98 protein-coding genes, 1 other RNA gene, 3 pseudogenes and 2 other annotated features (2 of these 104 running past the window's edge) are annotated in these 115,343 nt (G+C 43.0%); of the genes and pseudogenes, 69 read left to right on the top strand and 33 right to left on the bottom strand.

The features are described 5' to 3' along the window. The 7 genes from ACLTWA_RS03750 to rd all read left to right on the top strand — a co-directional run. On the top strand, positions 1 to 301 hold the 3' portion of the coding sequence (locus tag ACLTWA_RS03750) for a 5-methyltetrahydropteroyltriglutamate--homocysteine S-methyltransferase (RefSeq protein ID WP_412326212.1). Its footprint begins 818 nt before the window's first position; only the last 301 of its 1,119 coding nucleotides appear in the window; its start codon lies beyond the left edge, outside the window; the stop codon is at positions 299 to 301. A 132-nt stretch (positions 302 to 433) separates the two neighbouring features. Then, positions 434 to 1,108, top strand: a complete 675-nt coding sequence (locus tag ACLTWA_RS03745) for a GntR family transcriptional regulator (protein ID WP_412326211.1) — start codon at positions 434 to 436, stop codon at positions 1,106 to 1,108. A 221-nt stretch (positions 1,109 to 1,329) separates the two neighbouring features. Beyond that, a complete protein-coding gene (uxuA, locus tag ACLTWA_RS03740) occupies positions 1,330 to 2,412 on the top strand; it encodes a mannonate dehydratase (RefSeq protein WP_412326210.1) in 1,083 nt (360 codons plus the stop codon). A 12-nt stretch (positions 2,413 to 2,424) separates the two neighbouring features. Beyond that, entirely contained in the window at positions 2,425 to 4,047 is a 1,623-nt protein-coding gene (locus ACLTWA_RS03735) for a mannitol dehydrogenase family protein (RefSeq protein WP_412326209.1), read from the top strand. A gap of 63 nt (positions 4,048 to 4,110) precedes the next feature. After that, complete coding sequence (locus ACLTWA_RS03730; RefSeq protein WP_412326207.1) at positions 4,111 to 4,452, top strand: arsenate reductase family protein; 342 nt, start codon at positions 4,111 to 4,113, stop codon at positions 4,450 to 4,452. 85 nt (positions 4,453 to 4,537) lie between these two features. Next, positions 4,538 to 4,882: a cupin domain-containing protein gene (locus ACLTWA_RS03725; RefSeq protein WP_412326206.1), complete on the top strand. Its 345-nt coding sequence runs from the start codon at positions 4,538 to 4,540 to the stop codon at positions 4,880 to 4,882. 93 nt (positions 4,883 to 4,975) lie between these two features. Beyond that, a complete protein-coding gene (rd, locus tag ACLTWA_RS03720; protein WP_394526465.1) occupies positions 4,976 to 5,137 on the top strand; it encodes a rubredoxin in 162 nt (53 codons plus the stop codon). 69 nt (positions 5,138 to 5,206) lie between these two features. Here the strand turns inward: rd and ACLTWA_RS03715 are convergent, their stop codons facing one another. Together ACLTWA_RS03715 and ACLTWA_RS03710 are read right to left on the bottom strand one after the other, a co-directional pair. Next, entirely contained in the window at positions 5,207 to 6,880 is a 1,674-nt protein-coding gene (locus ACLTWA_RS03715; RefSeq protein ID WP_412326204.1) for a S8 family peptidase, read from the bottom strand. Between the two features lie 70 nt (positions 6,881 to 6,950). Further along, positions 6,951 to 7,886: an N-acetylmuramoyl-L-alanine amidase family protein gene (locus ACLTWA_RS03710; RefSeq protein ID WP_412326203.1), complete on the bottom strand. Its 936-nt coding sequence runs from the start codon at positions 7,884 to 7,886 to the stop codon at positions 6,951 to 6,953. 141 nt (positions 7,887 to 8,027) lie between these two features. On the opposite strand from ACLTWA_RS03710, the gene ACLTWA_RS03705 reads away from it, so the two are divergent. The 17 genes from ACLTWA_RS03705 (at position 8,028) to ACLTWA_RS03625 (ending at position 24,356) form a co-directional block, all read left to right on the top strand. Then, on the top strand, positions 8,028 to 8,963 hold the full coding sequence (locus ACLTWA_RS03705) for a tRNA dihydrouridine synthase (RefSeq protein ID WP_412326202.1): 936 nt from the start codon (positions 8,028 to 8,030) through the stop codon (positions 8,961 to 8,963). A 115-nt stretch (positions 8,964 to 9,078) separates the two neighbouring features. Beyond that, on the top strand, positions 9,079 to 11,337 hold the full coding sequence (locus tag ACLTWA_RS03700) for a ribonucleoside-diphosphate reductase subunit alpha (RefSeq protein WP_412326201.1): 2,259 nt from the start codon (positions 9,079 to 9,081) through the stop codon (positions 11,335 to 11,337). A 64-nt stretch (positions 11,338 to 11,401) separates the two neighbouring features. Beyond that, positions 11,402 to 12,445, top strand: coding sequence for a ribonucleotide-diphosphate reductase subunit beta (locus ACLTWA_RS03695; protein WP_412326200.1), 1,044 nt, complete (start codon positions 11,402 to 11,404; stop codon positions 12,443 to 12,445). A 76-nt stretch (positions 12,446 to 12,521) separates the two neighbouring features. Beyond that, positions 12,522 to 12,863, top strand: a transfer-messenger RNA (tmRNA) gene (ssrA, locus tag ACLTWA_RS03690). A gap of 255 nt (positions 12,864 to 13,118) precedes the next feature. Beyond that, positions 13,119 to 13,691 (top strand): thymidine kinase, encoded by a 573-nt coding sequence (locus ACLTWA_RS03685; protein ID WP_412326199.1) that lies wholly within the window; start codon positions 13,119 to 13,121, stop codon positions 13,689 to 13,691. A gap of 217 nt (positions 13,692 to 13,908) precedes the next feature. Beyond that, positions 13,909 to 14,139, top strand: coding sequence for a hypothetical protein (locus ACLTWA_RS03680; protein WP_412326198.1), 231 nt, complete (start codon positions 13,909 to 13,911; stop codon positions 14,137 to 14,139). Positions 14,140 to 14,392: 253 nt separating this feature from the next. Then, the gene (locus tag ACLTWA_RS03675; protein WP_412326197.1) at positions 14,393 to 14,944 is read left to right on the top strand and encodes a hypothetical protein; all 552 of its coding nucleotides are present in this window, start codon (positions 14,393 to 14,395) and stop codon (positions 14,942 to 14,944) included. Then, positions 14,937 to 15,146 (top strand): hypothetical protein, encoded by a 210-nt coding sequence (locus tag ACLTWA_RS03670; protein ID WP_412326196.1) that lies wholly within the window; start codon positions 14,937 to 14,939, stop codon positions 15,144 to 15,146. The genes ACLTWA_RS03675 and ACLTWA_RS03670 overlap by 8 nt, the downstream gene beginning before the upstream one ends. Before the next feature lie 381 nt (positions 15,147 to 15,527). Then, positions 15,528 to 16,034 (top strand): MarR family winged helix-turn-helix transcriptional regulator, encoded by a 507-nt coding sequence (locus tag ACLTWA_RS03665; RefSeq protein ID WP_412326195.1) that lies wholly within the window; start codon positions 15,528 to 15,530, stop codon positions 16,032 to 16,034. A 1-nt stretch (position 16,035) separates the two neighbouring features. Continuing rightward, positions 16,036 to 17,775: an ABC transporter ATP-binding protein gene (locus tag ACLTWA_RS03660; RefSeq protein WP_412326194.1), complete on the top strand. Its 1,740-nt coding sequence runs from the start codon at positions 16,036 to 16,038 to the stop codon at positions 17,773 to 17,775. Beyond that, positions 17,776 to 19,635 carry an ABC transporter ATP-binding protein gene (locus tag ACLTWA_RS03655; protein WP_412326193.1) on the top strand — a complete coding sequence of 620 codons (1,860 nt, stop codon included), beginning with the start codon at positions 17,776 to 17,778 and terminating at the stop codon, positions 19,633 to 19,635. It begins immediately after the preceding gene. A 245-nt stretch (positions 19,636 to 19,880) separates the two neighbouring features. Then, positions 19,881 to 21,218, top strand: coding sequence for an electron transport complex subunit RsxC (rsxC, locus tag ACLTWA_RS03650; RefSeq protein ID WP_412326192.1), 1,338 nt, complete (start codon positions 19,881 to 19,883; stop codon positions 21,216 to 21,218). Next, complete coding sequence (locus ACLTWA_RS03645) at positions 21,215 to 22,138, top strand: RnfABCDGE type electron transport complex subunit D (RefSeq protein ID WP_412326191.1); 924 nt, start codon at positions 21,215 to 21,217, stop codon at positions 22,136 to 22,138. The genes rsxC and ACLTWA_RS03645 overlap by 4 nt, the downstream gene beginning before the upstream one ends. Position 22,139: 1 nt before the next feature. After that, positions 22,140 to 22,754, top strand: a complete 615-nt coding sequence (locus tag ACLTWA_RS03640) for an FMN-binding protein (protein ID WP_412326190.1) — start codon at positions 22,140 to 22,142, stop codon at positions 22,752 to 22,754. A 10-nt stretch (positions 22,755 to 22,764) separates the two neighbouring features. Further along, the gene (gene rsxE, locus ACLTWA_RS03635) at positions 22,765 to 23,475 is read left to right on the top strand and encodes an electron transport complex subunit RsxE (RefSeq protein WP_412326189.1); all 711 of its coding nucleotides are present in this window, start codon (positions 22,765 to 22,767) and stop codon (positions 23,473 to 23,475) included. A gap of 9 nt (positions 23,476 to 23,484) precedes the next feature. Continuing rightward, positions 23,485 to 24,060 carry an electron transport complex protein RnfA gene (locus ACLTWA_RS03630; RefSeq protein ID WP_412326188.1) on the top strand — a complete coding sequence of 192 codons (576 nt, stop codon included), beginning with the start codon at positions 23,485 to 23,487 and terminating at the stop codon, positions 24,058 to 24,060. 17 nt (positions 24,061 to 24,077) lie between these two features. After that, positions 24,078 to 24,356, top strand: a complete 279-nt coding sequence (locus ACLTWA_RS03625) for a (Fe-S)-binding protein (RefSeq protein ID WP_412326186.1) — start codon at positions 24,078 to 24,080, stop codon at positions 24,354 to 24,356. A 63-nt stretch (positions 24,357 to 24,419) separates the two neighbouring features. Here the strand turns inward: ACLTWA_RS03625 and uxaC are convergent, their stop codons facing one another. Next, the gene (gene uxaC, locus ACLTWA_RS03620) at positions 24,420 to 25,817 is read right to left on the bottom strand and encodes a glucuronate isomerase (RefSeq protein WP_412326184.1); all 1,398 of its coding nucleotides are present in this window, start codon (positions 25,815 to 25,817) and stop codon (positions 24,420 to 24,422) included. A gap of 30 nt (positions 25,818 to 25,847) precedes the next feature. Beyond that, complete coding sequence (locus ACLTWA_RS03615) at positions 25,848 to 26,849, bottom strand: LacI family DNA-binding transcriptional regulator (protein ID WP_412327168.1); 1,002 nt, start codon at positions 26,847 to 26,849, stop codon at positions 25,848 to 25,850. Between the two features lie 214 nt (positions 26,850 to 27,063). Between ACLTWA_RS03615 and ACLTWA_RS03610 the strand changes: the two genes are divergently transcribed. The 5 genes from ACLTWA_RS03610 (at position 27,064) to ACLTWA_RS03590 (ending at position 31,440) form a co-directional block, all read left to right on the top strand. Continuing rightward, entirely contained in the window at positions 27,064 to 27,825 is a 762-nt protein-coding gene (locus ACLTWA_RS03610; protein ID WP_412326183.1) for an IclR family transcriptional regulator, read from the top strand. A 109-nt stretch (positions 27,826 to 27,934) separates the two neighbouring features. Beyond that, a complete protein-coding gene (locus ACLTWA_RS03605) occupies positions 27,935 to 28,585 on the top strand; it encodes a bifunctional 2-keto-4-hydroxyglutarate aldolase/2-keto-3-deoxy-6-phosphogluconate aldolase (protein WP_412326181.1) in 651 nt (216 codons plus the stop codon). Between the two features lie 35 nt (positions 28,586 to 28,620). Then, positions 28,621 to 29,652 carry a PfkB family carbohydrate kinase gene (locus ACLTWA_RS03600; protein ID WP_412326180.1) on the top strand — a complete coding sequence of 344 codons (1,032 nt, stop codon included), beginning with the start codon at positions 28,621 to 28,623 and terminating at the stop codon, positions 29,650 to 29,652. A 119-nt stretch (positions 29,653 to 29,771) separates the two neighbouring features. Beyond that, positions 29,772 to 30,797 carry a sugar kinase gene (locus ACLTWA_RS03595; RefSeq protein WP_412326179.1) on the top strand — a complete coding sequence of 342 codons (1,026 nt, stop codon included), beginning with the start codon at positions 29,772 to 29,774 and terminating at the stop codon, positions 30,795 to 30,797. 130 nt (positions 30,798 to 30,927) lie between these two features. Then, positions 30,928 to 31,440: a GNAT family N-acetyltransferase gene (locus tag ACLTWA_RS03590; RefSeq protein WP_412326178.1), complete on the top strand. Its 513-nt coding sequence runs from the start codon at positions 30,928 to 30,930 to the stop codon at positions 31,438 to 31,440. Between the two features lie 65 nt (positions 31,441 to 31,505). On the opposite strand, the gene ACLTWA_RS03585 is transcribed toward ACLTWA_RS03590, so the two are convergent. The 3 genes from ACLTWA_RS03585 to ACLTWA_RS03575 are packed head-to-tail and all read right to left on the bottom strand — an operon-like array spanning position 31,506 to position 34,212. Beyond that, positions 31,506 to 32,279 carry an ABC transporter ATP-binding protein gene (locus ACLTWA_RS03585; protein ID WP_412326177.1) on the bottom strand — a complete coding sequence of 258 codons (774 nt, stop codon included), beginning with the start codon at positions 32,277 to 32,279 and terminating at the stop codon, positions 31,506 to 31,508. Next, positions 32,272 to 33,156 carry an ABC transporter permease gene (locus ACLTWA_RS03580; protein ID WP_412326176.1) on the bottom strand — a complete coding sequence of 295 codons (885 nt, stop codon included), beginning with the start codon at positions 33,154 to 33,156 and terminating at the stop codon, positions 32,272 to 32,274. Before ACLTWA_RS03580 ends, ACLTWA_RS03585 begins: the two co-directional genes overlap by 8 nt. Before the next feature lie 36 nt (positions 33,157 to 33,192). Beyond that, a complete protein-coding gene (locus ACLTWA_RS03575; RefSeq protein ID WP_412326175.1) occupies positions 33,193 to 34,212 on the bottom strand; it encodes an ABC transporter substrate-binding protein in 1,020 nt (339 codons plus the stop codon). Between the two features lie 83 nt (positions 34,213 to 34,295). Further along, positions 34,296 to 34,540 (bottom strand) — a binding site (T-box leader). Positions 34,541 to 34,724: 184 nt separating this feature from the next. On the opposite strand from ACLTWA_RS03575, the gene ACLTWA_RS03570 reads away from it, so the two are divergent. Then, complete coding sequence (locus ACLTWA_RS03570; RefSeq protein WP_412326174.1) at positions 34,725 to 35,237, top strand: cysteine hydrolase family protein; 513 nt, start codon at positions 34,725 to 34,727, stop codon at positions 35,235 to 35,237. A 203-nt stretch (positions 35,238 to 35,440) separates the two neighbouring features. On the opposite strand, the gene aroA is transcribed toward ACLTWA_RS03570, so the two are convergent. The 3 genes from aroA to aroF are packed head-to-tail and all read right to left on the bottom strand — an operon-like array spanning position 35,441 to position 38,842. Next, positions 35,441 to 36,718 carry a 3-phosphoshikimate 1-carboxyvinyltransferase gene (gene aroA, locus ACLTWA_RS03565; RefSeq protein WP_412326173.1) on the bottom strand — a complete coding sequence of 426 codons (1,278 nt, stop codon included), beginning with the start codon at positions 36,716 to 36,718 and terminating at the stop codon, positions 35,441 to 35,443. Positions 36,719 to 36,731: 13 nt separating this feature from the next. Then, positions 36,732 to 37,829, bottom strand: a complete 1,098-nt coding sequence (locus ACLTWA_RS03560) for a prephenate dehydrogenase/arogenate dehydrogenase family protein (RefSeq protein ID WP_412326172.1) — start codon at positions 37,827 to 37,829, stop codon at positions 36,732 to 36,734. Next, positions 37,826 to 38,842, bottom strand: a complete 1,017-nt coding sequence (aroF, locus tag ACLTWA_RS03555; RefSeq protein WP_412326171.1) for a 3-deoxy-7-phosphoheptulonate synthase — start codon at positions 38,840 to 38,842, stop codon at positions 37,826 to 37,828. The genes ACLTWA_RS03560 and aroF overlap by 4 nt, the downstream gene beginning before the upstream one ends. A 397-nt stretch (positions 38,843 to 39,239) precedes the next feature. On the opposite strand from aroF, the gene ACLTWA_RS03550 reads away from it, so the two are divergent. From ACLTWA_RS03550 to ACLTWA_RS03525, 6 genes are all read left to right on the top strand, one after another. Then, positions 39,240 to 40,235 carry a reverse transcriptase family protein gene (locus ACLTWA_RS03550; protein ID WP_412326170.1) on the top strand — a complete coding sequence of 332 codons (996 nt, stop codon included), beginning with the start codon at positions 39,240 to 39,242 and terminating at the stop codon, positions 40,233 to 40,235. Beyond that, the gene (locus ACLTWA_RS03545; RefSeq protein ID WP_412326169.1) at positions 40,235 to 40,633 is read left to right on the top strand and encodes a hypothetical protein; all 399 of its coding nucleotides are present in this window, start codon (positions 40,235 to 40,237) and stop codon (positions 40,631 to 40,633) included. Before ACLTWA_RS03550 ends, ACLTWA_RS03545 begins: the two co-directional genes overlap by 1 nt. A gap of 149 nt (positions 40,634 to 40,782) precedes the next feature. Then, complete coding sequence (locus tag ACLTWA_RS03540) at positions 40,783 to 42,885, top strand: elongation factor G (protein WP_412326168.1); 2,103 nt, start codon at positions 40,783 to 40,785, stop codon at positions 42,883 to 42,885. A gap of 158 nt (positions 42,886 to 43,043) precedes the next feature. After that, positions 43,044 to 43,961 carry a CPBP family intramembrane glutamic endopeptidase gene (locus ACLTWA_RS03535; protein WP_412326167.1) on the top strand — a complete coding sequence of 306 codons (918 nt, stop codon included), beginning with the start codon at positions 43,044 to 43,046 and terminating at the stop codon, positions 43,959 to 43,961. 46 nt (positions 43,962 to 44,007) lie between these two features. Next, positions 44,008 to 44,258: a binding site (T-box leader), on the top strand. Positions 44,259 to 44,476: 218 nt separating this feature from the next. Next, a complete protein-coding gene (gene leuS, locus ACLTWA_RS03530) occupies positions 44,477 to 46,891 on the top strand; it encodes a leucine--tRNA ligase (RefSeq protein ID WP_412326166.1) in 2,415 nt (804 codons plus the stop codon). 139 nt (positions 46,892 to 47,030) lie between these two features. Further along, complete coding sequence (locus ACLTWA_RS03525; protein ID WP_412326165.1) at positions 47,031 to 47,657, top strand: DedA family protein; 627 nt, start codon at positions 47,031 to 47,033, stop codon at positions 47,655 to 47,657. Between the two features lie 13 nt (positions 47,658 to 47,670). On the opposite strand, the gene ACLTWA_RS03520 is transcribed toward ACLTWA_RS03525, so the two are convergent. After that, a complete protein-coding gene (locus ACLTWA_RS03520; protein WP_412326164.1) occupies positions 47,671 to 47,958 on the bottom strand; it encodes a hypothetical protein in 288 nt (95 codons plus the stop codon). Positions 47,959 to 47,984: 26 nt separating this feature from the next. Continuing rightward, entirely contained in the window at positions 47,985 to 48,545 is a 561-nt protein-coding gene (locus ACLTWA_RS03515) for a hypothetical protein (protein ID WP_412326163.1), read from the bottom strand. A 76-nt stretch (positions 48,546 to 48,621) separates the two neighbouring features. On the opposite strand from ACLTWA_RS03515, the gene ACLTWA_RS03510 reads away from it, so the two are divergent. After that, entirely contained in the window at positions 48,622 to 48,771 is a 150-nt protein-coding gene (locus ACLTWA_RS03510) for a hypothetical protein (protein ID WP_412326162.1), read from the top strand. A 57-nt stretch (positions 48,772 to 48,828) separates the two neighbouring features. On the opposite strand, the gene ACLTWA_RS03505 is transcribed toward ACLTWA_RS03510, so the two are convergent. Beyond that, entirely contained in the window at positions 48,829 to 49,065 is a 237-nt protein-coding gene (locus ACLTWA_RS03505; protein WP_412326160.1) for a chorion class high-cysteine HCB protein 13, read from the bottom strand. 155 nt (positions 49,066 to 49,220) lie between these two features. Between ACLTWA_RS03505 and ACLTWA_RS03500 the strand changes: the two genes are divergently transcribed. Beyond that, positions 49,221 to 50,384: an alanyl-tRNA editing protein gene (locus tag ACLTWA_RS03500; RefSeq protein WP_412327167.1), complete on the top strand. Its 1,164-nt coding sequence runs from the start codon at positions 49,221 to 49,223 to the stop codon at positions 50,382 to 50,384. A 1-nt stretch (position 50,385) separates the two neighbouring features. After that, positions 50,386 to 51,534, top strand: a complete 1,149-nt coding sequence (locus ACLTWA_RS03495; RefSeq protein WP_412326159.1) for an AI-2E family transporter — start codon at positions 50,386 to 50,388, stop codon at positions 51,532 to 51,534. Between the two features lie 65 nt (positions 51,535 to 51,599). Here the strand turns inward: ACLTWA_RS03495 and ACLTWA_RS03490 are convergent, their stop codons facing one another. Next, on the bottom strand, positions 51,600 to 51,854 hold the full coding sequence (locus ACLTWA_RS03490; protein ID WP_412326158.1) for a hypothetical protein: 255 nt from the start codon (positions 51,852 to 51,854) through the stop codon (positions 51,600 to 51,602). A gap of 134 nt (positions 51,855 to 51,988) precedes the next feature. Between ACLTWA_RS03490 and hemB the strand changes: the two genes are divergently transcribed. Further along, positions 51,989 to 52,972: a porphobilinogen synthase gene (gene hemB / locus ACLTWA_RS03485; protein WP_412326157.1), complete on the top strand. Its 984-nt coding sequence runs from the start codon at positions 51,989 to 51,991 to the stop codon at positions 52,970 to 52,972. A 3-nt stretch (positions 52,973 to 52,975) separates the two neighbouring features. Here the strand turns inward: hemB and ACLTWA_RS03480 are convergent, their stop codons facing one another. Beyond that, a complete protein-coding gene (locus tag ACLTWA_RS03480) occupies positions 52,976 to 53,830 on the bottom strand; it encodes a PHP domain-containing protein (protein WP_412326156.1) in 855 nt (284 codons plus the stop codon). Positions 53,831 to 54,012: 182 nt separating this feature from the next. On the opposite strand from ACLTWA_RS03480, the gene ACLTWA_RS03475 reads away from it, so the two are divergent. Next, on the top strand, positions 54,013 to 55,728 hold the full coding sequence (locus tag ACLTWA_RS03475) for a VanW family protein (RefSeq protein WP_412326155.1): 1,716 nt from the start codon (positions 54,013 to 54,015) through the stop codon (positions 55,726 to 55,728). A 196-nt stretch (positions 55,729 to 55,924) separates the two neighbouring features. After that, a complete protein-coding gene (gene nifJ, locus ACLTWA_RS03470) occupies positions 55,925 to 59,464 on the top strand; it encodes a pyruvate:ferredoxin (flavodoxin) oxidoreductase (protein ID WP_412326154.1) in 3,540 nt (1,179 codons plus the stop codon). Between the two features lie 143 nt (positions 59,465 to 59,607). Here nifJ and ACLTWA_RS03465 read toward each other — a convergent pair whose 3' ends face one another. Then, positions 59,608 to 59,931 carry a DUF805 domain-containing protein gene (locus ACLTWA_RS03465; protein WP_412326153.1) on the bottom strand — a complete coding sequence of 108 codons (324 nt, stop codon included), beginning with the start codon at positions 59,929 to 59,931 and terminating at the stop codon, positions 59,608 to 59,610. A gap of 351 nt (positions 59,932 to 60,282) precedes the next feature. On the opposite strand from ACLTWA_RS03465, the gene ACLTWA_RS03460 reads away from it, so the two are divergent. The 6 genes from ACLTWA_RS03460 to ACLTWA_RS03435 all read left to right on the top strand — a co-directional run bounded on the left by ACLTWA_RS03460 (position 60,283) and on the right by ACLTWA_RS03435 (position 67,275). After that, on the top strand, positions 60,283 to 61,128 hold the full coding sequence (locus tag ACLTWA_RS03460) for a DUF4397 domain-containing protein (RefSeq protein WP_412326152.1): 846 nt from the start codon (positions 60,283 to 60,285) through the stop codon (positions 61,126 to 61,128). Positions 61,129 to 61,217: 89 nt separating this feature from the next. Continuing rightward, the gene (locus ACLTWA_RS03455) at positions 61,218 to 61,616 is read left to right on the top strand and encodes a GntR family transcriptional regulator (protein WP_412326150.1); all 399 of its coding nucleotides are present in this window, start codon (positions 61,218 to 61,220) and stop codon (positions 61,614 to 61,616) included. Then, positions 61,609 to 62,508 (top strand): ABC transporter ATP-binding protein, encoded by a 900-nt coding sequence (locus ACLTWA_RS03450; RefSeq protein ID WP_412326149.1) that lies wholly within the window; start codon positions 61,609 to 61,611, stop codon positions 62,506 to 62,508. Before ACLTWA_RS03455 ends, ACLTWA_RS03450 begins: the two co-directional genes overlap by 8 nt. Beyond that, positions 62,483 to 64,660, top strand: a complete 2,178-nt coding sequence (locus ACLTWA_RS03445; RefSeq protein ID WP_412326147.1) for a DUF6449 domain-containing protein — start codon at positions 62,483 to 62,485, stop codon at positions 64,658 to 64,660. The genes ACLTWA_RS03450 and ACLTWA_RS03445 overlap by 26 nt, the downstream gene beginning before the upstream one ends. A gap of 72 nt (positions 64,661 to 64,732) precedes the next feature. Then, entirely contained in the window at positions 64,733 to 65,221 is a 489-nt protein-coding gene (locus tag ACLTWA_RS03440; protein ID WP_412326146.1) for a zinc ribbon domain-containing protein, read from the top strand. 137 nt (positions 65,222 to 65,358) lie between these two features. Beyond that, positions 65,359 to 67,275, top strand: a complete 1,917-nt coding sequence (locus ACLTWA_RS03435; protein WP_412326145.1) for an LTA synthase family protein — start codon at positions 65,359 to 65,361, stop codon at positions 67,273 to 67,275. A gap of 43 nt (positions 67,276 to 67,318) precedes the next feature. On the opposite strand, the gene ACLTWA_RS03430 is transcribed toward ACLTWA_RS03435, so the two are convergent. Beyond that, the gene (locus tag ACLTWA_RS03430; protein ID WP_412326143.1) at positions 67,319 to 68,425 is read right to left on the bottom strand and encodes a DUF362 domain-containing protein; all 1,107 of its coding nucleotides are present in this window, start codon (positions 68,423 to 68,425) and stop codon (positions 67,319 to 67,321) included. A 157-nt stretch (positions 68,426 to 68,582) separates the two neighbouring features. Here ACLTWA_RS03430 and cls point away from each other — a divergent pair, with 157 nt between their 5' ends. Then, positions 68,583 to 70,133 (top strand): cardiolipin synthase, encoded by a 1,551-nt coding sequence (cls, locus tag ACLTWA_RS03425; protein WP_412326141.1) that lies wholly within the window; start codon positions 68,583 to 68,585, stop codon positions 70,131 to 70,133. A gap of 110 nt (positions 70,134 to 70,243) precedes the next feature. Here cls and ACLTWA_RS03420 read toward each other — a convergent pair whose 3' ends face one another. The 4 genes from ACLTWA_RS03420 to ACLTWA_RS03405 all read right to left on the bottom strand — a co-directional run bounded on the left by ACLTWA_RS03420 (position 70,244) and on the right by ACLTWA_RS03405 (position 77,095). Then, positions 70,244 to 71,431, bottom strand: a complete 1,188-nt coding sequence (locus tag ACLTWA_RS03420) for a hypothetical protein (protein ID WP_412326140.1) — start codon at positions 71,429 to 71,431, stop codon at positions 70,244 to 70,246. Between the two features lie 345 nt (positions 71,432 to 71,776). Then, positions 71,777 to 73,585 carry a heparinase II/III family protein gene (locus tag ACLTWA_RS03415; protein WP_412326139.1) on the bottom strand — a complete coding sequence of 603 codons (1,809 nt, stop codon included), beginning with the start codon at positions 73,583 to 73,585 and terminating at the stop codon, positions 71,777 to 71,779. A gap of 12 nt (positions 73,586 to 73,597) precedes the next feature. Further along, a complete protein-coding gene (locus ACLTWA_RS03410) occupies positions 73,598 to 75,214 on the bottom strand; it encodes a helix-turn-helix domain-containing protein (RefSeq protein WP_412326138.1) in 1,617 nt (538 codons plus the stop codon). 3 nt (positions 75,215 to 75,217) lie between these two features. Further along, positions 75,218 to 77,095, bottom strand: coding sequence for a sensor histidine kinase (locus tag ACLTWA_RS03405; protein WP_412326137.1), 1,878 nt, complete (start codon positions 77,093 to 77,095; stop codon positions 75,218 to 75,220). 332 nt (positions 77,096 to 77,427) lie between these two features. Between ACLTWA_RS03405 and ACLTWA_RS03400 the strand changes: the two genes are divergently transcribed. The 17 genes and pseudogenes from ACLTWA_RS03400 to rlmD all read left to right on the top strand — a co-directional run bounded on the left by ACLTWA_RS03400 (position 77,428) and on the right by rlmD (position 99,133). Further along, positions 77,428 to 78,777 carry an ABC transporter substrate-binding protein gene (locus tag ACLTWA_RS03400; protein ID WP_412326136.1) on the top strand — a complete coding sequence of 450 codons (1,350 nt, stop codon included), beginning with the start codon at positions 77,428 to 77,430 and terminating at the stop codon, positions 78,775 to 78,777. A gap of 100 nt (positions 78,778 to 78,877) precedes the next feature. Continuing rightward, a complete protein-coding gene (locus ACLTWA_RS03395; RefSeq protein WP_412326135.1) occupies positions 78,878 to 79,945 on the top strand; it encodes a carbohydrate ABC transporter permease in 1,068 nt (355 codons plus the stop codon). Positions 79,946 to 79,962: 17 nt separating this feature from the next. After that, positions 79,963 to 80,799 (top strand): carbohydrate ABC transporter permease, encoded by an 837-nt coding sequence (locus tag ACLTWA_RS03390; RefSeq protein WP_412326134.1) that lies wholly within the window; start codon positions 79,963 to 79,965, stop codon positions 80,797 to 80,799. 4 nt (positions 80,800 to 80,803) lie between these two features. Continuing rightward, complete coding sequence (locus ACLTWA_RS03385; RefSeq protein WP_412326133.1) at positions 80,804 to 82,633, top strand: glycoside hydrolase family 2 protein; 1,830 nt, start codon at positions 80,804 to 80,806, stop codon at positions 82,631 to 82,633. Then, on the top strand, positions 82,605 to 83,786 hold the full coding sequence (locus ACLTWA_RS03380) for a glycoside hydrolase family 88 protein (RefSeq protein WP_412326132.1): 1,182 nt from the start codon (positions 82,605 to 82,607) through the stop codon (positions 83,784 to 83,786). The genes ACLTWA_RS03385 and ACLTWA_RS03380 overlap by 29 nt, the downstream gene beginning before the upstream one ends. 33 nt (positions 83,787 to 83,819) lie before the next feature. Next, the gene (locus tag ACLTWA_RS03375) at positions 83,820 to 85,520 is read left to right on the top strand and encodes a DUF2264 domain-containing protein (RefSeq protein ID WP_412326131.1); all 1,701 of its coding nucleotides are present in this window, start codon (positions 83,820 to 83,822) and stop codon (positions 85,518 to 85,520) included. Between the two features lie 36 nt (positions 85,521 to 85,556). After that, entirely contained in the window at positions 85,557 to 88,583 is a 3,027-nt protein-coding gene (locus tag ACLTWA_RS03370) for a glycoside hydrolase family 2 TIM barrel-domain containing protein (protein ID WP_412326130.1), read from the top strand. A 181-nt stretch (positions 88,584 to 88,764) separates the two neighbouring features. Next, positions 88,765 to 89,094, top strand: a complete 330-nt coding sequence (locus tag ACLTWA_RS03365; RefSeq protein ID WP_412326129.1) for a cupin domain-containing protein — start codon at positions 88,765 to 88,767, stop codon at positions 89,092 to 89,094. A gap of 27 nt (positions 89,095 to 89,121) precedes the next feature. Further along, positions 89,122 to 89,535, top strand: a complete 414-nt coding sequence (locus ACLTWA_RS03360) for a DUF3788 domain-containing protein (RefSeq protein ID WP_412326128.1) — start codon at positions 89,122 to 89,124, stop codon at positions 89,533 to 89,535. A gap of 12 nt (positions 89,536 to 89,547) precedes the next feature. Further along, on the top strand, positions 89,548 to 89,910 hold the full coding sequence (locus ACLTWA_RS03355; protein WP_412326127.1) for an MmcQ/YjbR family DNA-binding protein: 363 nt from the start codon (positions 89,548 to 89,550) through the stop codon (positions 89,908 to 89,910). 58 nt (positions 89,911 to 89,968) lie between these two features. Beyond that, a pseudogene (locus ACLTWA_RS03350) lies at positions 89,969 to 90,106 on the top strand (DinB family protein); the annotation flags it as partial. A 398-nt stretch (positions 90,107 to 90,504) separates the two neighbouring features. Next, on the top strand, positions 90,505 to 92,247 hold the full coding sequence (locus ACLTWA_RS03345; RefSeq protein WP_412326126.1) for an ABC transporter ATP-binding protein: 1,743 nt from the start codon (positions 90,505 to 90,507) through the stop codon (positions 92,245 to 92,247). Beyond that, complete coding sequence (locus tag ACLTWA_RS03340; RefSeq protein ID WP_412326125.1) at positions 92,223 to 93,998, top strand: ABC transporter ATP-binding protein; 1,776 nt, start codon at positions 92,223 to 92,225, stop codon at positions 93,996 to 93,998. Before ACLTWA_RS03345 ends, ACLTWA_RS03340 begins: the two co-directional genes overlap by 25 nt. A gap of 59 nt (positions 93,999 to 94,057) precedes the next feature. Then, positions 94,058 to 94,939 carry a patatin family protein gene (locus ACLTWA_RS03335; RefSeq protein ID WP_412326124.1) on the top strand — a complete coding sequence of 294 codons (882 nt, stop codon included), beginning with the start codon at positions 94,058 to 94,060 and terminating at the stop codon, positions 94,937 to 94,939. A 3-nt stretch (positions 94,940 to 94,942) separates the two neighbouring features. Beyond that, positions 94,943 to 97,222: a DNA helicase PcrA gene (gene pcrA / locus ACLTWA_RS03330; protein WP_412326123.1), complete on the top strand. Its 2,280-nt coding sequence runs from the start codon at positions 94,943 to 94,945 to the stop codon at positions 97,220 to 97,222. 145 nt (positions 97,223 to 97,367) lie between these two features. After that, complete coding sequence (locus tag ACLTWA_RS03325; RefSeq protein WP_143318835.1) at positions 97,368 to 97,661, top strand: DUF4366 domain-containing protein; 294 nt, start codon at positions 97,368 to 97,370, stop codon at positions 97,659 to 97,661. An 89-nt stretch (positions 97,662 to 97,750) separates the two neighbouring features. Further along, positions 97,751 to 99,133, top strand: a complete 1,383-nt coding sequence (gene rlmD, locus ACLTWA_RS03320) for a 23S rRNA (uracil(1939)-C(5))-methyltransferase RlmD (RefSeq protein ID WP_412326122.1) — start codon at positions 97,751 to 97,753, stop codon at positions 99,131 to 99,133. On the opposite strand, the pseudogene ACLTWA_RS03315 reads toward rlmD, so the two are convergent. From ACLTWA_RS03315 to ACLTWA_RS03290, 6 genes and pseudogenes are all read right to left on the bottom strand, one after another. Then, positions 99,073 to 100,719: pseudogene (locus ACLTWA_RS03315) on the bottom strand (recombinase family protein); the annotation flags it as partial. The gene rlmD and the pseudogene ACLTWA_RS03315 overlap by 61 nt on opposite strands. A gap of 55 nt (positions 100,720 to 100,774) precedes the next feature. Further along, on the bottom strand, positions 100,775 to 100,936 hold the full coding sequence (locus ACLTWA_RS03310) for a hypothetical protein (protein WP_412326121.1): 162 nt from the start codon (positions 100,934 to 100,936) through the stop codon (positions 100,775 to 100,777). 596 nt (positions 100,937 to 101,532) lie between these two features. Continuing rightward, the gene (locus ACLTWA_RS03305) at positions 101,533 to 101,955 is read right to left on the bottom strand and encodes an RNA polymerase sigma factor (RefSeq protein WP_412326120.1); all 423 of its coding nucleotides are present in this window, start codon (positions 101,953 to 101,955) and stop codon (positions 101,533 to 101,535) included. A 471-nt stretch (positions 101,956 to 102,426) separates the two neighbouring features. Further along, entirely contained in the window at positions 102,427 to 102,615 is a 189-nt protein-coding gene (locus ACLTWA_RS03300; protein WP_412326119.1) for a cysteine-rich KTR domain-containing protein, read from the bottom strand. 72 nt (positions 102,616 to 102,687) lie between these two features. After that, positions 102,688 to 103,110: a GNAT family N-acetyltransferase gene (locus ACLTWA_RS03295; protein WP_412326118.1), complete on the bottom strand. Its 423-nt coding sequence runs from the start codon at positions 103,108 to 103,110 to the stop codon at positions 102,688 to 102,690. 34 nt (positions 103,111 to 103,144) lie between these two features. Continuing rightward, on the bottom strand, positions 103,145 to 103,594 hold the full coding sequence (locus tag ACLTWA_RS03290) for a MarR family winged helix-turn-helix transcriptional regulator (protein ID WP_412326117.1): 450 nt from the start codon (positions 103,592 to 103,594) through the stop codon (positions 103,145 to 103,147). A gap of 179 nt (positions 103,595 to 103,773) precedes the next feature. On the opposite strand from ACLTWA_RS03290, the gene ACLTWA_RS03285 reads away from it, so the two are divergent. Beyond that, entirely contained in the window at positions 103,774 to 104,127 is a 354-nt protein-coding gene (locus ACLTWA_RS03285) for a helix-turn-helix domain-containing protein (RefSeq protein WP_412326116.1), read from the top strand. Positions 104,128 to 104,418: 291 nt separating this feature from the next. Here the strand turns inward: ACLTWA_RS03285 and ACLTWA_RS03280 are convergent, their stop codons facing one another. Further along, entirely contained in the window at positions 104,419 to 105,819 is a 1,401-nt protein-coding gene (locus ACLTWA_RS03280) for a relaxase/mobilization nuclease domain-containing protein (RefSeq protein ID WP_412326115.1), read from the bottom strand. An 81-nt stretch (positions 105,820 to 105,900) separates the two neighbouring features. On the opposite strand from ACLTWA_RS03280, the gene ACLTWA_RS03275 reads away from it, so the two are divergent. Continuing rightward, on the top strand, positions 105,901 to 106,899 hold the full coding sequence (locus ACLTWA_RS03275) for a hypothetical protein (RefSeq protein WP_412326114.1): 999 nt from the start codon (positions 105,901 to 105,903) through the stop codon (positions 106,897 to 106,899). Then, positions 106,896 to 108,344, top strand: a complete 1,449-nt coding sequence (locus ACLTWA_RS03270; RefSeq protein WP_412326113.1) for a hypothetical protein — start codon at positions 106,896 to 106,898, stop codon at positions 108,342 to 108,344. Before ACLTWA_RS03275 ends, ACLTWA_RS03270 begins: the two co-directional genes overlap by 4 nt. A gap of 152 nt (positions 108,345 to 108,496) precedes the next feature. Here ACLTWA_RS03270 and ACLTWA_RS03265 read toward each other — a convergent pair whose 3' ends face one another. The 5 genes and pseudogenes from ACLTWA_RS03265 to ACLTWA_RS03245 form a co-directional block, all read right to left on the bottom strand. Then, the gene (locus tag ACLTWA_RS03265) at positions 108,497 to 109,138 is read right to left on the bottom strand and encodes a hypothetical protein (protein ID WP_412326112.1); all 642 of its coding nucleotides are present in this window, start codon (positions 109,136 to 109,138) and stop codon (positions 108,497 to 108,499) included. Between the two features lie 13 nt (positions 109,139 to 109,151). Next, complete coding sequence (locus ACLTWA_RS03260) at positions 109,152 to 109,904, bottom strand: Cthe_2314 family HEPN domain-containing protein (RefSeq protein ID WP_412326111.1); 753 nt, start codon at positions 109,902 to 109,904, stop codon at positions 109,152 to 109,154. Positions 109,905 to 110,129: 225 nt separating this feature from the next. Further along, positions 110,130 to 110,402, bottom strand: coding sequence for a hypothetical protein (locus ACLTWA_RS03255; RefSeq protein WP_412326110.1), 273 nt, complete (start codon positions 110,400 to 110,402; stop codon positions 110,130 to 110,132). A gap of 88 nt (positions 110,403 to 110,490) precedes the next feature. Continuing rightward, positions 110,491 to 110,826: a plasmid mobilization protein gene (locus ACLTWA_RS03250; protein ID WP_412326109.1), complete on the bottom strand. Its 336-nt coding sequence runs from the start codon at positions 110,824 to 110,826 to the stop codon at positions 110,491 to 110,493. Further along, positions 110,826 to 115,343: pseudogene (locus ACLTWA_RS03245) on the bottom strand (SNF2-related protein) (its annotated part continues 663 nt past the right edge of the window); the annotation flags it as partial. The pseudogene ACLTWA_RS03245 and the gene ACLTWA_RS03250, both read right to left, overlap by 1 nt.

Here is a 115,343-nt window from a genome sequence, read left to right as displayed (position 1 = left end):
TGTATCTGCTTATTATCTGGAATATGATGACGAACGTTCCGGCGATTTTGAACCGCTGAAATATGTGGACGGAGATAAACAGGTAGTGCTTGGCATTGTTACCACAAAATCACCAAAGCTGGAGGATAAGGAGCATATTATTGCAAAAATCCGTAAAGCCTCAAAATACATTCCTCTGGAACGCCTGGCTTTAAGCCCTCAGTGCGGGTTTGCTTCCACGGAAGAAGGAAATCTTCTGACGGAAGAAGAACAGTGGGAGAAATTAAGACTTGTAAAAGAGATTTCAGAAGAAGTCTGGTAAATCAAATAGAAAAAGCGCCGTATAAGAGCCTGGCTCCTGCGGCGCTTTTTCTTTTTTGGATTGACTTGTATACCAGTGCTTGACAGCAGGAATGGTTTCGCTTATTCTAAAAATATGAAAGGGGATCATGGCATGAGGCTTACAGAACGGAATTTAAAGGAAACGGGACGGGAATATGCGCTCCGGATGCTAAAGGATAATATTATTAACCTTGATCTGATTCCCGGAAGCATGTTAAGTGAAAATGAATTATCTGCTGAAATGAATCTGTCAAGGACTCCAGTCAGGGAAGCTCTGATTGAACTCTCAAGAGTAAAGATCGTTGAAGTTTATCCCCAGAAAGGCAGTGCGGTTGCCTTTGTGGATTATGAGCTGGTAGAAGAAGCAAGGTTTATGCGTGATGTGCTTGAGGGTGCGGTGGTGGAACTGGCCTGTAAGATGGCATCGGACAAAGATATTGAGAATTTAAAAGAGAATGTAAGGCTTCAGGAATTTTATATGGAAAACCGGTCCCCTAAAAAGCTTTTGGAGCTGGATAATGAATTCCACCGGATGCTGTTTCACATTACCAGCAAGGATCAGGTATATCACCTGATGGACAGCATCACCATACATTTTGACCGGATACGCAGCATGTCCCTTACGGTCGTCAAGGATTTAAAAACCATTTCCGATCATAAGGAAATTGTAGAAGCCATTGCGTTAAAGGACCCAGACACAGCAAAAAAACTGATGGAAAAACATTTATCCAGATATAAATTTGATGAAGAGGCTTTACGCAGAGAGTATCCGGGATATTTTAAATGATTTTCTCCATACTAGAAATGGATACGGTAATAAAAGGAATGATCCTTCTATTACCGTATTTTGTATACAGGAAATTTGCTTTTTCTTTGGAAGCCTTTTTTAAGGTTGTGCAGTTTTCCTGTAAACGGTTTTATTATTTATTAAAAAATATGATTGAAATACTAGTATACAAGTTTTATACTGATTGTAAGATACAAAATAAAAATTGGAGGAATAAGATAATGAAAATGATTATGCGCTGGTTCCCCTTTGGAGATGACAGCGTGACATTGAATCAGGTCCGCCAGATTCCCGGTATTACAGGAGTAGCCACCTGTCTGCCCAAGGTTCCCGTTGGAGAAGTCTGGCCTTTGGAAACCATAAAGGCGCTGAGAGACGAGATCCATCAGGCAGGGCTTCAGATGGAAGTCATAGAAAGCGTAAATATCCATGAGGATATTAAAAAGGGGCTTCCGTCCAGGGACAAATACATCGAAGCATATCAGCAGACCTTGAAGCATCTGGCAGAGGCAGGGATCAAATGTCTTTGCTATAATTTCATGCCGGTCATGGATTGGGCCAGAAGTGATCTCGCTTATGCAGCAGAAGATGGAAGCAGTGTGATGGCTTACCGTCACGAAGAGGTTCTCCAGATGAATCCGGAAAAGATGGCAAAGTCTATGGAGGGAAAGGCAAGAGGTTACTCGCTTCCGGGCTGGGAACCGGAGCGGCTTCATGCCATGGCTCAGGACATTGAATTTTACCAGAGCATGACCAGAGAACAATACTGGGGAAATATGAAATATTTTCTGGATGCCATTATTCCATATGCAGAAAAGTATGATATCAAAATGGCCATTCATCCGGATGATCCGCCCTGGCCGCTTTACGGACTTCCAAAGGTCATAACAAACGCTGAGAATATCCGTACCTTCCTGTCATTAAACGACAGTCCTTACAACGGGCTCACCTTATGCTCCGGAAGCCTGGGAAGCGATTTAAGCAATGACATACCGGCAATGATGCGTGAGTTCGGAGGAATGAAGCGGATCCATTTTGCCCACCTGAGAAATGTTCGCCATGTATCAGAAAAAGATTTTGACGAGGCGGCTCATCTTTCCTCCTGCGGAGATCTTGATATGTATGAGATTGTAAACGCTCTTTATGAATCTGGATTTGAAGGCTATATCCGCCCGGATCACGGCCGTATGATATGGGGAGAACAGGCGCGTCCCGGCTATGGTCTGTATGACCGGGCCATTGGGGCCAATTATCTTCTCGGTTTATGGGAAGCGGTTGATAAATCCCATAAAAGTAAAGAATAGGAGGAAAATCATATGAAACTGAATCGGTCCTGTTTTGCAAACCGGAAGGCTTTTGAGGATATTTCTGTAAAGCTGCCTTGCTTTGACTGGGAGAAAATGGTACAGGCTACGGAAAAAGCACCAAGATGGATTCATTTTGGTGCAGGAAATATATTCAGAGGTTTTATTGCAGAATTGCAGCAGCAGCTTTTAGAAAAAGGGCTGGAAGAAAGCGGCATCATAGCAGCAGATACCTTTGATTTCGATATTATTGACAAAATCTACCGCCCTTACGACAACATGACCATGATGGTCCGTTTAAAGCCCGATGGAACCATGGAGCGGGAAGTCATTGCAAGTGTTGCAAAAGGGGTGAAGGCTGATGTGGGAAATGAGCAGGATTTTGCATATCTTGTAAAAGCATTTACCAACCCTTCTCTTCAGATGGTGAGCTTTACCATAACAGAAAAAGGATATGCGCTGGCAGATTTCCGGGGGGAATTATTCCCTGTCGTCAAAAAGGATATGGAAAAAGGCCCCCAAAAGGCAGTTCATGCCATGAGCGTGGTGACAGCCCTTCTGCTTCAAAGGTTTCTTGCCGGAGGCTTTCCTCTTGCCCTTGTCAGCATGGACAATTGCAGTCATAACGGCGAAAAGCTGAAAGCCGGCGTGGCTGCAATTGCAAAGGCATGGGAAAAGGCAGGATTTGCCCCGGAAGAATTTATATCCTGGCTGGAGGATGAATCAAAGGTTTCCTTTCCCTGGACCATGATCGATAAAATCACTCCAAGGCCTGCTGCGGTGGTACAACAAGCGCTGGAAGAAGACGGGCTTGAAGATATGGCTCCTGTAGTTACCAGTAAAAATACTTACATTGCGCCTTTTGTCAATGCAGAGGTTCCTCAGTATCTTGTAGTGGAAGACTGTTTTCCGGCAGGCCGTCCGGCGCTTGAGAAGGCAGGCGTCTATATGACTGACCGGGATACGGTCAACAGGACGGAACGCATGAAGGTAACGACTTGTTTGAATCCGCTGCATACCGCATTGGCTGTTTACGGCTGTCTGTTAGGCTATAACAGCATTGCTGCGGAAATGAAGGACAAGGAGCTGAAAGCACTTGTAGAGAGGATCGGTTATACCGAAGGACTGCCTGTGGTAACAGATCCGGGAATATTGAGCCCCAGGGATTTCATAAAGGAAGTCATTGAATACCGCCTTCCGAATCCATTTATTCCTGATACGCCTCAGAGAATTGCCACGGATACCAGCCAGAAGATATCCATTCGTTTCGGTGAGACCATCAAAGCCTATTTAGAGGATGACAAGCTGGAAGCAGAACATCTGACTGCCATTCCTCTTGCCATTGCCGGCTGGCTCAGGTATCTTTTGGGTGTGGACGATAAAGGTCAGCCTATGGAAATCAGCAGTGATCCTATGCTGTTAGAACTGAAAGAGCAGTTAAAGGATATAAAATTTGGAGAGGCGTTATCCGACAGGACTGCACTTGACGGCGTTTTATCAAATCCGGTCATATTTGGCACTGATCTGGTAAAAGCAGGACTTTCTACAAAGATCACAGAAATGTTAAGCCGGATGCTGACAGGACCGGGAGCAGTTCGTCATACTTTGCAGGGATATTTACAGGCTTTCGATTGAATTTGACTCTTTTCTGTGATAAAATAGGCATACGTAAGGATTCATTTGAAAGGCAGATAATACATGAATATACAGATCTTTGGAACCAGAAAATGTTTTGATACAAAAAAGGCAGAGCGCTATTTTAAGGAACGGGGCATTAAGTACCAGTTCATTGATTTGAAAGAAAAAGGCATGAGCAAAGGAGAGTATCAAAGCGTGAAACTGGCAGTAGGCGGAAGAGATTTTTTGCTGTCTGAGAATTGCAGGGATCAGGATGCCCTGGCTTTGATTCAGTATATTGCTGATGAGGAAAAAGATGAAAAGATTCTGGAAAACCAGCAGGTATTAAAGACTCCTATTGTCAGAAACGGAAAGCTGGCAACGGTAGGATTTGAACCAGATATATGGAAAGACTGGAAATAATATTCCTCTTAAGATCATGGATCTGCTGTCATCCTTATTTGAAACAGGCTTATTGTCATGATGATTACGAATGTGGGAGGTTGCAATGAGAAAACCGGAGAAGGATCAAAAATGGGTATTCAACAAAGAAATTGAAGGCGAGCAGGCTTCAGAGGGAGTTGTTAGAAAGATACTGGCGTATTGTGATGGCATGATGTGCGTGGAAAACCATTTTGAAAAAGGGGCAGTAGGTAAACTTCACCACCATCCGCATACGCAGATCACTTATGTGGCAAGCGGAAAATTTGAGTTTACCATAGGGGATGAAACCAAAATTGTGGGAACAGGTGATACCCTGTTAAAGCAGGATGGGATTGTCCATGGCTGTGTATGTTTGGAAAAAGGAATTCTTGTGGATATTTTCACACCCATGAGAGAAGACTTTTTATAAGTTTAAATGCTGTAAGAAAATGAATAAACTTATTGATATTAATGGTATTATATGCTATAAATGAAGCACATTGTATTAAAGGAGGTGATTGGAATGACAAAATATGTTTGTGAGCCATGCGGCTATGTATATGATCCTGAGGTCGGTGATCCGGATTCCGGTATTGAGCCAGGTACAGCATTTGAAGATCTGCCAGAAGATTGGGTTTGTCCAGTTTGCGGTGTAGGTAAAGATATGTTTGTAGTAGAGGAATAAACGGTAAAACCTTCAAGTGGCTGATGAGAATTCGGCCAGCCTGAAGGTTTTATTTTTTTTGATTTGAAATCAAAGGTTTGTAAAACGTTCAAACAACTGATTGATATCCACCTGGCCGTAGCCCCAGATGTTATTGGGAAAAGAGTATGCACTGCTTCTGAAGGCTCCGCTTATCATAAGCCGGTTTATATCATTTCCGGTCATTCTTAAATAATTGCCCCGTACAATCGCCCATTCAAAGACCATGGCGATAATGCCGGCTGCATGGGCAGCCGCAGCTCCGGTTCCTGTTGCTGTCCCGTATTGATTTCCCGGCACTGCGCATGTGATCTGAAATCCCGGTGCGGATATATCGGGCTTGATCTGCCCGGATCTTGTATAACCTCTTCCGGATTCCGGCAGAATGCTGTCATTGTTCTGATTGTAAGCGGCCACAGTCAGCGGATGCCTTGCATTTCCCGGAGAAGTTATGGTGGTATCCGGATTGGAATTTAAAAAAAAAGTTTCGTTTGAAAGCATGGATCCAGCCGGAAGCCAGGAATGAAACGAGAACGGTTCGTTCTCCGGATTCTGGGTGCGCAGATACCAGATTCCAGGCAAGGGATTGCTGAATCGAAGAAGAATCAGCTGGTCCCCGGTTTCTTCTTCAAATATAATGTTATTTACATATATGGTAGTCTGGTTGAAAATAAAGCTGAATCTCCTGCACTGGTTCAGGGTTGGAAAGACAGGCTGTGTGGATTCCCTGTTTGGCGAAGAGATATCAATGGTAAGTCTGGCAGGAGAGTAGGACCAGATTTCCATGGAGAACATGGTGTCACTGCTTCCCACCCGAAGTTCCATATCATTATAATAAGGAGGGGCAGCAGTTGAATTAAAATAGTGTCTCTGGGCGTTTCCTTCATTGCCTGCAGACACGGAAGTTCCAATACCCGGCAGTAAGGTAAGGTGGTCTAAATAAGCACTGGTGGCGCCTCTTCCGTCATGCCCGCCCTGACTGCTTCCCATGGCAATGCAGATAACCAGAGGACGATTAAAGCGGGCAGCTGTATTGACCGCATAACGGGCACCAAGAATAATGTCCGATTCCTGATAACAGAGGGCTGATTCCGGCACGAAGTAGATTGCTTTCAGACTTTGCTTTGCTTCTTTCAATTTTACTATTATAAATTCCGCCTGGGGAACTACGCCGCTGAAGGATTGTTCCTGATTGGGACTCCCTGCCAGAATGCTTGCTATAGCCGTACCGTGGCCGTTGGGATCTGTTGTGGGAACAATGGAGAGGGGATCGTCGGAATTCAGCGCTTCATTGATCTGTTCTTTGCTGTATTCCGATCCGAAGTTAAAATCAACCGGAATTGTGCCTGTCTGTACGGTCTGATCCCAAATGGAGAGAATTCTGGATGTTCCGTCACTGTTTAAAAATGCAGGATGCCGGTAATCAATACCAGTGTCGATAATGGCCACCAGTACCCCGCTTCCAAAAAGAGCAAGGCTGGGATTTTGCTGTACTGTATTAACGCCGGACTTCTCCAGACTGATGGTAGATGTCAGAGCATAGAGTGTAGGGAAACTGCTGTAAGGATGCCGTCCTAAGTCACAGGGATTAGCATTGCCGGTAGGAATATGAAGCAGAGAATTTACCCGATTCAAGTATGTAATATTATCACCGGTGTCGTAGGTAGGAGCTAAGGCAGTACTGATTATGAGATCATAGTAATCGTTATCTAATATTTTTGACAAAATCAACCCCCCTGCCAGTTTTAGCAAAGCATATGCTATATTTTATGCAGGAGGGTTTTGATTATGAGTTTTAGCTGGTGCTTTGCAAAGAAACAGCCGGTCCGGCCGGTATCTTGGACTCGCTGCTGGCCCCTTGGGGAGCCTGGGATGTATCAACCGTCTGCGCAAACGTATTTTTTCCAGCTTTTTGTAAATATTCAATGATTCCCTTTGCGTCAGCTTCGCCCAGGGCTTTGTAGTTTTCCTCTGTGGAAAGGAATAAAGTCAGATCACTGGTGTGGTTTATAAAACCGTGTTCAATGATAAACCCCCGGATACCATACATCTGGGAATAACGTGGAATGGCATAATAGTCTGCCAGACTTCCATCTGCAAAGTGAGTTCCGTTCTGAGAATCCCTGAGGATCAGTCCCCGGTTATGAAGGCCCAATGCACTTAACTGGTTTAAAATGGTTTTTGCAGCCTCCTGTGACTGAAGGGCCAGTTCGTTGTTGTAGCGGCCCGCCTTTGGAGCCATAGAGCTGACGCCATATGCATTGCAGGTGGTTCCGTTGCCGGGAGCCGCATCCACATGCTGGCTGACAAAAAGATCGGCATGAACCGAGGCTGCAAAGGCGGCCCGCTGTTCCAGTGGAACGGTCTTTTCGGCACTGTCTTTGGTTAAATAGACCGTATAATCTGAGTTCTGTTCCAGATACTGTTTGGTATAAGCTGCGATCTTCATGGTGATTTCATCTTCGTAATATTTAACTCCGTTATATTCAAAGCTGCATCCGGAGTAGTGGCCCTGTGTTTTTCCGTGGCCGGGGTCCAGAACCACTACCAATTTTGAAGAATTGGATACGCCGGGCCCGATTTGAGGAGCCGTTGTTTTCGTAACAGGAGGAGCAAAAGCAGGTCCGGTTTCTTCTTCCGCCCGGGCAGGAGCGGAAACGGTGGTGGAAATCAGTGCAGCCAGTAAAAAGACCCTGACAGAGGCCGTAAAAACATTCTTTAATTTGATCATGACAGATCCTCCCGAATAATCGCATTTTGTCTCATATTATAGCACTCCTTAGAAGGTTTTGTAAACGGCCTTCTATGCATTCACCCAATGTTATGATAAAATAATTTCACAGAGCAAAAGCAGGAAAGAGAGGCTTTACTAATGAAGTATTATTTTGCACCCATGGAAGGAATCACAGGGTATGTTTACCGGAACGCCCATCGCAAATTTTTTAAAGATGTGGATGTGTATTACACTCCGTTTCTCGTACCGACTCAGAACCGGGTGTTTTCTTCCAGAGAAAAAAATGACATTCTGCCGGAGCACAATGAGGGATTATATCTGGTTCCCCAGATTCTGACCAATAAAGAGGAAGATTTCCTATGGGCGGCACAGGAACTAAAGATGTATGGTTATAAAGAAGTCAATTTAAATCTGGGCTGTCCGTCTGCCACAGTCGTTTCCAAAGGAAAAGGTTCTGGTTTTCTGAGCGATCCGGACAAGCTGGATCATTTTCTTGAAAAAGTATTTTCTGACATTGATATAGGGATTTCCATTAAGACCAGAATCGGGAAGGAGCATCCCGATGAATTTCCCCGGCTTCTGGAAATCTTTAATAAATATCCATTACAGGAGCTGATCATTCATCCCCGTGTTCAGAAGGACTTTTATAAAAATGAACCTGACCTTTCTGTATTTAAAGCAGCGGTTACAGAAAGCAGAAATTCTCTTTGCTATAATGGAAATATATTTTCCCCGGAGGATTATAAGCGATTTACAGATGCATTTCCGACCGTTGACCGTGTTATGATGGGCAGGGGGCTGGTGACAAACCCTGGCCTGGCAGGAGAAATTAATAAAGATGAAGTTATGAATAAACGGTTGCTGAAAGAGTTTCATGATGAGGTGCTTGCCGGATATGAAAGGGTGATTTCCGGTGACCGGAATGTGCTGTTTAAGATGAAGGAATTATGGGCCTATATGATACAATGCTTTAAAGACGGAGAAAAGCATGCAAAAAAAATCAGAAAGTCCCAGAACCTTGCGGATTATCGTTCTGCTATCGCTGCATTGTTTGAGGAATTGGATTTAAAATAGAATATTTTGTACTTGAGAGGTTGAAATAAACTATATCTTGTGGTATATTCTTCCTACGACATATAATAACAGTTATTGGTATTGATATTAAACAATAGATTGGCAGGAATAATCGATGGATATGAAACATGGAGAACAGGTACTTTTGGAGTATTTTAAAGACATACCGGAGTTTTCGGCAGTGCTTTTTGGCATTCAGTCCACATGGACCGGTCCCGCCTATGGCATTGAACTTCTTTCTGATAAGTTTTGCTCATTTTATAAGAGCGAAGAAAGTATCTCCCAAAGGCTTAAGATTCTTACGCAGGCAGCGGTAGAGCTGACCACTCAGGAAGCACCGGACTGGGAATATATAGGAGCAAGATTTTTGATGCTTCAATTTGAATTATCTTTAAAGGAGGAACTTCTGCGGCAGAACATCAGAAGCTTTTACGATAAGATATGCTATTTGACAAAAGAAGGGCTTTATGGAGACTATATTCTAAAGCATTACCGGAAAGAAGAGATTGACCGCTATGAAGGGTATCTGGATCCGGAAAGAAACCATCTTCTCAACTACTCCGGTCTTGAGCTGCTTTTAAGCCGTTATGTTATCCGCAGTCATCAAAATATTCCGTTAGAGACGCCTCAGGAGATGTTCCTTGGGATTGCCATGCATCTTGCAATGGAAGAAAAAACAGACCGGGAGGGCTGGGTGAAGCGGTTCTATGACATGTTAAGCACTTTAAAGGTCACAATGGCTACGCCTACGCTTTCCAATGCCAGAAAGCCTTATCATCAGCTTTCATCCTGTTTTATAGATACGGTTCCGGACAGTCTTAACGGGATTTACCGGAGCATTGACAGCTTTGCCAAGGTCAGCAAGTTCGGAGGCGGCATGGGGCTTTATTTTGGCAAGGTACGTGCGGCAGGCAGTAGCATTCGCGGCTTTCAGGGGGCAGCGGGAGGTGTGATCCGCTGGATCAAACTGGCCAATGATACGGCGGTTGCGGTGGATCAGCTGGGGGTACGCCAGGGAGCCGTAGCCGTATATCTGGATGTCTGGCATAAGGATTTGCCAGAGTTTCTTAACATAAGGACCAATAACGGAGATGACCGGATGAAGGCTCACGATGTTTTCCCTGCGGTCTGTTACCCCAACCTGTTTTGGAAAATGGCAAAGGAAAATATAGAGGGAGACTGGTATCTTATGTGCCCTCATGAGATTCTTACTGTAAAGGGCTGGGCCTTAGAGGATTTTTATGGAACCCAGTGGGAGGAACGGTATCGTGAGTGCGTGAGTGACAGCCGGATACAGAAGAGAATCATTCCGGTTAAAGATATTATCCGTCTGGTGTTAAAGAGTGCGGTGGAAACCGGCACCCCCTTTGCGTTTAACAGAGACATTGTAAATGAAGCGAATCCAAACAGTCACAGCGGCATTATTTACTGCAGCAATCTATGTACGGAAATCGCCCAGAATATGAGTGCTGTGGAAGAAGTGGAACAGCGTTATGAGACGGTAGACGGAGAGACTGTGGTGGTTACTGTTACGAAACCGGGAGACTTTGTGGTCTGCAATCTGGCAAGCCTGTCTCTTGGAAATATTAATTTAGATGATAAAGACGAATTGACTCAGTTGACAAGAAGTGCTGTCAGGGCACTTGATAATGTGATTGATTTGAATTTCTTTCCTGTACCATATGCAAAGCTGAATAATCTTCGCTATCGGCCCATAGGACTGGGCGTAAGCGGTTATCATCATATGCTGGCAAAAAATCAGATTTCCTGGGAGTCAGAGGAACACCTTGCATTTGCCGATCGGATTTTTGAAGCAATTAATTTTGCTGCGATTGAGGCAAGCTGTGATTATGCGGCAGAAAAAGGCTGCTATGAAAAATTCCCAGGCAGTGACTGGCAGACCGGTGCCTATTTCACAAAACGGGAATATAGCTCCCCGGAATGGGAACGGCTTCGGAAAAAGGTTGCCTCCCAGGGCATGAGAAACGGCTGGCTCATTGCCATTGCACCTACAAGCAGTACCAGTATGATTGCCGGTACGACCGCAGGACTTGACCCGGTCATGAGCAGATATTATATGGAGGAAAAGAAGAATGGACTGGTTGTGCGTGTAGCTCCGGATCTGTCTCCGGAAACTTTCTGGAGATATAAAAATGCTCACCTGATTGATCAGAAGTGGTCCGTTCGGGCAGCAGGTATTCGTCAGAGGCATGTGGACCAGGCGCAGAGCATGAACCTTTATATCACGAATGATTATACCCTGCGTCAGGTGCTGCAGCTTTACATTCTGGCATGGGAATGCAAGGTAAAGACTATCTATTATATACGTTCCAAAAGTCTGGAAGTAGAGGAGTGTGAGGTATGCTCCAGCTGATCGTTCAGCCATTGTAAGAAAGCTTATAGAAGAAACAAAAAACAGGAGGGAGCGAGGCGAAAGTATGGAACAATTGAAAAAAAGACCTCTTTTTAATCCGGATGGAGATATTGATGTAAGAGAGCGCCGGATGATAAACGGCAATACCACCAATCTGAATGATTTTAACAATATGAAATATTCCTGGGTAAGTGACTGGTACCGTCAGGCCATGAATAATTTCTGGATTCCGGAAGAAATCAATCTGGGCAGAGATACGAAAGACTATCCTCTGCTCAGCCCCTCAGAGCGGCGGGCCTATGATAAAATACTGTCGTTTCTGGTGTTTTTAGACAGCATACAAACTGCCAATCTTCCGGCAATCGGTGAATATGTGACTGCCAACGAGATCAATCTGTGTTTATCCATACAGACCTTCCAGGAAGCGGTCCACAGCCAGAGTTACAGCTATATGCTGGATACCATCTGCGAACCGCAGACAAGGAATGAAGTGCTTTATCAGTGGAAAAGCGATCCTCATCTTCTCCAGCGGAATACATTTATCGGAAATCTGTACAATGAATTTCAAAAGGATAAAAGTGCATTTGCTTTTATGAAAGTGGTAATTGCCAACTTTATACTGGAGGGAATATATTTTTATAGCGGATTTATGTTTTTTTACAATTTGGGCCGGAATCATAAGATGACCGGTTCTTCCCAGGAAATCCGGTACATTAACCGGGATGAAAACACTCATTTATGGCTTTTCCGCAACATGATTCTGGAGCTTACAAAAGAAGAACCTCAGTTATTTACCCCGGAATGTGTGGAAATCTACCGCGGCATGATAAGAGAAGGCTGTGAACAGGAGATTGCCTGGGGCTGCTATGCCATCGGTGACGAAGTCCCCGGATTAACGAAACAGATGATTACGGACTATATCAAATATTTAGGAAATCTGCGATGTACAAGTCTTGGCTGGGAACCCCTGTATGAAGGACATGAAAAGGAACCGGAAAGCATGTCATGGGTCAGCCAGTACAGCAATGCAAACCTTATTAAAACAGATTTTTTTGAGGCAAAAAGTACGGCTTATGCAAAAAGCAGTGCATTGATTGATGACCTGTAACTGGAAATGGACTGGCCTTGACAAACTATTTTTTTCATGTTAGTATAAATTTACTCTGAAGAAAGAGTACCAGTCAGGGGCAGTACTGGTTTCGACAGGGACTATGCAGCTGGTGAAGCTATCCGCATGCGATGCGTTAAATGGCAAACAAAATATAAACGCTAACAATAATAAATTAGCTTTAGCTGCTTAATGCAGCTTGTCGGCCTTAAGGCACTCACACTTTAAGATCCCGGCATCGACGATGTGAGAAACGACGTATACAAAGCTTTGAGTATGCGGACGTATTATGAAGCTACTGAAGTTGTCAGGGTGTCAGTTCCCGGACAGCGGAGGGAATGTCAATAAACTGACTATGATAGTAGAAGAACAGGGAATTAGTTTTTGGACACGGGTTCAACTCCCGTCTGCTCCACTCTAAAAGTCTAGTAGATGCTAGGCTTTTTTATTTTCGTGTTGCATATTATATGAAGAAATATGATTTTACTTTCTGTTTGAAAAATCTATCTTTCTATATCCAAGTTTTGATATTGTTGGATTCGTATTCTCATAATTATTTCCAATAGCATAAATCCATTTGCTAAAAATTAAATGCTCCAAAGCATGGTTCTGTGGTATAGTAATAGAAGCATTTTTTAAATGTGGAAGAAAGGTTTTTGTTAAGGAGAAAAATATGGCAAAGTTGTATTTTAAATATGGTGCAATGGGAAGTTCCAAGACCGCCAATGCGCTGATGACCAGGTATAGTTATATGGAAAAGGGAAAGAAAGTACTGCTTGTAAAGCCTGATGTTGAAACCAGAGATGACATTAAGAAAATCAAATCACGAATTGGTTTAGAAGCAGAATGCATTTTGTGGTCCGAATTGGAAACCTATCATCCGGATACAATCAAACAGTATGATGTGATTATTGTAGATGAGGCACAATTTCTTTCAGAGAGTAATATTGATCTGCTTGCCGAATTTGTGGATTACTATCAGATTCCGGTCCTGTGCTACGGACTCCGAACAGATTTTACTTCCCATCTCTTTCCCGGTTCCAAAAGGCTTATGGAACTTGCAGATGAAATTGAGGAATTAAGAACCGTCTGTTGGTGCGGTAATTCTGCAGCTATGAACGCCAGGATCAATAAAGACGGTAAAATTTTAAGAAGCGGTAAACAGATTTTATTGGGCGCAAATGATAAATATGTACCGCTGTGCCGGAAACACTATAAGGAAGGAAAGATTAAAGAGGAGCTCTGAGCGGCTTTTCACCATGCAATAATCAGTGATTCAATACGGCATGGGTCAAGGTTACTGCAAAATCGATAGGTTTTGTTGAAAAATCAATCAATCATTACTCACAATGAATGGATGGAAAAATTTACCAGTACTTATTTCCCCTTTTTTTCTTGATTTATAAATATATAATTGTTAATATATGGGAATAATTATTGATATTATAAGGAGATATTTGTATATGCCAAGAGGAGTAAGAAAGTCATCAATTGAAAGGCTTCAAAAAGAATTAAACGATGTACAGGAATCCATTCTGCAGTATAAAAATTCCATTACTGCATTGAAAGAGAAGGAAAAAGCAATTCAGGAGAAAATTGAAATGGAACATTTTAAGGAAGTTTCCTCCATTCTGGATGAACATAATATGTCTCTTACAGATTTAAAAGAATTGCTTATTTCCAGAGAAAAATAGAATTATTGATTTTCAGGCCGAAGACTCTTTTGTTTTCGGCTTATTTTGTCTGTGTTTGGTTATTTTGGTCAAGTTCTTTTCACGTTTTCGGCAAACCCGGCATATCTTGAATCATATGATAATATGTCAAAGGAATTACAAGACAATGCGCAGGGAGAAAAGGTTGCGGAAATGTTCGCTGGATAGAACGATGTATAACCATTACAGAGAGCTATTTAAAGATAAAGGGTTCATAATATTCCGGGTGAGAGGAATGCTTTATTATAACCGGACCGTAAAGATGGAGCCCCAAATTACAGCACGGGTCATGGAAACTGCCAGACAGGCAGGAATGGGAGTGGCAGGAGCAAAATACCGTGTGAAATCCAGAAAATCCTATTTTAAGAAAATAGGAAGAAAATGTAATCCCAGAGAAAAGGGGTATGAGGTAAAAGACATACTGAGATATACGTATACCGCTTCCGGGGAAGAACTTGTGGAAAAAATTTTAAAAGTTATTGAGATGTATTCAAATTCAGGTTATAATACGGTTGAAATCAAGAATTACTGGCTTGACGGACAAAATCCATACAATGGGATCAACACGACTGTGCGTTCTCCGGAAGGGCTGACTTTTGAGCTGCAGTACCATACGCCGGAAAGCTTTGAAGTGAAGAATGGAAAGATGCATGAACTATACGAAAGGCAAAGGCCAATCAAAGACGTAAGCAGTAGAGCGTACATAGAACTGGGTGATCAGATGTTTGAATTATCAGATTCTATGGAAATTCCGAAGGGCATAGAAAAGGTGAGATCGCATGAATGAAATAAGATTTTTGAAATTGACCGATTATGACAATCAGGGAACTGTGATAAAGCAGGAAGGAAGACAGTTCTTTGGGTATGAACATGGAGTGTGGGTAAGGCGGGGATTATCGCTTGGGTATTTTTATCCGGATGCTCCCGAATTTGAATGCTACGAAGTAATAACAGAAAAAGAAGCAAAAAAACTTCTGAATGCGGAATAATGCCACCGGTTATAGACGGTTGGTATGATTCCGCGTTCTTTTTCTTTTTATTCCCATAACAGGCAAACAATACATAGCATGGCTTGCGTCCGGTTTTATTTTTCGTCATTGTATTTGTATTTTAAAAATTTATACCTATTTATTACATGTAAGCTTGTAAATGGGTTATCATATTACCGCTATAGATATTATGAAACCGTTATTTTGTTAAAATAACGAGTGGTTGTGTTGCGTTTTTTGTAGAAATACACAAAAGTTTAGATAATTTTTATCAAAAAACCATAATTTGTTTCGTTGCATTTAAATTCATACAGTGTTATACTCTCATATAGTTAATTAGCTAATTATTAATATGCTAACCGAAAGGGGGGTATTCTATAAATGAAATCAATGTGTGGAATGGATGACGAAGGCACGGAGAGTCCTCTTTCCTTGCGTAAAAATGTAATGAGGGGATATCTGAGGATCATGAAGCTGCACCGTTCGATTTTGGAGTCGCGCTTCAAGCAGACGAAGGTTTTCCGCAGTCAGCACCAGATTTTAATGATGCTTTCAGATCATAATAATGCATCCCAAAAAGAACTGGCAGAACGCCTTTATGTTTCCACAGCTACCATAGCAGTTACTGTGAAAAAGTTAGAAAAAGGCGGATTTATCACCCGGATCACAGATCAGGAAGATAACCGGATAAACAAGCTTTGTCTTACAGAAAAAGGAAAGCATATGGTGAAAATCAGCCGGGAATATTTTTCAAATGTGGAAGCACAGATGTTTCATGACTTTTCAAAAGAAGAATTGATTGTCATGGAACAATTTTTAAAACGTATATATGATAATTTATCTCAAATACCTATGGATAAGGACATGGCAGAAAGAGAGGATTTATAACTTGAAACGATACTTTAAATATATAAGGCCGTATCTGAGTGCATTTATTCTTGCACCGCTGCTGATGCTGACGGAAGTTTTTGGAGAAATACTGCTTCCAAAGCTGACTTCCATGATTATCAACAACGGAGTTGCGGGAAGAGATGTGGGATACATTATGCGTGTTGGCGGAGTCATGATAGTCATTGCCGCGATTATGGCAGCAGGGGGAATTGGAGGCGCTTATTTTTCGTCAAAGGCATCTATTTGCTTCAGCACGGATTTAAGAAAGGATATTTTCCATAAAGTCCAGCAGTTTTCTTTCAAAAACATTGATGAGTTCAGTACCGGATCTCTTGTCACAAGACTTACCAATGATATCCAGCAGATTCAAAATGTTATCATGATGAGTCTCCGTCTGATGTTCCGTGCACCTGGAATGCTGGTTGGCGGTCTGATTATGGCCTTTCTGATGAACCGGCAGCTGGTGCTAATTCTGCTTGTGGTAATTCCATTGCTGCTTTTGGCTATTTTCATTATATTAAAGATAGCATTTCCGCGGTTTGAGGCGATGCAGAAGAAGATTGACCGCCTGAATTCAGGGGTGCAGGAAGCGTTGACGAATGTGCGGCTAGTCAAGTCTTTTGTAAGGGAAGGCCATGAAGCGGAAAAGTTCAAGGAAACGAACAGAGATTTAAAGGAAGGCAGCCTTGCAGCTATGAAAATCGTCATAGCGACAATGCCTGTCATGATGCTTGCAATGAACATCACGACTGTTGCCGTCGTCTGGTACGGAGGGAATTTAATCATCGCAGGGAAAATGCCGGTAGGAGATTTAACGGCATTTACTATCTATATAGTTCAAATACTGATGTCCTTGATGATGCTTTCCCTGGTTTTTTTACAGTCCTCCCGTGCGTTGGCATCCTTAAAACGAGTGAATGAGGTTCTGGATACAGAAATTGATCTAACGGACGAACATGCGGCACAAAAGTCAGCGGTGGTGACCAAAGGAAAGGTAGAGTTTCGTAATGTCAGCTTCCAGTATGCAAAAGGCACAGAGGAGATGGTCCTGAAATCAATTAATTTTACGGCGGAACAGGGCGAAACCATAGGCATCATTGGTTCTACAGGAAGCGGAAAAACATCTCTGGTACAATTGATCCCCCGCCTTTACGATACGGACGAAGGACAGGTGCTGGTCGATGATATTGATGTGAAGGATTATTCCATCAGAAATTTAAGAGAAAGTGTTGCTATGGTATTACAGCAAAATGTTCTGTTTTCCGGAACCATTGAAGAAAATCTCCGCTGGGGAGATGAAAATGCAACCATGGAAGATATTATTCAGATGGCAGAAAGTGCGCAGGCCAACGGGTTTGTATCCGGTTTTACCGATGGATATCAGACAGATTTAGGCCAGGGAGGTTCCAATGTATCCGGAGGTCAGAAGCAAAGATTGTGCATTGCCAGAGCCTTGTTAAAGAAACCTAAAATACTGATTTTAGATGACAGTACTTCGGCTGTTGATACGGCAACAGAAGCGAAAATCCGTGAGTGTTTTCAGACGACCTTAAAAGATACCACCAAATTCATAATCGCACAAAGAATCGGTTCTGTGGAACATGCAGATAAAATTATTGTACTGGACGAGGGTGAGATCGTGGGCATGGGATCACATGAAGCGCTTTTGGAGTCCTGTGAGGCTTATCAGGAAATCTATTATTCCCAGCGGGACCGGGAAGAAAAGGAGGGTGCATAAATGGAGAATCAGCAAAGGATTGAAAGCTTAAAGAAGCGTTACGGACGATCTGTACCACCCCCAAAAAGTAACGGTGCCATGGGAAGAAAAGAGATAAAAACAGGAGCTCCGAAAAATACAAAGGCAACAGTAAGGCGTCTCCTTTCCTATTTAAACGAATACAGGCTTTTTATGGGAATTGCGCTTATCTGTGTCGTTGCAGGAACGTTATCGCAATTGGCAGGTTCCTATATGCTCCGGCCACTCATCAACGAATACATTGCCCCCATAGACGGCACCAGAGGGAATGTTTCCGGCCTGTTCAGAGGAATTGCAGTCATGGCATCGGTGTTAGCTCTTGGTGTGGCTGCAAACTATATACAGTCCAGAATCATGCTGACAGTGGCCCAGAATGCACTTCAGAAAATAAGAGATGATCTTTTTGAAAAAATGCAGACCCTTCCTGTGCGGTTTTACGATACAAACAATAACGGTGATCTGATGAGCCGCTTCAGCAATGACGTGGATACCATCGGTCAGATGCTAAGCAATACGCTGGTTCAGCTTTTTTCAGGTGCGCTCAGTATTGTTGGAACGCTTGCTTTGATGATTTATACAAATATATGGCTGACCCTGGTGACCATCATCATCGTTCCTATCATGGTAAAGGCCGGTAAATCCATAGCGATGAGAAGCCAGAAGTATTTCACGGCTCAGCAGGCTTCCCTTGGGGCGGTCAACGGTTATATAGAAGAAACGATCAGCGGCCAAAAGGTAGTTAAGGTATTCTGCCATGAAGATGTGGCAGAAGAAGAGTTTGAAATTTTAAATGAAGATTTGAGAAACAATATGATCCACGCCCAGTTCTTTGGAGGAGTCATGATGCCCATTATGGGCAATCTAAGCCAGTTAAATTACACATTGACTGCCTGTGTGGGAGGACTTTTGTGTGTACTTCGTGGATTCGATGTCGGAGGACTTACGGTATTTTTATCTTTCTCCAGACAGTTCAGCCGTCCCATCAATGAGATCTCCATGCAGGTAAGTAATGTATTTTCCGCACTGGCAGGTGCTGAACGGGTATTTGCTATTATGGATGAGGAACCGGAACCTGCAGACGATAAAGATGCAGTGGTTTTAGAACCAATGAAGGGATATGTGGAACTGAGCCATGTGACCTTTGGGTATAATCCTGACAAGATGATCTTAAAGGATATCAGTCTTTATGCCAAGCCAGGGCAGAAGATTGCCTTTGTAGGTTCAACCGGAGCCGGAAAAACCACGATCACAAACCTTCTTAACCGTTTTTATGATATTCAAGGCGGTGAAATCACCATTGACGGGCAGAATATCCGCCACTTAAAGAAGGAAAATCTTCGTAAAAATATTGCAATGGTACTTCAGGATACACATCTGTTTACAGGAACCGTCATGGAAAATATCCGTTACGGACGGCTGGAAGCAACAGATGAAGAGGTCATAGAAGCAGCAAAAACAGCGTCGGCATACTCCTTTATCATGAGACTTCCAGCCGGATTTGACACGGTTTTAGAAGGAGACGGCTCCAATTTAAGCCAGGGACAGAGGCAGCTTTTAAACATTGCAAGGGCAGCCATTTCAAAAGCTCCTATCCTGATTCTTGATGAAGCTACAAGTTCCGTAGATACCAGAACGGAAAAGCATATCGAACGAGGCATGGACCAGCTGATGAAGAACCGCACCACCTTTGTCATCGCACACCGTTTGTCTACTGTCCGCAATGCCGATGCAATCATGGTACTGGAAAACGGAGAGATCATCGAGCGTGGAGACCATGATGATTTGTTAAAGCAGAAAGGAAGATATTATCAGCTTTATACAGGAGCTGTGGAATTAGATTAATGAATAATTTATATATGTGATAGGACAGGAGCATGGAAGCGTTTTATCCATGCTCCGATTTTTATTGAAAGATAACGCAATGGTTTTCAGAAAAAAGGAATAGAAAAAAATGTATTAAATAAAATATGATGGGAAATAAATTTTAAAGACAGTCATTGGTTGGTTAAAGGATTCACATTGTTTCGTGTAATAAAATATGGTATACTGATTAGAACGAAAGCGTTTATAGAGAAAGGGGGAATTAGATGGGCTTACCTACATTTAAGGGAGGCGTTTATCCTTATGAGGGAAAAGAATTGTCAGAGAATAAACCGGTAAAAGTGCTCCAGTCAAAAGGTGAGATGGTTTTTCCTCTGGCCCAGCATATTGGTGCGCCGTCAAAGCCTTTGGTGGCAGCAGGAGACCGGGTTTTGGTCGGTCAGAAGATCGGTGAGATGGACGGTTTTATTTCTGCCTGTGTGATCAGCTCTGTTTCAGGAACCGTGAAAGCTATTGAACCAAGAAGGGTAGCCAGTGGTTCTATGATACTGTCAGTCATTATAGACAATGACGAAGAGTACCAGGCGGTTGAATCTTTTGGATCAAAGCGTGACACCAAAAACTTATCAAAAGATGAGATACGAAATATTATCAAAGAGGCAGGCATCGTAGGATTAGGCGGAGCAGGATTTCCAACTCATGTAAAGCTGTCTCCAAAAGATGAATCAAAGATAGATACGATTATTGTAAATGGCGCGGAATGTGAGCCATATCTGACATCGGATTACCGAATGATGATAGAGGAGCCGGAAAAGCTTATTGAAGGACTTCAGATTATTCTAAAGCTTTTTGACAATGCAAGAGGCGTGATCAGCGTGGAGAATAACAAGCCCAAAGCAATTAAAAAATTACAGGAACTTGTAAAAGACAGACCACGGATCTCGGTTCTTCCTGTTAAGACAAAATACCCCCAGGGTTGGGAAAGAACCCTTATATATAGTGTGACAGGAAGAAAAATAAACTCGGATATGCTTCCGGCAGAAGCTGGCTGTATTGTGGATAACGTGGATACAGTGATTTCCATATATAATGCGGTTGCAGAAAATATTCCGCTGATCCGCCGTATTATTACGGTATCAGGAGATGCCATACAAAATCCTCAGAATTACAACGTAAGGATTGGAACCAGTTACCAGCAGCTGGTCGAAGCTGCCGGCGGATATAAGGCGGAACCGAAAAAATTGATTTCCGGGGGGCCTATGATGGGACAGGCCTTGCCTGATACCAATATTCCTGTTACTAAAGTTTCCTCTGCACTCATCGCCATGGCGGAAGATGAGGCTTTAAAAGCCCCTGCCACCCCATGCATCCGCTGCGGAAGATGCGTTCGTGTATGTCCGAGCCGTGTGGTTCCTCAGAAGATGGTGATAGCAGCAGCTAATTCTGATATGGAACGGTTTATAAAGCTGAATGGAATGGAGTGCTGCGAGTGCGGTTCCTGTTCGTACATCTGTCCTGCAAGAATTCCGCTCACGGAAACATTTATAAAAACGCACCAGATGATTACAGCGGGTGAAGATAACAAAAGGGGGGAGAAAAAATGACAAATATATTAAGCACTTCTTCATCACCTCATATCAGAAATCAGGTAGCCACACCGAATATTATGTATGATGTTGCCATTGCCATGATTCCTGCTTCTGCATATGGCATCTACCAGTTTGGGATAAAGGCGGCACTTGTTTTGCTTGTCAGCGTTCTTTCCTGTATTTTGAGTGAATATGTTTTTGAAGCCCTTATGGGGAAAACGGTTACTGTAAGTGATGGAAGTGCACTTGTTACCGGAATGATCTTAGGGCTCAATATGCCGCCTGCCATTCCTTTATGGATTCCGTTTTTAGGCGGTTTGTTTGCCATCATTATTGTTAAGCAGCTGTACGGCGGTATTGGTCAGAACTTTATGAATCCTGCTTTGGCAGCCAGATGTTTTCTTCTCATTTCTTTTGCAGGGCAGATGACCACGTTTACATACCATGACGCGGTTGTAAGCCCTACCCCGCTTGCTTCTTTAAAAGCAGGACAGTCCGTGGACCTGACTGCTATGTTTATCGGGAAGATTCCAGGATCGATAGGAGAAGTATCGGTGATTGCTCTGCTGATCGGAGCTGCCTACATGCTGATCCGAAAGGTAATTTCTATCCGGATTCCGGCTGCGTATTTAATTACCTTTGCTCTGTTTGTATTTATCTTTGGACGTCAGGATCTTTCTTATGTGCTGGCACATTTGTGCGGCGGCGGGATTATCTTCGGTGCATTTTTTATGGCTACAGATTATTCGTCCAGCCCGATTACAAAAAAGGGACAGATTCTCTTTGGAATTCTTTTAGGAATATTGACCGGCTTGTTCCGTTTGTTCGGAGGTTCTGCAGAAGGTGTTTCCTATGCCATCATTATCAGCAATATTCTGGTGCCTCTGATTGAGGAGATTTCTCTTCCGGTAGCGTTTGGAAAGGAGAAAAGATAAGATGAAGAATCGCCGAATTATAAAAGATGCATTGATTTTATTTACGATCACCGTTGTTTCCGGACTGATGCTTGGAGGTGTCCATGAAATTACAAAGGATATTATTGAACGGGCAGCCATAGCTGCAAATGCCGAGGCGAACCAGGCAGTCTTTCCGGAAGCCGCAGATTTTAAGCCTGACGACAAACTGACAGAGGCCGTGGGAAGCAGCAATGCAGAACTTCCGTCTGAGGATTATGGCAATGTGGGCATTGACCAGGCATTTGCAGCCGTTGATGAAAGCGGTGGCCTTCTTGGATATACAATTATCTGCTATTCTAACGACAGCTACAGCGGAACGGTAAAGCTGCTGGTGGGGATCAATGCAGATAAAAGTTTAAAAGCCATTGAAGTCCTGGAAATCAATGATACTCCGGGACTTGGACAGCTGGCAAAAGAACCCGCATTTACGGAGCAATTTGCAGGTAAATCCGCAGAAGCCCTTACTGTGACAAAGTCAGGCAATGGAGGTGATGCAGAGATCAATGCCATCAGCGGAGCCACCATTACCTCCCGGGCAGTCACGAATGCAGTCAATGCAGCACTGTATCTGGTGTATCATCATATGGAACAATAGGAGGGGAAAGATGAAAAATCAATATTCGGAACGATTATGGAATGGTATTATAAAAGAAAATCCTACCTTTGTATTGATGCTTGGAATGTGTCCGACCCTGGCTGTCACCACATCCGCAATCAACGGACTGGGAATGGGACTTTCCACAGCGGCGGTATTACTGTTCTCCAATATTATTATTTCCGCAATGCGTAAAATCATATCGGATACCATCCGGATTCCGGCTTATATTGTTATTGTTGCCACGCTGGTAACTGCGGTCCAGCTGCTTTTGCAGGCGTATGTGCCTTCTCTTTATACGTCTCTTGGAATCTATATCCCGCTCATTGTGGTAAATTGTATTATTTTAGGCAGGGCAGAAGCCTTTGCTTCTAAGAATGGGGTGGCGGCATCTGCCTTTGACGGTCTTGGAATGGGAATCGGATTTGCCATAGCACTTACCTGCATTGGATTTGTGCGGGAACTTTTAGGTTCCGGTTCTGTATTTGGATATACGGTTATTCCGGAAGAGTATCATATCTCTGTTTTTGTCCTGGCACCGGGGGCGTTTTTCGTCCTGGCCGGTCTGACAGCTTTACAGAACAAATGGAAAGCTCCATCTGCAACCAACGGGGACCCCGCTTCCTGTGAAAACTGTGGGCACTGTATGGGCACTTCCATTGCTTCCGGGCAAAAGAGTGATGAAAACGGTGCTGTCAAAAATGGGAAACGGAAGAAATAGGAGGGAACGATGAAAGAATTGTTGTTAATTGCTGTTGGCGCAGCCTTGGTAAATAACGTAGTGCTCAGCCAGTTTCTTGGCCTGTGCCCCTTCCTTGGGGTTTCTAAAAACGTAAAAACCTCAGCCGGTATGGGGGTGGCAGTTATCTTTGTCATCACCATCTCCTCTCTGGTCACAAGCCTGCTCTATCAGGGGATTTTAGTGAGGCTTCACCTGGAATATCTGCAGACCATGGTGTTTATTCTGGTTATCGCGGCTCTGGTACAGTTTGTGGAAATGTTTTTAAAGAAGACCATGCCCCCTCTTCATAAGGCGCTGGGAGTGTACCTTCCGCTGATTACAACCAACTGTGCAGTGCTTGGTGCAGCTCTGACCAATGTATCAAAGAACTACGGAGTCCTTCAAAGCGTGGTAAACGGCATAGGGATTTCCATCGGATTTACCATTGCCATCGTTATGCTGGCTGGAATCCGGGAGAAGATCAAATACAATGATATACCCGAGTCATTGAAGGGTTCACCGATTGTCCTTATCACTGCCGGATTAATGGCCATGGCATTTTTCGGATTTGCCGGATTGATTTAAAGGGGAGAAGAGAAAATATGATAACAGGAATGATTTATGCGGCCGCTGTACTGGGCGGAATCGGTCTGTTGACCGGTCTGTTCCTGGGCATTGCCAGTGAAAGACTGAAAGCAGACACGGACGAAAAACAATTAAAGATCCGGCAGGCGCTGCCGGGAATCAATTGCGGCCGTTGCGGTTATGCTGGCTGTGATGCACTTGCCAGTGCCATTGCTGAGGGCAATGCACCAGTCACAGGATGTCCCGTGGGGAGAGAAAAAACAGCAGAAAAGATTCGGGAGATTATGAAAGTTTAAAATAACTCCTCTGTCCAACAGAAGCAGGGCAGAGGAGTTATTCGTGTTTCTATCACCTTTATTTTAGAATTTAAAATAATTCATTGCGTTATTATAGGAAATACCTTCAATAATTTCTTTCAATGCCTTCTGGTCATTTGGATATTCTCCGTTTTCGACCCATCCGCCAATCATCTCACAGAGAATTCTGCGGAAGTATTCATGTCTTGTGTAAGATAAAAAGCTTCTGGAGTCAGTAAGCATTCCGATGAAGTTTCCAAGGCAGCCTAAGTTTGCAAGAGAAGTCATCTGCTCTGTCATTCCGACCTTGTGATCATTGAACCACCATGCAGAGCCCTGCTGGATCTTGCCGGGGAAATCGCTCTGGAAGCAGCCGATAATGGTTCCGATGGAAGCATTGTCGTTTGGATTTAAGGAGTAAATGATGGTTTTCGGAATCTCGTTGGTTGCACTTAAGGCATTTAAGAAATCTGCCATCTGTGCAGACGGTGCGTAGTTGTTGATACAGTCATAACCGGTATCGGGACCCAGTTTCTCAAACATCATGGCATTGTTATCACGCTTGCAGCCATAATGGAGCTGCATCACCCAACCCATGCGGTTGTATTCTTTTGCGACAAACAGCATGAATGCAGTTTTATATTTCAGCTCGTCTTCCTTGGTAACGGTTTTTCCGGAAAGGCCTTTTGCAAAAATTGCTTCAAGCTCTGCTTCATCAGCAGGAACATACATAACGTATTCAAGGGCGTGGTCAGATACAGAACATCCCTGGCTGTTAAAGAATTCCATACGGTTTTTCAGTGCGGTCTTTAAGGATGCAAAATCCTTGATTTCAACGCCGCTTGCAGCGGATAATTTTGCAATGTATGCGGCGAAGTCAGGTTTTTCTACATTCATCGCCTTGTCCGGCCTCCAGGCAGGAAGTACTTTCACATCAAAAGAAGAATCAGCAGCGATCTTCTGATGCCATTCCAGTGTGTCGGCAGGATCGTCTGTGGTGCAGATTACGGTAACATTTGACTTCTTGATGATGTTGCGGACACTCATAGAATCCTCATGGAGCTTTTCGTTGCATAAATTCCAAACTTCCTCAGCAGTATCACCGTTTAAATATCCGGTGTAGCCGAAATATCTCTGAAGTTCCAAATGGCTCCAGTGATAAAGAGGGTTGCCAATAAGTTTTGACAGGGTTTCCGCCCATTTCTGGAATTTCTCACGGTCTGTAGCATCGCCGGTAATGTATTTTTCATCAACACCATTGGAACGCATCTGGCGCCATTTGTAATGGTCACCGCCTAACCATACCTGGGTAATATTATCGAACTTGCGGTCTTCGTAGATTTCCTGCGGGTTGATGTGGCAGTGATAATCTACTACGGGCATCTTTTCCGCATATGTGTGATAAAGTGACTTTGCTGATTCGGTTGACAGTAAGAAATCCTGATCCATAAACTGTTTCATGTTAGAGAGTCCTCCTTGTATATAAAATAATTAAAAATTAGTAGTACCTCGTTTGATTAATTCCGGTGTGATCGTAGTTTTTGCCGGTACGTTTCCGTTGTTTAGCACTTTCATCAAAGTGTTGACGGTTGTGGTACACAGTGCTTCGACTTTATTGTCTACGGAAGTGATCTCAGGAGTGGTACATCTTGAAAGAATGGAATTATTATATCCAATGATGTTTAAATCTTCCGGAATCCTAAGTCCGGCCTGATCCGCATATTTGACCGCACCTACCGCCAGAATATCCTCGGCAGCCAGGACAGCATCAAAATGAATTCCGTCGGAGGAGAGAAGCTTAAGCCGTTCCATTGCAGCAGTCAAATCCTTTTTGCAAAGCACCATAAGTTCTTCCCTGACGGTAAAACCTGCATCACTTACAGCTTTGCGGTAGCCGGAAAGCTTTAATAAGTTGCTGTAGGAGTTACCGGAATAAAGATAAAGTATGGTTTTGCGTCCGGCTTTAAACAGGCTTGTCACCGCACTGTAAACTGCGGCATGATCGTCGCATACGGTGCTGTAAATCTGTTCTCCTTCCAGACTGCCGTTGACCAGCATCAAAGGCATCTCCTTTGCCGCTTCCAAAAGATAAGCATTGTCCCTGGGCCTGGTTTCTATATAATGGGAACCGGTCAGAATGATTGCATCCACGCGTTTGGAACAAAGCAGCTCCAAATACTTCTTCTTTGTCTCAGGGAGGTATCCGCTGCAGCAGAGGATGGAATCATAGCCGTTGCTCCGAAGTTCCTTTTCCAGATAGTAGATGGCTTCAGCCAGCCAGGGATCCGAGGAATCGGAACACATAATTCCAATGGTCTTCATCGTATTAAGTCCAAGGCTTCTGGCGAATACATTAGGGGTATAGCCCAGTTCTTCCATGACAGCAAGTACCCGTTTCCTGGTTTTTTCACTGACATTGGGATTCCCGTTAATCACGCGGGAAACGGTGGCAATTGAAACGTGAGCATGTTCGGAAACATCGTATATATTCAAAAGCAGCACCTCCGTAATTGTAAGCATTTACATACCTCACTTATTATAACTAATTATGATAAATAATACAATCCCTGATTTGTCGTTTTCCTAAAATATTGAAGTATAAAGCAGCCTTTTTGTAAATGCTTACATAAATTTCGTATATGCGAAAATAAACTTGCATTTTTTTGAAATTCAGGAGTATACTATGACTTAGAAATGGAGGCAAGTCATGAAACTGAATAGAACCACACAAAGAACAGTGGAAATCTTAAAGATGATATCCAGGACACCGGAAGGTGCCACATTAGATGATCTCTGTGAGAAGCTGAACCTGCCGAAAACCAGTGCCTATGATATTGTCACAACTCTTGCAGAGATGGGAATGGTTAATATAAAGAGGGGGCAGAAGCAGAATTATACCATAGGTTTAATGTCTTACCGCATTGGGATCAATTACACCAATAATCTGGATTTTATAGGAATCATTGAGCCGGTTCTAAAGGCATTTTCAAAAGAAGTGGGAAAAACAGTCTTTTTCGGAATTCCTTCGGATCATCATGTTGTATACATATGTAAATTTGAACCGGAGAATCCTATTATAACGACAGCAACCGTAGGATCTAAGAATCCGTTATACTGTACTTCGCTTGGCAAGGTGATTCTTGCGTACAGCGAAGAGGAGAAAAGAGAGCAGATGATCAGCCGGATCAAATTTACCCGTTTTACTGAACGGACGATCAAGGACAGAGAGCAGCTGATTCATGAGCTTGACATGGTCCGGGAGACGGGCTATGCTTTTGACGCAAGAGAGATGGAAGAGCATATGCAGTGCGTAGGAGCCCCTGTTTTTGACCGGGATGGCAATGTTCTTGGAGCCATCAGCGTGTCCACTCTTTATAAGCCTTCGGAGGATTATGAAGCTCTCGGAAAACTGATTTTTGAAAAGGGAATGGAGGTATCCCGATTATTAGGGTTTCTTGGGAAAATATGAGGATTACCTGTTGACAAAATGAATAGAAACGATTAATATTCAAGTATAAGAATCGTAAATATGAAGATGATTCGTATATACGAATTTATAGAAGGAGAGAAGAACAATCATGAAAAAAGAACAAGTTTTATCAAAGATGAAAAAAGACTGTCTGGTTGCTGTTGTTCGTGCAAAAAGCTTAGAGCAGGGCGAGAAAGTAGTTGATGCGATTATTGCCGGCGGTATCAACTTTATTGAAATCACAATGACTATGGATGAAGGAAATCCAATTGAATTCATCGCAAAAATGTCTGAAAAATATAGCAAGAATGAAGATGTTGTTATCGGTGCAGGTACTGTACTTGATCCGGAGACAGCAAGAGCAGCAATCCTTGCAGGTGCAAACTACGTAGTAAGCCCAGGCTTAAACGTTGAGACCATCAAGCTTTGCAACCGTTACAGAGTTCCTATGCTTCCAGGCGTTATGACACCTACCGAAGCAATCACTGCATTAGAAGCAGGCTGTGACGTCATCAAGATCTTCCCAGGCAACATTATGGGACCATCCGCAATCAGCTCTTTCAAAGGACCTCTTCCACAGGGTAACTTCATGCCCTCCGGCGGTGTTGACGTTGATAATGTTGACAAATGGATCAAAGCCGGCGCATATGCAGTGGGTACAGGAAGCAGCTTGACAAAGGGCGCGAATACAGGCGATTTCGCAGCAGTTACTGCAAAAGCAAAAGAGTTCGTAGAAGCAGTAGCAGCAGCACGCAAATAATTAAAAATCAACAGCAGAATTAAGGAGAGTACAAAATGGCAAAGATCGTAACCATGGGCGAGATCATGTTAAGATTATCTACCCCGAACAACGAAAAATTTATTCAGGCAGATGAATTTGATGTAAACTACGGCGGCGGCGAGGCAAACGTAGCAGTTTCTTTAGCTAACTACGGCCATGACGCTGAGTTTGTAACAGCAGTACCAAAGAACCCCATTGGTGAATGTGCAGTTGCAGCTTTAAGAAAATATAATGTAGGAACAAAGCACATCGCAAGAGGCGGAGAGAGACTTGGCATCTATTTCTTAGAGACAGGATCTGCTATGAGAGCTTCTTCCGTTGTTTATGACAGAGCACATTCCTCTATCTCTACAGCCACAGCCGCTGATTTTAACTTTGATGAGATTTTTAAAGATGCTGACTGGTTCCACTTTACAGGAATTACCCCAGCAGTAAGTGATGGCGCTGCAGAACTGACGGAAGCTGCATTAAAGGCAGCAAAAGCTCACGGAGTGACTGTTTCCGTTGACTTAAACTTCCGTAAGAAATTATGGTCCTCTGAAAAGGCTCAGAAAGTAATGACAAACTTAATGCAGTATGTTGATGTATGTATCGGCAATGAAGAGGATGCAGAAAAGGTTCTTGGATTTAAGCCAGGCAATACTGATGTAACAAGCGGCGAACTGGAATTACAGGGCTATGTAGATATCTTTAATCAGATGATCGACAAGTTTAATTTCAAATATGTAATCAGCTCCTTGCGTGAGAGCCATTCTGCATCTGATAACGGCTGGTCTGCTTGTATCATGGATGGAAAAACCCGTGAATTCTATCACTCCAGAAAATATCATATTACACCGATTGTAGACCGTGTAGGCGGCGGAGATTCCTTCGCAGCTGGTGTTATTTGTGGAATGGTTGACGGAAAAGACTTTAAGGGTGCATTGGAGTTTGCAGTAGCAGCTTCCGCATTAAAGCACACAATTCCTGGAGACTTTAACCTGGTAACCAGAGAAGATGTTGAGAATCTGGCAGGCGGAGATGGATCCGGACGTGTTCAGAGATAATTACTGACCGACTGTTTGCAGACAGGATATGGATTCCTGCCATTTACAAATAATATAAGACATCGGGGGTCATTTTGCAATGACCCCCCTTTTTTAAGACTTATGGAGGGAATATCAAAATGAGCGACAGACCATTTGATTTATTAAGTCTGGGCGAATTGCTTTTACGTCTGTCTCCGGCAGGCGTAGAAAGACTTGTCCGAGGCGATTCCTTTATGAAACAGGTTGGCGGTGCGGAGTTAAACGTTGCAGTGGGTGCAGCTCTTTTAGGACTTCACACTGGTTTAGTGACCCAGCTTCCTGCTCATGATATGGGAAAATTTGCAAAGAATAAAGTCCGTTCCTATGGAATCAGTGATGACTATTTTGTATATGATCAAAGCTCAAATGCCAGACTGGGGCTATATTATTATGAGTACGGAGCGTATCCAAGAAAGCCAAAGGTGGTTTACGACAGAAAGAACAGTTCCTTTGTTAATATCAGTGAAGACTCCTTCCCTGATGAGATGTATAAAGCGACGACCTGTTTCCATACCACTGGGATCACTCTTGCTCTTTGCGACAATACCAGGAAGACGGCCATAGATATGATTAAGAAATTTAAGGAAAGCGGTACCATTATATCCTTTGATGTGAACTTCCGTGGGAATTTGTGGACGGGGGAAGAGGCAAGAGCATGCATTGAACAGATTCTTCCTTACGTGGATATATTCTTCTGTTCCGAAGATACTGCAAGACTGACCTTTAAAAAACAGGGAACTGTCAAAGAGATGATGAAAAGCTTTACGGAAGAATATCCGATTTCTATTGTGGCTTCTACTCAGAGAATCGTACATAGCCCCAAAAGTCATACGTTTGGATCGGTTATATACGATGCAGCCAGAGGGGAATATTACGAAGAAGAACCTTATCACAACATCGATGTAGTGGATAGGATCGGAAGCGGAGACGCTTACATTGCCGGGGCTCTTTACGGCCTTTTAAGCAGCGGCGGAGACTGTATGAAAGCAGTTCAGTACGGTAATGCAACCGCAGCGTTAAAGAATACCATTCCTGGTGATTTGCCGACTTCTGATTTAAGTGAAGTTGATACGGTTATCCGTGAACACAATGAGAAGGGTCCTCAGAGTGAAATGAGCAGATAAAAGTTGGGTGAATAAAATTATAGATAAGAACCGGTCAGAAACTCCTGGTCGGTTTTTATTTATATAAAATCTATCGTGGCATACAAATAAAGGCTGAAATTTTAACCAGATTCATGGCAGGGGGAATCGAGTGAAACTTCAATTAGTAAAATTAGATGAAATATATAAAAACCATTTGAATGATATGATGGATGAATGGTATGGGTCTGGAGAGGTTATTGTACCATATGCTATAAAAAGATTTGATTATCATGATTTTCATAATTATATCAATCATATGGATAATAAAGAAGAAGAAAACGGATTTGTACCTTATACGACTTATTTTTGTTTGGATGCAGATCGGAATATCTTCGTTGGAGCTGTGAATATCAGGCATTATTTAAATGATTCCCTGTTACTGAATGGCGGACATATTGGAGATGGTGTGCGGCCTTCCGAAAGAAGAAAAGGAATTGCGACCAAGATGATTGGTCTTGCGCTTAAAGAGTGTAAAAAAATTGGATTGGATAGAGTTTTAATGGTCTGCGACAAAAAGAATGTAGGCTCGGCAAAAAGCATAATTAAGAATGGCGGCATTCTGGAAAATGAAATTACAGTGGATGGAATTGTGGAGCAGAGGTTTTGGATTAAAATTCAATAAAGTTATAAAAAGAACTGGTCAGGGATTTCTGATCAGTTCTTTTGGTAATAATAAACATTTTTTAATTAGTTGCCGCACTCAATGCTGATTTCATTGAATTTTTCAAGAATATATTCGGTATCCAGACCATTTTTATCCTCTTCCGATTTGTCAACTACGGCAGAACCCTGATGCATCATCAGCAGACGGTTTCCGTATTCCACCGCATACCGCAGGTTATGGGTTACCATAATGGTGGTCAGATGTTTTTCCTTCACGATTTTATCTGTCAGCTCCATGATGATCTCGGCGGTCTTGGGGTCCAGAGCAGCGGTGTGTTCGTCTAAGATCAAAAATTCAATGGGAGTCATGGTGGACATGAGCAGTGCCATTGCCTGTCTTTGACCGCCGGATAAAACGCCAACCTTTACGTGGAGTTTATCTTCAAGGCCAAGGCCCAGCGAGCGAAGCTGTTCTTTATAAAAGTTAATCCTCTGTTTGTTGGTTCCGGGAAGAAGATTAAAAGGCTTTCCTTTGGTATCTGCAATAGCCATATTCTCAAGGATTGTCATGTTTGGGCAGGTTCCCATGGAAGGATTCTGATAGACCCTTCCAATGCGGCGCTGGCGCTTATATTCCGGCATATTGGTGATGTCAGTTCCGTTGATACGAATGGAGCCGCTGTCTAAGGGAATGCTGCCGCAGATGATGTTAAGGAGAGAGGTTTTACCGGAACCGTTGCTTCCCACAACCGATACAAACTGCTGATCCTCTATGGTCAGTGAAAAGTTCCGGAACAGGCACATCTCGTTTACCGTTCCCTGATTGTAATATTTGTTGATGTTATGGAGCTCAAGCATGATTTTTCACCTTCCTCTCTCTGCCGTTGCTGAGTATCAGGATTCCCAAAAAGAGCGCAGAAGTAATAAGCTTTAAGTCTGATGCCTCCATGCCTAAATAGATTGCAATGGATACGCAGGCTTTATAAATGATGGAACCAATGACAACTGCAGTCGTTGCCTTTACCGCTCCAAACCGTTTGAATAATTTTGTACCGATAATAACATTGGCAAGACCGATAACAATGGTACCGGTACCCATACTGATCTCAAAGAAGCCTTTTTGCTGACAGTAGACGGAACCAGCTAAAGCGGCAAGGCCGTTGGCAATGGCAAGGCCCAGAATCTTCACAGAGCCTTTATCCTTGGCCAGAGAGGTAACAAGGGTTTCGTTGTCCCCTACAGCCCGTAGTAAGTAGCCGGATCTGGTTTTTAAATACAGATCAAGAAGCAGCTTTACGATAAGTACTATGAGAGCCAGTATAATAATAACGCTGATGTCAGAAAGCGCTGCAGGAACCAGACGGTTCACCAGAGGGTTCTCAAAGATGGAATCATTGTTAAAAAATGCCACGTTGGACTTTCCTGCCAGCCTCAAATTAACAGAGTATAGTGCAGTCATGACAATGATGCCTGACAGAAGATCCCTTACCTTTAATTTTACGTGAATAAAACCGGTAACACATCCAGCCAGGACGCCGGCAGCAAAGGCGATAAACAGTGTTGCTAACGGATTGAATCCTGCCAGGACAAGAGTTGCGGTGATAGCACCTCCCAAAGGAAAGGTTCCATCCACGGACAGATCCGGAAAATCAAGAATTTTATAGGTAATGTATACGCCCAATGCCATGATGGCATAAACCAGGCCTTCTTCTAAAACGCCAAGTATGATTGACATGCTCTAACTTCCTCCAATATGGTTCGATGATAAGTATTACTGCTTTATATCCTCAAAGATTTCAGCGGCAGAACCGGTAAGTTCTTCCGGTATAGTAATTCCAAGATTTTCTGCTGCTTTAGAATTGCCGTAGAATGCAGCTTCCTTAATTACTTCAAAATGCAGCTCGCTTGCCTTTGCTTCCCCCTTTAAGACCTTTGCAGCCATTTTCCCTGTCTGTTTTCCTAAATCAACGTAATCAAGTCCCATAGCTGCCAGGCAACCGATCTTAACCTGTTCCACTTCACTTCCAAAGACCGGAATGTTTTTCTTTGCGGCTTTGTCTAAAATGAGGGGAAGAGAGCTGACTACAGTATTATCTGTTAAGTTATTTAAACAGTCCACCTTCTGTAAAAGGTTATCTGTTGCCAGAGGGATGTCGGCAGAAGCAGAGACCGGTCCTTCTACGATTTCAAAGCCAAAGCCTGCTGCAGCTGCCTTATACTCAGCAATTGCGGCTTCTGAGTTTACTTCACTGGTGCTGTAAAGAATTCCAATGGTTTTTGCATCAGGTAGAATCTTACGAATCATCTCCAGCTGTTTTTCTACCGGAAGCTTATCACTGGTTCCGGTTACTTCACCGACAGAAGTGCCGTCTTCATTAGCCAGAGAAGCAGCGGCTGGATCTGTAACAGCCGTATAGATGACTGGAATTTCTGATTTTTTCGCTCCGCTGTAAGCCGCCTGTGCCATTGGAGTAGCGATGGCGCAGATAAGGTCTGCTTTTTTGGAAAGGAAATTGTTTACGATCTGGCTTGCAGTACCGCCGTCAGCCTGAGCATTTTCGTACATAACGGTCAGGTTTTTGCCTTCTTCGATTCCTTCCTCTTTTAAGCCTTCTAAAAATCCTTCCCTGCAATTGTCAAGAGAGCCGTGTTCTGCAAACTGACCGATGCCGATGGTGTAAGAACTGCCTTCTGCAGAACCTTCTGATGCTTTTTCGGGAGCCTTTGAACAGGCGGAGAGTGCAGCAGCAGCAATTGCTGCGCTTAATAACAGTTTAACAGATTTTTTCATAAATATGTCCTCCTTAAATGGTTTGTCGTTGATAGAAGCTGTTTCAATTAATTAAAAAAAGTCCCAAGCATGTTCTAAGACATACTTGAGACGAATCATACAATCCGCGGTGCCACTCAAATTGACTTTATAAAAGTCCACTTTTCATATACAAACATATATGCCACAAAAATAACGGTTGTGGAATCCGTCAGCCCCTACTGGAACTCCTTGTTCAGGGCCGCCCTCAAAAGTCCATTCGGCTATCCGCTTTATACCGCACTCGCACCAACGGCGGCTCTCTGAAATATTGCCTGGAAAGCTTACTCTTCTTTTTCAACGGTTTGTTTTATTTAGTCACTATCTTAATGCGATAAAGCGCTTTTGTCAACCGATATTTGAAAAATCTTTGATAAGACTTTTTCCATTCCTGGCAACTCTTTGAATACTTGCAGGGAGTAGGGCCGATTTGCTATAATATAAGCACAATTATACTAGACTACAGATAAGATCTGTACATGGAGGGGTTGCTTATGAAACGATTACTGATTGTAGTGGATATGCAAAACGATTTTATTGACGGTTCTCTGGGGACCAAAGAGGCATTGGCCATTATTCCCAATGTAAAAAAGAAGATCGAAGAGTATGAGGCAAAAGGATATGATATCTTCTTTACCCTGGATACCCATGAAGAAAATTACCTGGAAACCCAGGAGGGGAAGAATCTTCCTGTGGTTCATTGCATTCGCGGCACCGATGGCTGGGAACTTACCGGTGCCCTAAAAAAATTTAAGGGGAAGAGGTTTGAAAAGACCACTTTTGGCAGTGCGGATCTGGCAGAATATATAAAAGACAAAGAATACGATTCCATTGAACTGATTGGGTTGTGTACCGACATCTGTGTAATTTCCAATGCGCTGCTGATCAAGGCATTTTTGCCTGAGACGCCTGTTCGTGTGGATGGGTCCTGCTGCGCCGGCGTAACCCCGGAAAGTCATGAGAATGCGCTCAAAGCCATGAAGGTATGTCAGATCGAGGTTATCTGACTAAGGCATTGGAAAAATAAAAAAGCGGATAAAAAATGCCGGGGAAAAGTTTTATTTTCTCCGGCATTTTTCATTATACAGGATAGTTCTGCGAACTCTCCTGTATAATGAAAAGCACGACCTGCAGGATGCACATGACGCTTAAAAGGAAGATGTCACTAAAGTGACGGCGTGTCAATGAAAGGGTCTGACAAATCAGACTCTTATTTATTCAATGATTGCAGATCATGGTAAAAGCCAGGATAAGAAATATTAACACATTCTGCGCCTGATATTTCTGTTTCCCCTTCTGCACATAATCCGGTGACTGCAAAGGTCATAGCGATCCGATGATCCAGCTTGCTGTCAATAAGGGCTCCGTGAAGCGGTTTTCCTCCCCTGATGATCATGCCGTCGTCTGTTTCCTGAACATCAGCCCCCATGGCTGAAAGGTTACGGACCATGACTTCAATGCGGTTGGATTCTTTTACTTTTAATTCTGCAGCATCCTTTATAATGGTTTCGCCCTCTGCAAAGCATGCCATGGCAGCGATCATAGGAAGTTCGTCAATCAGTCTTGGAACAATGGCTCCTTCAATGGTTACGCCGTGAAGGTTACTGGATTTGACTAAAACATCTGCGGTAGGCTCTCCGGAATCCGTATTTTCATTAAGAAGAGTAAGATTGGCACCCATATTCCTGCATACGGAAAGGATGCCGTCACGGGTGGGGTTGATGCCTACATGTTTAATCAAGATCTCAGATCCTGGAACCATGAGTCCTGCCGCAATAAAGAATGCTGCTGAGGAAATATCCCCGGGAACTTCAATCTTATTGCCGTAAAGCTCTTTTGCCGGGGAAATACAGGCGGTAGTACCTTCTGTTTTCACATCAGCACCAAAGTATTTTAGCATGATTTCTGAATGATTCCTGGAGATATAAGGCTCAGTCACTTTTGTCTCCCCCTCGGCATACAGACCTGCCAGAAGAATAGAAGATTTAACCTGGGCAGAAGCAACCTTACTGGTATAGTGGATGCCGTGAAGGGGTCTTCCGGTAATGGCAAGAGGCGCACAGCCATTGTCAGAAATGCTTCGGATATCAGCGCCCATTAAGGATAAAGGTTCCATAATCCTTTTCATAGGACGCTTTTTTATGGACTCGTCACCCGTTAAGGTCACGTCAAAATCCTGGGCGGCCAGTATGCCCGAAATCAGGCGGGTAGTTGTTCCGCTGTTTCCGCAGTCAAGGATGGTCTCCGGTTTTTTCAGTCCGTGCAGTCCGTTCCCTTTCACAGTAACGGTGTCTCCGTTTATTTCAATGGAAATTCCCATTTTCTGAAAGCAGGAGATGGTGGAAAGACAGTCGGCGCCCTGAAGGAAATGTCTGATTTCAGTCGTTCCTTTTGCGATGGAGCCGAACATCACACTGCGGTGGGATACGGATTTGTCACCCGGTATGGTTATTTCTCCCTTTAAAGGGGAGGCTTTTGTGAATTTCATAGAATACCTCTCTTTAATTCGATATTAAATCATAATGATATCGTTCCAGTTGCTTCCATGCCTGTTCCATGGTTTCCTTATCATAAAATGCGATTCTTAAAGTCCCTTCTCCGTGTTCACGGTTATGGTTAATGCCGATATTTTTTATGCTGATGCCTTTTGCGGCCAGAATTACTGACAAGGTGGAGATAGCACCCACTTCATCAGCCATATTGACTGTAAAGAAATGGTCCGGTGCAATGGGACCATTGGATTTTTCTGAAAATGTGTTCCGGTAATCCCGGGAGGTTTCAAACAATTGGTAAATATACGGACCGTTTTTTTTCTCTAATTCTTCAAGAATCTGGTTTAATGACGCAATGTATCGTTTTAGTATCAGGGAAAGATTTTCATGGTTTGTCATGCAGATCTGTTCCCAAACTACAGGAGAAGAGGAAGCAATCCTGGTAATGTCTTTAAATCCGCCTGCGGAAAGCCGTTTCATCAGTTCCTGCTGGTTATCGGAATCTTTCACCAGATTCACCAGGCTTGATGCCACAATATGAGGCAGATGACTGATAACAGCAGCCACAAAATCATGCTCTTTGTAATCCAGAACCAGAGGAATGGAACCGATGGATTCGGCAATCTGTGTCAACCGGTTTACCTGCTCCTTTGAGGAGCAGGTAGTAGGGGTGATAATATAATAGGCATTTTCAAGCAGATGATCAGTGGAATTTTCATATCCGGTTTTTTCGGAGCCTGCCATGGGATGACCGCCCACAAAACAATGCTCCATGCCAAGGCGTCTGACTGCTTCGTGGATATCTGTCTTGGTACTGCCTACATCCGTGATAATGGCACCTGGCTTCAAATAGGGGCGGATCTTTTCTAAATATTCTGCATTATATTCCACCGGTGTGCAAAGGAAAATCATGTCACATTCCTTAAGTTCCTCTCCGATGCCATCTAAAATAACATCTACGATTCCCTCTTCTTTTGCTTTTTGCAGCTTTGATCTTGAGCGCATGTAAGCCATAATCCTGGTATCTGATTTTTCACGCTTGATCCCTTTGGCAATAGAACCTCCAATCAGACCAAGCCCGATAAAGGCAATGGTGGCTTCACTCATGAAGAAATCCTCCCGGAAAGTTTTGCATAAGGTTCTAATTCTTTCATCATGTGATGGAACTGGTCAAAAGTCAGGGATTGCGGACCATCGGATAAAGCACAGGAAGGGCATGGATGGACTTCCACGATAAGACCGTCGGCACCAACTGCAAGAGCAGCCTTTGAAATGGGCTCAATGTATTCACGCACTCCCGTAGCATGGCTTGGATCAATAATCACAGGCAGATGGCTCTTGGAACGGATTACAGGAACTGCGCTGATATCCAGGGTGTTTCTGGTGGCAGTTTCATAGGTGCGGATGCCGCGTTCGCAAAGGACAATGTTAGGATTTCCCTCGGATGCAATGTATTCAGCCGCATTCAGCCATTCATCAATGGTAGCACATAAGCCTCTTTTTAACAAGACAGGAACTCCGGCCTTGCCAGCTTCCTTCAGCAGTTCAAAGTTCTGCATATTACGGGCTCCGATCTGAATCATATCCACATATTTAACTGCTGTTTCAAGCGCACGCAGGCTGGTGGCTTCACAGATAATATTAAGTCCGGTGGCTTCTCTGGCTTCCTTCATGTATCTTAAGCCTTCTTCCTCCAGCCCCTGAAATGCGTAAGGGGAGGTTCTTGGCTTGTATGCACCACCTCTTAAAAACTGTGCACCGGCTTTTTTTACGGCAACCGCTGTTTCCAAAAGCATGTCTCTGTTCTCGACGGCACATGGTCCTGCCATCATGGTGAAATGACCTGCGCCGATCTTTGCGGTACCTACTGTTATAACAGAATCGTCCGGATGGAATTTTTTATTGACCAGCTTATAGGATTCTGTAACATTCATGATTTTATCAACACCGTCAATCAGTTCAAGGTTAGCACCCTGAAGCTTTGACTTATCGCCAATAACTCCTACGATTGTAACTACGGCTCCTTTGGATAAGTGCGCCTGAAGGCCATTGGTTTCAATAATTTGTTTGACTCTGGTTATAGCTTCCTCGGAAGCGTTGGGCTTCATAATAATTATCATAATGCATTTCCTCTCTTTTTACAAATGTTTAATCCCAATTGTATAAGATTCCCCCTCTCTTGTCAACGCTTTTATGCTTTAAAGTTTAAAACTTTAAAGTGAATGATTGCTTTTGGGCTTTTCCCTTGAAATTAGTGGTATAAATCTCATCCTTATGGTAGAATATCTGTTATGACAGCAGAAGCAATAGTATTGTCGGTTTTACAGCCGCAGGACAGCGAGTCGCTGTCTGGATATTTAACGTATAGGAAAAGACCGCAATCTGCTGCGAGGTACTTCTGCACATTGCATGTGCGTGACGCATGCTGCTGGTACATCTTCGCATCTTACGGTATCATTATTGTATTGCTTCTGCTGTTTCTTTGACGGATTTCAGATAGAGTGAGGGGGTATGCCGATGTATCAGCCAGATCTTTGGAAATACTGTATGCCTGTACACTGCCGGGACATGCTGTTGTCTTTTCGCCTGTTCGGGGAGGAATGGCCGGATGAGAAGGTGATTGCATGTCTCTATGCAGTCAGCAATCATACGGAGCGTCATTATAATGTCATTCGGATTCCGAAGAAAAACGGGGACCGGAGAATATTAATGGTTCCTGATGATCTGCTTAAACATATACAAAAGAATATTCTGCATCATATTCTATCCGGGTTTGAGGTTTCAACCTGTGCCCAGGCCTATCAAAAAGGAGCTTCTGTGTTAAAGAACGCTTCGGTCCATACTGGAAAACGGCTGGTTTTAAAGCTGGATATAAAAGACTTTTTCGGGACTATTTCTTTTCCCATGGTTTTAAAAAGTGCATTTCCTCTTAAATATTTCCCTCTGCCGGTGGGAACTATGCTGACCGCCTTGTGCTGCTGTCAGGAATTTCTGCCTCAGGGAGCACCGACTTCACCTGCCATTTCCAATCTGGTCATGAAGCCTTTTGATGAGTATATGAAACGATGGTGTGCCAAACGGGGCATATCATACAGCAGATATTGCGACGATATGACCTTTTCCGGTGATTTCCTTCCGGGACCTGTCATACGCAAGGCCGAAGGCTTTTTAAATGCAATGGGATTTTTCCTGAATGAAGAGAAAACAAGGGTGCTTTCCTGCCACAGGAGGCAATCAGTCACAGGAATCGTGGTAAATGAAAAGGTGCAGGCATCTGCTGATTACCGCAGAAAGGTGCGGCAGGAAGTCTATTACTGCCTGAAATTCGGGGTGAAATCCCATTTAAAAATGACAGGGAGAGCAGGAAAAGACTCGGAAGAAGAACAGCGTTATCTTTTTTCCCTTCTTGGAAAGATCCGGTATCTTCTCTATATCAAACCAGAGGATGCATGGTTTCAGGAGGCAAGGGAAAAGGTTTCTGATTTGATTATAAAACACATGGAGGGTAAGTGATGAGAAAAATATGGAAAAGACTGGCTGTCTATAGTGCCTGCAGCCTGCTTGGGGCTGCTGCCCCGGCATTTATGCCCGGAACTTCTGTGCATATGGAAGCAATGGCTCAGACAAAACCAGGGATCAATACGTTTGGCTGGCAGCAGGAGCTGGACGGCTGGAGATACAGAAACAGTGACGGTTCTTATGCAAAAGGCTGCTTTGGAGCGGTGGAAGATGTATGGTATTATTTTGATTCGGAAGGCTACATGGTGACCGGCTGGCAGCAGGTAGGGGATGACTGGTATTATTTTGAAAAAGACGGACATATGGTCACGGGCCCGGCTTATATTGCACAGACATATTACTATTTTGAAGCAAGCGGGAAGCTGGATGAAAGTTTTTATGAAACGGATTAAGTATGCAAAGAGGGCCTTGCCCTCTTTTTTTTGGAGAAAAAGAAAAATGTCGAAATATATTTGTACAAATTGTATGATATACTTGCAATTATACGACATTTTTAGTAAAATATTATCATAGACTTTAATACGGAACAGGAGGAATGCTTATGAACGTGTATGGAACCAAACAGATCCGCAACGTTGCCTTACTCGGGCACGGGAGCGCCGGCAAAACTACCCTTGCAGAAGCAATGGCGTTTGTGACCGGAGCCATTGGCAGAATGGGAAAAGTGACCGATGGCAATACCATCAGCGATTATGACAAAGAAGAGATAAAGAGACAGTTTTCTATCTCCACTTCTTTGATTCCTTTGGAGTATGAAGGAGAAGAGGGGCCGATTAAGGTCAATTTGCTTGATACTCCCGGGTATTTTGATTTTGTAGGAGAAGTCGAAGAGGCCATCAGCGTGGCGGACGCAGCTATCATTGTGGTAAATTGCAAGGCCGGCATTGAAGTTGGGACTTATAAGGCATGGGAACTGTGTGAAAAGTACAAGCTTCCCAGACTTTTCTTTGTAACCAACATGGATGACGACCAGGCAAGCTTTCGTGAACTTTTGCTTAAGCTGGAAAAAGAGTTTGGAAGAAAAATTGCACCGTTCCATCTTCCTATTCGTGAAAATGAAACGTTTGTGGGATTTGTCAATGTGGTCAAGATGGCAGGACGGCGTTTTACCGTCAACAGCGATTACGAAGAATGTGAGATCCCTGAATACAGTCAGAAAAATCTGGGAATTGCCCGTGAGGCTTTAATGGAAGCGGTGGCAGAGACCAGCGAAGAATATATGGAACGGTATTTTTCAGGAGAAACGTTTACTTTGGACGAGATATCCTCTGCGCTCAGAGAGCATGTCATTGAAGGCAACATCGTTCCGGTCATGCTGGGGTCCGGACTGAATGCCCAGGGGGCAAAGATGGTGCTTCAGGCCATCGATAAGTATTTTCCGTCCCCGGACCATTACGAATGCATCGGGGTGGATATCTCCACAGGAGAACGGTTCACTGCCAAATATAACGATAATGTCTCTTTGTCGGCCCGTGTGTTCAAGACCATTGTAGACCCTTTCATCGGCAAATATTCTTTGCTGAAAATCTGTACCGGAACATTAAAACCTGATTCTGTGATTTTTAACGTGAACAAAGATGCAGAAGAAAAGGTGGGCAGGCTTTACCTGTTAAGAGGCAAGGAAGCCATTGAAGTGCCGGAATTAAGAGCCGGAGATATCGGAGCTGTTTCAAAGCTCAATGTGACTCAGACCGGTGATACCATAGCCCTTCGTTCTGCCCCCATCGTTTACCATAAGCCGGAGATTTCCACCCCCTATACTTATATGAGATACAAAACAAAATCAAAAGGAGATGACGACAAGGTTTCCAATGCCATTGCAAAGCTGATGGAAGAGGACTGGACCTTAAAGGCGGTGAATGATACGGAAAACCGCCAGTCACTTTTATATGCCATTGGGGACCAGCAGCTGGAGGTGGTGGTCAGCAAGCTTTTAAACCGCTATAAAGTAGAAATCGAGCTGAGCAAGCCCAAGATCGCTTTCCGTGAGACCATTCGGAAAAAGGTGGAGGTTCAGGGGAAATATAAAAAGCAGTCAGGAGGACACGGACAGTACGGGGATGTAAAGATGGTCTTTGAGCCTTCCGGTGATTTGGAGACCTCCTATATTTTTGAAGAAAATGTCTTTGGGGGAGCGGTGCCAAGAAACTATTTTCCGGCAGTTGAAAAAGGAATTGCCGAATGTGTCTTAAAAGGTCCTCTGGCGGCCTATCCGGTTGTTGGAATAAAGGCAACATTAATCGATGGGTCTTATCATCCGGTAGATTCTTCGGAACTGGCATTTAAGATGGCAGCTACCCTGGCATTTAAAAAGGGATTTATGGAAGCCAGTCCGGTCCTTCTTGAGCCGATCGCTTCCCTTAAAGTACGGGTTCCGGATAAATTTACGGGCGATATCATGGGAGATTTAAACCGGCGGAGAGGCCGCGTGCTTGGAATGAATTCCGACCATCACGGAAAACAGGTAATTGAAGCGGATATCCCCATGTCGGAGCTTTATGGCTACAATACGGATCTCCGTTCCATGACAGGAGGAATGGGAACATATGAATATGAGTTCAGCCGTTATGAACTGGCTCCTGGAGATATCCAGAAAAAAGAAGTGGAAGAACGGGCCTCTAAGATTGATAAGATCGTGGGATAAAATTATATATAATTGTAAATAATATTCTTTGATAAAGCTCCGGCCAGGCATAATCCGATGTCTGGCCGGAGCTTTATTGAATTGGGATGCAGCAGGAGAAGAATTGCGCTTTTATCCAATCTGTGATAAACTGGTACAAATTGGCAGGAGGTAAGACCATGGTGGAAGACAAAAGAATGATAAGGAGGGCATTTACCAGAGTGGGGATCGGTTACGGTGCATTTCTGGCTGTGACTCTTGTTTTACAGCTTGGGATCGGAACTTTAATTGCAGCACTGTCTTTTATTGATGTTACTGTATCCATAGGAGACTGGTATGTATTGTTCACATCACTGGCTAACTACGTGGTGGGTGGTATTGTTACGTATCTGATTGTCCGGGATATGCCTGTTATATGCAAACCCGTTGCAAGAAGAACCAGTGGTAAATTGCTGTTTGCCGGTTTTCTTGTCTGCATCAGTGGGTTATACCTTGGGAATGTTATCGGTCAGATGCTGATGAGGCTGGTATCCGCTCTGCAGGGGAAGCCTATGATAAATCCGGTGGAACAGATTTTAAACGGACTGAGCGGCTGGGCAATTTTTCTCACAATGGTGGTGATGGCTCCAATTTGTGAGGAGATTATTTTCCGGAAGGTGATCATTGACAGAATCAGGCTTTATGGTGATAAAGCAGCCATCGTTGTTTCCGGTTTTATTTTCGGCCTTTGCCACGGGAATTTTTATCAGTTTTTTTATGCTTTTATTATTGGTGCTGTATTTGCATATATTTACATACAGACGGGCAGACTTCGTTATACCATAGTATTTCACATGATTATCAATTTCCTTGGTTCTATGGTGGGATTAAAGGTTCAGAATGTGCCCTGGCTGCTTGGTGTATACGGAATCCTTATGCTCAGCGCGGTGATTGCCGGAATTGTTTTGTTTCTGCAGAACAGAAAGAATCTGGTGTTTCAGCCGGGAGATTATGAAGCATGGGGAAGGGGCGCATTTAAAGTACTGTTTTTAAATTTCGGAATGATCTTCTTTTTCCTGGTATCTGCCGCAACCTTTGTTATTTCGGAGATTTCGTAAAATGCAGTTGACACATTTCTCCAGTTATGTTACATTAACAGTTAGCAAAAATACTGTGATTAGGAGTAGTAAGCAGTCTGAGACATGCAGAGAGCCGGCGGTTGGTGAAAGCCGGTTGGGGAAGGCGGCTGAACTGGCCTATGAGTAGCGTACCGAAGGAAGTCTATGACTTTTGTGTAGGTATTGCCGGAGACCTGACCGTTACAGCGGGCGGATATGAATTTGATATCCGATTGAGAGCATACGAGCAATGTATGAAATAGAGTGGTACCACGCGGTAGATCCTGCGTCTCTATAGCTGTCCTTTGATGGCTTGAGGCGCTTTTTTTATCGTATAGGATAGAGTTCATCCTATACGGTAAAAACCCTCCGGGAGGATCGCACTGCGGCGGTAAGGTTTCATGTCGCCAAGGCGACCCGCCGCAGGCGGAGAAATTCCGCTTGCGGGATTCTTTCTTGTTTTAACCGTGTGCATCTGAATTAAGGGAAATCCCTTTCTAAAGGAGGAAATTTTTATGGCAGCATCTTATAACCACAGTGCCATTGAGAAGAAATGGCGTGAGAACTGGGCAAAGAATCCCATCAATGTGAATGATGGAAAGAAACCAAAATATTACTGTCTGGATATGTTTCCATATCCGTCAGGAAGCGGTCTTCATGTAGGACACTGGAGAGGCTATGTGATCTCTGATGTATGGAGCCGGTATCAGATATTAAAAGGCCATTATGTGATTCATCCCATGGGTTGGGATGCCTTTGGCCTTCCGGCTGAGAATTATGCCATCAAGATGGGAGTTCATCCTGCAAAATCCACAGCAGAAAACGTATCCAACATCAAACGCCAGATCAATGAGATATCCGCTGTTTATGACTGGGATATGGAAGTCAATACCACAGACCCTGAATTTTACAAATGGACGCAATGGATCTTTGTACAGATGTTTAAAAAGGGTCTTGCTTATGAAAAGGAATTTCCTATTAACTGGTGCCCTTCCTGTAAGACCGGTTTAGCCAACGAAGAAGTGGTAAACGGGTGCTGTGAGCGCTGCGGCACTGCAGTAACAAAGAAGAATTTAAGACAGTGGATGTTAAAAATCACTGCATATGCGGACAGACTGTTAAACGATCTTGATAAGCTTGACTGGCCGGAAAAGGTGAAGAAGATGCAGACGGACTGGATCGGAAAATCCTATGGTGCTGAGGTAAACTTTAAAGTAGACGGCAAAGACGATGTAATTACAGTTTATACAACCAGACCGGATACCCTGCATGGTGCCACCTTTATGGTCCTTGCGCCGGAGCACAGCCTTGCGGCCTCCCTTGCAACCCCGGAGAATAAGGAAGCGGTTGATAAATATATTTATGATTCTTCCATGAAATCCAACGTAGACCGCCTTCAGGATAAAGAAAAGACCGGTGTTTTTACCGGAAGCTATGCAATAAACCCTTTAAACGGAGCAAAAGTACCGATCTGGCTTTCTGATTATGTTCTGGCCGATTACGGTACCGGAGCTATTATGTGTGTACCTGCTCATGATGACAGAGACTTTGAATTTGCAACCAAGTTCCACATTCCGATTATCCAGGTCATCGCAAAGGATGGGAAAGAAATTGAACACCTGACAGAGGCTTATACCGATGCAAGCGGTATCATGATTAATTCCGGTGAGTGGAATGGCATGGAATCCTCTGTTCTTAAAAAAGAAGCACCTGCCATGATTGAAAAAATGGGGATGGGCAAAAAGACGGAAAACTATAAGCTTCGTGACTGGGTGTTTTCCAGACAGCGTTACTGGGGCGAACCCATTCCGATCATTCATTGTCCTCACTGCGGCAATGTTCCGGTTCCGGAAGATCAGCTTCCCTTGACGCTGCCGGAGGTGGAAAGCTATCAGCCCACCGGAACGGGAGAATCCCCTCTTGCGGACATCAGTGACTGGGTAAATACTACCTGCCCCCAGTGCGGTGCACCTGCAAAGAGAGAGACCAATACCATGCCCCAGTGGGCTGGCTCTTCCTGGTATTTTCTGCGCTATGTAGACAGCCATAATGAAAAGGAACTGGTATCCAGAGAAAAAGCAGACAAATATCTTCCGGTAGATATGTATATCGGCGGCGTGGAGCATGCAGTGCTTCACCTTCTGTATTCCCGTTTCTATACCAAGTTTTTAAATGATATCGGAGTTGTGGATTTTGACGAACCGTTTGTTAAGCTGTTCAACCAGGGAATGATTACCGGAAAGAACGGAATCAAAATGAGCAAGTCTAAGGGAAATGTGGTTTCCCCTGACGATCTCGTCCGTGATTACGGCTGTGATTCCCTTCGTATGTATGAGCTTTTCGTAGGGCCGCCGGAACTTGATGCAGAATGGGATGACAGAGGAATCGAAGGCGTCAGCCGGTTCTTAAACCGTTTCTGGAACCTGGTATCAGAAAGCTGCGGCAAGGATGTAGAAGCGACCAAAGAGATGATCCGTCTGCGCAATAAGCTGATATTTGATATTGACCAGCGTTTTAATCAGTTCAATTTGAATACGGTAATTTCCGGCTTTATGGAATACAACAATAAATTTATTGAGCTTGCAAAGAAGACAGGAGGTATTGATAAGGAAACGCTTAAGACCTTTGTGATTCTTCTTGCTCCATTTGCGCCTCATGTTGGAGAAGAATTATGGCACCAGCTTGGGGAAGAAGATTCCGTCTTCCATGCCCAGTGGCCGGAATGTGACCAGGAAGCCATGAAGGATGATGAGATTGAAATTGCAGTCCAGGTCAATGGAAAAACAAGAGCAGTTGTCACCCTCCCGGCAGATGTATCAAAAGAAGATGCCATTCGTGCAGGAAAAGAACTGATTCCTGATAAAATAACAGGAACGATTGTGAAGGAAATTTATGTTCCTGGAAGAATCGTAAATATCGTCTGCAAATAATCATCAAGTTTTACGTTTGAAATAGGCAAGTAAGGACATTATGGCCTGTCACTATGGCTGCTAATGTCCTTATTTGCGGGTATGAAGAAATGTATGTATTCTGCTGGTGATATTACATAAATTCAGAAAGGCATTAAAAATGGATCAATTCATAATACAGGCAATGAATCAGTATGGTTATCTTGCAATCATGTTTTTTGTAATACTTGAGAATGTTTTCCCTTTTATTCCCTCAGAACTGGTGCTTACCTTTGCAGGATTAATGACCGCCCAGTCTGCTATGACCATAACCGGGGTAGTTATTGGCGCGACTGTTTTATCTGTGATCGGCTCTCTTTTGCTTTATGGAGTCGGCAGGTTTCTGTCGGAGGACAGGCTTGCGGCTCTTGTTGATACAAAGCTCGGAAGGCTTCTTGGTTTTAAAAAAGAAGACATCTATAAATCTGCAGACTGGTTTCAAAAGAAAGGGAAATATTCCGTTTTGTTCTGCAGATGTGTTCCTGTTTTAAGATGTCTGATTTCATTGCCGGCCGGTACAGCCAGGATGAACTTATTTGCTTTTATTATTTTCACGGCCATTGGTTCCTTTTTCTGGAACCTTCTGCTTGTAAATCTGGGGGCTGCAGCCGGGAATAACTGGGAAGCTATTGTGCATAAAGTTGGGTTTGCCACCTCCATGATCGGAGTTTTCATTCTTGCAGCCGGGGGTATCGCCTTGCTGATGTTTTTAAAGAAACGCATCCGCAAGGCAAGTTCTGAAAAATAATACAGCAATTGCATTATTTTTTATTGCGTCTCATCATATTCTTTGAAAGCATTCGAATGGTATCTAGACGGCTTTTTTCGGCAGGGCTCATATTGGCGCTCATGATGGAGATAAGCAGGTCTGTTTCTTCGTCGTTAAACTGGATGCCTTTCTGGCTGGCCTCCGCATTTAAGGATAAAAGGGTGGTCATAAGCTGGTCCTTTGGAGTAGATTCTACTTTGGCGGCAAATTCAGTCAGCATGGAGATTTTTTTTGGATTCATTTTTTTGAGCCTTGGATCTTGTTTCCAGTTGGAATTCATAGATTTGTTTCCTTCCTTTCTTCTGGTTAATTCATCTGCTGCATGGCAGACATCATAAGCTGCATGGTTTCAAGCCTGGATTGCTGTTCCGGAGGCATGAAATTTTTCAGTTGTTCAAAAGGCATCCGTCCCAGCGGATTATTTTGACGGCGGGTATTCTGGGATTTATTCTGCCCTTCGGTTTTGTTTTGTCCATCAGATTGCGCCTGCGCCTGCACCGGGACAGTAGAACTGGGAACCGGTTCCTGATAGGCTCCGGCCAGCTTAAATCCCTGGAAGAAGTTGATGAAAAGATCTATGAGGTCCTGCTCCGCCTGATTGGCATAGGGCTTGATGGTATTCAGCATTTCAAGAGGGGAGTCGGGCGATTGTCTGTTGCCGGCCGAACAGATTCCCATGGCAGCTACCTCTCCCTCTTCAAATAGGTTTATGGTACGCTGCAGCTCGTTGAATTTAACGAAGGTAGATATAAAACGCTGCTGGGTAACGTTCATATAAGGCAGGGCAGCCTTCATCATTTGAAGGTGGTTATCACCGATGAGGGAGTCCAGATCATTTGCGCGGATGTTTTCTTCATTATTATTCATGGTTTAAGATCCTTACTTTTCTTGTTGACAATATATGCAGCTGCATATATTAGTATTACAGGAGAGTGATATAGATATGAGAAGCCGATTAATTATAGATGGAAATGCTGTATATGAAATTGATGATGAATGCATGAATCGGAAACAGAACCGGAATACCGGTAAAGGAGGCAACAGCCAGGGCCCTTTTCAGAGGCCAGGGAAAGAAAACGGTCAAAGCCGCTGATGGATAAAAATGAGGCCCGGTCCTGAAAAAGGACCGGGCCTCATTTTATGTTCGTGTTTAGCAGCAGAAGTTATTTCCGCCACCAAAACCGTTACCGCCGCAGCAGCAAAGAAGAAGGATGATCCAAATCCAACTACCGCATCCATCATTGCCACCACATCCGCCACAACTGTTACCGCCGAAACCGTTACCGCCGCAGCAGCAAAGGATCAGGATAAGCCAAATAATATTGCCACATCCACTATTTCCTCCGTCACATCCGCATCCACAGTTAGTTGCTGCCAGATCACTCATATTGGTTCCTCCAAATAATTTGTTTACAATGTAAGTGTATGAATATCAGCTTGCCACTGTTTCCACATTTTTTCGTAAAATTTTAGATTTGTTATGATTGAACTTATCCAATTGTTGTGTATAATTAGTAACAACAGGAAAATGAGGAGTAAATGATGGAAAAATTATATTATGAAAAGCCGTATGTGAAAACATTTGAAGCTAAGGTATTGGACTGCAGACCGGGAAAGGACGGGCTTTATGAAGTTGTGCTGGACCGGACGGCCTTTTATCCGGAGGGCGGCGGACAGCCGTCAGATATGGGACGGCTGGGAGAAGCGGCAGTCCTTGATGTTCGGGAAAAGGCGGAAGAAATTGTTCATATAACGGACAGGCAGGTTTTCGCCGGCAGTACGGTAACTGGAATCATTGACTGGGAGAGAAGGTTCTCCCATATGCAGAACCATTCGGGAGAACATCTTCTGTCAGGAATCGTACATAAGCATTATGGCTTTGATAACGTAGGATTTCATATGGGAAAAGATGAGATAACCGTTGATTTTAACGGAGTTCTTTCATGGGACCAGATAGAAGCCGTAGAAACAGAGGTCAACAAAATCATATGGGAGAATGTCCCCATACGGGAATCCTGCCCTTCCAAAGAAGAATTATCTGTATTGGATTACAGGAGCAAAAAAGAATTAAGCGGCCAGGTCCGCATTATTGAGATTCCGGGAGGAGATGTATGCGCCTGCTGCGGAACTCATGTAACAAATACGGGAGAGATCGGGATCGTAAAGGTGACAGGCCTGACGAAATATAAAGGCGGAGTGAGAATTTCCATGCTGTGCGGAAAGATGGCCCTGCTTGATTATCAAAAAAAGCAAAATTCCGTATCTGGGATTTCTGTTCTTCTGTCAGCAAAATCCGATGAAATTCTGGGAGCGGTTGAAAAGCTGAAAGAAGAAGGCTTGAAAAAGGAGAGCAGGCTCAACCAGCTGTCTAAAGAGCTTTTTGAAAAAAAGGTAATGGAATACCCGGTGTCAGAGGAACCTCTCCTGGTTTTTGAAAGTGGGCTGGCTCCCGCTGAATTAAGGCAGTTTTGTACCATGCTTTATGAAGAGAACAAAGGGAGCATCGTTCTTGTCTGCTCTGGAGAAGAGGATATGTATCAGTATGCCATAGGGAGCAGGTCCGTGGATATGCGCCAGCTCAGTAAGACGGTTAACAGCCGGTTAAACGGCCGGGGCGGCGGAAGTGCAAAGATGGCGCAGGGGACCTTTCATGCCTTTATGCAGGATATTAAAAAGGTCTTTCAGGAAGAATTAAAAGGAGAATAGAATGGAGTTAAATGACAGTACTATTAAAAAGCTTCGCTGGCTGATTGTATTTGCAGTCGTAGCAGTTGTGGCCGGTTTTAATTACCGCAGCCTGTTTGGATTTGCCGTAAAATTATTTGGATTCCTGACCCCTCTTTTGTTTGGAGGAGTAATGGCTTTTATCTTTCATGTGCCGATGCAGAGAATTGAAAAGCTCTTGCCCTTAAAGAAAGAGAGCAGGCTTTTAAGGCCCATAAGTCTGTGCCTGTCAATCATATTTGTAGTAGGAATCGTAGTTCTTGTAATATTTGTAGTTATGCCTCAGGTGTTTGATACCCTGTTAAGCCTGCAAAACAGTTTTCCGGCTTTTCTTACAAGTATACAGAAAGAAGCAGAGCTTTTGTTCGCTCAATTTCCTGAGGTGGCAGATTATATCAACGGCATTCAGATTGACTGGAAATCCTTTCTGGACCGGGTGGTTGAATTTTTAACAACTGGTGCGGGAACAGTGCTTTCTTCTACGGTATCAGCGGCGATGTCCATAATCAGCGGTGTTACTACATTTTTCATTGGTTTTGTATTTGCCATTTACATCCTGCTTCAAAAGGAAACGCTGTCACGACAGTTTAAGAAGCTGATGAGGGCCTATCTTCCGGAAGCGGTTACTGACCGGACGCTGGAAATACTACATCTCATTTATGAGACATTTTCAAGCTTCTTTGCGGGCCAATGTCTGGAAGCTGTTATACTTGGAACTATGTTCTTTATTGTACTTTCAATCTTTCAGCTGCCATACGCACTGCTCATAGGCGTATTAATTGCATTTACCGCCCTGATTCCCCTGTTTGGGGCGTTCATAGGCTGTGCCATAGGAGCATTCCTCATGTTGATGGTGGAACCCCTCAATGCCTTTGTTTTTTTAATCATATTTTTTGTACTTCAGCAGCTGGAGGGAAATCTGATTTATCCCCATGTGGTAGGTAATTCCGTAGGTCTTCCTTCCATATGGGTGCTGGTGGCGGTTACCATCGGCGGCAGTACCATGGGAATCGTGGGAATGCTGGTCTTCATTCCTGTTTGCTCCGTATTGTATACTCTTCTTCGGGAAGCCGTGAACAAAAGGCTGAATAAAAAGAACCCTCCCCCAAAAAGGAAGACAGTCAAGCCATAAAAAAATCCCCCAAAAATCGGACACATAAATCTGTGTTCGCCTTTTGGGGGATTTTACTATCCTTTTTAATCAAAATCTGCGTGATAGACATTGCTTGGCGTATGAATATCGACAGCACTTAAGTTGAACTGGTCTTCAAAAATCTGGATTTTGTATTCGAAAAAGGTATCGTCCGTCTTTTTTGACATAAAAATGTAAGCACCCGGTTCTTTGTCATCGATCTCATCACAGATATCGTTGTAAATGTCTTCCCCGCTTACAGGGCCTTCATAGCCTGTCATGCGGATTCTCTCTTCAATTGCCTGATAGAATTCTTCCATAAAGCAGTCCCTCATTTCTAATTGGTATGAAACAAGTACTATTATAAGCAATCTTTCGGGTTGCTGCAAGAACTACTTGAATCTTCTTAAAGAGGGTGTATAATAGGACAGGAATAAAATGGAGGTAAAGACAAATGGACTTATTATACAGACCCAGAAGGCTGCGGACATCGGATACCCTGAGAAAGATGGTAAGGGAAACCAGGGTGTCAAAGGAGTCTCTTATCTATCCGTTATTTACAGTAGATGGAGAAGGGATTGTTGAAGAGATTTCTTCTATGGAAGGACAGTACCGTTACAGCGTGGATCAGCTTTCCGTTATTATGGACAGACTGGTTGATGCAGGAGTGGAAAAGGTTCTGCTGTTTGGTATTCCGGCACATAAAGATGACTGTGGAAGCCAGGCATATGAGGAGAATGGAATTGTTCAGAGAACCATCCGCTATATCAGAGAGAATTATCCTTCTGTATATATCATAACGGATGTCTGTATGTGTGAATATACTTCTCATGGCCACTGCGGAATTCTTTGCGGAGAAAGCGTAGATAATGACAAGACCCTTGAATACTTAAACCGTATAGCCGTATCTCATGCCAGAGCAGGAGCCCATATGGTAGCACCGTCAGATATGATGGATGGCCGGATCGGTTCTATGAGAGAAGCGCTTGATGAAGCTGGCTTTTTTGAGGTATCGATCATGGCATATTCTGCGAAATACGCTTCTGCATTCTATGGCCCTTTTCGTGAGGCAGCAGGCTCTGCACCGGCCTTCGGGGACCGCAAAAGCTATCAGATGGATTATCATAACCGAAAAGAGGCATTGAAGGAAGCAGAACTTGATGCAGCAGAAGGGGCAGATATCATTATGGTCAAACCGGCCCTGTCTTACCTGGATATCATAAGAGAAGTGGCGGACCGGCATGAGATTCCGGTAGCAGCCTACAGCGTAAGCGGAGAGTATTCCATGATAAAAGCAGCGTCCAGGGCGGGATTTATTGATGAAGAAAAAATCATATGCGAATCTGCTGTCAGCATTTACCGTGCCGGAGCCAATATCCTTATTACTTATTTTGCCATTGAGCTGGCCGGTTTTATGGATGAGGGGAAAATCGGCTGATTGTTACGGTGTGGTTTGCTGTCGAAATTTTTTAATGTCATCAAGCAGCAGGCTTGAGATGCGAAGTCCGCCTCTGCCGGTTCCCAATTCAATATCAGGTTTGTTGCTTCCATGGAAATCGGAACCGCCTGTGGGGAAAAGACCGTATTTTCTGGCAAGTTTTCTTAGTTTTGAACTTTCATATTGATTGTTCGAGGAGTGATAGACTTCCAGACCTAAAAGTCCAAGCGCTTTTAAGGAGCAGACCAGTTCATCCGTCTTTTTATCACCCAGGTGGTACTGGAAGGGATGAGCCAGAACCGGGAACGCATTGTTGTCCGTCAGAATCTTCATGGCGTGCTCCGGAGTGATTTTTTCTTTCCGTGGACAATAGGGACCGCCATAATTTAAATATTTTTTAAATGCCTGGTCCATGCTTTTTACGTAGCCCTTTTCAAAAAGCACGCGTGCAAAATGTGCACGGGTTATGACGGTATCCGGATTACCGGCCATGACCTCTTCCAGGGAGATGGAAATATCGGCTTCATTGAAGCGGCGGATTATTTCGACATTTCTTTTATCCCGAAGTTTTTTAAGCTCTTTGATTTCAGAAGAAAAACAGGGATCAGAAGAATCGACATAAAGTCCCAGAATGTGAATCTCTTCTTCAAGATAGACACAGGAAAGCTCGATTCCGGGAATGATCTTAAGAGGAAGTCCGAACGTAGCCTCCTGCGCTTCTTTAATGCCGTCAATAGTATCGTGGTCGGTCAGAGCAATGGCGGTCAGCTTTTTTTCTACAGCAAGCGACACCACTTCGGAGGGAGATAAGGTGCCATCCGAAGCATTGGAATGAACATGTAAATCGACAAAATTCATAAAAACCTCCAAAATGAAATAGATTGGTAACACTATAGTAACATGTTTTTTACGTTATGTAAAATGCGTAAAAAAACGCTTGAATTAATTAAGAAAATTCATAAAATCGTAATAGCATTTCCCACAAAGTATGGTATACTACTCAATGTAATACCACATAATCATGTAAAAAGGTGAAATAAATGAGTCAGGTTGATAACAGACAAAGAGGCGGAGGAAGAACCCGTTCCGCTCAGAATGAAAGTAAAAGGGCCACGTCGTCATCAGGCCGCAGGACAAGCCAGTCTTACAGCCGTGGAAGTTCTTATCAAAGACGTGGAAAGAAAAGAAAAAGAGGACCTCAATACGATATAACAAAAGTACTTTTGGGTATTATTCTGGCTGTTGTCGCGGTGATCAGTATTGTGGCGGTTGTTAAATTGATTGGAAGCCATAAAGCAAAGGCGGCTGAAGTGAATTCATCAACGGTCTCAGAGACGGAATTAAAAAAGGACGTGAAGATAGACGATATTTCGATTACCGGAATGTCGAGAGAAGAAGCCAGAGAAGCCATTGATAAAAAGTACCCATGGGGGATGAAGGTCACCTATAAGGATGATGAATACCAGGTAAAGAATCTTCTGGACGGCAAGATAGAAGCATTGCTGGAAGAGATATATAAAGGGGAACCGAAAGAAAGCTACACTTTAGATACGGATGGAATGGAAGAGGACATCAGATCAGAAGTAAAAGCGGTTGCAGAAAAATGGAATGTTCCTGCAAAAAACGGTTCCATTTCAGGATTTGACAAAAATACCGGAGAATTTGTTTATTCCGGAGAGCAAAACGGTGTAGTGATCGATGAGGATAAACTGTCTGCGGATATAACTGCTCAGCTTAAGGCGAAGAATTTTCAGGCATCTGTCCCGGCCACAGGCAGGGAAGTTGCACCAGAGATCACAGAAGCTCAGGCGAAAAAGATGTACAAGGTGATTGGGACTTATACCACCACCACCACATCGAACAGCGCAAGGAATAAGAACATCGAACTTGCCTCTGCTGCTTTGAACGGATTGATTCTTAAGCCTGGGGAAGAGTTCTCATTTAATAAGGCCACAGGGGAACGTTCTCCTGCCAAGGGCTATCGGCCTGCAGGGGCATATTTGAACGGAGAATTGATCGAGGAGCCTGGCGGAGGTGTGTGTCAGGTATCATCTACCTTATATAATGCTGTGGTATTTGCCGGTCTTACGACAACAGAGCGCCATGCACATAGTTATGAGCCTTCCTATGTTACGCCGGGGGAAGATGCCATGGTAAGCTATGGGGGGCCGGATATGAAGTTTGTAAATAATTCTTCCAGTGCCATAGCAATCAGAACCAGTTTTGCGAAACAGAAGTTAAAGATATCCATCGTCGGTATTCCTATATTGGAAGAAGGCGTGACTTTGTCCATGACTTCCAAAAAGACAGCGGAGCTTGATGCTCCTGCGCCTGTATATGAAGAAGATCAGACGCTTCAGGCAGGAGAAGAAAAGATCGTAAAGGCGGAAACCAAAGGCAGCCGCTGGGTGACGAATCTGGTGACTAAGAAGGATGGGGTTGTGGTAAGTGATGAGTTTTTCCATAACAGCACCTATCGTGGAAAGCCTGCTACGATCAAGAGAAATACATCAGGAGTCGTGATTCCGGCAGCGGATCCTTCCGGTACGGGGAGCCAGGAAAGTTCCCAGAGCAATGCAGAGACAACAGTATCTCATATCGGTGACCCATCAGGGAATACGGCTGGGTCTGAAAGCCAGCAGGATAAACCGACCGCACAGGAGACACAGCCTTCAAAACCACAGGGACCTTCTCCTTCTATGGAAGAAACCCCGGCCCCTGTAGAAAACATTGTTCCGCCGAATCCGATGAACTGATAAACGGACAAAAATAGACAGGACTGGACAGATAATTCTATCCAGTCCTCTGCTTTGTCGATTGTTTCAAAAATAATACTTAATTTTCCAGTTTTAATATTTGCTTTTTGTTGAATAATTGTTATAATAATGTCAGGTCACTTTCCCTTTAAGGGAACTATTTATTAATATTCACATTTGCAGGAGGAAATCAAAAATGGCAAGAAAAATGAAAACCATGGATGGTAACCATGCAGCAGCACATGCGTCATATGCGTATACTGATGTAGCGGCTATTTATCCAATTACCCCATCTACACCTATGGCAGAAGCCACAGATGAGTGGGCCACAGACGGAAGAACAAACATCTTTGGTCAGACAGTACAGATTACAGAAATGCAGTCTGAGGCAGGAGCAGCAGGTGCAGTTCATGGTTCCTTAGCAGCAGGTGCGCTGACCACCACCTATACCGCTTCCCAGGGTCTGTTACTTATGATCCCGAACCTTTATAAAATCGCAGGTGAGCAGCTGCCGGCAGTATTTGACGTATCCGCTCGTGCAGTAGCAAGCCATGCTTTATCTATTTTTGGTGACCACTCTGACGTATATGCATGCCGCCAGACAGGCTGTGCAATGTTATGCGAATCAAGCGTACAGGAAGTTATGGACTTGACTCCGGTAGCTCATATGGCTGCTCTTGAAGGCAAAGTTCCGTTTATCAACTTTTTTGATGGTTTCCGTACTTCTCATGAGATCCAGAAGATCGAAACATGGGATTATGAAGATTTAAAAGAAATGTTAAACATGGATGCTGTCGATGAATTCCGTCGCAATGCATTAAATCCTAACAAGCCGAACTTAAGAGGTTCCGCTCAGAACCCTGATATCTTTTTCCAGGCAAGAGAGGCTTGCAATCCATATTACGATGCGCTGCCGGCAATTGTTCAGAAATATATGGACAAGGTCAATGCTAAGATCGGTACAGATTATAAGTTATTTAACTATTACGGAGCAGCAGATGCAGATCATGTAATCATTTCTATGGGTTCTGTGAATGAGACGATCGAAGAGACAATTGATTATTTATCAAAGGCCGGCCATAAGGTTGGTGTTGTAAAGGTTCGTCTTTACAGACCTTTCAGCGCACAGGCTTTGATTGATGCAATTCCTGACTCTGTTAAGACCATCTCTGTTTTAGACAGAACAAAAGAACCAGGTTCTTTAGGCGAGCCATTATACTTAGATGTTGTTGCAGCTCTGAAAGGAACAAAGTTCGATCAGGTTAAGATTTTATCCGGACGTTACGGCTTAGGCTCCAAGGATACAACTCCGGCACAGATCGTTGCTGTTTACAATAATGAGACAAAAACTCCATTTACTATCGGAATTGTGGATGATGTTACTCATCTTTCTCTTGAAACAGGTGCTCCGATTGTTACCACTCCAGAGGGAACAACCAACTGTAAGTTCTGGGGTCTTGGTGCAGACGGTACGGTAGGTGCGAATAAGAACTCCATCAAGATCATCGGTGACAATACCGACATGTATGCTCAGGCTTACTTTGATTATGACTCCAAAAAATCCGGCGGTGTTACCATGTCCCATTTACGTTTTGGACATAAGCCGATCAAATCCACTTATCTGATCCGTAAGGCAAACTTTGTAGCTTGCCACAATCCTTCCTATGTACGCAAGTACAATATGGTTCAGGAACTTGTAGACGGCGGTATCTTCTTATTGAACTGTCCTTGGGACAAAGAAGGTCTTGATAAGCACTTACCAGGTCAGGTGAAGAAATATATTGCTGATCACAATATCCAGTTATACACCATCGACGGTGTGAAAATCGGTATTGAGACCGGTATGGGACCAACACGTATTAATACAATTCTTCAGTCTGCATTCTTTGAACTGACAGGAATTATTCCTGCTGAAAAAGCAAACGAACTGATGAAGGCAGCAGCTAAAGCAACTTATGGACGTAAAGGCGAAGAAGTTGTAAAGAAGAACTGGGCTGCAATCGACGCCGGTGCAAAAGGCGTTGTTAAAGTAGAAGTGCCGGAAAGCTGGAAAAACTGCACAGATGAAGGTCTTGATTATAAGACAATCTCTGGCGATAACCAGGATGTTGTAAACTTTGTCAATAATATTCAGATCAAGGTAAGCGCGCAGGAAGGTGATTCCTTACCGGTATCAGCATTTACCGATTATGCAAACGGTTCCACTCCATCTGGCACATCAGCATTTGAGAAACGTGGTATTGCTGTAAATATTCCAAGCTGGAACCCGGATAATTGTATCCAGTGTAATTTCTGTTCCTATGTTTGCCCTCATGCAGTTATTCGTCCGGTTGCTATGACAGAAGAAGAGGCAGCTAAGAGACCGGAAGTTATGAAGACACTTCCTATGACAGGAATGGCTGGATATCAGTTTGCTATTACTGTATCCGCATTTGACTGTACCGGTTGTGGATCCTGTGCTAATGTTTGTCCTGGAAAGAAGGGCGAAAAAGCTCTTACTATGGTGAACATGGAAGCAAACTGTGATACCACCCAGATCGGCTTTGACTATGGTCAGACACTTCCTATTAAGCAGGAAGTTATTACAAAATTCAAAGAGACCACGGTTAAGGGAAGCCAGTTCAAAAAGCCGCTTCTTGAGTATTCAGGAGCATGTGCTGGATGTGGCGAGACACCTTACGCAAAATTAGTTACTCAGTTATTCGGTGACAGAATGTATATTGCCAATGCAACCGGATGTTCTTCTATCTGGGGTAACTCTTCACCGTCTACACCATATACCGTGAACGAAAAGGGACAGGGTCCTGCATGGTCTAACTCCTTATTTGAAGACAATGCAGAGTTTGGTTATGGTATGCTTTTAGCTCAGACTGCACTTAGAAACGGTTTAAAGGCTAAAGTAGAAGAACTTTTAAATTCTGAGAAGTCTTCCGATGAAGTAAAAGCAGCATGTAAAGAGTACCTTGACACATTCACAGTTGGCGCAACCAATGGTACTGCTACAGAAAAGCTTGTTGCAGCTTTAGAGGGCTGTGACTGTGAATTAGGCAAGGCAATCTTAAAAGACAAAAACTTCCTGGCTAAGAAATCCCAGTGGATCTTTGGTGGAGACGGCTGGGCTTATGATATCGGCTTCGGTGGTGTTGACCATGTTCTTGCAAGCGGCAGGGATATCAATATCATGGTATTCGATACAGAAATCTACTCCAATACAGGCGGACAGTCTTCCAAGGCTACTAAGACCGGTGCTGTAGCACAGTTCGCTGCTGGCGGTAAAGATACAAAGAAGAAAGACTTGGCAAGCATTGCCATGAGCTATGGTTATGTATATGTAGCACAGATCGCTATGGGTGCTGACTATGCTCAGACTGTGAAAGCAATTGCAGAGGCAGAGGCTTATCCAGGACCATCTTTGATCATCGCTTATGCTCCATGTATCAGCCATGGTATCAAGAAAGGTATGTCCAAAGCTCAGACAGAAGAGAAGCTGGCTGTAGAATGCGGATACTGGAATAACTTCCGTTTCAACCCAGCTGCTGAGAAGAAGTTTGTCTTAGACAGCAAGGCTCCTGCTTTAGAGGGATATCAGGAATTCTTAAAGGGTGAGGTTCGTTACGCTTCCTTAGTAATGAAGAACCCGGAGAGAGCCGCTGACTTATTCGAGAAGAATGAAGCAGATGCAAAAGCAAGATTTGAATATCTGCAGAAATTGGTTACCTTATACGGTAATGATTAATTGATTTAAAAATACGCCCGGGTAATTTATCCGGGCGTATTTTTGCAGTATATATGAATGCATATGAAATCCCCATGGCAAGAGGAGTCTCTGGCCATGGGGATTTTTTGTTAATTATGTAACTTTAGAACCGGTATTAAAAATTATACCTGAGATGTTCCAAAACGATTTCCTTCATCCACGCTGGGTTTGCATACCCAAATCAGATAGAGAATCGCTCCGATAAATGGAACACAGGTAATAAAGACCCAAAATCCGGATTTGTTAATATCATGTAACCGGCGAACCGATAAGGAAAGAGATGGAATTAGGATTGCAAGGATATAAATAAGGTATAGAATAAAAAAGACTTCAGATATTGATATCAGCACTCCTAAAATTAAGATAGCAATAATATTAAATAAAATTGCCATCCAATATCCTCTTACCGAGGTACGGTCCTTGAAATTGAAAAAATTCTTCCACATTAAAAGGTACTCATTCATAATATTTTGTAACCTTCCTTTCTTTTGTAATATACATATTCATTATATAGTAAATAATTGTTAATTTAAAGTTAAAAAAAGAAAAAATTAAAAAATGATGAATTTGTACCTATTTTTGGTTGTTTTTTAAATAAAAATTTAAGATAATTACTATTAAGTAAAAAATATATTCAAAAAATTCAACAGAATTCCTTTGTCACAAAATTTCAGGAGGCTGAATGCAGAGATTATTAAGACTTATTGATGTGAATGCATTGCCAAATATGCAGGGACAGGCACTGAGTATTATCGTAAGAATAACTTATTATATAACTATCATAAAAGAGGGTTTTTATGGGCGATTTAATTTATATTCTTGATGATACAAATTCTAACATAAATACAGAACCAAATCCCCAGCAGTCTCAGAAAGATGGTGAAGAGTCCGCATATTCAGACGGGGATCAGTCAAATATAGTTGTTCCCGACCAGGAAGAAAAATGGCCTGCGTTTGATATTCCATCTTCGGAAGACGGACATGAAAGTGCCTGGAGTTCCATCATTACAATGTTTCCAAAACCAATTATTCCGTGTTATTACTGTGATTCTCCGCAGGTGGGGCTGGTGCGCTTTCTAAATGCAGCTGCGGACTATCCGGCATTTTATATATTTATCAACGGCGAGATCGCTGTAAACGGATTAAATAATGGTGAAATGACCCGGTATGGGCGGGTATCTGCTGAGGAACAAAGGATCACGGTAACGGGTGATAATCACTATGTATATGTTGAAAAACAAATTCAGATTCCTGCAAAAGAGGCAATTACAATTGCAATTATCAATACGGATTCAGGGCTTGATTTAATGGTCATTGAAGACATTTTCTGCAATGGGGGAATCAATACCGGATGTTTTCGGGTGTGCAACCTTTCCATAACAAACCGTAAGATCAATGTCATGTTAAATGGCGGCAGTGTTACCTTTCAGGATGTTAATTACAGGCAGGTAACTAATTTTCAGTACACAACTACAGGATATTACATGGTCTCTGTTCTTGGCAGCAATCCTTTAAGCGGAAGTATTTTATTAAGCTCTAATATTTACATCAGAGGAAATGTATCTTACACCCTATATGTGTTTAACTGGAGTCTTATCCAGAATGCCATACGTATTTTGATCGTCGAGGACCGCAGAAATTAAATAATATGAGTACCTCTGGTTGACAGACCGGAGGTATTTTGCTATATTTAGTGTATTAGATGTATTAATACAGATATAGGAGGTGAAATATGATATTGCTTGATTACAAAGACCGAAGGCCCATCTATGAGCAGATCGTTGAAAAATTAAAGGATCTTATGATTTGCGGTGTGTTGGAACAGGATAGCCAGCTGCCTTCTGTCCGGAATCTTGCTACCGATTTATCCATTAATCCTAATACAATTCAAAGAGCCTATGCAGAGTTGGAGCGGAGGGGATTTATTTATTCGGTTAAGGGAAAAGGCAGCTTTGTGGCTGATACCAGTTCGATCCGTGCGTTAAAAAACAGTGAGCTGAAGATAAAACTTGGAAGTTGGATTGATGAAGCGAAAAGAGCGGGCCTGACGGAAGATAAAGTTCATACCTGGATCGCAGAGGGCTGGACGAAACCGGAATATATGGAAGGGGAGGATAGAACTTATGATTAAAGCCGAAAATTTAACCAAAAGATTTGATGATATTGTAGCTGTAGACCATGTAAGCGCTGAAATACGGGATGGGAACGTGTTTGGACTTATCGGAACCAATGGAGCGGGAAAGAGTACGTTTTTAAGAATGCTCAGCGGAATATTAAGGCCGGATGAAGGCAGTGTTGCTATAGACGGAGAACCGGTTTATGAAAACGAAAAGGTAAAGAGACGCTTCTTTTATATATCCGATGACCAATATTATTTTAACAATGCAGCGCCTGTTGATATGATGGAATTTTACAGCAGAGTTTATCCGGAATTTGACCGGGCACGTTTTCAGACGCTGATGGATAATTTTGGTCTGGAAACCAGAAGAAAGATTCAGACTTTTTCAAAGGGAATGAAGAAACAGCTTTCTGTTATTTGCGGAATATGTGCGAATACAGATTATCTGTTCTGTGACGAAACCTTTGACGGGCTTGACCCTGTCATGCGTCAGGCAGTAAAGAGTATTTTCGCCAATGATATGGCGGAACGGAATTTAACCCCCATTATTGCTTCCCATAATTTAAGGGAACTTGAAGATATCTGTGATCATGTGGGGCTTCTGCACAGAGGAGGAATTTTGCTTTCCAGAGATCTGGATGACATGAAGCTTAACATTCACAAGATTCAATGTGTGTTAAAGGATGGGATGACAGAGCATGACCTGGTGGATTTAAAGCGCATAAAGACAGTATCCAGAGGAAAGCTCTATACCATAACAGTACGTGGAAGAAAAGAAGAAATAGAGGGACTGATGGAGTCGTACCAGCCGGTATTTTATGAGATGATTCCACTGTCTCTGGAAGAAATATTTATCAGTGAAACGGAGGTGGCCGGTTATGACATCAAGAAACTTATTTTTTAATCTTTCTAAGGAGGACGGAAAACAGCGCCTCTGGTCCATGGCCGTTGCTTTTTTGATGTTTTTCTTTATTCTTCCGGTAGGAACAGCGCTTGTGCTTGACGAGAACATAAAGCAGGAAATGAATCATCAGTATATTATTTCAGAGCTTCAAGAATGGCTTGGAATTCAAAATGGATTTATGGTTGCCTTGATCATCTTTCTGTCTCTGATTATGGGAGTGACCAGTTTTTCTTATCTTCACTCCAGGCAGAAGGTGGATTTTTACCATGGAATACCGGTAAACAGAAAGCATTTATTCTGGGCGAATTATATGAATGGTATTCTAATAGCAGCGGCAGCCTTTGGAATCAATCTTTTGCTTGCGCTGGGGGTGATTGGTGCAAACAGGATATCTCCTGTAGAAGTTGCGGGGGCTTCTTTTACCGGATTTCTGTTTTTTCTGATACATTATACCATGCTGTATACAGTAACAGTACTTGCAATGATTTTAACAGGAAACATATTAATAGGAATTTTTGGTACACTTGTATTCAATTTCTATTCCCTCTGTCTTTTATTTGTTTTGGAATTGTCTTATAATCAGTTCTTTTATACCAGCTACGAGGAGGGCAAAACGGTATTCCACAGGCTAATGGATAAGTTTTCTCCAATAGCACTGTTTTTTGCCAATATTGAGAAGGTGAAATCGGGCGAATATTCAGGGGAGGTCCTGCTTCGGATCACAGCGGTCATAATTGTAACTGCAATGATAGCATTTCTGTCTTTCTGGCTTTATAAGAAGAGAGGGTCAGAGGCTGCCGGGAAAGCGATGGCATTTAAGATCAGTATGCCAATCATACGGATTCCGATTGTTATTCTTATTTCACTATGCGGAAGTCTGTTTTTCTGGTTTATTCATTCCAGTTTGGGCTGGGCGGTATTCGGATTGGTCTGTGGGGCATTGCTATCTCATTGTTTCATAGAAATTATTTATCATTTTGAGTTCCGAAAGCTGTTTTCCCACTGGAAGCAGATGATCGTTTCTGCTGTTTTCGCTGGGGCCTTATTTTGCAGCTTCCGCTACGATTTCTTTGGCTTTGACAGCTATATACCGGAAGAAAGTTCTATAAAGTCAGTGGCAGTATCCTTTGATGACACTGCCGACTGGATATCCTATGGAGATATCTGGCAGGATGCAGAAGGTGATTATAACTGGCGGTATATATCCTCCAATGAATATATTTTAAATCATATGGAACTGAAAGATACTGTTCCCGTTCTGGCCTTGGTCCGTGAGGCAGTGGAAAGAAATCAACGTCTGGACCGAAGCAGCACGACCAAAAGAGATACGGGTGACAATGAGAGAACTTATCGTTTTTTAGTCAAATATACGATGAAGAATGGGAAAAGTATTTACCGGTCTTACGAATTGTCCGGAGAGAAAATACGTCCGGAAATCGTCCGGATCTATGAAAATCCAAATTTCTTAAACGCCGTTTATCCTGTGCTGACTCAGACTCCGGAAGATACTGCATGGGTGAGAGTCGGCAGAGGTGCACTGCGAAATGTCGTGAGCCTTGACCGGAACGGGACCGATAAAGCTATGACGGAAAAGATACTTATGACATACCAGGAAGATTTGAAAAATCTGAAGGTGGAGACTATGCAGAAGGAAAATCCTGTCGGGTCAATACAGTTTGTCACCAGAAAACAGGCGGATGCAGAAACTAAGCGGACGGAGAGTCAGAACTACTGGCAGTATGGTGATGTTACGGAAAGAGGATATTATCCCATCTATCCTTCCTTTAGGAATACATTGGAACTGCTTAAAGAGTGTCAGGTTGATGTGGACAGCTGGAATAATCCGGAGCAGATCAAAGAAATCAACATTGATTTGACTCAGTTTGCTGAATACATGTATTCTTTTGAGAAACAGGATATGCAGTATCTGACAATTACAGATCCAAAGATGCTGATGGAGATAATGGAAAAGGCTTCCGTCGAGGAGTATTCCAATATGAATCCATTTATCACCGACAGGTCTGAAAGAATTAGCTTTTCGGCAGTATCAGAATCAGCCGGCAGTAAAAGTGAGATGAAATATACGATTCCCTTAAATCAGCTTCCGCAGTCTGTGACAGAGAATATCGAGAAGATAAAAAGAGGTGTGTAAGCACTCTTTCATTGACTTTTTCTCCCAATAAAGTTAAAATGGTAGAAGTATAAGTCAAAGGAGGAATCACGGATGGCATTTTTTGAAGAGCTGGGGAAAACACTCAGCGATACCGGCAAAGAGGTCGCAACCAAGGCGAAAGCGCTGACTGAGACGATACAATTAAAGACACAGATAAGTGCTGAGAGAACAAAGCTTGAGGAGGCTTATGCTGCCATCGGGAAACAGTTCTATGAAACGAACAATGCGCCAGAGGAAGCGTATGCTAAGGCATATGAAGCTGTAAGAGCCAGCCGGGAAAGAATTGCCGCTCTGGAGATTGAACTGAGCCAAAGCGAGGGAACCCGTATCTGTGCAGAATGCGGAGCGAAAGTTCCAAAGAATTCCTTTTATTGCGGAAAGTGTGGTGCTCCTGTAAAGGAAGCCTCCGCAGAACAGGAAACGAATGAAGAATATGCTGAAGAGCCGGAAGATACCGCTGTGACAGAAGAATTGAATTTAACAGCTGGTATCAATGCGGTGAATGAAGATGCATTTGAACCTACGAAAGAGCAGGAATAATTAATGAAGGGACCGGTCCGGGGGCCGGTCCTTATTTGTGTCAATTTCTGCTTTTATAAAAAAGGTATGTAAATTTTCCGTAAAGTGTGGTAGACTAGAGCCGACTCAAAAAGAATTATGATGCAAAGAGGTATATTATGAATATATATGTCAAATGGCTGGGGAAGCTTTTTGCTCTTTCTGCCGTACTAAATATCATGATTGAGCTGGCAGCCAGAAAATCCCTGACAAGCCTTGGCTCCTATATGCTGGGCGGGTTCTTAATCTTTTTATTGAATACTCTGATTATAACCCTTCCTTTTACCATTCTGTTCGTAACCAGGAGAAAGGCATTTGTCTGTATTGCAATGTCTGTAATATGGCTTTTTTTAGGGGTAGTCAACGGGATTCTTCTGATTTTTCGAACCACACCATTTACGGCAGCAGATTTCCGTCTGGTGAAGTATGCCATTGGTCTGGCTACTGTTTACTTTACCTGGCAGCAGATCATTCTGATCGTACTGGGGATCGTGTTTGCAATCCTTTGCCTGATCTTTGTGTGGAAAAAAGCACCTGTCTCAGAAGAAAAGGTGAGATACGGATTTGGTACAGCGGTAATAGCCGTATGTGCCGTATTGGTTCTGGGGGCTACAAGTTTATCCATGAGGACTGGTTTGGTAGCCGTACATTTTGGTAATATCGGAGATGCATTTCGCAGTTTTGGCTTCCCATACTGTTTTTCCAATTCCATATTTAATACGGGAATATCAAAGCCGGAAGACTATGGGAACGAAACCATGGAAGCAATTAAAGCGGAAGAACTGGTACCGGAAAACTTATATGATCTGTCAGAAGATACGAAACCCAATATCATTATGATTCAGCTGGAATCTTTTTTTGACCCTTCTTTATGGAAAAACAATCCGGTAAAATATGATCCCATTCCATTTTTCCGTCAATTGCAGAAAAATTATCCGGGAGGTTATCTGAATGTGCCTGTGGTCGGAGCCGGAACTGCCAATACGGAGTTTGAATCGATCACCGGTATGAATCTGGACTTTTTCGGACCTGGTGAGTATCCGTATAAAACGGTGTTAAAGAAGACTTCTTCGGAAAGTTTGGCCTTTGACTTGAAAAATATTGGTTATAGCGCTCATGCGATTCATAATAATGAAGCCACCTTTTATGACCGGAACCGTGTGTTTTCCCAGCTCGGCTTTGATACATTTACGCCGATTGAGTATATGAATAACATTGAACGAAATCCCACGGGCTGGTGCAAGGACAAAATATTGACCGGAGAGATCATTAAAACCCTGGATTCCACACCGAATCCTGATTTCATTTATACGATTTCTGTTCAGGGACATGGGAAATATTCAAGTTTTGAATACTATTGCCAGCAGATCAATGAAATGGACGAATTTATACGTTCTCTGGTCAATACCCTGCGGATCCGGAAGGAACCTACTGTTTTAGTGATGTATGGGGACCACCTGCCCGGATTTGAGTGGTCAGAGAGCGAGATGAAGAACGGGTCGCTGTTCCAGACCGAATATGTGGTCTGGAACAATATGAATCTTCCGCCTGTGAAAAAGGACGTGGAGGCTTATCAGCTTGGAGCCCATATCTTAAACATGCTGAATATTCATGAAGGGACCATGATGCGGTTTCATCAAAAATATTTTAATGATAACCAGGTGGATAAGGAAAGCTACTTAAAAGACATGAAAACACTGGAATATGATATCCTTTACGGAAGTCATGAGGTATATGGCGGAAAAAGTCCTTATAATTCCACGGATCTTAAAATGGGCATCGATGATATAACGATTGATGATGTGGTTTATAATGATTCCAACGTATTAGTTTACGGTAATAACTTTACGCCATACTCCAAGATATGCCTGGATGGAAAAGCAGTGGAAACCACGTTTATCTGGCCGGAACTGATCATTGCGAAAAATGTACCTGAGAATAAAGTAAAAGATTCAGAAATATCTGTGTGGCAGATTGGACGGGATAAAGTTCCTTTGAGCGAGGCCGGAACTTTTCGATTTGAATTAGAAGATTAGCAAAAAAAGAGAGCACAGGTCTTGAGCTCTCTTTTCTGCTATATCAGATCGTGATTAATTCATATTCTGAATTGCCAAGTCCGATTTTTACTCCGTGTGCAATGGAAGATTTCCAGTTGGTATTCGGGTGAGTATCTTTAAAATGATCGTGATGGTGACTACCGTGCTTTTCAAGGAGGCTGCCTGCCATCACTGGCTGGCGGTTTACTGCGTCAACGCATGCCATATCAAGGGCAACCGGGTCAAAGGAAGCGAACATTCCTACATCCGGGATAATGGGGATATCGTTTTCAGAATGGCAGTCGCAGTAGGGGGATACATCCATGACCAGGCTGATATGAAAGCTTGGCCGGTCTTTTATCACGGCTTTGGTGTATTCTGCAATTTTATAATTCAAGATATCATTGGATTCATCAAAGTCAGATTGGACTGCATCCACTGGGCAGACACCAATACAGCGGCCGCATCCGACACAGCGGTCATGATCGATAAAAGCTTTCTTTTCCTGAAAGGAAATGGCACTATGAGCACAGTTTTTTTCACATGCATGACAGCTTACACAGTTTTCTGCCTCCACATGAGGTTTTCCGGCGTTATGCATCTCCATCTTTCCGGCTCTTGAACCACAGCCCATTCCAATATTTTTTAAAGTACCTCCAAATCCAGTGCTTTCATGTCCTTTAAAATGAGTAAGGGAGATAAAAATATCGGCATCCATCACTGCTCGGCCGATCTTAGCTTCTTTTATGTATTCTCCGTTTACTGGAACCAGGCTTTCATCGGTTCCTTTTAAACCGTCGGCAATCAGTACATGACAGCCGGTGGAAAAGGGGGAAAAACCATTTTCATAAGCGGTGTCCAGGTGGTCCAGCGCATTCTTTCTGCTTCCTACGTATAAGGTGTTACAGTCCGTTAAAAATGGCTTACCGCCCTGTGAATATACAAGATCGACCACTGCTTTTGCATAATTGGGACGCAGAAAGGATAAGTTTCCCAGTTCACCGAAGTGGATTTTTATTGCCGTATATTTATTCTGGAAATCAATTTGATTGAGCATACCGGCTGCTTTTATCAGTCTTTTTAATTTCTGGGGAAGATTCTCCTGAAACGTGGTATGAAAGTTTGTATAATAAACCTTTGATTTTTCCATAGACGGTCTCCTTTTGATAATTTTTATTATTTTCCATTATACTGTAAATGATATGGGAATTCAAGAAGTCATTTGGTACTTTATTTCCAATTCTTTTTGTGTTAAACTAGGAGAATCATATCAAAGCTGCATGTACTTGCATATGGAGGTTACAAGTATGAAGCAATTCAGGGGAATGCTGCGGGTTGTATTTGGAAGGACTACATTTGGAGCAATAGCTCTTATTGCCCAGGTGGTCATACTTATTGCGGCGTATCGCTTTTTAAGCCGGTATCTGGCTTATTTTTACGGTGGTTTTACTCTCCTTAGCGCACTGATTATCATTTATATATTGAATAAAGAGGAAAATCCAGTTTTTAAGCTGACCTGGATGATTCCAATTGCAGCGGTGCCTGTATTTGGAATTCTCTTTTATTTGTTTGCGGAATTTCAGATTATTGGCAAATTGATGGATAAAAAGTTAAGAGTCAATATGGAAAAAACGGATGAATACTTAATACAGTCTCCCAGAGTTATGGAAAATCTGTCCAGAATGAGCAAACAGAATGCAAATCTTGCCAGATATATTAAAAATTCCAGTCATTATCCAGTATACGGGAATACCAATGTACAATATTTTTCATTGGGGGAAACCATGTTCGCAGCTATGAAAAAAGAACTGGAAGAAGCCAAAAGGTTTATTTTTATGGAGTTTTTTATTGTGGAGCAGGGGGAAATGTGGAATGAAATTCTTGAAATTCTGGAACGAAAGGCAAAAGAGGGAGTAGAAGTCCGTTTTATGTATGATGGAATGTGCTCCCTTACACTCCTTCCGTATGGTTATACAAAGGACTTGCAGGAAAAAGGAATAAAAGCCAAAATATTTTCTCCCATCAAGCCGGTATTGACTACCTATCAGAACAACCGGGATCATCGTAAGATACTGGTGGTGGACGGGCATACTGCTTTTACCGGGGGTATGAATCTGGCGGATGAATATATCAACCGGCGGGTCCGGTTTGGACACTGGAAGGATGCCGGGATCATGCTTAAGGGTGAGGCAGTTACAAGCTTTACCATGATGTTTCTGGAGATGTGGAACATCTCTGAAGCGGAACCGGAGGATTACAGCCGATATTTAAGAGATCCCGAATACTTTTACCCGCTGGAACTTCCCATGGAGGGATTTGTTATTCCATATGCAGACAGCCCTCTGGACCGGGAAAGCGTAGGGGAGCAGGTATATCTGGATATTATCAATTCAGCAAGACAGTATGTACATATCATGACACCATATCTGATTCTTGATTATGGAATGATGAAAGCACTTACCTTTGCAGCGAAACGGGGCGTGGAAACAGTCATTATTATGCCGGGAATACCGGATAAGAAATATGCGTTCCTGCTTGCCAGATCCCATTATGGTGAATTGATTCGGGCAGGAGTCCGGATCTATGAATATATGCCTGGATTTATACATGCAAAAGTATTTACCAGTGACAGTACAAAGGCAGTGGTGGGGACCATCAACATGGATTTCCGAAGCCTGTATCTGCACTTTGAATGTGCTGCATATCTGTACTGCAATGAAGCAGTCAGAGATATTGAACGGGATTTCCAGCAAACATTGGCTCAAAGCAGAAGAGTTGCATTTGAAGACTTGTCTCAATACCCATGGTATGAGAGATTTGCAGGACGTGCTTTGAGACTGTTTGCTCCCCTTATGTAGTTTGGTTTGGAATCAGTTAAAATTTTTGCAAAGAATATGCGCCGGAAGTATTGGTCCCGACGCATATTTTATTGGAGTTTTCCACTTAGGAATGTTTCTGGATGGGTGTATTATGGTTCTGCAACTTCTAAAATAACAATGTTTGCAATAACCGGAGTTGCACCATAGAAAACGGTTTGACCAGTTGTATTAACAAGCTGGATAGTTGCAGGAATCGCACCAACTGTAACGAGTGCTGATCCGTTTAACTGTCCTGTTACTACTGGTGAACTAGCAGAAGCGCCACCACCGCCATTAACCTGAAGTGTAAATTCTACATAAGTGGATGTTTCTGCTCCGTCTGTAGATACCCACCAAGCTACATAATAATTTCCTTCAGCGACTATTGTAGCAGTACCTGTAGCTGGGTTGTAAGAAATATTAGGACTCTGGCTGCTTAAAATGGTATTAAATAAAACAGGGCTTCCGGTTGCAACTTCTGTACCAGCTGTTAACTGAGCCTGTAATCCTCTGAATAGTGCTGACGGTCCGGCAGGTCCGGTAGGTCCGGTAGGTCCAGCGGGTCCGGCAGGTCCTTGGGCACCAGTTGCGCCGGTTGGCCCGGTAGGTCCGGTAGGTCCAGCAGGTCCGGCAGGTCCTTGAGCACCAGTTGCACCAGTCGGTCCAGTTGGTCCGACAGGTCCTTGAGCACCGGTAGCACCAGTCGGTCCGGTAGGTCCGGCAGGTCCAGCGGGTCCGGCAGGTCCTTGGGCACCGGTAGCACCAGTCGGTCCAGTCGGTCCGGTAGGCCCAGCAGGTCCGGCAGGTCCTTGGGCACCAGTTGCACCGGTAGCGCCAGTCGGTCCGGTCGGTCCAGCAGGTCCGGCAGGTCCTTGGGCACCAGTTGCACCGGTAGCGCCAGTCGGTCCGGTCGGTCCGGTAGGTCCAGCAGGTCCGGCGGGTCCAGCAGGTCCTTGAGCACCGGTAGCACCAGTCGCACCGGTAGCACCGGTTGGCCCAGTCGGTCCGGTCGGTCCCTGAATACCCTGTGGTCCCTGAGGTCCTACAGGTCCCTGAGGTCCTATAGGTCCTACGGGCCCGTCAGGTCCAGGAATACCCTGAGGTCCAGTTGGTCCAGTTGGGCCCTGGAATCCTCTTGGCCCTTGTGGTCCGGGAGGTCCCTGAAAACCTCTTGGCCCTTGCGGTCCGGTAGGTCCTGGACATCCTCTTGGCCCTTGTGGTCCAACGCAGCAACCGCCGCCGCCACAACCGCCGCCGCAACCGCCGCGATTTCCGTCCCAATCTCTACAATTATTCATTATAACTCCCTCCTGTCAAGGTGTAATATTTTCTTGTAAAATATTTTGTAGATGCGTATATTTTTATAAAGGGCTTTATATTCCTTTATAACATATGATATGTATAATGTCTCAAGTTTGTTAGAGACAAAATCAGCCTGACATAATTGCTTTCTATCATGCATAGAAGGGATTGGCCTGATTTTTAATTTTTTTTCCTGTAAAGTCCTGTAAACCAGGGCTTTATACAATAAAAATGCGTCTGTATGCAGAGTGTTGTTTGCTCCATTGCCATTGGCTTATAAAAAAAGCACTCCCCGGCAAAGGGGAGTACTCCAGATGATTAATTATAAATAATTTTTATATCTAGTGAATGGTTAAAACCAAATCCTGATCTTTCATGGAGACCAGCAATCGGTAAATATCATGCTTCCAGGCAGTTTGCAGGCGTTTGTCGGTGATTGGGATGATTTCTTTTCTTATAGAAGCGGCACCTTCTGCCGTAAGTTTACCCAGACTTCCTATGGTTACAGAATTCTCTGATACCATTGGTTCTTCATAGAACATTAAGGAAAGGACTGGATTCAACAGTTCTCCTTCATAGTGGTCCGTAATAACAATTCCGTTCCCTTTTTTAAGCACTGCGCTGCGGATATAAGAATGAATCCGCTGATCTGGATAAGCTGAGGCCAGATTCATGGATATACCGCTTTCTTTCGCTCCAAAATAGCAGGATACCTGTTCGGCACCATATTCGGCACCGTCTTTTTGCATGATTTCTGTTTCGCCGTCAAAGAACGTAGGAATATTGTGGAAACGTGACTGCATGGTCCATATATCATACCGTTCCGGAGAAAAGGTTTTTTTACTGTAAGTTTCCACCCCCACATCAATCAAAAGAGGCTTGCCGTTTTTGTAAATAGTAAAACTTCCTGTATCATTGTGATTGTGACTGTCGTTATTGTCACCTGCCTTAACAGCCAGGGAATAATGTTCATCCCTGGAGATAAAAATACCAACGCTTTCATACCAGACGTCTTTATGGACAATGGCAGGGTTTTTCTTATAAGAAAGCATCTCCTCATGGGTGAATATGGTCTGCAGCCGGTAAAACAGATTGTGTTCATCAACCGTCAGCGGGTCCTCACTGTTCTGGTAATCAGAGGCAGCAAATTCCATCAGTTCTTTATTCCGGGTCCTTTTGCCGAATAAAAACTCTCTGGCACCGCATCGTCCGGCAACCGGAGAGCAGTCAGCAAAATTCACATAGTAGATTCCGTCAATGTGAACATTTAAGATGTAGGAAGCAATATTTTTGATTTTTTCATTTTCATAAGCAGGAAGGAATGCCTGGTCTGCAATTCCGTTTAAAACTTCCAGGGAATTGAACAGGCACAGCCCTGCATGACGATAATATTGGGCGCCTTCGTCACAGCAGCCGTCTTCCCCGTATTCATCAAGAAAATAATCCATGCTTTTTACCGCTTTTTGAAGAATCTGCCGCTTTTTTTCTTGTGGAAGATCTCTGGTAAATGCAGAGAGAAGTATGTTCTGGGTGCACCAGATCGTCCAGTTGTTCATCTGGCTGACCCCATCCCCCATCCACCAGAAATGTTCCTGGAGGTATGGAGTGAAAATACGCTCCTCCAGGTTCTTGTTGATCATTTTGGAAAGGAAAGGGCTGACCTCACTCAGTTCCTTTCTTAAAAGATATTCTGCAATGGAAAGAACGGAAGCAGTTTCAGCAGCAAACAGATCGATGACCGGACGTGTGACATCCGGAAGTATAAACTGAGGCGTATCACGAATATAGGAATTATGGGCCGGAAGCTGCCAGGCATTTTCTTCACATATGACATAAAGCCCGTTAATGATATCATCAAGAAAACGCCCCTTATGTTCTACACATTCCGCGAGCACAAGATGGTCAAGGGCGATTCTTCTGGAAAATTGCTTGTCTTCATAATCACTTCGGTTTCCTGTTCTTGTAAATGCCATAAAATCCACTGCAGTGATGGGAGGATAGTTAAAATGCAAATAGTTTTCTCCGTTTTTTACCAGACGTTCCCTTAAGTCTTCCGGAACGGCTTCCCATTCTTTTCGGTCGCAGGCAGGGGGGTACGGATAAAAGCAGGATAACGGTTTTTTAATGCTTTTTGCCAATTCTGTAATCATAAAGCATTCTCCTTAATTTTCATCATAAGTTTTAATGGTATTTTGCTGTATATATTCCCGGGGGGATAATCCGGTAACCTTTTTAAATACTTTACTGAAATAAAAAGCACTTTCAAATCCCAGCTGGTCGGCTGCTTCGTAGATTTTCATGTCCTGTTCCAGAAGCAGTGATTTGGCTTTGTTTATCTTTGCCTGGGCGATGTATTCAGAAAAACCAAGCCGGCAGTTTTTTTTGAACAATATGCTTAAATAATTAGGACTTAAGCCGAAGATTCCTGCAACTTCATTTAAACTGAGTTTTTCCGTAATATGATTGTTGATATATTTTTGAACATTTGTAATAACATGAGCCTTGTAGGTCTTTCGTTTGGATTTCAGTACTTTGCACAGGCCGTCCCGGAAGATGACCATCCATTCGGAAATCTGTTCCACATTGGTAAAGCGGTAAATAGAACGGTAACCGTCGCTGTAAGAGGAGAAGATATCCATCATGTTCTTTTCTCCATCGGGCAAAAGGGACAGGGCTAGATAAAGTATGTTGCAGGCTCCATCTGCTGCCTGGGAAAAACGCATGGGATGGGATTCAAACAATTCTATGATCTCTGTCATGGTTTTGTATAACACATCAGTATCAAACTCGTTAAAGGCTTTGGTGATCTCATTTTTAAATACGGTGATGTTAAAGGCATTGCGCATAAAAGCCGTATCAGAAGCTGTAAAGATGACAACAGCTGCTTCCTCAGTGGCTTTTGAAAATGCCTGCCGCGCTTCCTGGTAGGATTCGCTGATTTTTAGAGGGTGGCTGACAGGGGTTCCCACTCCGGTAAATAAAGTTACATTAAAATAATTGTGAACCATTTCTGCTGCATTGGAAAAGCAGCGGGAGATGATCCCTTCGTTAAAATCTTCTTCTTCGGGCAGGTGGAAAACTACTGCAAAATGTTTCATATCCAGAGATATGATATAGGAAGGAAGGTGTTTTCCGATAATCTCTTTTGCCATCTGCAGCGTGCTGTTATACAGATTCATAAGCTTGGTATAATCCATGTCCTTATGCCCGTCTTCCCTGATTTCGCAAAATGCCGCAAAATAGCAGTTTTCTATAAAGTCCAGCTTTACATCTTTGGCTTGCAGGGAAAACTGTTCTTCACTGTCAAACAGGTTATGCAAAAGCCGCATAAAAAATTTCTCATAATAGCTTTGCAGAAGAGGGCGTCCGGAGCTTTTGTATTCCATTGATACCTGCAGGCTATCTAAGCGAGAGAGGGCCTTTTTTACTGCTTCAGACAGAGAATCTGCGTTCAGTTCCAGTTTGATAAGGTAATCTACGGCTTCGTAAGACATCGCTTCTTTTATGAGCTGGAATTCTTCATAGCTGGTCAGAAATATAAAAAGAGGAATTCTTCCATAGGTGTCCCGGCTGGCTTTTGCCAGTTCCAGGCCGTTCATAATGGGCATACGAATATCAGAAATAACGATTTCCGGTGAATACTCTGCAATCATTTCAAGCGCATTTTTCCCATTGACGGCGGTTCCGCAGATTTCAATGTCATAGTCTGCCCAGTTTAACATGGATTTAATTCCGATTTGAACCAGGGGTTCATCGTCTGCAATCAATAATTTCTTCATAACTCACCTTTCTGTTGATTGGTTTTCTGAATGAAGTACATATGGGATTCGAATGGTCATGGTGGTGAATTTTCCCGGCTCGCTTGTTATGGTGATGCCATATTCCGGGCCGAAATCGTACTGGATGCGTTTATTGACGTTATTAATACCAACATGACGGAAAAACTCCGTGTTGCTGCCGCTGTCAATGTCGCTGCTTAGTACCTGCATAATCATCTTCTGACTCATACCAATCCCGTTATCCGTAATATCTATCCTAAGTATTTTTTTGCCTGATAATTCTTCTGTCTGTGCAAATACAGTGATCCTGCCTGCGGTTTTTGCAGGTTCAATCCCGTGAAACAGTGCATTCTCTATCATGGGCTGCAGGGAAAAGCGGTGGATCATACATTCATACAATTTTTCGGATTCTATGTTATATTCAATGGAGACACTGCCTCCATACCGGTATTGCTGGATTAAAAAATAATCTTTTACAAGATCCAGTTCTTCTTTCAGCGTAATAAGCGAAGCAGTTCCCTTTGATACATTTTTAAGCAGCCTGGCTAATGCGGTGGTCATATCGGCAATGCCTGTTGCGTTCTGTATGGTGGCCATCCATTTGATGGAATTAAGGGTATTATATAAAAAATGCGGATTGATCTGGCTTTGAAGAATCTGATATTCTAAATCCTTTTTTTGTTTTTCATCAGAAACCCGCTTATTCAATAAGGTAAGGATGTTTTCTGACATACTGTTGATGCCCCGTCCCACCTGGCCCAGCTCATGGTTCCACTCGATGGCTGAATCTCTTGAAAAGTCTCCGTCAGAGATTTTTGATATCTTGCCGGTCAGTTTATGAATGGGCTCCATAATGATCCGGTTTAACAAAAATATCAGCAGGATCCCCATAGAAACGATAAAAAGGCAGATGCCCAGAATTAATAAAGTATATAGATTCTTTTGCTGATCAAACTGCTGTTCGGATAAGACCTGAGACAGCAGGAAGCCTTCCATTCCGTCTACGGGACGCTCAACGATGATACGCTTTTCCCCCTGGTCTGTTGTTACGGAGAGTACTTGTGTCCCCTTAGATAAGGTATCATTTTCCGGCAGCCGGACCGGATCTTTATAAGGAAACTCCGTCTCCTGCCAGTCGTTGGACTGAAAGCGGTAAGTCTTTTCTCCGATGGTCAAAAAGAGCATGCTGTCATCGGGAAGAGGGTAGGAGGACAGATAATTTGTAAAAAGCTGGGATGAAACTTCCACATAGGTCCAGCCGATGATCTGAGAACTGAACTCATTGTATACCGGCCGTACAATGGGAATGTACATGTTCCCGCTGGTATCTGAAAAGGGGTCTTTGACCAGACCGATCCATAGAAAGTCCCTGGAGTCATGAAGTGTTTCAAAGAAGCTTTGCTCCCGGATGATTTTAGCTGCATAGGCTGAGGTATAGCTTGCGGATGATGCCATCTGCAGAAAGTTACTTCCATTGAGCGTTGAAACAATTACCCTGGAGATATATTCATTGGAACGGGTATTATAGTATTCTTCTTTTAAACGGTTGTGAGAGGAGAGCGCTAAGGGGCGCAGATTTTCCATATCCTTATTGACTGTAGGAAATTTGGTATGACTGTTAAAGGCTTTCAGATAATCCAGCATGGCTCCATTGGAACAGCACCATTTGCTGAAATATATGATATCCTTCATATCAGCTGCAATATTATTATTTACAACCTGTAAACTGAATTCAGCGGACTGAATCTGGTTTTTTCTTAAAAATGACTGGAAGACCGAGAAGCAGACCGATGTGGTAAGAATCGTGATGACCAGCGTGACAGAAGCGGTTAAAGCCATCAGTTTGCCTCGGATTGTTTTTGGGATAAGCCTTTTCCACATGATAAAAACATGTCCCTTCTTTCCTTAATACAGTATTGTTTTATGTTATCATTTACAAAGTTAGCCTATTTCTTGTAAAATGTCAATGAAAAAGCAGGCGTATTTTTTTGCAAAACAGGTTAAAATGTATGCAAGAGAGAAATTTTACTGTTTATCATAGAAAATTACATGTTTAGAAAATTAGAAAAAAGTCTATGAATAAATAGTGAAGCTTTTCTAATAGAAATTCCATTCTTAATGGAAGGAATCTCATTTATAATTTTAGTATGGTAAATTGCCAGGGTAGCATATGGCATTTACTTTTTAATCAATTCAAATCAGGAGGGAATACAATGAAAAAAAGAACGCTCAGTCTTGCACTGGCCTGTGCGATGGTAGTAACCAGTCTTGCTGGTTGTGCCGGAAGCGCAAAGGAATCCACGGCAGGTTCCTCAGAAGGTGCCAAAGAAGAGACAAAACAGGCAGAAACTACGCAATCTGCAGATGGAAAGACCGTATTAAAATGGTCGGTATGGGACATTAATCTAACTACTTATTACCAACCGCTGATTGATGCATTTGAGAAAGAGCATCCGGATGTAAAAATCGAAATGGTTGATCTGGGTTCCACAGATTACCAGACTGTTCTTGCAACAGAATTAACAGGAAGCGGGTCTGATTTTGATGTTGTTATGGTAAAGGATGTACCTGGATATATGACTCTTGTAAACAAAGGCGTATTAGAGCCTCTGGACAGCTATATTGAGGCATCCAATGTTGATCTGACCCAGTATAAGGGTCTTACCGATCAGATAACGATAAATGATAAGCTGTATGAACTCCCCTTCCGTAATGATTTTTGGGTATTATTCTATAACAAGGATATATTTGATAAAGCAGGAGTTGCCTACCCAACCAATGATATGACATTTGAACAGTATGATGCGTTAGCAAGAAGTCTTGCTGTTGAAACACCAGGACAGGAAGTTTACGGTGCTCATTACCACACATGGAGATCTGCGGTACAGCTCTTCGGTGTTCTGGACGGAAAGCATACGATCCTTGACGGAAAGTACGAATTCTTAAAACCATATTATGAAATGGTTCTTAAACAGCAGGAAGACGGCATCTGCCAGGATTATGCAACTTTAAAGACCAGCGGATTACATTATTCCGGTGCATTCGCACAGGGGAACGTAGCGATGATGAACATGGGAACATGGTTTATCTCTACATTAATGGAGAAGATCCGTACCGGTGAATATACCGATGTTTCCAACTGGGGCATTGCAAAGTACCCTCATGCAGAGGGCGTTGAGCCAGGTTCCACTCTTGCAACCATTACTTCTTTGGCAATACCTTCCAATGCACCGCATAAAGATCTTGCCTGGGAATTTATTAAATTTGCAAGCGGCAAAGAAGGTGCTGAAATCCTTGCATCTACAGGAACCATTCCGGCGGTTATGAACAGTACAGTTGCTGATCTGGTTTCCAGTGCAGACGGATTCCCTAAGGATGACTCAACCAGCACAGAAGCTCTTAATACTTCAAAGCTCTACCTTGAGATGCCAGTAAATGAAAAGAATTCTGAAATTGAAACCGTTTTAAATGAAGCGCATGATGCAATCATGACAGGCAGTATGTCCGTAGATGACGGTATTGCTGAGATGAATGAAAAGGTCAGTGCAATTTTAGGCCAGTAAAAGTCTGAGAGACCAAACAGAGGCGGGCAGCGAAAAGCCCGCCTCATTTAAAGAAACTTCTGATTTGAAAATAGATAAAGAAAAAAGGAGGATAAGCAAAATGGCGAAGACATTAACAGAGTCGCAAAAACAGGAAAAAATCACAGCCTTGCAAAAAGAGCGGGATGCTTTAAGCCTTATGCTCAGGGATGCTGCAGGTACAAGAAAACGTGACAGGCTGATTGCGAAAATCGAAAAAATAGATGAATCCATAAAAAAAGTCCGGACAGGTGAGCGTTTTACAAGGCAGGAAAAGAGAAATTTGATTGCCTATTCCTTTATTGCTCCCAATTTCATTGGATTTGCAGTTTTTACACTGGGACCTATTATTTTTGCATTCGTCCTGGCATTTATGAAATGGGATGGCAACAGCCCGATGCAGTTTGCAGGACTTACTAATTTCGTGGATATGTTTGCAAATGCGAGATTCAGATCGTCCTTTATAAATACGATTGTTTACTGTTTGGCTACGGTTCCTTTGACCCTGGTGTGTGCTCTTGGATTAGCGGTTGTGCTGAACCAGAAGGTCAAAGGCAGGAATTTTTTTCGGACCGTTAGCTTTTTCCCTTACGTAGCTTCCCTTGTGGCAGTGGCAGCCGTATGGAATATGCTGTTCAGTCCCATGAAGAGCGGACCTATCAATATGATCCTTTATAATCTTGGTGTTCACGCAAAGAGTCTGCCCAAATGGTCCGCAGATCCCCACTGGGTCATGTTTACCATCGTATTGTTCAGCGTATGGAAAAACATGGGCTATTACATGGTGATTTACCTTGCAGGCTTACAGGGGATTAACGGAGAACTATATGAAGCGGCAGGCCTTGACGGCTGTAACACCTGGCAGAAATTCCGCTATATTACCTGGCCCCAGCTGCAGCCCACGACCTTTTTCGTGACGATTATCTTAACGATCAACTGCTTTAAGGTTTATGATATTGTTTATATGCTTGCAGGAGGCTCCAATGGAATTGTAAGCTCCCAGGCCATGGTACTTGTTTATCATATTTATGAAGAAGCATTCCGTAACTGGAATTTAGGTTATGCAAGTGCGGTAGCTATGGTGTTGTTCTTAATGGTTCTTGTCATCACGCTGGTTCAGTTCCGTGGTGAGAAGAAGTATGCAAACTAAAAAAAGGAGGATACGTTATGAAATCAAAAAACAAAAATTCTAAAATCAGCAAATGCCTCCTTTATGTGGTTTTGATCATTCTGACATTTGCTATGCTGATTCCCTTTGCATGGATGTTTTCCGCTTCCCTGAAACTGGATAAAGACGTATTTATTTTCCCGATACAGTGGATTCCGGAAAATCCGAGATGGCGAAATTATCTGGATATCTGGACAAAGATCCCGCTTATGACCTTTGTATTAAATACGGTCAAAATTACGCTGATCGTAACTGCTTTGCAGCTTTTGACCAGCAGCTTTGCAGCTTATGCCTTTGCTAAATTAAAGTTCCGTTACAAAGATACCCTTTTTATGGCTTATATCGCAACAATTGCGGTTCCGTGGCAGGTATACATGGTTCCCCAGTTTATGATGATGAGAAACTTCGGGTTAAACGATTCTCATCTGGCGATTATCTTTCTCCAGGCGTTCTCTGCCTTCGGTGTGTTCATGATGCGCCAGTTCTACCAGGGAATCCCGGATGAACTGTGTGAGGCGGCAAGAATCGATGGTATGAGTGAGTATCAGATCTATGCAAGGATCATGCTGCCATTATCTAAGCCTGCTCTTTCTACCCTGACCATATTCACTTTTGTAAATACCTGGAACGATTTTTTGGGCCCTTTGATCTATTTAAAGACAGAAGCCAAGAAAACACTGCAGTTAGGACTTAAAATGTTCATCAGTCAGTATAGCTCAGAATATGGATTGATTATGGCGGCGTCCGTACTCTCTCTGATTCCTGTTCTTATTGTGTTCCTGTCTCTGCAGAAACACTTTGTAGAAGGCGTTGCTGCAACTGGTGTGAAAGGTTAATGAGATGAAGCTGATAAAAAATTTCGTGGACAATATCCATAATGATGCATATAAGGACAATTATATGTCCCCTTTGTTTAAAGCAGAATCATATGTGTTTCCCGGAGGAAGAAAAGAAATCTCCTTAGACGGTAATTGGAATTTTTCTGTAGATATGTATGATAACTGTCTCAGAGCCAAATGGTTTCTGGAGGAGGAAATAAATGAAGAGGGACGAAGAGTTCCTTTGGACTATGGGTTTGATGAGTGGGAGGAGATCCCGGTGCCGGCCGTATGGAACCTTGTGAAACCGGAATATTTTTATTATGAGGGACCGGCGGTATATAGCCGCCGGTTCCTTTTTAAAGAGGAACCAAAAGGGCATGTGTTTCTTCGATTCGGTGCCGTATCCTATGAAGCCAGGGTTTTCTTAAACGGCGCATTTCTGGGACTTCATAAAGGCGGCTCCACCCCTTTTAACGTGGAGATAACGGAGCATTTAAAGGAAGAAAACCGTCTCATCGTTATTGCAGATAATAAAAGACGTCACGACCAGGTTCCCAGTGAGAATACGGACTGGTTCTTGTACGGGGGAATCTACCGGAGTGTATCCATTTTTTCTGTGCCGGATATTTATATTAAAGATATGAAGGTTCATTTAAAAGACCGGGATAATAAAGAGATAAAGGTTTCTGTAACTTTAGGCGGCAGCGAAAGCTTCTTAGAGAAAGAAGCTGTTCTTTCCATTCCTGAGTTACATTTAGAAAAGGTGATTCCAATTTCAAGGGACGGAAAGGGACAGGCGTCATTTGAATCGGAGGAGCTGACCCTCTGGAGTCTTGAAGAACCGAAATTATACGAGGTTCTGGTAAAACTCCGCAATCAGGGACAGATCATTGATGAAGTAAAAGACCGGATCGGTTTCCGTACGGTGGAGACGGACGGAAGAAAGATCCTTTTGAATGGAAAACCGGTTTTCCTTCGGGGTGCCTGTCTCCATGAGGAAACGGAGGAGCATGGAAAGGCGGTTACAAAGGAAGATATCCGTCAGGCATATAAAAAAGCCAAAGAAATGAACTGTAATTTTCTGCGTCTGGCTCATTATCCTCATACGGAGTGGGCTTCACAGCTGGCAGATGAAGAAGGAATTCTTTTATGGGAGGAGATTCCTGTTTACTGGTGGATTGATTTTGCCAATCCTCTTACCCTGAAAGATGCAAAAAACCAGCTTGCAGAGTTGATGACCAGAGATTTCAACCGGGCCAGCGTTGTGATCTGGTCTGTGGGAAACGAAAATCCGGATACAGATGAACGCTATCACTTTATGCGAACGCTGGCAGAAGCTGCTAAAGCGTATGATCCCAGCCGCCTGGTGTCGGCTGCTTGTCTGGTGGATGCAGTAAATTTAAAAATATCCGACCGGCTGGAAGGGCATCTGGATGTGATCGGATTCAATGAATACTATGGCTGGTATGATCCGGATTACGAAAAGCTGAATGCGATTTTAGAAGGTTCAAAGCCGGATAAACCAGTGGTAATAAGCGAATTCGGAGCAGACGGCTATCTTGCAGACGGTAAGACTGTATGTAATGTGCGGGGGTCTGAGGAGGAACAAAAGGAGATTTATCAAAATCAGGTTGCATTATTCCGGAAAACCGATTATATTCAGGGAACAGCACCATGGATATTATTTGATTACCGGACTCCCAAGCGCCTGGGTGCGTATCAGAAGGGATATAACATCAAAGGGCTTGTGACTGCGGACCGGAAACGGGAAAAGCCTGCATTTTTTGTGATGAAGGACTTTTATGAGGAGGTAATAAAACATGAGCAAAACGATGGAAGCCCTGCTTAAAGACAAAACAGAGCTTACGGAGGCAAGGTGCCGGGAAGCTATGGAGTTTGCAGTGGTACAGGTAAAAGATAATTTAAAGGATTTCACACATTCCTTTAAAAAAGCATTCAGTGAAAATGGCTTTTATAAACCGACCCCTAATGTGAACTGGACCACAGGCTTCTGGACGGGGCAGATCTGGCTGGCTTATGAATGGGATGGAGCAGAGGAGTTAAAAAAAGCCGGACAGATTCAGATTAAAAGCTTTTTGGACCGGATCAACCGTAAGATAGAAGTGGACCATCATGATATGGGATTTTTATATTCTCCTTCCTGCGTAGCAGGCTATAAACTGGCGGGGGATGAGCTGGGAAAAGAAGCAGCCATAAAGGCGGCAGACCAGCTGATCAGCCGGTTCCAGCCGGTAGGCGGCTTTATTCAGGCATGGGGCCCAATGAACCAGCCGGAAAATTACCGCTTCATCATTGACTGTCTGTTAAACCTTCCGCTGTTATATTGGGCAACGGAAGAAACAGGAGATGAAAAGTATCGGGAAATCGCAGAAAAGCATATCCATACAGCCATTGCCAATGTAATCAGGGAAGATAATTCTACCTGGCATACCTTTTTCATGAATATGGAGACTGGAGAACCGGATCATGGAGCTACCTGCCAGGGATACAGAGACGGGTCCGCCTGGGCCAGAGGGCAGGCCTGGGGCGTCTACGGCTGTGCCCTGGCTTACCGCTATACCGGCCGGTCCGAATATATTAAAGATTTTAAGCGCGTGACAGCATACTTTCTGGACCATCTTCCATCCGATCTGGTTCCGTACTGGGATCTGGAATTTGGTGAAGGCTCAACGGAACCAAGAGATTCTTCGTCTGCGTCCATTGCCGCCTGCGGGATGCTTGAGATGGCAAAGTATCTGGAAGCGGAAGATGCCGCTTATTATACCTCAATCGCTAAGAAAATCATGGCATCTGTCGTGGAGAATTACGCAGTAAAGGATTTAAAGGAGTCCAATGGTCTGGTTCTTCACAGCACTTATTCAAAGAAGTCTCCTTACAATACCTGTACGCCGGAAGGTGTGGACGAATGCAACATCTGGGGGGACTATTTTTACATGGAGGCTCTTACCAGATTATCCAAGGATTGGAATCCTTATTGGTAATATTTGAAATCATTTGAAATGAGGCGAAATTATATGAAACTAGAATCCAAACAGGATTTCCGTCAATGGATGTTTCAGGTTCTCAATCCCTTAAAACCCTTGTACAGCCAGGGCTGTGCAAGGCTTCATCTGGGTGACAGTGGTGTCACATATCCAGAAACCAGCATTGAGATGGAAGCCTTTTCCCGTCCTTTATGGGCCCTGGTACCATTCTGGCTTGGAGGAGGAAGGGGATTTGAAGATATTTACCTGAAAGGCCTGCAAAACGGAACGGACCCGGCCCATCCGGAATATTGGGGCGGCTTTGGAGATTATGACCAAAAGTTTGTGGAAATGGCAGCCATTGCCTGTAGCCTGATTTTCACTCCGGAAAAAACCTGGGAGCCATTAGGTGAAAAAGGAAAAGAAAACCTGTCAAACTGGCTTTACGGAATCAATGAGCACATCATTCCTGACTGTAACTGGCAGTTCTTTATGATTCTTGTTAATGTTGCGTTAAAGAAGCTGGGGTGCCGTTACAGCGAAGAACGGCTGGCTTCTGGACTTGGTAAAATCGATAGCTATTATACCGGAGAAGGCTGGTACCGGGATGGCGGATCAAACCAGAAGGATTATTACATTTCTTTTGCTCTCCATTACTATGGACTGTTTTATGCAGCGGCGATGGAAGAGGAAGACCGGGAACGGTGTCAGCGTTTCAGAGAACGTGCCACAATATTTGCCAGAGAATTTATTTACTGGTTTGACGAAAATGGTGCAGCACTACCATATGGCAGAAGTCTTTCCTACCGTTTTGGAGAGGCGGCATTTTGGTCGGCTTATTTATTTGCCGGTCTTGACGACATTCCGGTGGGTGTGGTAAAGGGAATAATCTGCCGTCATTTAAATTGGTGGATGGAGCAGAAGATGTTTGACCGGGATGGAATCCTGACCATTGGTTACAGTTATCCAAACCTGATTATGGCAGAACGTTACAATGCACCTGGTTCTCCCTACTGGGCCATGAAGACGCTTTTATGCCTTGGACTTGCTGATGAGCATCCGTTTTGGACCGCAAAGTCAGAAGAGCTGCCAAAACTTTCTGAGGTAAAGATGTTAAAGCAGGCAGATATGCTGATGCACCGCCGCGGAGGGGATGTGACAGCTTATCCGGCCGGTGTATGTGAGAAGTATGGACACGGTCATGTGCCGGAGAAATATTCAAAGTTTGCATATTCCACCAGATTTGGTTTTTCAGTTGCCAGAAGCCAGATCGTTCTTCATGAGAACGCGCCTGATTCGACCCTGGCATTTGTTATTGACGGGGATGATTATGTATTTGTTAGAAAATACAGTGATTCCTATGAGGTGTTTGAAGACCGGGTGGTCAGCAGCTGGCACCCATTCCCCGGGATTAAAGTGAACACTACCATTATTCCCCAGGAATATGGTCATTTGAGAGTTCATGTGATTGAGAGCCAGTTTGACTGTGTGGCTTACGACTGCGGTTTTTCTGTTGAAAAGTTTACAGAAGAATATGAACAAAAGGCAGAGGGTGAGGAATCTTATGTCTTTCAGAAAAAACAGGGCTGCAAAGTATCGGGAAAAGGTCCGGGAGCAAAAGGCGTGATCATAGAGTCAGATCCTAACACGAATGTACTTTATCCAAATGCTTCTATTCCGGCAGTGTGGTATCGCATCAAAAAGGGGGAGGCCGTCTGCCTGGAGACCAGGGTGGCAAGCTTTGTCCGGTAAATAAAGTCATAGTATAATTTAAAGGAGGGGTTCTTTATGGAACTGAAATCAGCAAAACCGGAGTGGCTGGAAGATCCGCAGGTATTTGCAGTCAACCGCATTCCGGCACATTCCGATCATTGTTATTATGAATCAGAGGAGGAAGCCTCGAAAGGGGAAATGGGGCTTTGTCAGCTTTTAAACGGTACATGGAAGTTTTCTTATGCCTCTTGTCCGTCAGACCGAGAGGCGGACTTTTATAAAGAAGATTACGATGACAGCGGCTTTGGTAATATTGAAGTTCCGGGACATATAGAACTGAACGGATACGGCAGATGCCAGTACATCAATACCATGTATCCATGGGACGGATTGGCAGATATCCGGCCTCCTTTTACGGACAAAGAGAACAACCCGGTGGGAAGTTATATCCGGGAATTTGAACTGAAAGATTCCCTGAAAGGAAAGCGTCAGTTTCTATCCTTTCAGGGTGTGGAAACTGCTTTCTATGTATGGCTCAACGGAACGTTCATCGGGTATGCGGAAGATTCCTTTACGCCGTCTGAATTTGAAATCACCCATGCGGTGAAAGCCGGTGTCAACCGGCTGGCAGTAGAAGTGTATAAAAGAAGCAGTGCCAGCTGGATTGAGGATCAGGATTTCTTCCGCTTTTCCGGCATTTTCCGTGATGTCTATGTATATGCAGTTCCCAAATGCCATGTGGAGGATGTGTTTGTCCATGGTGATGTTTCCGATGATTATAAGGATGGTCTGTTCCGGGCGGAACTGACACTGTCGGAGGAGACGAAAGGAAGCGTATCTGCTGTCTTAAGAGATAAGGAAGGCAGGGAAGTGGCTGTATGGGAAAAAGGACCGGCAGATAGAACCGTGGAAATTTACGGCCGTGTTCCATCTGCCCGTTTATGGAGCGGGGAGGACCCCTATCGGTATGAATTGACTATAAGTCTGCTGGATGAACAGGGGAATGTAAAAGAGATCGTTCCTCAGAAGTTTGGATTCCGGCGTTTTGAATTAAAAAACCGTATCATGCACTTAAATGGAAAAAGAATCGTATTCCGCGGGATCAACCGTCATGAATTTAATGTGAGGAGAGGGCGGAGCATCACAAAAGAAGATATGATGTGGGATATCCGGTTCTTAAAACGTCACAACATCAATGCAGTGCGCACCTGCCATTATCCGGATCAGAGCTTATGGTATGAGCTTTGTGATGAGTACGGAATCTATTTGATTGATGAAGCCAACTTAGAGAGTCATGGCTCCTGGCAGAAGATGGGGGCGGTGGAGCCTTCCTGGAATGTTCCCGGGAATCTTCCGGAATGGAAGGATTGCGTGGTCGACCGTGCAAAATCGATGCTGGAGCGGGATAAGAACCATCCCAGCGTGCTTATATGGTCCTGCGGTAACGAGTCCTACGCAGGTGAGGATATTCTTGCAATGGCGGAATTCTTCCGTGAGCGGGATCCCTCCAGACTTGTTCATTATGAAGGTGTATTTCATAACCGGGACTATGATCAGATCAGTGATATGGAAAGCCGGATGTATGCCAAAGCCCGGGAGATTGAAGAATATTTAACAAACTGCCCCCAAAAACCGTTTATTCTTTGTGAATATATGCATGCTATGGGAAATTCCCTTGGCGGTATGAATAAATATACGGATTTGGAAGACCGCTATGACATGTATCAGGGCGGGTTCATCTGGGATTATATGGACCAATCCCTGATGAAAAAGGATCTATACGGGCAGGAGCATATGACTTACGGCGGTGATTTTGGCGACCGTCCGACCGATTACAGCTTCTGTGGAAATGGGATCATATATGCAGACCGGACGGTCTCACCAAAAGCACAGGAAGTGAAGTTCCTGTACCAGGATATTCGTCTGGTTCCGGATTCCAAAGGTGTTACCGTGGAAAACAGAAGAATGTTTACGGATACATCTGATTTGGAGTTTGTATATGCGGTTTTAAAAGATGGAGAGACGGTTTTTCAGAAATGCTTTGATGCAGTGGTGATGCCTTTCTCTTCCTGCCACATTGACGTTAATGTCCCGGAATTTACGGAAGCTGGTGAATATGTAAGGCAGGTGTCCGCTCTGTTAAAACATGATACCCTATGGGCTGATTCCGGGTTTGAGATTGCCTTTGGAGAGAGTGTTACAGCCGTAGAAGGCGAGACAGAAGAACTTTGTAAAAAACCTCTTACGGTGATCTATGGAGATGTAAACATCGGTGTCATGGGGGAAGGCTTCCGGGTTCTGTTCTCCAGACAGGAAGGCAGCATTGTTTCCATCGTTTATGATGGAACGGAGTGGGTTAAAAGACCGGTTATGCCGGTGTACTGGCGGGCGACCACAGACAATGACAAGGGTAATAAATTCTCTGTAGACAGCGCTGTATGGTATGGTGCGGGACAGTTTCCTCGGTATGACAATAAAAACTGCCTGGTGGAGGAAAAAGAAGGGCTGGTTAAGGTTTCCTATACCTATGAACTGACCACTACTCCCAAAACGGTTACTCAGGTCACCTATGAAGTGACCGGAGACGGGAGGATTAAAGTGAAGGCGGTATATTACGGGAAACAAGGACTTCCGGAGCTGCCTGCTTTTGGCATGAGGCTCATCACACCGGAAGCAGCTCATAACTTCACCTGGTACGGACGGGGACCGGAAGAAAATTACAGTGACAGAAGACAAGGTGCAAAGCTTGGAATCTATCAGGATACGCCGGAAAACAACTTATCCCGTTATCTGGTTCCCCAGGAGTGCGGAAACAGAACCGGGGTACGCTGGATAAAGGTTTCTGACAAGGAAGGCCATTCCATCGGATTCCGGGCAGTGCGTGAGCCTTTTGATGCCTCTGTACTCCCGTATACGGCAGAGGAACTGGAATCTGCGACTCACAGAGAAGAGTTACCAGCCGTTCGTTATACGGTTGTGAACATTCTCGGTGCTACAAGAGGCGTAGGCGGTGATGACAGCTGGGGAGCACCTGTTTATCCGGAATATTGCATCAGCGGAGAAAAGGAACTTGTGACAGAATTTATAATTGAAAACGGATAAATCAGGAGAGACAGGGAAAGGAGCCGGAAGGATTACCTTTGTTTGTCTCTCTTTTTTTTATAAAAATAACGAAACTTACTTAAAATGGTTGTTTTTCTTCTTTGTGCGTGGTAATTTGAATAAAGAAGAAAAACTGAATGTTTATTCAGACAAAGTACAATAATGAAAGCGAGGAAATGAAATGATTATCAATTTTGAAGAAATTGAGGAAGCAATACTGCCTCAGTTTCACGGAGGGGAAAAGAAATTCAGGACAAGAATGATTACGGACCAGTACAATAAAATACAGCGGGGCAGATTAGAACCGGGAGCTTCTATCGGAATGCATACCCATCATGCCGACAGTGAGATACTCTATGTCCTTGAGGGGACTGGAACCGTGCTTTATGATGGAGGGGAAGAAGCCGTAGAGGCAGGTGTCTGTCATTATTGTCCCAAAGGGCATGCCCACAGCCTGATCAATAGCGGGGATAAGGATTTGATATTTTTTGCGGTGATCCCACAGCAATAGTCAGTAGAAAATGAAAGGAGCATCCCTATGCTGGAGCATATTCCTTCCCAGGAAGAAATGGTTTCACTAATCGGAAAACCGTCCTACCAGGCGTGGCTGGAACTTTGCAAGAAAATTGAGGAAACATACGATATGGAGACCCAATGGAACAAAGGCGGCAAGGCATGGAAGTACGAGTATAAATACCGCAGAGGCGGTAAGACGCTCTGCGCTTTGTATGCCAGAGAAGATTGCTTTGGGTTTATGGTGATTTTTGGAAAAGCAGAACGCGGGAAGTTTGAAGAAGAAAGACAGGCTTACTCTCCCCAAGTGCAGAAGGTATACGATGATGCTACAACGTATCATGACGGAAAGTGGATGATGTTTATAATAAAGGATGAGACTCTTTTTGAGGACATGATGCGTCTTTTAATGATAAAACGAAGACCTAATAGAAAGTGATGGGGGCAATGTATGGGGTATCCGTGGATTGATGAGTATTTAAAAGCAATGAAGGGTGTGTCCAGTGATTTTAAAGAGGAATGGAACTGGACCAGATATTTTATAGGAAACAAAATGTTTGTTGCTGTCTGTAAGGATGAGCAGGGAGCCGACCGTTTGATCACTTTAAAGCTGGAGCCGGCAGAAGGTGAGTTTTTAAGGAATCGGTATAAAGATATTATTCCTGGATATTACATGAATAAGGTTCATTGGAATTCAGTAAAAACGGAGGGAAATGTGCCTGAGAATCTGTTAAAGGACCTGCTTGAGAAGTCCTATTATCTGGTATTTTCAAAGCTTTCCAAAAAGCAGCAGAAGGAATTGACTGAAATATAAGAAAAGTGTCAGGGGGGAATTGGAAGGCGGAGTAACGGAATCAGAGGAATAAAGCCCTCTGCTTGACTTTTGGGGCAAAAAAGACATTGCCGGCTTACTGCTCATGCCGCCGACCCTTCATGTCATGCTCCACTTGAATGATTGCTGTAAATGGAAAGAGTTTATACGGACAAAGAAAAAGTATTTTCGGATTTAATTACAAAAATTTTGAAAATATTCATAAATTACTTGACAAATGAAATTATTGGCAGTATTCTAATTGTTGAAAATAATAAATAAATTTTAAGAAAAGGAGGCAGAAATCATGATGAACATCAATAACATAATCGGAATCAATAGAGTTTATAGAGTTAGAGATAACGTTACATTCATTCAGCCTGCCTCATGGAATATATTCTCCCTCAGTATTTATTAAAGGGATAGGTCCTGCTCTTAACAGGAGTATTTTATGAGTATAAACCGCAGTCTGAATGGACTGCGGCTATTTTTTTCTGAATTTACCGGAAAAGGCCGCACAATGCTGTCTTTTTCGGTTTTTTTTATTATAGATGAGTGAGAATCCGCTCATGTTTCTAAAGAGTTAAGGAGGAAAGTATGAAAAATCTATGGAAGTATGTAAAAAAGTATTGTTTCCTGTACGTCCTTGCAATCGGGGCAATGGTCGTCAGCATTCTTCTTGATGCGGCGGCGCCTCAGATCACCAGGCGCATCATTGATGATGTGATTGTAGGCGGAGAGATGCAGATTCTGATGAAGCTGCTCTTTGGACTTGTAGGAATCGGATTGGGAAGAGCGGTGTTCCAGTACACCAAAGAATTTATCTTTGATTATGCGGCATCCGGAATTGGCTGCAACTTAAGAAAAGACTTATTTGACCATATTCAGACCCTATCCATGGGTTACTTTGATAATCACAACACCGGAGAGCTGATGGCCAGAATTAAGGATGATGCGGAACGAATCTGGAATGCCTTTGGCTTTGTGGGAATGCTGGTTCTGGAATGTACCATCCATACCGTTGTGGTTATTATTTGTATGTATCGGATCAGTCCGGTATTAACGCTGATCCCTCTGGCCATTCTCCCTGTGATCGCCTGGTATGCCATTAAAATGGAAAATGGGCTGGGAGAGGTTTACGATAAGATCAGTGAGCAGACTGCAGAATTAAATACGGTTGCACAGGAAAATCTGGCAGGTGTCCGCACGGTCAAGGCCTTTGCAAGAGAAGATTATGAGATGGAAAAATTCAAAAAGCATAACAAAAAGTATTATGACTTGAATATGAGGCAGGCAAAGCTTATTGTCCGTTATCAGCCAAACATTTCTTTTTTATCCAAGATACTGCTTATGGCTGTTATTGTAGTCGGAGGCATTCTCGTAATTCATGACAAGATGACATTGGGGGACTTAGGCGCATTTGCAGAATATACGAACAATATTATCTGGCCAATGGAAATGGTTGGCTGGCTCAGCAATGATCTTGCAGCTGGTATGGCTTCCAATAAAAAAATCAAAGCGATCATGGAAGAACAGCCGGTAATCAAAAATATTGAAAATCCTGTTTTACCAGACAGTATAAAGGGGGAGCTGGTATTTGATCATGTAAGCTTTGAAATGGACGGAAAACGTATTTTGGAAGATATTAACTTCACTTTAAAGAAAGGAAAAACTCTGGGTATTATGGGTGTGACCGGTTCCGGAAAAAGTTCCATCGTCAATCTGATCCAGCGGTTCTATGATGTTACGGACGGTAAGGTTCTGCTTGATGGCATCAATGTAAAGGACCTTCCCCTGTCTCTTTTAAGGGAGCAGGTCTCTGTGGTCATGCAGGATGTATTTCTCTTTTCTGACAGCATAACGGAGAACATTAAAACCGGCAATAAGGCTGCCACTGAGTGGGAAAGTGTGCAGCAGGCATCCGTTTTTGCGGAGGCGCACAGCTTTATTACAAAGCTGTCAGACCAGTATGATACGGTAATCGGAGAGCGGGGCGTGGGACTTTCCGGCGGTCAGAAGCAGCGGATCAGTATAGCCAGAGCCATTGCAAAAGAAAGCCCTATCCTGATTTTAGATGATTCCACATCGGCGCTTGATATGGAAACTGAAAAGGAAATTGAAGCTAATCTGTCAGAGTTAAAAGAAAGCTCTAAGATCATCATTGCCCACCGGATTTCTGCAGTACGAAGTGCAGATGAAATACTGATCCTTTCCGAAGGAAGGATCGTTGAACGGGGGACCCATAAGGAGCTTATGGAAAAACGGGGGCAGTATTACAAAACCTATCAGGTACAGTATGGAGAGGAGGAAGCAAAATGGCAGTCAATTCCAGCAGAATAGATGAAGAACAAAAGGAAGTCTTAAAAAAGGATACCGTGCTCCGAATGTTTAAATATCTTCTGGATTATAAAAAGCAGATCGTGATCGTTCTGGTGATCGTGGCAGGAACCATAGCCATCAGTATGCTTGGGCCACTGATCATGGAGTACGCCATCAATGTATGCGTGGCCCAAAAGGATATGAAGGGCCTGCTGCAGCTGGGGGCAGTGGCAGTGGCTTTATTCCTGCTGTTTTTAATCGGAACCAAGGTCCGGATGTATTTGATGGCAGAAGTATCCAATAAGGTGCTGTTAAATATACGGGAAGAGTTGTACCATCATATACAGACCCTGGGCTTTGACTTTTTTGACAGCCGCCCTACAGGGAAAGTTCTTGCCAGAATCATCGGGGATGTGAATTCCTTAAAAGATGTATTATCAGACAGTGTGACCAAGCTGGTACCTGATCTGCTGACGGTAATCTGCGTAGCCATTATTATGCTGGTGAAAAATTACCGGCTGGCTATGGCGGCTTTGCTGACCCTTCCCCTATTAGCGGTGGGTATGATTTTCATTGAAACTACCGCTCATAAAAGGTGGAGGGTCTATCGGAAGAAAACCTCTAATCTAAATGCTTATGTCCATGAGGATTTATCCGGTATCAGAATCATACAAAGCTTTGCTGCAGAACCGGAAACGAAAAATGTGTTTCATGATCTGGTGAACCAGCATTACAAATCCTTTATTGATGCAGTCATTGTAGCAGATGCATTCGGCCCTTTGGTAGAAATCACCTGGGGGTTAGGCGGATTTTTGCTGTATTTTATTGGAATCCGCATCGTAGGTGTGGAACATATTGGCGTCGGAACGTTCCTGGCGTTTTCCACCTACATTGCCATGTTCTGGAGTCCGATCCGCAATCTGGCTAACTTTTATAATAAGCTGACTACCAATATTTCAGCAGCAGAGCGCATCTTTGATATTATTGATACGGAGCCGGAAATCACGGATCAGGCCGGGGCTGTCGATTTGCCGGAATTAAAAGGAGAAGTGGAATTTGAGCATGTTTCCTTTGCTTACAGCGATGAACCGGACCGTCTGATTTTAAATGACGTGAATTTCTTGGTGAAACCAGGGGAGACCATTGCGCTGGTGGGGCCTACGGGGGCTGGAAAGACAACGATCGTCAATCTGATCAGCCGTTTTTATGAAGCCACTGCGGGTAATATAAGAATTGATGGTCATGAGGTGAAACATGCCACATTAAAAAGTTTAAGAAGTCAGATGGGGATTATGACTCAGGATAATTTTCTTTTTTCCGGTACCATCAGGGATAATATCCGCTATGGGCGGCTGGATGCTTCGGAAGAAGAAGTGGTGGAAGCAGCCAAGGCGGTCAGTGCCCATGATTTCATTATGAAACTGGAACAGGGATACGATACGGTGATCAGCGAAAGGGGAGCCGGGTTATCCATTGGCCAGAGGCAGCTTCTGGCATTTGCAAGAACCATGGTATCAAGGCCCGGAATCCTGATTCTTGATGAAGCGACCTCCAGCATCGATACTCACACAGAATTACTGGTTCAAAAGGGAATTGATGCACTTTTAAAAGGGCGGACTTCATTTATTATTGCTCATCGTCTGTCGACGATTCGGAAAGCGGACCGGATTTTTGTTATTGATCAGGGGAATATTATGGAGGCAGGAAGCCATGAAGAGCTTTTAAGTCTTAAGGGAGCTTACTATAAATTATATCAGAGCCAGTTCTCCTAGTTTGAAAAAGGATTGACCAGACAGGGGAAATGCAATAAAATAGAAGGCGAGGTGAGAAAATGACAGAAGGAGCATTAGTATTAGAAGGAGGTTCCCTCCGGGGCGTTTTTACAGCCGGAGTCCTTGATGTATTTATGGAACAGGGGATTGAATTATCCTATGTAAATGGCGTATCTGCCGGTTCTATGGCAGGCATGAGCTATATCAGCAAACAGGTTGGCCGGACGATCCGGGTCAATTTGGATTATGTCAGAGACAAACGGTTCTTGAGTTTTCGAAATATGGTAAAAAATCGTTCTATTTTTAATTTTGAATTTTTATTTGGGGAATTGAGCGACACCCTGGTTCCTTTTGATTATGATACATTTTATAATTCCGGGCAGACCTTTGAAGTGGTAGCCACCCGCTGTAAGACAGGTAAGCCGGAATACTTTGAAAAAAGTACCTGTGATGATTTTATCAATGCGGTAAAGGCATCAAGCAGTATTCCGGTGCTCTCCAGCATGATCACTGTCAGCGGGAAAAAATATCTGGATGGGGGCTGTTCCATGCCGATCGCTTATCAGAGAGCCATGGATCTTGGATATGAAAAGATTGTTCTGGTTCTTACGAGAGAGCGCGGTTACCGGAAGCCTCCTCTGGATAAATGGACAAAAAAGGGGTATGAGCGTTATTTTGCTCCCCTGCCTCATTTTTTGAAAGCGCTTGAAGATGTTCCTGACCGTTATAACCGAATGCAGGAGGAAATCGACCGGTTGGAAGAGGCCGGAAGAATCTATGTAATACGGCCTGATAAACACGTAACCGTTCAAAGAACAGAACAGGATAAACGGAAATTGGAAGCACTTTATGAAGACGGCCGGCGGCTGGCGCAATCCCACTTAGAGGAGCTGAAAGGTTATTTGGGAATGGAAGCGGAAGGAAAGGAAGAAACGGTATAATCTATGAGTATTTACGATACATTGAATCCCATGCAAAAGGAAGCGGTTCTCCATACGGAGGGACCGCTTCTTGTGCTGGCCGGAGCCGGATCAGGCAAGACCAGGGTACTTACACACCGGATCGCCTATTTAATAGAAGAAAAAGGGGTTAATCCATGGAATATCCTTGCGATTACATTTACCAATAAGGCGGCAGGTGAGATGAGGGAGCGTGTGGACCGTCTGGTGGGATTTGGAGCTGACAGCATCTGGGTCTCCACCTTTCATTCCACCTGTGTCCGTATTTTAAGACGGCACATAGAAAGCCTTGGTTATACTACGAATTTCACCATCTATGATTCGGATGACCAAAAGACGCTGATGCGCCAGGTTTTAAAAAGTCTTGACCTGGACCCAAAGGTTTATAAAGACCGGGCAATGCTGGGAATCATTTCCACGTCGAAAAATGAGCTGATTTCAGCAGCGGAATTTGAAGCCGGTTCTAATGGGGATTTCCGCCAGAAAAAGGTGGCTTCTGTCTATAAGGAATATCAAAGCCGGTTAAAGAAAAACAATGCCCTGGATTTTGATGATCTGATCATGAAGACGGTCCAGCTTTTTGAGAGCAATGCGGAAGTCCTTAATTATTATCAGGAACGTTTTAAGTACATATTAGTGGACGAGTATCAGGACACGAATACGGCCCAGTTTAAGCTGGTGAGCCTTCTGGCGGGAAAATACAGAAATCTCTGCGTGGTTGGTGACGATGACCAGTCCATTTATAAATTCCGCGGGGCAAATATAGAAAATATTTTAAACTTTGAAAAGGCTTATCCAGGAGCAAGGGTCATAAAGCTTGAGCAGAATTACCGTTCCAGCCAAAACATTTTAAATGCAGCCAATGAGGTCATACGCCATAACAGAGGCCGGAAGGATAAGACCCTTTGGACGGCCAATGAGGAGGGGCCTCTGGTTTTGTTTAAGCAGTTCGACAATGCCAGTGAAGAGGCGGAGGCCATTGTCCGGGATATTTTAAACAGCCCTGCTGACTATCAGGACTGTGCCGTGCTGTACCGGACCAATGCCCAGTCTCGTCTGATTGAGGAAAAGTGCCTTAAACATAACGTTCCTTACCGCATGGTGGGAGGGGTCAACTTTTATCAGAGAAAAGAAATCAAGGATGTGCTTGCTTATTTAAAGACCATTGCTAATGGAAGGGATGATCTTTCTGCTTTGAGAGTCATTAACGTTCCAAAGCGCGGCATCGGAGCTACCAGCCTGTCAAGGATTCAGGCATTCGCATCGGAGCACGGGTTTGGCATATATGATGCCTTTTGCCGGGCAAAGGCAGTTCCTGGCCTGGGAAAAGCAGCAGAAAAGGTGCTTGGATTTACAGCACAGATCGAGGATTTCAGAGACAGGATTCAGGAGGAAGCCTACTCCATCCATGATCTGATTGAAGATGTGCTTGATGAAACCGGATATTTAAAGGAGCTGGAAGCGGAAGGGGAAATTGAGTATCAGACCCGTCTGGAGAATATTGAAGAGCTGATTAATAAAGCGGTCAGCTTTGAAGGGGAACATGAGCATTCGGACCTTAGTGAGTTTTTGGAAGAAGTGGCCCTTGTGGCAGATGTGGACCGGATGGATGATTCGGAAAACCGGGTAACGCTTATGACACTGCACAGTGCCAAGGGGCTGGAGTTTCCCAGGGTATATTTAAGCGGAATGGAAGACGGATTATTCCCAAGCATGATGTCGATTTCCTCAGATGACAAAGAAGATGTGGAAGAGGAGCGCCGTCTTTGCTATGTGGGAATCACCAGAGCCCAGAAGTTCTTGATGATGACAGCTGCCAGACAGCGTATGGTCAATGGAGAGACCCGGTATTCCAAGGTCAGCCGGTTTGTGGATGAAATTCCTGGCCATCTTTTGGATTCTGAGAAACTGGAACCAAGATTGTCATCAGGGCGCAGCAGCTCTGATTTTGATGACAGCGCACTTCCCTGGGGAAAGCCATCGATGCGATCTGCCGGAATCAGCTCTTTTGGACCTGGAAACAATGCTTATGCTTCAAAAACTGCACAGCCTGCGACTAAACCTGGATTCGGAAAGGCATTTACCGTTGAGAAAACAGATTCCTTAAACTATAAAGAAGGTGACAGAGTCAGTCATATCAAGTTCGGAGAAGGCCAGGTAATGGAAATAAAGGATGGCGGAAGAGATTACGAAGTCACCGTTAATTTTGACAAGGCCGGTGTTAAAAAAATGTTTGCTTCTTTTGCAAAATTGAAACTTTTATAAATTTAATTATAAATACATAAAATTTAAAAAAATTGTGAAAATGATAGTAAAAGAACCGATATAATGGTATAATAACTCCGATAGGCATAGATGAATTCTTTGTCGTGATTAAGGAAAGCAAGGCTCTCAGAAAGGACGTGGAGACATGAACAGATTTGATGCAATGAGCAAAGAGGCTATGAGCAGACTGGAAGATCTTATGAACTCAAGCAGAGTGAATGAATTGCTTCATAAAAGAGAACAGGAAGAAAAGAAGAAAAATTGTATCCTCTGGATATTGGCAATTGTAGGTGCAGTAGCAGCGGTGGCAGGAATTGCTTATACCGTGTATCGTTTCTTCACACCGGATTATCTGGAAGATTTCGAAGATGATTTTGATGACGATTTTGATGATGATTTCTTTGAAGACGACCAGCCCGCCGAAAGTTCTGAAAATTAGGAATGGCATTATAATAGAGAGAGCGTGCCTCAATGATTGAGACACGCTTTTTGCTAGGTTAATAGGATAAAAGGATAGGAGTCAGTATAGTGAAAAAGGGTGAGATATACGAAGGAACCATCGGACAGTTCGATTTTCCGGATAAAGGATTCATTGAACTGCCGGAAGGAAAGATTGGAGTAAAGCATGCACTTCCGGGACAGAAGCTGCGGGTTATGATCAATAAAAAGCGTGGTGGAAAGGCAGAAGGCCGTATTCTTGAAGTGCTGGAACCTTCCAGTCTGGAGACGGCCACAGATCCATGTCCTCATTTTGGAAGCTGCGGAGGCTGTACGTATCAGACGATTCCATATGAAGAGCAGTTAAAGATCAAGGAGAAACAGGTAAAGGATTTAATTGACGGTGTCTGTAAATCCTATGAGTTTGAAGGGATTAAGGCAAGTCCCATTGAAAATGGGTACCGGAATAAGATGGAATTTTCCTTTGGAGACGAATACAAAGACGGTCCTCTGGCTCTTGGAATGCATAAGAGAGGCAGCTTTTATGATGTGGTGACCACCACGGATTGCAGGATTGTAAATTCTGATTTTTGTGACATATTAAAGGCGGTCAAGGAATATTTTGAAGTCCGTGGAACCAGATTTTATAAGAAAATGCAGCATACCGGGTATCTGCGGCATCTTTTGGTTCGCCGTGCCATTAAGACTGGTGAGATTTTAATTGATCTCGTTACCACGACTCAGGAGGATATGGATCTGACTCCCCTGACCGGGCAGCTGCTGAAACTTAAGTTGAACGGTAAGATCGTTGGAATTCTTCATACGTTCAATGACAGTCTTGCAGATGTGGTGAAAAGTGACCGGACTGACATTTTATACGGGCAGGATTTTTTCTATGAGGAGCTTTTGGGCCTGAGATTTAAAATCTCTCCCTTTTCCTTCTTCCAGACCAATTCTCTGGGGGCAGAAGTGCTTTATGAAACCACAAGAAGGTATGTTGGCGAAACAAAGGATAAGGTGGTATTTGACTTATATAGCGGTACAGGAACCATTGCACAGATCATTGCACCGGTTGCAAAAAAAGTCGTGGGGGTGGAGATTGTGTCGGAGGCAGTAGACGCTGCCAGGGAGAATGCAAAGCTGAATGGACTGGACAACTGCGAATTCATTGCCGGAGATGTGTTGAAGGTGATTGATGAATTAAAGGACAAACCGGATCTCATAATTCTGGATCCTCCCAGAGACGGAATCCATCCAAAAGCGCTGTTAAAGATTATCGATTTCGGCGTGGACAGGCTGGTGTATGTGTCCTGTAAACCAACAAGCCTTACCAGGGATTTGGTGGTGCTGCAGGAGAATGGGTACCGGGTGGAGAAGGTGTGTTGTGTGGATATGTTTCCTTCTACGGCGAACGTTGAGACGTGCGTACTTTTATCCCACAAAAACCCACAAACATCTCCACCGTCTTTATAAACTGGAAAATTGAATAAAATAGACTTTAAAGGCAATTCAGCCTCGTCACATGGGAAAATCTCTATTTCTTTGATTAACGAAGAAATCAGAGATTTTTTCTCTTCGTCGCTGATTTTATCATACACCTTGTCAAAGTTTTCCAGTAGCGTGTAGATGTTTTCCAAGGTGATGGCATCTTGCTCCACGGCTTTGCGGCGCAGCTTTACATCTTCAATTTTTTCTTCCAGCTCTACGATAGTGTCATACAGTCCATCAAGGCGAAGGGTCATATCGTGGAGCTTGCGTTCTCTAAAACGGGTATCTTCTGGCAGACCGTCAATTTCATTTTCAAGACGAGTTTTATTGAGTTCCACTTCTCTAAGCTTATTTTCATAGTTTTTGAGTTCTCTGTTTAAAGTGGAAGTATCAATTTCCTTACCTATTCTTGATTTGATTTCTGCCGCAAAATCCTGATTTTTAATCAGCTCTCTGATTGCCTCAATGACAAGCGGTTCAATGTCGGTTTTTTTGAGCATAGCTTTATAGTCACAGCTTTTTCCCCGTGCTGTGCGAGCCTTGCTGCATACATAATAGTAAATTTCTTTATATGTACCGTCTTTGTTTGTCCAAGCGTGTTTATTGGTGTACATTGGGCCACCGCATTTCGGGCATTTTAAGATACCGCTTAACAAATGTGCTCTGTCCCGACCAATTTTGGACGGGGATTTAATACCTGTTAATTCTCGTTTTTCATGTGCTTCATTCCATAGTTCCTCATCTATAATAGCATCGTGCTGACCGTCTGCAATAATGTATTCATCTTGGTGTACTTGGCGGTATTCGTTTTTTGTACCTTTGACCTTTTCTCTTGTCCGCCTACCAAAAGCAATTTTTCCAGTGTACACAGGATTGTCGATTATCATTCTGACAAAATGCGTACTCCATTGTGAAAGAGTACCGTTGGCACGTTTGATTTTTGGGATACCCTGCAAATTTAGATAGTTTGCAATTTTATAAAATCCCATATTGCCATTTACGTATTTATCAAAGATAATTCGTATCGCTTCTGCTTCATTTTCTTGGATATAGAGCTGCTTATCTTTGAGGTAGTAGCCATAAGGAGCAAAACCACCATTCCAACCGCCTTGACGAGCTTTTTCCTTTCGCCCATTCATAGTCTGCTCAATGATGTTTTCACGCTCTATTTCAGCAACAGCAGACAACACAGAGATTAGAAGTTTTCCGCTTGTCTGCGAGGAATCAATTCCTTCCTCAATGCAAATTAAGTTTACGCCAAAGGATTGAACGTGTTCCAAAGAATTTAAAATATCGGCTGCATTTCTGCCAAAGCGGGAGAGCTTATAGACTAAGATATATTCAATTTCCAAGCCATTTTCAATATCATACAGCATTTGTTTAAAAGCGGGTCTGCCTTCTATGGATTTGCCGGATTTACCAGCATCTTCGTAAATGTCTACGATCTCCATTTCTTCTCTGTCTGCAAAACGCCTTAAGCTGTTTTTCTGCCCATCTAAGCTGAACCCATCGACCTGCATTTCGGTACTTACACGAGGGTAAAGTACACATTTTTTTCCACTCCGATTCATAATAGTTGACCTCCAATCAATGATTGGAAAACATCAATCCATAAGCACTGCTCGTTTAGACAACACGATTGATTTCATCTAAGACCTCTGCACCATGTTTTTCTATAATCTGAGAAAGTACATTGATAAAATCCTGATATGCTTTGGTTTTCTCATAAGAATTAGGTGGTGTAGCAGCAGTAGCAGTGGGATTAGGTGCATTTTTGATATTTTCCATTCGCAATCACCTCCAAGTGTCTTGCTTATATAAAGTATAAGCGTATCGACGATTTATGAAAAGTTTGTCGCTGTATCATTTATAGTAAAACCAAGCACACCGCAAATTTGCTTAAAACAAAAGTGCGGTGCGGTTAGTTTTATAAGTTTGCCGTATTTGCCACGCACCCCGGCAAGGGGATATTTTGAGCTGCCATTAGCTTGGCATCATAGTCCCAAGGTACCGTATATGCTTGTCCCAAAAGCTACGTATACCTCAGGAACTCCCCCTCAAGTCTGTGGGAGGTCGTGAGAAAGTATCATTATCCCTTATGTGTGTTATTGCGGCGAACGTGCCACCGTTCGGTCTAATGGCTGCATTTATCGCTCCAACTGCTGTAATATCCATGCACATAAAGGCTCTCATCAATTATTTGGTTTCCTTTTTTGGCAAGGGTGTTACATCGGTCATCATGGCGCTGCCCATTAGGTCGCTTTGCTTTTCAGCCACATAAGTTTCGTACTCAAAATACCGTATATTCAATTGTCAAGGAACTGGGGAAGATTTTACCTCCCTCTATATACCCTGACTTTTTTCCTTAGGAAACGGAACATGATTTAGAAGAAACTTTTTAAATATTTTTCTATGGTATGTAAACCTCTTTCGATACCAATGCGGACAGCTTTTTCGCTTACGCCTTCTGCTTTGGCAATGGCCGTTTTACTCATACCCATAAAATAATGAGCATAGATACGCTTTGCCTGCTTGTCCGGCAGAGAAGCAATGGCAGCGTGGAGCTGATGGCTTGTGAGCTTACGTTCGTAAATCTCATCGGGTGAGAGAGAAACAAACAAAATGTCATGCTCAATTCCATCCCCACGGTCAAGAGAGTAGTGAGCGTTGTAGCGGTATTTCTTTCTCTCGTATGTTGCTTCCGCTCTTGCATATTCCTCAAAGATAGCGAATAACTCATCAGGCACTTCCACAAAAGAGTCTTGTGTGTAGTAAGGGTAATAATCTTTCAGATTAATTGTTTTCATGGTTTTACCATCCTTTCGATTTTTTATTTGCTGAAATCGAAAGGACAGCGGTGGTGAACGGCAGTGAGGCTGTATGAATATAAAAAAGCCCGGCTGCATTGCGCAACCGGACATAAGGGAATTATTAGCGATTATATGATGATGTGTGTATTCATATTGATAACCGAAATAATCCGTAGATGGGTATAGACTTTTTTTGACAAGCCATATAAATTAGGGGGAGTGTGATAATGAAAAAAGAACATAGCAATATCCTCCTTGATACCGCCATGTCCTCAAAATGAGCGACTTTAATATACCCTCCGAATATCCATTTTTAAAGGCAAACGGCGGTTCTGATTATTTATTTCAAAACCGCTATTTAACCGATATGTACTGCATTACCTTTAACAACGGTTTTATATTTACTGTAATATAACTGAAAGTTACCACAATAAAAGAGAGAGCCGACAACTGTGATTTTACTCACGGTTATCGGCTCTGCGTCTTAGCGTCTGGCTCTTTAATAATTGACATGTTCAGTTCTCGCACATTAATTAGGGTTTCCTGCTTGCACTTTGGACAGAATAGAGGGAATTTTTTCAATTCCGTATCCTTATAAATTTTTAATCGTGTTTTATTATTGCAAACAGGGCATAATATCCACTTTATTTCTTTCATTGAATACCCCTTTTTATTAAAATTAAATTTCTTAAAAATTGATTTGTTATAACGACTTAAATAATAGCTATGTTATCGTTCCCATACCATCAAAAATTCTTGTTCACCTGTATTCTCATCAATATTTTCGGATTGTATTATAAAATTTTCTCTTTTATAAAATTTTATAGCGCCCTCATTCTTCTGATATACGCTCAAAGACAGCTTAGTTTTAATGTCCTTCACATAATTTAATAAGTGCTTTCCAATTCCCATAGATTGTGAAGTAATTGAAACAAAAATACCTGCAATGTAATTATCTGAAAGACCCACGAACCCAAGTATTTCTCCATTTTTTTCATAAACATATACCTCTGATTGAGGAATTATTTCTTTCGTATCATTAAAATGTTCTACCCAATATCTTTCAGGGATAAAATTATGAGCTTTGGTATTAACTTCGAGCCAAATTTGTGTAACCTTATCAATATCATCTTTATAAAGTTTTCTTATCATGTTGTATTAACCTCCAATATTTACTTAAATTAACCTAAATTTTTTTCAGTTTCATTATTTTACGGAACGAATTACAATAAATTTCCATTCCTTCTAAAAAAGCTTTCTGCTGTGCAGGTGTTAACTTTTCCATGCTACTACGCTCTGCTTCTCTTATTTGAGGAATAATAGAATTAACAAATTCTTCTCCTTGTTTTGTTAAGTGAATTGTTTTAGATCTTCGATTATTTGGTATTTCCTTTAATTCAATCATGCCATTTTTATAAAAGTTAGTAATGATTGTATTCACAGTTTGTTTTGGCAAAAAAGTATGTTCACAAAGGACTCTTTGTGTGCAGTTTTCTATCTGCGTAAGAAGATTAAGTATTTGTAAACTGGTATATGGCAGATTAACTGATTTTGCATAATCCTCATAAATCATATTCATTTCGTACAAAGCAATAGCAAATTTCTTTATTTGTGTTTCTGTTATTTTGCATTCCATAGCAAATAATCCTTTCATAGTACAGTACGATTATAGGACTATATTAATATAAGAAGACTTAATTGTCAATATCTTTAAGGTAAACAAACCTATTATGCTCTATATTTGTCAATAATATGATATGTGTAATCATATCTCGCCAAGAATATGAACAGTAAAATGTAGTAGGGTGAAATAACATGAAGCGAAAAATCGACAAATATGATTTTAAGGCTTTCGGTCAAGCCATAAAAGAAGCACGAAAAACAAAGGGAATATCGAGAAATCAGTTAGCAGACCAAATGAATATTGCCCCTCGATATATTGCGTCCATAGAAAACAGCGGACAGCACCCAAGCCTGCAAATTTTTTATGAGCTTGTCACTCTCTTAGACGTATCGGTAGACCAATTCTTTTTTCCAAACAAAGAAACGGACAAGTCTACGCAGCGCAGACAGCTTGAAAGCCTGCTTGACGATATAAGCGATAAGGGATTGCGTATAGTTACCGCCACAGCAAAAGAGATTAAGGAAGCCGAAGCAGAGGACAAATGAATGTCCCGAACACAACAAAATATGGAATGAGAAGCGTTGCAAACTTTTGAGGATTGCAGCGTTTTTTCTTTTATGCTTATCTGGCAAAACTATTTTTTATTGTTGTTGATACTAACGATTAAGTAACGTGGCAAGCAGGGCAAGGTGGTACACACCTTGCGATTTTGCTCAAAATTCCCTGACGGGATTTTTGGCAAATCTGCTTGTTGGGGAGTATCCCCAATCCCCATTTGAACACTACCTTGTGGTAGTGGCTACGCCTCCTACGGAGGCTATAAAACACAGGTCAGCTCATCGCTGTTCCTGTGTTTTTTCTTTCTCATTCAAGAGGACATCATATCCTAAAAGATGATCAACATTCGCCTTTGCGGTCTGGACTTCCTGCATGGATTTTTTAACAGTCACATACTCGGCATACGCTTTTTTCTTAGCGGAAAGCAGCTCTGCATATTCTGCTTGGATGGTCTTAACGGTGGGAAGTTTTTTCATCTGCAATTCATCAAAAGCTGACTTTGCCGCCTTGTGTAAAAGCAACTCTGCGGTGTGTTCATCATAAAATTTTTTTGAGTATCCTGCCTTGCGGTAGGCGGCATAAGTATCACGAGTTTTTGCGTAATTAATGATGTGGGTTTTCAGTACGGCAATCTCGCCCATACGCTTTTCAGCGGCTTTGATTTTGGCAGAAAGCTCATTAAATGTAGAGGTTGTGGTTTGAGCTTTTTGCTCCAAATCCTTATAGGCAAGGAGATTGTTTTCTGATAAAAAATTGATGGTCTGTGCCATTTGCTTGAGGTTAAAAACCTTTGCCCATCGCTCGTAGCTTGCCCCTTTTCCTGCCTGTAATTTTGTCTGTATATCCACGAGCAGATTAACACGCTGCACAGGTTTTTGTGTGTGGTTTCTTTTGGAGATAAGCGGTTTAATTCCTTTGATGGCAGCTCTGATTTCGTCCTCAGAATACCCCTCGCCAAGAGAGCGAAAACGGATAGGTTTTTTCTGGTCTTTACCTAAAAAAGATATGTGTTTGCCCTGCATTATTTCATATCCTGCGGCTTGCATTTCAAGCAGAAAAGTATTGAAGTCAGCAGGCTTTTTCGTAAGAACCGCATCAATAGCTTCTCTAATTTTATCGGAGAAAGAGGGAGCTTTTTTATTGCCAAGCCACTTGCCATAATTGTTTTTTCCACGCTTTGGATTTTCGATAATGGAAAGTCCATATGCAAGGCAAAGGCGGTCACTAATTTTTCCGACAGCTCTGCCAGAGCCTAAAAAATCTCTGAACTTTTTAGTGCAGTCCAGAGAGGTGGAATTATAAATAATGTGGTTGTGAATGTGAGCCTTGTCAACATGGGTTGCAACGATAAAAGCGTACTTTCCCTTTGTCCATTTCAATCCAAGCTCATAGCCGATTTGATTAGCAAGCTCTGGTGTAATTTCCCCCGGCTTAAAGGACTGGCGTATCTGATAGGTAATCACATCATTGGTTTGCTCTCGACCAGTTATTTGGTGGTACTGCCGCTTAGAAAGCATAAATTCTCCCTGCACTGTGCGAGGGTCACATTCATAGGAGCTGATGAGTTCGCCATCATTGGTTTTATCGGGATTTTGAGCGTAATCAGTACGGTCAGAGAGACATTGTGCAATACTCTTGCCTTTGTTTTGGTGCATGGGAATTAAACGAGTGGTAGCCATTGAAACACCTCCTTGTGTTGAATTTCATTTCTGAATTTGGTATAATTAATATGGGTAAGTATAAGTTAGGAGGTGCATTCAATGAGTAGAAATGCCACCCCTTCATCTTTTGGTTGGGATTTTCAAGTCAATGCTGCAATTGTTTTGATGCTTGAAAATATTAAAGCTATAAAGAGTGTTCGAGTTGAGGGCAGAAAAGAAGATATTGAACTTCTTTTGGAAAATAAAGAGAATATATATGCACAAGCAAAATCTGTAATGCGAATTGATGATTACAGCAATGTACGAAGCAAATTAAAAGCAGGATTAGAGACTTTAAATGATGATGCAGAACATCAAGATTATCATAAGCTTATTTATGTTACAAACTCGCCTAATCCTTTTAATCTTGATAATACAATGAGTGCCTTTTATGGACATTCACGCTTATCTTATGCTGATTTGCCACAGTCTTGCAAGGATATAATTGACCTTGAAATTGCAAAAAAACCTTTACAGCACATTGATACATCCAATTTAGAAATTCACGTTATTCCATTTTTTACAGATGATTTTCAGCAAAGATACCGAGTGATTAAAGATAGTGTTGATAAATTTCTTTTTGAGCTTAACAACAATACTCGGGGAATGGCAGATGAATTGTTGGAAATATGGCAGCATGAATTTTTTCATAATTGTACTCAAGGTGATTTGGACTTAGTTATAAAGAAGAAAGACCTTATGTGGTCAATAATAGTTTTACAATCGCAACTTCATCCAGAGCATACGCTCTTAGAAGATTATGATGATGGTGCAGTGGAAGAAATTATTCGCTCTTACCGTTATTTAATCAATAATCGCTGCGAAAAATTTGAGTTCATTTCTCAAGTTTTGTTTGACTTTCAAGACTTTAAGTCTGATGAAAAGGGCAACAAGAAAATCGCTGAATTCATTGCCGCAAAATGTGATGATTACAAATGTGTTTTTGAGCTAAATGTAATCTGCGAAGAAGTTCAGGATATAGTGGTTAAAATTATACTGCAAAAAATTATAACAAACAGGTTTTTAGCAAATGACATCGCAAAGAAGGTGAATTTATGATATTTCATTCTCTTAAAATAACTGAAGGTCTGTTTGAGAGATGTATTGACCTTTCAGATAAATCCAACTTGATATATAGCAAGAAAAATAGCACGGGAAAAACCACACTGATTCGTTTTTTTCTGTTCTCTTTGGGCTATCCCATACCAAGCACTAAAAATATACGCTTTGAAAAATGCATAACGGAAGCTACAATAACTTGTTCTATGGGAAAAATTACAATTTTACGGAATAGTGAGTACTTGGAAGTTAGTTTTGAAAACGGTAGCAAAGAACACTTTGTTCTTCCGACTGACCAAAATGCTTTTCATTCAAAAGTATATGGCACTGAAAACAATGACCTGCTTAATAATATTTTGGGCGTATTTTATGTTGACCAAGAAAAAGGTTGGACATTACTGAACCGAGGAATAATTATCGGGAAAATACGCTTCAATATTGAGCAGTTGGTTCGGGGACTGTCTGACAGAAATTGTGATGATCTAACTAAAGAGCTGCGTTCTGTTGAGCAACAATTAAGTAAATACAAGCAAATGTTTAGTGTCTCTGAATATCAGCAAGAATTAAACGAAGCTGAAAGCAATATTGTCTTTGAAACTAAAGATGAAGAAGAGCAGAAACTTCTCGAAATGCTAAACTCTGAAATCTCATCATTGGAAACAGAGCTAAAACGAGTGAACGCTGTCATTGCTGAAAATAATTCATTCAAAAATTTTATTGAAAAAATGAAGATTGCAGTTAAGGGATCGGACGGAAATCCAATTCCGGTCAATCGAGATACCATTATTGGTTTCGATTTTTCGGTTGAGTTTTTGTTGGCAAAGAGAAAAATGATTTCATCTAAGATTTCGTCCTTGAAAAGCAAAGCTGAAAAATATGAACGCAGTCAGACCGAGCAGTTACAATTGCTTAAAACAGAAACTCTTATTGAAAGCTTTGACAGAAATATTTCAAAAATTGAAGTTAATCAAATGGCAGTATCAAATGTTATTTCGAGTTTGGAAAAAGAAAGAAGCAAACTGAAAAAGCAAATTACTCTTTTAACGAAATATAACAACGATGTTGTTACAAGCATTCATAATACTATCATGAAATACGCTAAAGAATTGGACTTTGAACAATATATTGTTCCTTCATCAGATTATATTTTTACAGATGATTTGAAATCTTTGTCTGGAACTATATTGCACAAGATTGTCTTTTCTTTTAAACTTGCTTATATAGTTGAAGTTCAAAAAAAGTTAAATACCACACTGCCGATTATTCTTGACTCACCTAGTGGGAGAGAGGTCACGAAAGAAAATGTTAAGTCTATGATTGATATTTTAAATCGTGATTTTTCTAATAACCAAATTATAATTGCATCAATTTTCCAATATGATATTGATAATATAAATGTTATTGAGATAGAAGACCGACTAATCAATGAATTACGTCAACAATAATAAATATCGTATGCTAAGGCAAGAGTGACATCACCTAATGTCACTCTTGCTATTTTGTACTCCAATTTTGATAATTATTTTATAAATGTAAGGTAACCTCTTGATAAAAATGAAAACAGCACCTAGATGTTTCCAATCTAAGTGCCTAATTTTTAAGATGATAAATATTCATCTATAATATGATATATAAAATCAAACACTTCATATAAAAATGAAATACTTTCTCTCAACGCAAGATAGTCTATTGAATGACCACTTGTAAAATACAAATCGTTATCAGTGCTTATTAAATATCTCCATACTTCTGCATTTTGGTCTGTTTGCTTTTCAGAAGGATTAATTCTTTCAGAATCTCTTTGGTTGGCTTCTTGAAATTCTTTAAGCAAAAGCCTCACTTTCGATAAGCTTATCCCTTCTAATGAGTATGATACAAAGTTTTCTTTATATGATTTGACATTCTCAACGGCAGACTTATTATTAATAAAGTCATCAATAACTTTACGCTTTACTTCATCCCAAAGCGTGAGAAGATTATGCCCTCCTTTTGGCAATTTTCCAAAGCAACGTAGATAAATGTGCTTTAATGAAATTTCTAGGCAATGGCGATAAGAAAACAATATTGGGAATATGTATGTATCTAAAGTTTTGGGAGTTCCATTTTCTATTGCTATTTCAACTAAATCATCAGCACTATTTTTATATCCTTCTCGCAAACCATATAATGCCAGGTCTTTGTTCTGCCATCCAAAATGTGCTGATTGCTCCATTTTTCCACTTTCCAAAAATATTTTCATAAGTCACCTCATATTATTTCTCTTCATAATTGAACGAATCCATAATATCGTTTTCAATTTGGTCTAATATATCCTTAATGTACTGAGAAACGACACTATAGTCTTCAATAACTCTTTTAATTTGAAATACTGGATGGCATTTCAAATTCATATCAAAGTCGCTCATAACAGCAACATTTGGTGAATTCCTGTGTGTCATTTTGTTTCTAAGGGCATTGGCAAATGAATGATTTCCTTTCCATTCATCTTCACAATCCGTGTTATCATCTTGTTCAATGTACCCGTAAATTTCAGTTGCTTTAATTTTAAAATCATGACTGTAATTGTTCGTGGGATTAAATATCTGTTTATAGTAAACTTTTTCTTTTGGAATGTTTATATCAAAGTAAAGTCTATATAACTGTGCTAACATATCCCATAAACTTGAAGTCCGGAACAACGCATTTTCAAGATAATAGTAAGCTAGCCTTTCTTCTTCAGTATCCGTTCTCATTAAGCTGAAATTACTTGCTACTTCATCAGAGTAAGAGAATTTAATTGTCTCATTAAATGATAGTTTAATTTTCCAATCTAAATCCATCAAAGTATCATGTATGGTTTTATACTGCATTAGTTTTCCGAATGGAGCATCATCATTCCCGGCGGAAACTACACCGAACAAAAATTTATCTTCTCCAAACATTATTTTGAATCGTTGTGGATTATAATCTACACTTGAAAGCTTGTTTTGAAAATAGAGTATTTCTTTATCCTTTTGTTCGTTCATTATATGCCTCCCGATTAACTGTTAATAGAGTAATTTTAGCATATAAAAATCAGAAATTCATCAACAGCTTTTAAATACAAAAAATAGCAGAAGCATCACAGAAAAACAAGGGTCGAGATAAACAGCTTCGCCGCCCTTGTTTTCCTGTGACACTTCTACTAAGGCGGCAATTAAGGGGAGAAAGCACAAGTCTGCTTTCTCCCCGCATTCATTTTTATATAGATTTCAAGAGTTCATTAAATGCCTCTGCTTTGCTGAGAAGCCAAGCCGCAAGCATTGGTATGCCATACGACTGATGCAAAAGGCGATGATGAGATACTTAAACCCCTCCGCAGGCCGTCCGCTAAAGAGCAGTATGCCAAGAGCAACCACGGCTATCAAAAATGCCAAGATGGAAAGCAAAGTTGTTCCAATTAAGCATACAAACTGGCAGAACAGCACAAGGACTGTCAGCATCAGAGTAACAGGGAAAAGCAGTATCTTAAACAATATTCTCATGGATATTCCTCTCTTAAGCACAAGCTGATTTTATGCAAACAGCATAGCAAAATAAAATATCGCTGTCCATCTTGTTAATAAGGTTTTTTCAGATTGAAGATAATCGGGTCAATATTTCGTCTGCCACCTCCCAAAGCCTGTCATGGCTCTGCCGCAAGTCCTCGATGTCATTTCCATAGACATTGCCTGTTTCGTGTACCCGTTTGGTGAGCTGATTTAAGCTGTTGCTTGTTTGCCGCAGGAGGGAAACCAGTTCCCTCACATCGGCTAAATCAAGCTGTATCATGTACCCATCAACCGCCATTTTGCGGAGATAGGCTCCTAAATTTTTTGTGCCGAGCCGTTCCATTTTTTCAGCAATCAAGCCACGCTCATGTTCCGTCACCATAAAATGCAGTTGTATTTTTCTCTGGCGGTGTGCCATTATCGTTCCTCCCTTCCTTTTTCGTGTTTCACCTTTGGCTCTCTGGTAGCTGTGGGTGGCATTTTAAGGCTTTCCAGTACCGATGGGCGGTTGTTCTTAGAAACCCTCTCCACTGGCGGTTGTGGCTGTGCTGCACCCATATCCATGTTCAGCTCCGCATCCAGAGTGGCAAGGCGGGAAACCTTATCTTTCAGCTCCTGTTCCTGCGGGAACGGCTTGCCAAGCTCTGCCTTTGCCGCATCCTGCTGCTTATAGAGATTATCAAGCTGATCCGTCACAGCTTTTAACCGTTCCGGCATAGCTGCAAGAGAGTTGTCAATACGAGAGAGGTTACCCCTCGCATCCATACCCAGTTTAGCAGTATGGCTCATTGCTCCCTTTAAGGTGAGCTGATGACCGTCCATTATGCCGCCATAGGATAACAGAATGGTAAACCCTCGGTAATTGCCGATTTCCACAGGGGCGCTGCTTTTAATCTCTTTGCAAGCCTCCAAGAGTGCTGCCCCTGCATTGTCCTTATCTGTAAGAGTATCGCCCTTAATGACCATTGGCAGGAATATGCCCTCGGCGGTGGGAAACTCGGCAAGCACTTTTAAATCCTGCTCAAATCCTCTGATAAAGCCTTTGTTTTTTTCTATGTTTTCGGGGAAGTATTTGAGCAAGTTATCCTCCAGACGGTACTGGCTGCTCTGGTGGTTGGCTTTTAGGAGCTTGAGCCTTGAGACATCAATATCCAAGTCCATTTTTTCCTTGATTTTTGGGTTGCCTGCACATAGAGCCTTGATTTCCGCATAGGAGAGTGCCGCCTCGTCCACATCTTCACAGGAACGGACAGGGCTTTTTGAGGTCATTATCTGACTGATGAATTTTTGTTTATTTTCGACGGTTTGCCAGAGGTAAGCATCAAAGGTTGCCTCGGTGACATAGCGGTAAATGTTCACTTCCTCGTTGAGATTTCCTTGCCGTTCAATTCTGCCGGAGCGTTGTGTCAAGTCCCCCGGACGCCACGGGCAATCCAAATCGTGCAATGCCACAAGGCGGTCTTGAATATTTGTGCCTGCTCCACATTTTGCGGTACTGCCAATCAATACCCGAACATCGCCGCACCGTACCTTTGCGAACAGCTCTTTTTTCTTCACCTCGGTATTTGCCTCGTGAATAAAAGCTACTTGATGAGCGGGGATACCCTTTTCTACGAGCTTCCTCCGAATATCGTCATAGACATTAAAAATAGCGGTAGGGATCAGCACCTCATCGGGCAGACTATCCTCCAGAGCCGCAAGCTCCACACCGTTGACGGTCTGTGTACCTGCCTTTGCCGCCTTTAACTCCTGTGCGGCTGTTCTGCCTTTTGGGGTGGAAATATCGCAGAACACAAGCTGTGTCAGTTTTTCGGCAGCGCCCTCCTGCCAAATGCGGTGGAGATTGTTCACGCAGGCATTGACCTTGCTGCCCTCGTCATCGGACAGGAGTGGGTTAATGATGCGTTGGTCAAGTCCAAGCTTTCGACCATCGGAGGTGATTTTTAACATATTGTCAACGGAGGGGTCAACCTTGTTTGCATGGACTTTGGCGGCTCGCTCAGAAAGCTCACGCACCATATCCGATTGAATTTCCGTAGGCTTTACCGCCACGGTTTCATAGATAACATTAGGGGTGGGTAAGTCAAGCTCATCTGCAACCTTAATATCCGCAACCTCTTTGAACATGGACATCAGCTCTGGCAGATTAAAGAACTTAGAAAATCTCGTCCTTGCACGGTAGCCTGTTCCTTCGGGAGCAAGCTCAATAGCGGTTACGGTTTCCCCAAAGGTACTCGCCCAACAGTCAAAGTGGGAGAGTCCGTTCTTTTGGAGGGTAGAGTATTGCAGATACCGCTGCATGGTATAAAGCTCGGTCATGGAATTCGATACGGGTGTGCCGGTGGCGAATACAATGCCCTTGCCGCCTGTCAGCTCGTCCATGTAACGGCATTTCATAAACATATCGCTGGACTTTTGGGCATCGGTGGTGGATAGTCCTGCTACATTCCGCATTTTGGTGTAAAGGAACAGGTTTTTATAGTTGTGTGCCTCGTCTACATAGAGCCTATCCACGCCAAGCTGCTCAAAGGTCACTACATCGTCTTTTCGTTCCTGTGCCTCTAATTTACTGAGCCGTTCCTCCAATCCTTTTTTGGTACGCTCAAGCTGCTTGACGGTAAAACGCTCGCCGCCGCTTGCCTTGACTTCCTCAATTCCGTTCAAGATTTCATTAATTTGTTCACGGAGAAGACGTTCCTGCCGTTCCAAAGACATAGGGATACGCTCAAACTGGCTATGACCGATGATGACCGCATCATAATCGCCTGTGACAATTCTGGCACAGAACTTTTTACGGTTGCTCTTTTCAAAATCTTTCTTTGTGGCCACCAAGATGTTGGCGGCAGGATAAAGTCTTAGGAACTCACTTGCCCATTGCTCGGTGAGGTGGTTTGGTACGGCAAACAGTGGTTTTTGGCAAAGTCCAAGCCGCTTGCTTTCCATAGCGGCGGCAACCATTTCAAAGGTTTTTCCTGCACCGACTTCGTGGGCAAGCAGGGTGTTGTTACCGTAGAGGATATGAGCTATGGCATTGACTTGATGGGGGCGCAGGGAGATTTCGGGATTGATGCCGCTGAAATTGATGTGCTGACCGTCATACTCACGGGGGCGAATGGAGTTGAATTTCTCGTTATATTTTTTTACAAGGGTTTGCCGCCTGTCGGCATCATTCCATATCCAATCTCGAAACGCATCTTTGATGGTCTGCTGTTTTTGCTGTGCCAGAGTGGTAGCATCTTTATTCAGTACCCGCCGTTCTTTTCCATCGGGGTCAACCACAGTGTCATAGATACGCACATCACGGAGGTTTAGGGTATCCTCTAAAATCTTATATGCGTTGGCTCGGTCTGTTCCATAGGTCACATAAGCCGCCACATTGTTGTAACCAACGGCACTTTTGCCTGTAATATTCCACTCGGCGGTGAAGGGAGCGTATTTTACCTCAATCTGGTTTTGATTTCGCCATGGGGTATCAAACAGCTCATACATGAACTGCTGCACATATTCTTTGTCAATCCAAGTCGCACCAAGACGGACATCAATTTCCGCAGCCTCAAGGTCTTTTGGCTGTGCCGCCTCCAAAGCTGATACATTAGGGGCATACATATCGGATACCCTTGCCGCCATTTTAGCGGTGCGGAGCTTTTGCCTTACATCGCCGGAGAGGTATTCATCGGCGGTGACATAGTGGGGATTGCCCTCGTTTTCAAGGTTGGGCAGACAGAAAATAACACCTCTAAGGTCGGTGGCGATCTGCTCAGAGGATAATCCTGTGAGCTGTTCCATATAACCGATGTCTACCTTTGCCTTTTCTGCGATGGAAAGAGCCAGAGCCTCGCTTGCGGTGTCCACAGAGGTAACGGATACACGCTTTTTAATGGTGCGTTTGGTGAACATATCAGCTTTGGCTTTCAGATTACCGCTTTCATCAATGTCCTCCAGAGAGCAGAGGAGATAGTAGGAATTGTCCTCTGCAAATGCAAGGCTGTTACCACGGCTGTTAATCAGTCCGTATTTTGCGGTAAAGCTGTCATAAAGGCGGTTTAGCTTTGCCTGCTCCTGTGAGATGGTTTCGTCTGAATAGTCCTCAAGCTGATAGCGGATAAGGTCATTCACACACTCTCTAAGACTTACAAGTCCTGCTATTCGTTCCTTTGCGGTCTGGTTAAGCTCTGGCCGCACCATGCGGCTGTTTTCACGGTAATATACTTCGCCGTCTACAAGGGTGTAGGAGAAGTTTTTTACCGTTGGGGCGGCAGGGATAGAACTGTCAGAGCCAAGCTCCATATCGGGCAGATCTGCATAGGGGATACTGCCCTCAATATTGGAGGTGGCTCTCTGAAGCTGTTCTGCAAGGTCGGCATCCGGCAGAGGGGTACAAGTGCTTTCCATACCAAACTGACCGCTTTTCAGCTCTATCGTGCCTAAAATCATTTCGGGGTGTTCTGCAAAATAGCTGTTTAAGGTAATGTCATTTTCATCTTTGGCAAGGTGTATCCAATCCCTATCCACATCAATCGGTCTATCCCGTTTTTGTAAAAACAGGATATCACTAGTGACCTCTGTGCCTGCATTTTTGAGAAAGGCATTGTTCGGCAGTCTGATTGCCCCTAACAGCTCAGCTCTCTGGGCAAGGTAGCGTCGTACTTCGGGGGATTGCTTATCCATCGTTCCCTTTGAAGTGACAAAAGCAACCACACCGCCGGGGCGAACTTTATCCAGAGCTTTTGCAAAGAAATGGTCATGGATAAGGAAGTTTTGATTGTCATACCGCTTTTCACCCAGCTTATAATTACCAAAGGGTACATTACCGATAGCAAGGTCGAAAAAGCTGTCGGGCAGCTCGGTTTTCTCAAAGCCTGTGATAGCAATGTTGGCTGGGGGATAGAGCTGTTTTGCAATCCTGCCTGTAATACTGTCAAGCTCCACACCATA

It is taken from the genome of Lacrimispora sp. (assembly GCF_046972725.1).
Taxonomy (GTDB): domain Bacteria; phylum Bacillota; class Clostridia; order Lachnospirales; family Lachnospiraceae; genus Lacrimispora.
The sequence above is the reverse complement of the archived record's forward strand: the minus strand, read 5'-3'. Positions and strand labels throughout refer to the sequence as shown.

Coding starts and splice junctions, on each gene's coding strand:
- ACLTWA_RS03605 (WP_412326181.1), top strand. CDS start 27,935: ATGAAAAAAGAACAAGTTTTATCAAAGATGAAAAAAGACTGTCTGGTT.
- ACLTWA_RS03705 (WP_412326202.1), top strand. CDS start 8,028: ATGAAGTATTATTTTGCACCCATGGAAGGAATCACAGGGTATGTTTAC.
- ACLTWA_RS03585 (WP_412326177.1), bottom strand. CDS start 32,279: ATGCTTGAGCTCCATAACATCAACAAATATTACAATCAGGGAACGGTA.
- ACLTWA_RS03290 (WP_412326117.1), bottom strand. CDS start 103,594: ATGGAATGCAAAATAACAGAAACACAAATAAAGAAATTTGCTATTGCT.
- ACLTWA_RS03375 (WP_412326131.1), top strand. CDS start 83,820: ATGAAACTAGAATCCAAACAGGATTTCCGTCAATGGATGTTTCAGGTT.
- ACLTWA_RS03295 (WP_412326118.1), bottom strand. CDS start 103,110: ATGATAAGAAAACTTTATAAAGATGATATTGATAAGGTTACACAAATT.
- ACLTWA_RS03260 (WP_412326111.1), bottom strand. CDS start 109,904: ATGAACGAACAAAAGGATAAAGAAATACTCTATTTTCAAAACAAGCTT.
- ACLTWA_RS03490 (WP_412326158.1), bottom strand. CDS start 51,854: ATGGAAGAATTCTATCAGGCAATTGAAGAGAGAATCCGCATGACAGGC.
- ACLTWA_RS03300 (WP_412326119.1), bottom strand. CDS start 102,615: ATGAAAGAAATAAAGTGGATATTATGCCCTGTTTGCAATAATAAAACA.
- ACLTWA_RS03325 (WP_143318835.1), top strand. CDS start 97,368: ATGAACAGATTTGATGCAATGAGCAAAGAGGCTATGAGCAGACTGGAA.
- rsxC (WP_412326192.1), top strand. CDS start 19,881: ATGGGCTTACCTACATTTAAGGGAGGCGTTTATCCTTATGAGGGAAAA.
- ACLTWA_RS03385 (WP_412326133.1), top strand. CDS start 80,804: ATGAAGCTGATAAAAAATTTCGTGGACAATATCCATAATGATGCATAT.
- ACLTWA_RS03435 (WP_412326145.1), top strand. CDS start 65,359: ATGAATATATATGTCAAATGGCTGGGGAAGCTTTTTGCTCTTTCTGCC.
- rsxE (WP_412326189.1), top strand. CDS start 22,765: ATGAAAAATCAATATTCGGAACGATTATGGAATGGTATTATAAAAGAA.
- hemB (WP_412326157.1), top strand. CDS start 51,989: ATGGACTTATTATACAGACCCAGAAGGCTGCGGACATCGGATACCCTG.
- nifJ (WP_412326154.1), top strand. CDS start 55,925: ATGGCAAGAAAAATGAAAACCATGGATGGTAACCATGCAGCAGCACAT.
- ACLTWA_RS03430 (WP_412326143.1), bottom strand. CDS start 68,425: ATGGAAAAATCAAAGGTTTATTATACAAACTTTCATACCACGTTTCAG.
- ACLTWA_RS03695 (WP_412326200.1), top strand. CDS start 11,402: ATGGAACAATTGAAAAAAAGACCTCTTTTTAATCCGGATGGAGATATT.
- ACLTWA_RS03420 (WP_412326140.1), bottom strand. CDS start 71,431: ATGAATAATTGTAGAGATTGGGACGGAAATCGCGGCGGTTGCGGCGGC.
- ACLTWA_RS03380 (WP_412326132.1), top strand. CDS start 82,605: ATGAGCAAAACGATGGAAGCCCTGCTTAAAGACAAAACAGAGCTTACG.
- ACLTWA_RS03400 (WP_412326136.1), top strand. CDS start 77,428: ATGAAAAAAAGAACGCTCAGTCTTGCACTGGCCTGTGCGATGGTAGTA.
- ACLTWA_RS03355 (WP_412326127.1), top strand. CDS start 89,548: ATGGGGTATCCGTGGATTGATGAGTATTTAAAAGCAATGAAGGGTGTG.
- ACLTWA_RS03570 (WP_412326174.1), top strand. CDS start 34,725: ATGAAACGATTACTGATTGTAGTGGATATGCAAAACGATTTTATTGAC.
- ACLTWA_RS03505 (WP_412326160.1), bottom strand. CDS start 49,065: ATGAGTGATCTGGCAGCAACTAACTGTGGATGCGGATGTGACGGAGGA.
- leuS (WP_412326166.1), top strand. CDS start 44,477: ATGGCAGCATCTTATAACCACAGTGCCATTGAGAAGAAATGGCGTGAG.
- ACLTWA_RS03700 (WP_412326201.1), top strand. CDS start 9,079: ATGGATATGAAACATGGAGAACAGGTACTTTTGGAGTATTTTAAAGAC.
- ACLTWA_RS03540 (WP_412326168.1), top strand. CDS start 40,783: ATGAACGTGTATGGAACCAAACAGATCCGCAACGTTGCCTTACTCGGG.
- uxaC (WP_412326184.1), bottom strand. CDS start 25,817: ATGAAACAGTTTATGGATCAGGATTTCTTACTGTCAACCGAATCAGCA.
- aroF (WP_412326171.1), bottom strand. CDS start 38,842: ATGATAATTATTATGAAGCCCAACGCTTCCGAGGAAGCTATAACCAGA.
- ACLTWA_RS03500 (WP_412327167.1), top strand. CDS start 49,221: ATGGAAAAATTATATTATGAAAAGCCGTATGTGAAAACATTTGAAGCT.
- ACLTWA_RS03735 (WP_412326209.1), top strand. CDS start 2,425: ATGAAACTGAATCGGTCCTGTTTTGCAAACCGGAAGGCTTTTGAGGAT.
- ACLTWA_RS03560 (WP_412326172.1), bottom strand. CDS start 37,829: ATGAGTGAAGCCACCATTGCCTTTATCGGGCTTGGTCTGATTGGAGGT.
- ACLTWA_RS03305 (WP_412326120.1), bottom strand. CDS start 101,955: ATGAAAACAATTAATCTGAAAGATTATTACCCTTACTACACACAAGAC.
- ACLTWA_RS03345 (WP_412326126.1), top strand. CDS start 90,505: ATGAAAAATCTATGGAAGTATGTAAAAAAGTATTGTTTCCTGTACGTC.
- ACLTWA_RS03415 (WP_412326139.1), bottom strand. CDS start 73,585: ATGATTACAGAATTGGCAAAAAGCATTAAAAAACCGTTATCCTGCTTT.
- ACLTWA_RS03450 (WP_412326149.1), top strand. CDS start 61,609: ATGATTAAAGCCGAAAATTTAACCAAAAGATTTGATGATATTGTAGCT.
- ACLTWA_RS03515 (WP_412326163.1), bottom strand. CDS start 48,545: ATGAATAATAATGAAGAAAACATCCGCGCAAATGATCTGGACTCCCTC.
- ACLTWA_RS03445 (WP_412326147.1), top strand. CDS start 62,483: ATGACATCAAGAAACTTATTTTTTAATCTTTCTAAGGAGGACGGAAAA.
- ACLTWA_RS03600 (WP_412326180.1), top strand. CDS start 28,621: ATGGCAAAGATCGTAACCATGGGCGAGATCATGTTAAGATTATCTACC.
- ACLTWA_RS03265 (WP_412326112.1), bottom strand. CDS start 109,138: ATGAAAATATTTTTGGAAAGTGGAAAAATGGAGCAATCAGCACATTTT.
- ACLTWA_RS03360 (WP_412326128.1), top strand. CDS start 89,122: ATGCTGGAGCATATTCCTTCCCAGGAAGAAATGGTTTCACTAATCGGA.
- ACLTWA_RS03465 (WP_412326153.1), bottom strand. CDS start 59,931: ATGTGGAAGAATTTTTTCAATTTCAAGGACCGTACCTCGGTAAGAGGA.
- ACLTWA_RS03440 (WP_412326146.1), top strand. CDS start 64,733: ATGGCATTTTTTGAAGAGCTGGGGAAAACACTCAGCGATACCGGCAAA.
- ACLTWA_RS03475 (WP_412326155.1), top strand. CDS start 54,013: ATGAGTCAGGTTGATAACAGACAAAGAGGCGGAGGAAGAACCCGTTCC.
- ACLTWA_RS03575 (WP_412326175.1), bottom strand. CDS start 34,212: ATGAAAAAATCTGTTAAACTGTTATTAAGCGCAGCAATTGCTGCTGCT.
- ACLTWA_RS03365 (WP_412326129.1), top strand. CDS start 88,765: ATGATTATCAATTTTGAAGAAATTGAGGAAGCAATACTGCCTCAGTTT.
- ACLTWA_RS03480 (WP_412326156.1), bottom strand. CDS start 53,830: ATGAATTTTGTCGATTTACATGTTCATTCCAATGCTTCGGATGGCACC.
- ACLTWA_RS03680 (WP_412326198.1), top strand. CDS start 13,909: ATGCCAAGAGGAGTAAGAAAGTCATCAATTGAAAGGCTTCAAAAAGAA.
- ACLTWA_RS03250 (WP_412326109.1), bottom strand. CDS start 110,826: ATGGCACACCGCCAGAGAAAAATACAACTGCATTTTATGGTGACGGAA.
- ACLTWA_RS03630 (WP_412326188.1), top strand. CDS start 23,485: ATGAAAGAATTGTTGTTAATTGCTGTTGGCGCAGCCTTGGTAAATAAC.
- ACLTWA_RS03525 (WP_412326165.1), top strand. CDS start 47,031: ATGGATCAATTCATAATACAGGCAATGAATCAGTATGGTTATCTTGCA.
- ACLTWA_RS03410 (WP_412326138.1), bottom strand. CDS start 75,214: ATGAAGAAATTATTGATTGCAGACGATGAACCCCTGGTTCAAATCGGA.
- ACLTWA_RS03405 (WP_412326137.1), bottom strand. CDS start 77,095: ATGTGGAAAAGGCTTATCCCAAAAACAATCCGAGGCAAACTGATGGCT.
- aroA (WP_412326173.1), bottom strand. CDS start 36,718: ATGAAATTCACAAAAGCCTCCCCTTTAAAGGGAGAAATAACCATACCG.
- ACLTWA_RS03655 (WP_412326193.1), top strand. CDS start 17,776: ATGGAGAATCAGCAAAGGATTGAAAGCTTAAAGAAGCGTTACGGACGA.
- ACLTWA_RS03510 (WP_412326162.1), top strand. CDS start 48,622: ATGAGAAGCCGATTAATTATAGATGGAAATGCTGTATATGAAATTGAT.
- ACLTWA_RS03390 (WP_412326134.1), top strand. CDS start 79,963: ATGAAATCAAAAAACAAAAATTCTAAAATCAGCAAATGCCTCCTTTAT.
- ACLTWA_RS03395 (WP_412326135.1), top strand. CDS start 78,878: ATGGCGAAGACATTAACAGAGTCGCAAAAACAGGAAAAAATCACAGCC.
- ACLTWA_RS03335 (WP_412326124.1), top strand. CDS start 94,058: ATGACAGAAGGAGCATTAGTATTAGAAGGAGGTTCCCTCCGGGGCGTT.
- ACLTWA_RS03595 (WP_412326179.1), top strand. CDS start 29,772: ATGAGCGACAGACCATTTGATTTATTAAGTCTGGGCGAATTGCTTTTA.
- ACLTWA_RS03520 (WP_412326164.1), bottom strand. CDS start 47,958: ATGAATTCCAACTGGAAACAAGATCCAAGGCTCAAAAAAATGAATCCA.
- ACLTWA_RS03370 (WP_412326130.1), top strand. CDS start 85,557: ATGGAACTGAAATCAGCAAAACCGGAGTGGCTGGAAGATCCGCAGGTA.
- ACLTWA_RS03285 (WP_412326116.1), top strand. CDS start 103,774: ATGAAGCGAAAAATCGACAAATATGATTTTAAGGCTTTCGGTCAAGCC.
- cls (WP_412326141.1), top strand. CDS start 68,583: ATGAAGCAATTCAGGGGAATGCTGCGGGTTGTATTTGGAAGGACTACA.
- ACLTWA_RS03270 (WP_412326113.1), top strand. CDS start 106,896: ATGATATTTCATTCTCTTAAAATAACTGAAGGTCTGTTTGAGAGATGT.
- ACLTWA_RS03550 (WP_412326170.1), top strand. CDS start 39,240: ATGTATCAGCCAGATCTTTGGAAATACTGTATGCCTGTACACTGCCGG.
- ACLTWA_RS03545 (WP_412326169.1), top strand. CDS start 40,235: ATGAGAAAAATATGGAAAAGACTGGCTGTCTATAGTGCCTGCAGCCTG.
- ACLTWA_RS03730 (WP_412326207.1), top strand. CDS start 4,111: ATGAATATACAGATCTTTGGAACCAGAAAATGTTTTGATACAAAAAAG.
- ACLTWA_RS03640 (WP_412326190.1), top strand. CDS start 22,140: ATGAAGAATCGCCGAATTATAAAAGATGCATTGATTTTATTTACGATC.
- ACLTWA_RS03725 (WP_412326206.1), top strand. CDS start 4,538: ATGAGAAAACCGGAGAAGGATCAAAAATGGGTATTCAACAAAGAAATT.
- ACLTWA_RS03685 (WP_412326199.1), top strand. CDS start 13,119: ATGGCAAAGTTGTATTTTAAATATGGTGCAATGGGAAGTTCCAAGACC.
- ACLTWA_RS03645 (WP_412326191.1), top strand. CDS start 21,215: ATGACAAATATATTAAGCACTTCTTCATCACCTCATATCAGAAATCAG.
- ACLTWA_RS03675 (WP_412326197.1), top strand. CDS start 14,393: ATGCTTTATTATAACCGGACCGTAAAGATGGAGCCCCAAATTACAGCA.
- ACLTWA_RS03610 (WP_412326183.1), top strand. CDS start 27,064: ATGAAACTGAATAGAACCACACAAAGAACAGTGGAAATCTTAAAGATG.
- ACLTWA_RS03310 (WP_412326121.1), bottom strand. CDS start 100,936: ATGGAAAATATCAAAAATGCACCTAATCCCACTGCTACTGCTGCTACA.
- ACLTWA_RS03340 (WP_412326125.1), top strand. CDS start 92,223: ATGGCAGTCAATTCCAGCAGAATAGATGAAGAACAAAAGGAAGTCTTA.
- ACLTWA_RS03455 (WP_412326150.1), top strand. CDS start 61,218: ATGATATTGCTTGATTACAAAGACCGAAGGCCCATCTATGAGCAGATC.
- ACLTWA_RS03275 (WP_412326114.1), top strand. CDS start 105,901: ATGAGTAGAAATGCCACCCCTTCATCTTTTGGTTGGGATTTTCAAGTC.
- ACLTWA_RS03495 (WP_412326159.1), top strand. CDS start 50,386: ATGGAGTTAAATGACAGTACTATTAAAAAGCTTCGCTGGCTGATTGTA.
- ACLTWA_RS03625 (WP_412326186.1), top strand. CDS start 24,078: ATGATAACAGGAATGATTTATGCGGCCGCTGTACTGGGCGGAATCGGT.
- ACLTWA_RS03580 (WP_412326176.1), bottom strand. CDS start 33,156: ATGTCAATCATACTTGGCGTTTTAGAAGAAGGCCTGGTTTATGCCATC.
- ACLTWA_RS03255 (WP_412326110.1), bottom strand. CDS start 110,402: ATGAGAATATTGTTTAAGATACTGCTTTTCCCTGTTACTCTGATGCTG.
- ACLTWA_RS03280 (WP_412326115.1), bottom strand. CDS start 105,819: ATGGCTACCACTCGTTTAATTCCCATGCACCAAAACAAAGGCAAGAGT.
- ACLTWA_RS03535 (WP_412326167.1), top strand. CDS start 43,044: ATGGTGGAAGACAAAAGAATGATAAGGAGGGCATTTACCAGAGTGGGG.
- uxuA (WP_412326210.1), top strand. CDS start 1,330: ATGAAAATGATTATGCGCTGGTTCCCCTTTGGAGATGACAGCGTGACA.
- ACLTWA_RS03745 (WP_412326211.1), top strand. CDS start 434: ATGAGGCTTACAGAACGGAATTTAAAGGAAACGGGACGGGAATATGCG.
- rd (WP_394526465.1), top strand. CDS start 4,976: ATGACAAAATATGTTTGTGAGCCATGCGGCTATGTATATGATCCTGAG.
- ACLTWA_RS03460 (WP_412326152.1), top strand. CDS start 60,283: ATGGGCGATTTAATTTATATTCTTGATGATACAAATTCTAACATAAAT.
- ACLTWA_RS03665 (WP_412326195.1), top strand. CDS start 15,528: ATGAAATCAATGTGTGGAATGGATGACGAAGGCACGGAGAGTCCTCTT.
- ACLTWA_RS03710 (WP_412326203.1), bottom strand. CDS start 7,886: ATGATCAAATTAAAGAATGTTTTTACGGCCTCTGTCAGGGTCTTTTTA.
- pcrA (WP_412326123.1), top strand. CDS start 94,943: ATGAGTATTTACGATACATTGAATCCCATGCAAAAGGAAGCGGTTCTC.
- ACLTWA_RS03670 (WP_412326196.1), top strand. CDS start 14,937: ATGAATGAAATAAGATTTTTGAAATTGACCGATTATGACAATCAGGGA.